We start from the raw sequence: 90707 nt of genomic DNA, 5'->3' as shown, positions 1-90707 counted from the left end.
TGTGGTCGGTGGTAGGGCTTCCCTGGCTGTGGTCGGTGGTGCGGTTTCTCCGGCCGTGGTCGGTGGTAGGGCTTCCCTGGCTGTGGTCGGTGGTGCGGTTTCTCCGGCCGTGGTCGGTGGTAGGGCTTCCCTGGCTGTGGTCGGTGGTGCGGCTTCCCGGGCTGCGGTCGGTCGTGGGGCTTCCCGGGCTGTGGTCGGTGGTGCGGCTTCCCCGGTCGCGGTCCGTCGTAGGGCTTCCCCGGCCGCGGTCGGTGGTGCGGCTTCCCGGGCTGCGGTCGGTCGTGGGGCTTCCCGGGCTGTGGTCGGTGGTGCGGCTTCCCCGGTCGCGGTCCGCCGTAGGGCTTCCCCGGTCGTGGTCCGTTGTAGGGCTTCTCCGGTCGCGGTCCGCCGTGCGGCTTCTCCGGTCGCGGTCCGCCGTACGGCTTCCCCGGCCGTGGTCCGCCGTACGGCCTCACCGGCCGCGGTCGGTCGTGCGGCCTCACCGGCTGTCGTGGCCCGGTTCGTGGACCGGTTCGTCGCCCGGACGCCCTCACCCATGCTGCTCGCCCCGTTCTCCGCGGCCCGGTGGAATACCGGGCGGTAGCTTTCGTCGGAAAGTCTTCTACCGGCGGTTTTCCGGCCTCCGCAATCGGCGCCCGGCCCCCTTCGCGCCCACATCGCGGTTCACCTATCCGGGGCATGCGGCCATTCATCGGGCCTGGTCATCGGCTCGAGTGCGGCTCATTCGCGTCTTTGCGCGGGCCCGTCCCGACCTGTCCTCCGAAAGGGGACCAGCGGTCCTTTCCAGAAGGTTCGGGGAGGGGACGGGCGATCGTATGCTGGGGGCCTATCGGTCTCTGATGAAAGCGGCAGACATGCGCGTCTACGTCCCCCTGACCCTCTCCGGTCTCGCCGAGGCGTACAAGGAGGGCCAACTGGGGCCGGCGCCGTTGACCGCCTACGCGGTCACCCCCGCGCTCCGCGAGTGGTATCTGTCCGACGACATCGAGGAGCTGGAGTACGCGGCGCTGAGCCGGGCCGCGCAGGCGTCGCTGCGGCTGCTGGCCGTCGACCCGCGGGCGCCCCGCAGGCGGGCCGTGGTGGCCGTGGACGTGCCCGACGGGCAGGCGGTCGCCGACCCGGACCGGGGGCTGGACCAGTCCGCGCTCGGCGAGGTGCGGATCGAGGCCGCCATACCGCTGGCGAAGGCCGCCGCCGTGCACCTGGACGCCGATGACGCCGAGCGGGACATCTCCGCGGCCGCCGACGCGCTGGGCGCGGCGGACCTCGGGGACGACGACGCGCAGTTCACCGTGGACGGCGCCGAGGACCATGAGCTGCTCTGGTACGCCACCCAGGAGATCCCCAACCTCATCGAGTGATGCCCGTCGATGCCCGGCGTCCGACCCTCCGGGTACGGTCGTGGGATGGGGAAGAATCATGTGACGCATCTCGTCTGGGACTGGAACGGCACACTGCTCCACGACATCGACGCCGTGATCTCGGCGACGAACGCCTCGTTCCAGGAGATCGGGCTGCCGCCGATCACCCTCGAGCGCTATCGCGACCTGTACTGCGTCCCGGTGCCCCGCTTCTACGAGCGGCTCATGGGCCGGCTGCCCACCGACGCGGAGTGGGAGGTCATGGACGAGGCGTTCCACCGGCACTACTGGGCGCTGGCCGAGAGCGCCGGGCTGGCGATCGGCGCCCGGCGGCTGCTCACCGAGTGGCAGGAGGCGGGCCTCACCCAGTCGCTGTGCTCACTGGCCCCGCATGAGTATCTGCTTCCCCTGGTGCGGACGCATGGCATCGAGAGCCATTTCGTCCGGGTGGACGGCCGCGTCGGCCAGAGCAACGTCGGTAAGGCCGAGCAGATGATGCGCCATATCGCCGCGCTCGAAGGGGTGTCGCCGCGGCGGATGGTGGTGATCGGGGACGCCCTGGACGACGCGGTGGCGGCGCGGCACGTGGGGGCGCGGGCCGTGCTCTACACAGGCGGTTCGCACAGCCGGACCAGCCTGGAGGCGGCCGGGGTGCCGATCGTGGACACGCTCGAGGAGGCCGTGCAGAAGGCCGAGCGCATGGTCGACGAATGACCGACGAGTAAAGGGCCGGAGCCCGTCCCGGGCTCCGAGGCAGTCTGCCTCAGGCCCTTGCGGTGCTTCGTGCGCCCTCCCTCTCACGCCTCCGTACGCCCTCGCGGCAGCGTCCCCGCTCCCGTCACGCGCGGGCACCTCACCTCACGCCATCTCACACCACCGGCGCCTTGACCCGCAGCACCGCCAGGAACTCCCGCATCCACGCCGGATGGTCCGGCCACGCCCGCGACGAGATCAGCGTGCCGTCGACCACGACCTCCGCGTCCTGGTACTCCGCCCCCGCCGCCTGCATATCCGGCTCCAGCGCCGGATACGCGGTGACCCGCCGCCCGCTCAGACCGCCCACGGCCGCCGTCAGCAGCGGGCCGTGGCAGATCTGCGCCACCGGCTTGTCCGCGTCGAAGAACGCCTTGCAGATCTTGCGGAGCTCGGGGTCGTTGCGCAGGTACTCCGGGGCCCGGCCGCCGGGGATCACCAGGGCGGCGTACTGCCCGGGGTCGACCTCGGAGAAGGCGAGGTCGGCGGGGAGCGTATAGCCCGGCTTCTCGGTGTAGGTGTCGAAGCCCTCCTCGAAGTCGTGGACCACGAGCCGCAGCGTCTTGCGGCTCGGGGCCGCGATATGGACCTCGTACCCCTCCTCGCGCAGCCGCTGGTAGGGGTAGAGCACCTCCAGCGATTCGGCCGCGTCGCCGGTCACCAGCAGGATCTTCGCAGCCATGCCGCCCACCTCCAGGTCCACGGTTACCACCGTGCTTACCACCGTCCAGATCACGGTGCATCCGCGCCCGCGCTTTGCCAAGAGGGCGTGAGCGGCGCATCATCGCGGCGCGCGCGCCTCGCGGTCGCTGTCCATTTCGTCAAACTTCAGGGCCCGGTTTTGTACACGAACGGCTCATGACGACCCCCTGGGGAGGAGCGATAGCCTTACTGCGTGATCAGCGCGATAGTCCGTGAGGGCAATGAGGCCCTCGCTCCGCGCCCGGCGCCCCACGGGCCCCGGGCTCGAGCCGCCGCTGACCTGTGGCGTGTGGGGTCTTGGTCACTTACGGCCGAGTACGCCCCGGCCATTTCCCGATCCGGCATACCGTCGTTCACGACCGGATTTTTCGCGTCGCGGCGTCATGCCACCGCAATCGATGTCACGCAACGGCGCGCGACAGGAGCCAGAGGACATGCAGACCAAGCTGGACGAAGCCAAGGCCGAGTTGCTCGAACGGGCCGCGCGGGTAGCTGAGAACAGCCCTGCCGGGGGGCAACCGGTGCAGGGCCCAGGACCGGAAACCCTGACCGCATACCTCCAGCACTACTACCTGCACACGCCTCCGGAGGACCTCGCCGATCGCGACCCGGTCGATGTCTTCGGGGCGGCGCTCTCCCACTACCGGCTCGCCGAGGTGCGTCCTCAGGGCACGGCGAACGTCCGTGTGCACACGCCGACCGTCGAGGAGCACGGCTGGACGTGCAGCCACTCCGTGGTCGAAGTGGTCACGGACGATATGCCGTTTTTGGTCGATTCGGTCACCAATGAGCTCACCCGCCAGGGGCGCGGCATCCATGTCGTGATCCATCCACAGGTGATCGTGCGCCGTGACATCACCGGCAAGCTGATCGAGCTGCTGGATCTCCCCGCGAACGGCGCGACCCGGAAAGAGCTTCCGCATGACGCGGTCGTGGAGTCCTGGATCCATGTCGAAACCGATCGCGAGACCGACCGCGGCGATCTGAAGCAGATCACCGCCGATCTTCTGCGCGTCCTGTCCGATGTCCGCGAGGCCGTCGAGGACTGGGAGAAGATGCGCGAGTCCGCGCTGCGCATCGCCGAGGGCCTGCCGGAGGAGCCCAAGGCCGCCGAGGTCCGCCAGGAGGAGGTGGAGGAGGCCCGTGAGCTGCTGCGCTGGCTCGCGGACGACCACTTCACCTTCATCGGCTTCCGCGAGTACGAGCTGACGCAGGTCCCCACCGAGGCCGGTGGCGAGGAGGACGTGCTGACCGCGGTGCCCGGCACCGGCCTCGGCATCCTCCGCTCCGACCCGCAGCACAAGGACCCCGACCAGAGCCCCCAGGGGGGCTCCGGGACCCCGGTGTCGCCGTCCTTCAACCGGCTTCCGGCCGATGCCCGCGCCAAGGCGCGCGAGCGCAAGCTGCTGGTGCTCACCAAGGCCAACAGCCGCGCCACCGTCCACCGCCCCTCGTACCTCGACTACATCGGCGTGAAGAAGTTCGACGCCGAGGGCAATGTGATCGGTGAGCGCCGCTTCCTGGGGCTGTTCTCCTCCGCCGCGTACACCGAGTCGGTGCGCCGGGTCCCGGTCATCCGCCGCAAGGTCGACGAGGTGCTCGCGGGCGCGGGCGTCGCGGCCAACAGCCACGACGGCCGGGACCTGCTCCAGATCCTGGAGACCTATCCGCGCGATGAGCTGTTCCAGACCCCGGTCGACCAGCTCCGCTCGATCGTGACCAGCGTGCTCTACCTCCAGGAGCGCCGCCGGCTGCGGCTGTTCCTGCGCCAGGACGAGTACGGGCGCTACTACTCCGCGCTGGTCTACCTTCCGCGCGATCGTTTCACCACCGATGTGCGGCTGCGGCTGACCGACATCCTGCTGGAGGAGCTGAGCGGCCGCCCGCCGGTCGACTTCACCGCCCTGCACACCGAGTCGGTGCTCTCCCGGCTGCACTTCGTGGTCCGCGTCCAGCCGGGCACCGAGCTGCCCGATCTCACCGACGCCGATGTGGAGCGGATCGAGACCCGGCTGATCGAGGCCGCCCGCTCCTGGGCCGACGGCTTCGCCGAGGCGCTGGTCTCCGAGGTCGGCGAGGAGCGCGCCGCCGAGCTGCTCCGCCGCTATCAGCACGCCTTCCCCGAGGGGTACAAGGCGGACCACACCCCACGCGGCGCCGTCGCCGACCTCCAGCACCTGGAGCGGCTGAAGGGCGGCGAGAAGGACTTCGCGCTCAGCCTGTACGAGCCGGTGGGCGCGGCCCACGCCGAGCGCCGCTTCAAGATCTACCGGGCCGGGGCCCAGATCTCGCTGTCCGCGGTGCTCCCGGTGCTCAACACCCTGGGCGTCGAGGTGGTGGACGAGCGCCCGTACGAGCTGCGCTGCTCGGACCGGACCACCGCCTGGGTCTACGACTTCGGGCTGCGGCTGCCCCTGCGCGAGGGCGAGTCCCTCGCCGACGACGCCCGTGAGCGCTTCCAGAACGCGTTCGCCGCGGTGTGGACCGGTCTGGCCGAGAGCGACAACTTCAACCAGCTGGTGCTGGGCGCGGGTCTTGACTGGCGGCAGGCGATGGTGCTGCGGGCCTACGCCAAGTATCTGCGGCAGGCCGGGTCCACCTTCAGCCAGTCGTACATGGAGGACACCCTCCGTAACAATGTGCACACCACCCGGCTGCTGGTGTCCCTCTTCGAGGCGCGGATGTCGCCGGAGCGGCAGCGGGCGGGCCTGGAGCTGACCGACGCCCTGCTTGAGGAGCTGGACGCGGCGCTGGACCAGGTGGCCTCGCTGGACGAGGACCGCATCCTGCGCTCCTTCCTCACCCTGATCAAGGCCACTCTGCGGACCAATCACTTCCAGATGAACGGGGACGGCAAGCCGCACGAGTACCTGTCGATCAAGCTCGATCCGCAGGCCGTGCCGGATCTGCCCGCGCCCCGCCCGGCGTTCGAGATCTGGGTCTACTCGCCGCGCGTGGAGGGTGTGCATCTGCGGTTCGGCAAGGTCGCGCGCGGGGGCCTGCGCTGGTCCGACCGGCGTGAGGACTTCCGTACCGAGATCCTCGGCCTGGTCAAGGCGCAGATGGTGAAGAACACGGTCATCGTGCCGGTGGGCGCCAAGGGCGGCTTCGTCGGCAAGCGGCTGCCGGATCCGTCCGTCGACCGTGACGCCTGGATGGCCGAGGGCATCGCCTGCTACAAGACCTTCATCTCCGGTCTGCTCGACATCACCGACAACATGGTGGCCGGGCAGGTCGAGCCGCCCAAGGACGTGGTCCGCCACGACGGTGAGGACACCTATCTCGTCGTCGCCGCCGACAAGGGCACCGCCACCTTCTCCGACATCGCCAACGACGTGGCCCAGTCGTACGGCTTCTGGCTCGGGGACGCCTTCGCCTCCGGCGGCTCCGCCGGATACGACCACAAGGGCATGGGCATCACCGCCCGCGGCGCGTGGGAGTCGGTCAAGCGCCACTTCCGCGAGCTGGGCCATGACACCCAGACCCAGGACTTCACGGTCGTGGGCGTCGGCGACATGTCCGGCGATGTGTTCGGCAACGGGATGCTGCTGAGCGAGCACATCCGGCTGATCGCCGCCTTCGACCACCGGCATATCTTCCTGGACCCCAACCCGGACGCGGCCACCTCCTACGCCGAGCGCCGCCGCCTCTTCGAGCTGCCGCGCTCCTCGTGGGAGGACTACGACGCCGAGCTGCTGTCGGCGGGCGGTGGCATCCACCCCCGTAGGGCCAAGTCCATCCCGATCACCCCGCAGGTGCGGGCCGCGCTGGGCATCGAGAAGCGGGTCACCAAGATGACCCCGGCCGATCTGATGAAGACGATCCTCAAGGCCCCGGTGGACCTGCTGTGGAACGGCGGCATCGGCACCTACGTCAAGGCGTCCACCGAGTCGCACGGCGATGTCGGCGACAAGGCCAATGACGCGATCCGGGTGGACGGCCAGGATCTGCGGGTCAAGGTCGTCGGCGAGGGCGGCAACCTGGGCCTGACCCAGCTGGGCCGGATCGAGTTCGCCCTCAACGGCGGCCGGATCAACACCGACGCGATCGACAACAGCGCCGGTGTGGACACCTCCGACCATGAGGTGAACATCAAGATCCTGCTCAACGCCCTGGTCACCGAGGGAGACCTCACGGTCAAGCAGCGCAACAAGCTGCTCGCCGAGATGACCGACGAGGTCGGCGCGCTGGTGCTGCGCAACAACTACGCGCAGAACGTGGCCCTGGCCAACTCCGCCGCCCAGGCCCCCAGCCTGCTCCACGCCCACCAGCGGCTGATGCGCCGCCTGGGCCGGGAGGGCCGGCTGGACCGGGCGCTGGAGTTCCTGCCCACCGACCGCCAGATCCGTGAGCGGCTCTCATCCGGGCGCGGGCTGACCCAGCCCGAACTGGCCGTACTGCTCGCCTACGTCAAGATCACGGTGGCCGATGAGCTGATCGCCACCGGGCTGCCCGACGATCCGTACCTCCAGCGGCTGCTGCACGCGTACTTCCCGCAGGCGCTGCGCCAGCGGTTCCCCGAGCACATCGACGGCCACGCCCTGCGGCGCGAGATCGTCACCACCGTGCTGGTCAACGACACCGTCAACAGCGCCGGTACGACCTTCCTGCACCGGATGCGGGAGGAGACCGGGGCCTCCACCGAGGAGGTCGTGCGCGCCCAGACCGCGGCCCGCGCGATCTTCGAGCTGAACCAGGTGTGGGACGAGGTCGAGGCGCTGGACACGGTCGTCGCCGCCGATATCCAGACCAGGATGCGGCTGCACTCGCGGCGGCTGGTCGAGCGCGGCACCCGCTGGCTGCTCAACAATCGGCCGCAGCCGCTGGCGCTCGACGAGACCATCGACTTCTTCGCGGAGCGGGTCGGCACGGTCCGGGCCCAGCTGCCCAAGCTGCTGCGCGGCTCCGACATCGAGTGGTACCAGCGGATCTACGACGAGCTGACCGGGGCGAACGTCCCGGAGGACCTGGCCACCCGGGTGGCGGGCTTCTCCTCGACCTTCCCGGCGCTGGACATCGTCGCCATCGCGGACCGCACCGGCAAGGAGCCGCTGTCGGTCGCCGAGGTCCACTACGACCTGGCCGACCGGCTGCGGATCAGCCAGCTGATGGACCGGATCATCGAACTGCCGCGCGCCGACCGGTGGCAGTCCATGGCCCGGGTCTCCATCCGCGAGGACCTGTACGCGGCCCAGGCCGCGCTGACCGCCGATGTGCTGTCGGTGGGCAACGGCGGCTTCACGCCCGAGCAGCGCTTCAAGGCGTGGGAGGAGAAGAACGCCGCGATCCTCCAGCGAGCCCGCACCACGCTCGATGAGATCCAGTCGTCGGAGACCTTCGACCTGGCCAATCTGTCGGTCGCGATGCGGACGATGCGGACGCTGCTGCGCACGCACATCTGACGCGCACCGCACGGCCTCCGCGCCCCCGGTGGACTTCATGTCCGCCGGGGGCGTTTGTCACCCGCTTGGGCGCCCCTCAATCGACCGAGCGGGCATACCGGGACGAACCCACCTAGCGTGGGTGGTCAGTGAGTGCTTCGCGCCTCGAACCGCCATCGCGTCCCGAGGAGCCTTATGCCCCGCTTCACCATCGTCATCGCCGCCTATCGCGTCCAGGGCTATCTGAGCGCCTGTCTGGACTCCGTGCTGACGCAGTCGTATCCGGATCTCGAGGTGGTCGCCGTCGACGACCGCTCACCGGACCACTGCGGCGCGATCATCGACGCGTACGCGGCGCGCGACAGCCGGGTCGTGCCCGTGCACCAGCGGGTCAACTCCGGTCCCGGCCGGGCACGTAACGCCGGTGTGGAGCGGGCGGGCGGGGACTATCTGCTCTTCCTGGACGGCGATGACACCCTCGCCCCGGGCACCCTCCAGGGTCTCGCCGACCGGCTCGCCCTCACCCATGACCCGGAGATCCTCTACTTCAACCACGTCCGCACCTACTGGTCGGAGCGCCGGGCCCCCAGTCTCTTCGGGGAGTTGCTGGCCTCCGCGGGGACCGATGTCTTCTCCGCCGTCGAACGCCCGGAATTCCTGCGGATCTTCGCGATGTCATCCAATCGCGTCTACCACCGGGGTTTCTACACCCGCCATGGCTTCGCGTTCAGCGAGGGCATCTACGAGGACGCCCTGCTCTCGTACAAGACGATGCTCACGGCCCGCCGAATAGCGTGTGTGGACCTGGTGGGTCTGGAATACCGGCAGCGGCGGGTCGGGGCCAGTACGGCGAGCCCCGGCGAGAAGCACTTCATCATCTTCCGGCAGTACGCCCGGCTCTTCGACTTCCTGGACGACCGCCCGCAGCTGGCTCCGCTGCGCCCGCTGCTCTTCGAACGGGCCGTATCGCATTTCCTGTTCTGCCTGGACCGGACCTCCCGGGTGGCGACGGCGGATCGGCCGCGCTTCTTCGCCCGGGCCGCCGAGTGGTACCGCGCCCATCTCCCGGCCGGGTTCACCCCGCCGGTCGAGGGCCGGTGGCGCTTCGAGGCGCTGGCGTCCGGCTCCTTCCTCCGCTACCGGGAGCGTGAACTGGCGATACGGGCGGCCGCCGGGGCCCGTAAGCTGCGCCGCACCGTCCGGCCGCCGCTGGCCGCCCGCGCCAAGGCGGGCCTGTACCGGCTGCACCGGCAGCGGCCGGTCGACCCCGAACTGGCCGTCTACTCCGCGTACTGGGGCCGTGGGGTGCTGTGCAATCCGGGGGCGATCTACTACAAGGCGCGGGAGCTGGCACCGGAGATACGGGGGGTGTGGGCGGTCAAGAAGTCGGAGATCGAATCCCTTCCCGAAGGCGTCGACTACGTCGTCACCGGCACCCGCGACTACTACCGCACCGTGGCCCGTGCGAAATACCTCATCAACAACGTCAACTTCCCCAATGAGGTGGTGAAACGGCCGGGCACGGTGCATGTGCAGACCTTCCACGGCACCCCGCTCAAATGCATGGGGCTCGACCAGCAGCGCTATCCCGCCGCCGCGGGAGGGATGAGCTTCGGCAATCTGCTCAGGCGCATCGACCGCTGGGACTTCGCCCTCTCCGCCAATCCGCACTCCAGCCAGATCTGGGAGCGGGTCTATCCCGCCGAGTACCGGCTGCTGGAGTACGGATATCCGCGCAATGACGTCTTCTTCACGGCTTCCGGGGACGATATCCGGCGTATTCGCGGGGAGTTGGGAATCCCGGCCGGGAACACCGCCCTTCTCTACGCGCCCACCCTCCGTGACTACCAGAAGGGGTTCACCCCCCGGCTGGATCTGGAGCGGCTCAGCCGTGAACTCGGCCCGCGGACCACGCTGTTGGTGCGGGCCCACTACTCCTACCGGCCGCAGGACGATCTGACCCGGCTCCAGGAGGCCGGACTGGTGATCGACGTCTCGCGCCACCGGTCGGTGGAGGAGCTGTGCCTGGCGGCCGACGCACTGATCACCGACTACTCGTCGATGATGTTCGACTACGCCCTGCTGGACCGCCCCGTCGTGATCTACGCCGACGACTGGGACATCTACCGGTCCTCCCGCGGCGTCTACTTCGACCTGCTCTCGGGGTCCCCCGGCGAGACCCCGGGTGCCGTCGCCCGCACCGAGCGGGAGCTGGTGGAGATCTTCCGCGAGGGCCGCTGGTGCGACGCGGACGCGACCGCGCTGCGCACCGCCTTCCGGGCCCGCTTCTGCCCGTTCGACGACGGCCACGCGGCCGAGCGGGTGGTACGGACCCTGATGCTCGGCCAGGACGAGACGGCCCTTCCCGTTCCGCCCGTGCCCCAGGTGCGGCCCTTGGCCGACAGCGCCCCGGCGGAGCCGCGCGGCGGCGGCGTCCTCACCGAATGATCCCCTGGCTGCCGGACGCCCCCGATCCGCCCCGTGGTCCCCGTCGCCGACCCGCCGAGTGACCCCCGAGCCGCCACACGTTCCCCGTCCCGGGTCCGCCGAGCCCGCCGAGTGACCCCGCCCCGTCGAGAGCCCGGAGTCAGGAGGCCGTCATGTCCGCTCTGTCCCGACCTCGTGTCAGTGTGATCATCCCCGCCTACAACGCCCTGCCGGAGCTGACCCGGGCCGTCACCTCCGCGATGGACCAGACCCTGGGCCAGGACCGGGTCGAGATCATCGCGGTGGACGACGGTTCGACCGACGGCACCGGCGAGGAGCTGGAGCGGCTGGCCCGCACCTGCCCCGCGCTCCATGTGATCCACCAGGAGAACTCCGGCTGCGCGGGCGTCCCCCGCAACACCGGACTGGACCACGCCCGGGGCGACTTCGTCTTCTTCCTCGACTCCGACGACTATCTCGGGCCGGACGCGCTGCGCCGCATGGTCGCCATGGCCGACGCCAACGGCACCGACATCGTGCTCGGCAAAATCGCCTCCGTGGGCGGACGGGCCGTGCCCCGGGCCGTCTTCCAGCACAACCAGCCCCGTACGGACGTCTTCTCCTCCCACGCCTATCTGACCCTGGGCCCGTGGAAGCTGTTCCGGCGCTCCCTCATCGAGCGGCTGCGACTGCGCTTCCCGCCCTACCGCAACTGCGAGGACAAGCCGTTCACCGCGGCCGCCTACCTCAACGCCTCCGGGATCTCCGTGGTCGCCGACTACGACTGCTACTACGTCCGCTACCGCGAGAACCGCAACAACCTCACCCTCACCGCTTCCGGTCTCGCCCACCGCATGGACGGCACCCGGCTGTGCTTCGAGACGGTGGCCCGCTATCTGGAGCCGGGCCCGCGCCGGGACCAGATCATGCGCCGCCATGTGGAGTGGGAGCTGTGCGGTCCGCTGCGCGCCCTGCTGCCCCGCGAGAGCGAGGAGGACGCGCGGGAGCGGTTCTTCCCGGAGTTCCGCCACTGGGCGACGACTTGGGTGACCGACGCCCTCTTCCAGCGGCTCGCCGCCCCCGACCGGCTGCTGGTCCATCTGCTGCGCGCCGACCGCTTCGACGATGTGCTGACCGTGGCCCGGAACGCCGAACAGGACGGGCGGCGCGGCCATCTCGTCGACAAGGGCCGGGTCTACTGGCTCCATCCGTATCTGCGGGACCACACCGCCGCCGTCCCCGACGTCTGCTTCGACGTGACCGACCAGCTGCCGGTCCAGCACCATCTGGAGGCGGCGAACTGGCAGGGCGGGGTGCTGCGGCTGGCCGGCCACGCCTATATCGAGGACGTGGACTCCCTCGACCCGGCCACCGAGATCGTGCTGCGCAAGTACCGGTCCGACCGCCCCGAGGTGCGGGTGCCCACCACGGCGTGTCTCTCCGCCCATCCGCTGCCCGGGGAGGGACGGCGGTACGAGATGGCGGGCTTCACCGCCGAGATCGACCCGGCCACCGCTGATGGAGGCGCCCCGCTGGAGCGGGGGCTGTGGAACATCCACCTGGACGTCCGCGCCCAGGGCGTGTGCCGCACGGTGCGGTTCGGCAACCGGCGCGAGGGCGGTGAGGTCACCCATCCGTCCCGGCGTGGCGTCACCACGTCCCAGGGGCGCGTGGTGGTGGTGCCGTACTTCACCCCGTACGGGAATCTCTCGCTCGACGTCGGCGAGGTGGCCCATCCCCTCGATCCGCCCTGCCAGGTGCTCCGGACCATCTGGCGCACCCGCAACACCCTGGTGGTCGGCGGGCGGCTGACCGAGGAGGCCATGCGGGACGGCGGGACGCTGCGGCTGCGCGCCGAGACGGGGACGGGCGCGGTGCACGAGCTGCTGGTGCGCTGTGAGCAGGGCGGCTCCTCGACCGTGTTCACCGCCCGGCTGCCGGTGGGCAGGCTGGGAGCGGGCTGCTGGACGCTGAAGCTGATCATGGACGGCCCGGACGAGGACACACCGCGCCGCACCGCGATCGTGCCGTACTTCGACCGGCTGGCCGCGACCCGCTGGCTCCGCTTCGGCTGCCGTCCGTACTACGCCAAACCGGTGGCCCTGGGCCCGGGGCGGGCCCTCTGCCTGGAGGTGGCCCCGATCAAGGTCGTCACGGGTGTGCGGCGACGGCTGTGGTCGTGACAGCGGCCTTCGTCCCAGGGCCGCCGCCGTGCCGGTCAGCTGTTGAGCCGCAGCCGGTTGCGCACCGCGGCGAGCAGCCGGACCGGGGCCACCCGCAGCTCCAGGGTGACCTCGCCGCGCCCCATGAGCGGCTTGGCGTAGTACGGACGGCCGCGGCGCACCCAGCGGGCGCCGGGCAGCCGGGCGGGCGGCGGTACGGGCGCGGCGGGCGCGGTGCGCCCCGGGGCCTGGTCGCCGGGGCCGACGACGGCGAGCGTCACCGTCCACCGGCCGCGGCCCAGGTCCCGCACCGGCAGCCGGGCGGTGAAGGCGCCCGCCGGATGCCCCGCGGCGAACCGCACCGGATGGTCCAGGACCCGTCCGTCGGTGTGCTCGGCGCGCAGCCGCAGCAGCCGCCCGCGCGCCGGGGTGCCGGGCGGCAGCAGCCGTCCGGCGACCACCAGGGTGCCCTTGTCCGACGGGTGCCACACCGCCTCGGTGACCTCGCAGGGCGCGCCCCGCGGGGCCGGGCCGATGTCCAGGGAGAGATTGCGGTACGGGCTGGTGAAGTACGGCGTGACCCGGGCCCGAAGCCCCGGCCCCGCGGCCACCACCCGGCGCGCGGTGCCGATGTCGAGGCCGTCGTCATGGCGGTTGCCGAACCGCACGGTGCGGCTGATGCCCTGGGCGCGGACGTCGAGGAAGACGTCCCAGACGCCGGGGCGCAGCGGGGTGCCGCCGTCGCCCGCGGCGATGTCCACGTCCGCCGCGAACTGGGCGGGGTCGTCCTCCGCCGTGGCCTCCACCGGGATCCGCACCTCGTCCCGGGCCTCGCGGCGGCGCAGCACCAGTTCGGCGCGGTCCTCCTCGGGGTCGGCCGCCAGCCCGTCGATGGCCGCCCGGCCGCGCACCCGCAGAGTGCTGCGGCCGTGCCAGCCGGCGCCCGCGAGGTGGTGGCGGACCGGCAGCCGGTCGGTGACGTCGAAGCAGGCGTCGGGGACCTCGGCGTCGGGGTCACGGAAGAACGGGTGGAGCCAGTAGACGCTGCCCTTCTCGACGAGATGGCCGCACCGGGCGTCCCGTTTGGCGTTGCGCACGACGGACAGCAGATCGTCGAAGCGGCCGGCGCGCAGCAGATGGACCATCAGCCGCTCGGGGGCGCTGAGGGTGGGGAAGAGCGCGTCGGAGCAGTGGGCCAGCGCCCATCGCCGCAGCTCGGGCAGGAACCGGTCGCGGGCCTCGGTCTCGTCCTCGCGCGCCAGCGCGCGCAGCGCCGGGCACAGCTCCCGCCGGATGTGGTGGCGCATGACCGTGTCGCGGCGGATGCCGGGCCGGGTGTGCCGGGCGGCGGTCTCGAACAGCGGCCGCATGGCCTCGACACGGTCGGCCAGCCCCGGGGAGGCGCGGCCAGGGCCCAGGTGGTAGCAGTCGTAGTCGGCGACGACGGAGATCCCGGAGGCGTTGAGATAGGCGGCCGCGGTGAAGGGCTTGCCCTCGCCGTGGTGGAGGTGGGCGGGGAAGCGCAGTCGGAGCCGTTCGATCAGGGAACGGCGGAAGAGCTTGCAGGGCTCCAGGGTGGCGTAGGCGTGGCAGCTGTGGGCGTCGGTGCGCAGCTGGTTGTGGCGGAAGACCGCCTTGGGCACGCCGCGTCCGTCCGCGGAGACCATCTTGCCCAGGACCACATCGGTGCCGTTCTGGTCGGCCATCGCGACCATGCGGCGCAGCGCGTCGGGCGCCAGGCGGGCGTCGGCGTCCAGGAAGAAGACGAAGTCGCCGGTGGCGTGGGCCAGTCCGGTGTTGCGGGGTCCGCCGGCGCCGCCGCGGCAGGGGTGGGCGTTGCGCACGACATGGAGCGAGGGGCAGCCGGCGGCGAGCCGGTCCAGCTCCTCCGCGGTGCCGTCGGCCGATCCGTCGTCGACGGCGATGATGTCGAGGCGGCTGAGCCCGAGGGTCTGCTCCATGGCGGAGGTGACGGCCCGGGTGATCCCGGGCATGGCGTCACGGGCGGGGACGATCACACTGACACGGGGAGGCGGGCCGGGGCGGTGATTGCGCGGCATGCTGGCTCCGGGGGGTGCGGGGGGCTCAGGAGGCGTCGGAGGGGGGCTCCTGTGGACGGGGCCTGGGGTGGAAGCTCATGGTGCGGGCCTGGGGTGAGGTCTTGGTGTGGGATGTGCTGCTACCGGGTGACGTAGATGTGGGGTGTCGTGCGACCGGGTGCGTATGGTGCTACGGGCGCATCCGGGGTGTCTCGTTAGCGGGCTCGTTAGCGGGTGACGGACCAGCGTCCGGCGCCGGGCGGCGGGGCCGTGTGGAGGTCACGCAGCCGGACGACCGCCTCGCCCTTCTCGGCGAGCGCGTCGACGGCGTCGGTGAAGCGCTGGATGGACGGTGGTGTGGCGGGGCCGAGGAGAAACTCCTTCACCTCGTGGCGGGCGGTGCGCAGCTCGTCGAGGCACGGGTCGAAGAGCGGGCGCAGGAGGTTGTGCACTCCTGATGCCCCGGGACCGAGCAGATAGGCCGCCCTTGCCATGACGTTCTGCCGCCGGAATTCCTCCTCGCCGAGCCCTGCCGGGGTGATGAGGGCGTACGGCTTGAGGGTGGCGAGGAAGTCGCCGACCACCTCGGAGAGGTCGCCGATCAGCAGATCGGCCTGGTCGAAGCAGGAGTGGAGGCAGGGCGCGTCCCCCTCGACCACCTGGTGCAGCCAGGGCGGTGAGGCCGCCCAGTGGGCCTGGTGCCACTCCCGGCGCAGCCCCTCGGCCTCGGTGAGCAGGGCCGGATCGGGTGCGGCGCGATCCCTGGTGAGCATGGCCTCGTCGGCGTCCGCCCGGCGCAGCCGCGCGTCCAGCGCGGCGATGCGCTTGGTCAGTTCGGCGCGGCTGCGGGCGGCCTCGGTGCGCGGCGCCTCGGTGTCGTCGGGCTCCCCGGCGAGGGCGTCCGCGGCGCGCCGCTCGTTGGCGGCGTGGATCAGGGCGACGATACGGCGGTGGGCGGCGCGGGCCTCGGGGGAGCGGTGGCCGGTGGGGGGATGCGGCCGGTAGAGCAGCCGGACGGGGCGTTCGCTCTCCAGCAGCGCCCGTACGATCGGCTCACCCGACGCGGCGTCACCGGTGGGCGCGTACAGCACGGTGGGCAGGGGCGCGGGGGTGTGGCCGGTTCCGGCGGTGCGCAGGCCGTCGAGCTGGGGGCGGCCGATCTTGACGATGTCGGCGTCCTCGACGCCGACGGCGGCCTGGACATGGCGCCGACGGCCCGCCTCGCCCGCGACCCACACCTGGTCGTAGACCTTGCTGTACGGATCGACGGCGGCGGACTCGTCGCCGTCGCCGGGGGCCAGGAAGACATGCTGCATGGTGGGGATGCGCAGGAGGTGGATGTTCCGCCCGGTGTTGGCGGGGTAGAGCGCGACCCGCACCCCGCCCAGGTCCAGCTGCGACAGATGGGCGGCGCTCGGCACGCACAACACCGGCAGCGGGGTCGGCTCCAGGGCCTCCAGCAGTTCCCGTTCGCGCACGATGACCAGCGACGGGGTGGGCAGCGCGGCCACCGGCCCGAGCCATCTGGCCACCTGGTGGGCGCGGTCGCGCGGACCGGAGAAGTACAGCACCGTGCGGGGCCGGTGCCGGATCAGCCAGGCGTCGACCTCGGCCAGCACCTCGGCGGGGCCGGGCAGTCGGCGGGTGGCCCGGACCAGGTATGGAACCAGCGCCACCACCGTGATCAGGCAGGATCCGGCGGCCAGGGTGAGCGCCGCCACCACCCAGCGGGCGTCGCCGGTCGTCAGCGACGCGGTGAGCCCGAGCAGGGCGGACAGCTCGTAGACCAGGATCCGCTGACCGGGCCATTCGGTGAGTCTGCGGGGCGGCCGGTCGCTGATGTCCAGCCGGCGCAGATCGATGTTGCGGGCCGCGACCGCGAGGGCGCGGCGCCGCCGGATGAGCGTGGTGAGCGCGGCGTGCAGGGCCTGCCCGGCCAGCAGGCACAGCACCAGCGTCATGGCCGCGGCCAGTCCGATGGGGCCGGTGACATGGAGCCGGCCGAGCAGCAGGAGCAGCAATACGCAGCGGAACTCGAAGCGTGATGTGGCACCCATATGGAGCCGCCCCAGACGGGCCATCAGCCCCGGTGCGGTGCGGTGCAGCAACAGCTCACAGCCGCAGCCGGCCAGCCCGGCCCCGGCGAAGACCCCTCCGGCCCCGGTGAGCGCCGCCACCGCCATGGTCACCAGACACCCGGTCAGCGCGGCGAAGGCCACGAGACCGCGGGGGCTTTCGATACCGAGGCGGTTCATGACGCGTGCCCTTCGCGGCGGATGAGTCGTTCTGACTGCACACTGTAGGCGAATAGTCGTACTTATGCCTTTTGTTGTCGTTCGGTGCGGATGGGGTGAGTGGGCGCGTGAGAGGGCGCGTGGGCGTGGGCGCGCGGAAGTGGGCGACCTCCGTGTCGAGGCGTGCGGTCTCCGTGCGGAGGCGGGCGACCTCCGTGTCGAGGCGTGCGGTCTCCGCGCGGAGGCGGGCGATCTCCGTCTGGAAGGGTGCGGTATCCGTCCGGAAGGATGCGATCTCTGCCCGGAAGGGTGCGATCTCCGTGCGGAAGCGGGCGATCTCCGTGCGGACGGCGGTCGTGGTACCGATGGCCGTCATGCTCTGGCTGGGTCTGTGGGGGCTGGACCGGGGCACGATGTGGCGCGACGAGTCGGCGACGTACCAGATGGCCCGGCGGACCCTCCCTCAGATCCGCGACGCGCTCGGCACGGTGGACGCCGTCCACGGGCTCTACTACGTCCTGATGCACCCGCTGCTGGCGCTGCACCCCTCCGAGGTGACCCTCCGTCTGCCGTCCGTACTGGCCGCCGTGGCCACCACCGCCCTCGTCGCCGCCCTGGGCTGCCGCCTGGCCCGGCCGCGAGTGGGCCTGTGGGCCGGACTGCTCTACGCGGCCACACCCGTGGTCACCCACTACGCCCAGGAGGGCCGCTCCTACGCACTGGTCGCGGCGGGCGCGGCCTGGGCGACGTATCTGCTGGTGCCCGCGGCCGGGGTTGGCCCGCGGACGGGCCGGGCTGACGGGTCCTTGTCGGGTTCGGCCTCTTTGACGAGCGGGTTTGCTGTGGAGGCCGACTGGGCGGACCGGCCTGCGCGGGGTCCGGCGTCGGTCGCGGGCCTGGCCGGGCGGGACGCGGGCCCGGGGCCGGGCACACGGGTCCGTTCGGCCGTATCGGTCCGCGGCGGTGTGCCCCGCCTGGCGCGGGCCGCCTCGGCGCCGGGCCGGAGGGGCCGCGTGACGGGGTGGCGGTGGGCGGCGTACGGGGGTGTGGTGGCCGTGACCGCGCTGCTGCACGTCTTCGCGGCACTTATGCTCGCCGCGCATGCCCTGACGCTGCTGATCTCACGCGCCCGGCGCCCGGTGTGGCAGGGCTGGGGGATCGCGGCGACCGGGGCGGTGGCGGCGGTGGTGCCGCTGGTGGTGGTGGCCCGGCGGCAGAGCGCGCAGCTCGCCTGGATGCGGCGCCCGACACCGGGTCGGCTGTGGGCGGTGGTCGAGGAGTTCGCGGGCCCCAGCGCGCTCGTCCTCGCCATCAACCTCCTGCTGATCACGCTCGCCCTGGCCCGCCCCCGGTGGCGGTCGCTCACCGCGGTGGCCCTGCCCCTGATCTGCGTTCCGCCCGTCCTCCTCTTCGCGCTCGCCCTCCACCGCCCCTGCTTCCACGAGCGCTATCTCCTCTTCACCCTCCCGGGCATCCCCCTGCTGGCCGCAGCGGGGGTGGACCGGCTGGTCGGGACGGTGGGGAGCCGGTGGGCGGTGGCGGTTGCGGGGCGCCAGGTCCGGACGGTGGTGGGTCGGCAAATCCGCGCGCTGGCGGTGGGGGTGGTGGGTCGACGGGTCCAGACGGTGGCCGCTCGGCTGCTCCCGGCGAAGGTGAGACGCCCCCGGGCGGCGTCGCGGCGTCGGGCCCCGTTGGGCATTGACGGGCTGGCCAGAGCCGTGGCCGCTCGACTGCCCGCCGTGGGGGTGGGCGCGCTGCCTGGGGCAGCGGCGGCGCGGCTGGTCCGGGCAGTGACGCGGCGTCGGGCCGCAGCGAGGGTGGACCGGTTTGCCGGTGTGGACGGGCTCGCCGGTGTGGTGGCCGATCGGCGCCGTGCCGTGGTGGGCAGGCGCCCGGCCGTGGTCGCCGTGGCGGCCGGGGTCCTCGCGGTCGGCTGCGCCTTCGTCTGGCAGTTTCCGCTGCACCAGTTGGAGCGGCAGCCGTTGAGCCGTCAGGACGATCTGGCGGCGCTGGCCGCGGCGGTGGGCCGACTCACCCGGCCGGGCGAACCGGTGCTGTACGACCCGCCCAAGGAACGGCGGATCGCGATCGCCTATCCGCGCCCCCTCGCCGAGCTGCGCGATATCGCGCTGGGCACCCCCGGCCCCGCCTCCGGCACGCTCTACGGGGTCGACGTCGGCCCCACCGAACTGCTGCGGCGGCTGGGCGGGGCTCGGTCGGCATGGCTGATCGCGGCCGATGAGCCGAGGGTGCGCCCGGTGAAGGCGGCCGTGCTGACCGGGCGCTTCCGACTGGCGTACTCGTTGTGCCTGCCCGGCATCCGGCTGGAGCACTATGTGCGGGCGGGGCCCGCGGGTTGAACCGATGCTCCCGGGGATGTGTCGCTGACCGGGCCCCGAGGGCGGGCACTGCTGCCAGAGGATTCCAGTGGTCGCCTGTGTGGCGGGCCGTTCCGGGGTTCGGGGCGGAGCCCCGGCGGGGGGCAGGGGGCGGAGCCCCCTGATTCGGGAAGGGGCGGGGTGGGGAAAGCCACCACTCGCCACCCGCCAGCGCGCAAGAGCCGAGCCCGTGCCCCCGGAACCGCCCCGCCTCCCGAGGGCCCGCGGGTCACCGCCGACCGAAAGCCCCGGGAGCCACCGCTGACTCGAGCCCCCGGGACCCACCGCTCACCTGAGCCCCGGCCGTCGCCCCTGGCCCAAGCTGCGGCCGTCACCGCTGACCCGAGCCCCCGGGACCCACCGCTCACCCGAGCCCCGGCCGTCACCCCCGCCCCAAGCCCCCGGGAGCCACCCCTGACCCAAGCCCCCCGGGGCCACCGTTGCCCCCGCCCTCACCCCCGTAGTGAGCCGCTCCCCGCGGCATGCGCACCCGGGGATCGTCGGGCCGGGACGACGGCGCGGCGGGCGAGGGCGGCCGCGCCCGCCAGTCGCAGCAGCCTCGTACGGGGGACCCGTGCCGCACCGCGCGGCGAGCGGTAGGGCGCGTTCCAGCCGTAGGGGAAGGACGCCTTGTCGGTGGTGATGATGTTGGTCGTCTCGTCGCACGCCAGGATCGCGATCAGCCACCGCCGCACCACCCGGTGGAACGCGGGGGTCAGCGGGCGCGGGGCCAGCAGCCAGTCGCGGCACTGGCCGCTCACCGCGGACCGGTAGGTGGTCTCGTCGTAGCGGTGCCAGGGCGCCTCCGGGGTGATCGGGTGGAGGCCGTAGTCCATGGCGGTCAGCGGCGCCAGGGCGGTCCGCAGCGCGTTGTGATCGGCGCCGGGCAGGAGTTCGCAGACGATCCACGGCCGGTGGCGGCGGATCGTGTCGTACGACCCGCGCAACACCGCGGCCTCGAGGGTCTCCACATCAATCTTGATCAGATGCGGGGCGAGGGCGCGCTCCGCGGTGAAGGCGTCGACCGTCGTGACCGGCACCTCGACCGACTCGGTGTGCCGGCGGTGGGCCGGGTTGAGCGAGTTGGAGGACTCCGACTTCAGGGAGAAGTACAGCTCGGCGGTGCCCGGTTCATCGGCAAGCGCGGTCTGCTGCACCTCGAAGCCGAGGCGGTTGCACTCCCGGATCCGGCGGCACAGCGCGGCCGTCTCCGGCGTCGGCTCGAACGCGATGGCCCGCGGCCCGCCGTTCCCGTACACCGCGCTGATCAGCGCCGAGTACAGCCCGATATGCGCGCCGATGTCGTACACCGCGCTGCCCTCGGGCGCCTGCTGGGCCAGGGCCAGCAGGGTGGCCTGGGTGGTCGGCTCGTAGCCCGCGAGCCCCGCGCGCCGCAACTGCCGCTGTACGGCGGTCTGTTTGCGGCTGAGCACATTGAGCGCCCGCGGATACGGCCCGCCCGCCTCGAGGACGTCCGGGTTCAGGGGAAGGGTGATGGCGAGGGGCATGGCTGCCGCGTCTCCTGTCGGGTGACGGCCCGCTCCAGCGGGCTGGGGAGGGGGAAGTAGGCATCGAGGAAGGGGCGGACCAACGCCAGTTGGTCCTCGAGGTCGTGCTCGGAGGAGACCGTGTCGTTGAGGCAGAACGCCTGGCAGTGGCGGGCCCGCAGCAGCTTGGCCAGCCGGGTGCGGATGGTGGGCTGGGCCAGGTCGAAGTAGTCGTAGCGCAGCTGGGCGGGGACCGCGCGCCCGGTCAGGAACGCGTAGTAGTGGTGGAGCGAGGACGGTACGGAGATGTCCGACGTGGACCGCACCCGGCTGGCCATGGTCGCGCGGACCGCGTCGGGGAACTCCTTCTCGATCTCGGCGAGGACGCTGATGCGCAGGGCGTGCGGGGTGTGCTTCATCTTCTGGGTGATGGCCGAGCCGAACCGTTCCTCCAGCAGCGTCCGGTTGTTCTTGCCCGCCGCCGACACGGGGACGTCGCCGGGGCCCACGGGGGTCAGCGGGATCAGCGCGCGGGACGGGAAGAACTTGGAGACGCCGTTGGCCAGGAAGAAGTCCTGCGGGGTGACCGGCGAGCCCAGGAAGACATCGTCGTTGAAGTAGAGGAAGTGCTCGGCGAGCCCGTCGATGTGGTGCAGCCGGGTCTCGATGGCGTGCGAGTTGAAGGTGGGCAGCACATCGGCGTCGTCGAAGATGTCGTGGTGGTCCACGACGGTGATCCCCGGGTGCGAGACGGCGAGCCAGTCGGGCACCTGACGGTCGGTCACCAGATAGATATGGCGCACCCAGGGGGCGTACATGTACAGCGAGCGCAGTGAGTAGCGCAGCTCGTCCCGGTTGGCGTAGCGGGCGGCGTTGGCCGCCTGGGCGTGATAGCCCTCGCCCGCGAGGGCCGCCCGGCGCCGCTGCCACTGCGGATCGGAGCCGTCGACCCAGGTGTAGACGACGTCGATGGGGAAGCGGACCTCGTCCGGCAGCCGGGTGAGGAACTCCGGGCGGGTGCGCACCAGCGGCCCCGGCTGCCAGCCGATGGCCGGGGCGAGCCGGGTGAACAGCTGGTCGGGGGCGCGGACCGGCTCGCCCACGAGCGGCACCGACCCGGTGGTGCGGTTGAAGCGCGGCGAGATCAGCACCCGTTCCCCGGCCTGGCCGCCCGGCTCCCAGAATTCGATGTCGCAGCCGTGCGCCGGGCCCAGGACCAGCCGTCCGCCCGGCCCGGCGTGAAAGCGGGTGAAGCGCACCACGGGGGCGGCGGCCAGCGGCCGCCAGGCCCGTCGCGTACCCCCGAACCGGGGCTGGCCCGCCGCCCGGCCACGCCGCGGGGGCTGCGAGACATAGCCGGCCTCCTCGGCGCACAGCGCGGACAGCGCCCGGACCACCTCCGCCCGCTGATCGGCCCGGACGCCCACGGCCGAGGCCACATTGCTGTAGCAGCGGATCACGAAGTGGTCGATCCGCGCCCGGTCCAGGGCCTCGCACACCAGCCGCAGATTCTCGGCGCGTGCGAACAGCGGGGTGGGGGAGGGGACCAGGGTCACCACATGGGCGCCGCGTCGGCCCGCGATCACCATCCGGTCGGCCCCCGCCAGCAGCCCCGCCCGGCGCAGCCGCCGCCGGGCCCGGCGCAGCCGCAGCGCGCCGGCGGCCGCCGACAGCCCGCCCACGCTCCGCATGGCCCACCTGCGCAACCCGGGACCGGTTACGGCCACGACCGCACGGCGCAGCGGCAGCGGGACCGTACGCCGGTATCCGCGCACCAGCGGCGGCGGGTCGGCGAGCCAGGGGCGGGGGGCGGCGGGCGGTGCGGTGAGGGGCATCGTGCGTCCTGGGTCGAGGCGTCGGGACGTCGGGAACGGGCGCGGTGGCCCGTGGCTCGGGGGCTGGGGCTAGTGGGGGCGGCTCCGATGGGGGAGTGGGACGGCGGGGTCGGCGGCGGGGCATGCCGGTGAGGCGGCGGGTGAGGGGTACGCCGGTGAGGCGGGGGGTTGGGCGTACGCAGGTGAGGTGGCGGGTGAGGCGACCGGTGAGGCCGCGGGTGGCGCGGCAGATGAGGTAGATGAGGCAGCAGGTGAAGCCGCGGGTGGCGCGGCAGGTGAAGTGGCCGGTGAGACGGATACGCCCCCGCCCCTCGGCGCCGTCCGGGCCTCGGCGGGCCGGTCGTGACCGGCACCAGCCGGAGCGGCGCGGACCGCGGCCGGAGCGGTGCGGATGGGCACCGCGGTGGTGCGGACGGGGGCCGGAGCGGTGCGGACGGCCGCGGGGGCGGGGCGGCGCTCGGCGAGCGGGACGACCGGCGGCAGCAGTTCATGGCGCTCGCCGAGGAAGACCCGGCGCACCACGCGTTCGGCCGTCCGCCCGTCGTCGTACGGACAGAAGCGGGCCCGGAACGCGGCGCGCAGCGCGGCCGAGCGCGGACCGCACCAGGCGCCCGTGGTGAAGAGGGCGATCAGCTCGTCCTCGGTGCGGGAGACCGGGCCGGGCGGGGCGGCGGTGATGTCGAAGTAGGTGCCGCGGGCGGCGCGATAGGCGTCCCAGTCGTCGGCGTGGATGACGATGGGGCGGTCGAGGTTGGCGTAGTCGAACATGATGGACGAGTAGTCCGTCAGCAGCGCGTCGGCCGCGAGGCACAGCTCCTCCACCCGCCCGTGCCCCGAGACATCGAGTACCCGCCCGCCGGAACTCACCATGTTCCCGATCCCGGCCTCGCCTCCGCCCCCGCCCTCGCCCGGCGTGTGGAAGTAGTGCGGCCTGACCAGCAGGGTGAACCCGGGGCCCAGCGCGCGGGCCACCCGCTCCGCGTCCAGCCGCGGCACGGAGCGGCGCTGGTAGTCGCGGTGGGTCGGGGCGTACAGCACGGCGACGCTGCCGGCGGGGATGCCGAACCGGGCGCGCAGCCGGGCCACATCGTCCTCGGTGGCGTGCTGGAAGACGTCGTCGCGCGGGGAGCCGTACGGCAGCGTGGTGTAGCCGGAGGGGTAGACCCGCTCCCAGACCAGGGTGGTGTGGCGGTTGGCGGAGAGGCTGTAGTCCCAGCGGTCCACCCGCTCCAGCAGTTCGCCGAAGTCCATACCGCGGGCGGCGGCCGGGCGGTCCCGCAGATCCAGGCCCATGTGCTTGAGCGGGGTGCCGTGGTGGGTCTGGAGATGGATCTGACCGGGCCGCTTCCGCATCCGGGGCGTGAAGTTGACGTTGTTGACGAGAAAACGGGCGCGGGCCAGCGCGGTCCAGTACGCGGCCGAGCCGGGGTGCAGCAGGCGCACCCCGGGCGGCAGGGTGTGCGCGTACTCGGAGGTGGTGATCCAGGCGGTGCGCAGCCCCGGCGCCAGCTCGCGGACCTTCGCCTCGATGGCCGCGGGATGGCAGGCGTAGCCCCGGTGCCAGTACGCGGCGAACACGGCGAGCCCGGGATCGAGGGGTCGGCACAGCTGCACCCGATAGTGCAGCCACAACGCGATCGCGCGCAGCCGGGCGTACCCCGCCAAGGCCAGGGCGAGGGCGCCCCGCCGCACCCGATCGGCGCCGCGCAGCAGATGGAACGCCCGCCGGGCGCCCAGCCGCAGCAGCAGACACCGCCATCGGGCACGGCCCGGCGGGGTGGCCGTGCCGTACGGCCGGTAGCGGCGGTGGTGCGCGCCCGCCCGGCGGAAGAACTCGGCCCGGGCCGCCACCGGCAGCCGGTCCGGCGCGGTGGCGATCACGCCGAGGTGGTCGAGCATCCGCTGGAACAGGGCAGGGCGCCAGTGGGCCAGCTCGGGCCGGGCGTCCAGGAACCGGAACACCCGGTCGTACTGGTCGAACACATCGAGGTGGTGACGGCTGGTGGTGCGCAGGATCCCGCCGCGCCGCCGCTGCCGGTAGTGGACGCACACCCGGTCCAGGACGGCGATGGACTCCGCGGTGAACAGCACCGGGAAGGTCCAGGGGGTGTCCTCGTAGAAGCCGGGCGGAAAGGTGAAGCCCTGCGCGCGGACGAAGTCCCGGCGGTACGCCTTGTTCCAGGCGACCATCAGCAGCCGCAACAGCTCCGGCCGCTGATCGAGCCGGAAGACCTGCCGGACGCCCTCGGGGTCCCCCTCCCGGAGCAACTCGGCCCGTACGTTCCGCACTGCCTCACCCGTCCAGTCCACCCGCGCGTAGTCGAAGACCAGCACCTGCGGCTCGCCGGTCCGCGCCAGCCGGTCGGCGATGGCGCGCAGCGAACCGGGGGCGAGGGTGTCATCGCCGTCGAGAAACACCAGATAGTCCCCGGTGGCCCGCCGGATCCCGGCGTTCCGGGCCCGCCCGAGCCCCGCGTTCTCCGCCAGGTGCACGGGCCGCACCCGCGGATCCCGCTCGGCGGCCTCATCGATGATCGCGCCACAGGCGTCCGGGGAGTGGTCATCGACCGCGATCAGCTCGAGGTCCGCGAAGTCCTGGTCCAGCACGGACCGCAGACAGTCACTCAGATACGGCTGGACCTCGTATGCGGGCACGATGACGCTGAACCGGGGCACGGCGCATCCCATCGGTCGACGCGGCACGGATGGTTTCTCACACCATCATCTGAACGCCCACCGGATGGAACGCCGCCATGGCGAAGCACCCTCCAAAAGCCCCCGTTCGGCCCAACCCCCGACCTCACCGGTGCCCGCCCACGCCATCCCGACCACCGGCGGGGGCGCGTCCTGGGGCCGCGACCCCTCATCTGGTCACGACGATGCAGGTCACGAGGACAGCCCGGGACCGGTCCCCGGCGTCGTCTTCCGCGCCGGGGTGATCTCCGCTATCCAGCTCGCCCAGTGGCCGATGGACCGCCGAGACGCGGTCCGGCTGTCACGGTGCGCCGTGAGGTGAAAAGGGGCGGCCCGGCACCCAGGGGGTGCCGGGCCGCCCGCTGTTCCGGGAGGAGGCGCGTTACTTCACCGCGCCTGCCATGACGCCCGCCACGAACTGGCGCTGGAAGGCGAAGAAGACCGCCAGCGGGATCAGCATCGAGACGAAGGCGCCGGGGCCGAGGATGTCGATGTTGTTGCCGAACTGCCGGACCTGCTGCTGGAGCGCGACCGTGATGGGCGGGTTGCCGCTGTCGGCGAAGATCAGGGCGACCAGCATGTCGTTCCAGACCCACAGGAACTGGAAGATGCCCAGCGAGGCGATGGCCGGGCCGCCCAGGGGCATCACCACGCGCACGAAGAGCCGCAGCTCGCCCGCGCCGTCCAGGCGGGCCGCCTCCAGGAGCTCGCGGGGGATCTCCGCGAAGAAGTTCCGCAGCAGGAAGATGGCGAAGGGCAGACCGAAGGCGGTGTGGAAGAGCACCACGCCCGTGGTGGTCTGGAAGATGCCGACCTCGCCGAAGAGCTTGGCCACCGGGATCAGCGCGACCTGGACCGGGACCACCAGCAGGCCGACCACGACGAGGAACCACCAGTCGCGGCCGGGGAACTCCATCCAGGCGAAGGCGTAGCCGGCCAGGGCGCCGATCACCACGACCAGCAGGGTGGCCGGGACGGTGATCGCGAGCGTGGTCCAGAGGGAGTCGGTGATCTGCTGGTTGCTCAGCAGCTTGTCGTAGCCGCTGAAGGTGAGCTGTCCGGGGTCGGTGAAGACCTTCCACCACCCCGAGAGGTCCACCTGCGCCGGGTCGCGCAGCGAGGACAGCAGCAGTCCGGCGGTCGGCATCAGCCACAGCAGGCCGATCAGGATGAGGACGACCCGCATTGCCCCGCCGCCGGCCCGGGCGGCGATCCGCGCGACCGGGGACTGCTTCGCCTGTACGACCGTGTCCGCGCTGGTCATCGGCGGCTCTCCCTTCGGATCCGGCGGATGTTGATGATCATGACGGGCAGCACCAGCAACAGCAGCAGCACGGCGATGGCGCTGCCGAGGCCCTGGTTGACATCGGTGCCGAAGGACGACTGGAAGAGCTGGAGCGCCAGCACATTGGCGTCGTCCTGCGAGGGGCCCGGCGCGATGATGTAGACCAGGTCGAAGATCTTCATCACGTTGATCATCAGTGTGACGACGACGACCGAGAGCACCGGTGCCAGCATCGGCACCGTGATCCGTCGGAACACCTGCCACTCATTGGCGCCGTCCATCCGCGCGGCCTCCATGAGCTCACGCGGCACCCCCGCGAGCCCCGCCGCGATCAGCACCATCGCGAAACCGGCCCAGATCCAGACGTACGAGCCGATGATGGCCGGGGTGACGATGGACGGGCCGAGCCAGTCCACGCCGTTGTACGGCTCGGAGAAGTTCCAGGCGGGCAGCCGCAGTTGGGCGCCCTCGGCCTTGGCGGGCAGGGTGTACGTACCGTCCGCCGCCGATGTCGTCCGGGCGACGACCTTGCCGTCCTTGACCGCCTCGATCTTGACGTCGGCCATGGCCTTCTCGCCCTTGTCGATGGCGCCCTGCTCGCCACCGCCGCCCTTGGTGAAGTCGAACCAGACGGTGCCGGTCACCTTCCCGGACTCGGGCTCGGCGGCCTTGGCGTCCTGCGCCCCGCTGATGTCACCGCGCTTGGCCGCGACCAGCGGAATCGAGGCGGGGTCACCGGCGCGGACGGTGTCCTTGGTGGTGAAGGAGCCGTTCGAGGACTCGTCCAGCCCGGCGGTGGGGCGCGGATGGGCGCCGGGGAACGGCGGCGACTCGCTGAAGGAGTCGTGCACGCTCACCCACATGGCGTTGGCCACGCCCTTGTCCGGGTCCTGCTCGTAGACCAGCCGGAAGATGATGCCCGCCGCCAGCATCGAGATCGCCATCGGCATGAAGACGATCAGTTTGAAGGCGGTGGCCCAGCGCACCCGCTCGGTGAGCACGGCGAAGATCAGGCCCAGGGCGGTGGAGACGGTCGGGGCCAGGATCAGCCAGATGATGTTGTTCTTGATCGCCGTCTTGGTGGCGTCGTCGGAGAACATCTCCTGGTAGTTGTCCAGGCCGACGAAGCCGTTGCCCGAGGCGTCGAAGAAGCTCCGGTAGACGGAGTAGCCGATCGGATAGACGACGAGCGCCCCGAGCAGCACCAGGGCGGGCAGCAGAAACACCGCCACCAGCCACGGCCGGGTGCCCATGAGGCTCTTCTGCTTCTTCGCGCCCGGCCGTTTGGCCGGTGGGGCGGACGATGCCCGGCCAGGCGTGGCCGCGCCGTCCGCTGTCGCGGTCGACATGATGTGGTTCTCCCGGTCGAGTCGTCAGTTCTTGTACGCCTTGGCGGCATCCGCTTCCAACTGGCGCTGGATGCCTTCGACATTCCTCGGGTTCTTGAGGAAGTCCTGGAGCGCTTTCCATTCGCCCTGGGCCGGCTTGCCGCCGAAGGAGGCGGGAGCCTGGTCGGACATGTCGAACCGGAAGTCATTGCCCGCCGCGATCAGCGCCTGTGCGATCTTGCGCATGGAAGCATTGGGATAGGCGCTGAGCTTGACGTTCTTGTTCGCCGAGATGAACCCGCCGGACTGGGCCCAGATGGTCCCGGCGTCGGGCGAGGCGAGGAAGGTGAGCAGCGCCTGCGCGGCCTTGCTGTTCTTCAGCGCCACGCCGACGTCGCCGCCGGTCACCACCGGCTCCTTGTCGCCCACCGCGGGGAACGGGAACACCTTCGCGTCCTGGTCGAGCTCGGCGCCCGCGTCGGCCACGTTGGCGGCGACGAAGTCGGCCTCGAAGACCATGCCCGCGTCCGGCTCCGCCTTGTTGCCGAACGCCTTGGTGACGGAGTCCGGGAACGCGGTCTGGAGCGCACCGCCCCGGCCGCCCGCGACCAGGCCCTTGGTGCCCCACAGATCGGCGAGCGTCTCGAGCGCCTTCTTCACCGATGGATCGGTCCACTTGATCTTGTGCTGGGCGAGCTGGTCGTACTTCTCCGGGCCCGCCTGGGAGAGATAGACGTTCTCGAACCAGTCGGTGAGCGTCCAGCCGTCCTGGCCGCCGATCGCGACCGCGTCGGTGCCGGAGTCGGAGATCAGCTGTGCCTGCTCCAGGAACTCCTTCCACGTTTTGGGCACCTTGGCACCCGCGTAGTCGAACGCGGAAGTGTTGTACCAGAGCAGGGATTTGTTGCTCGCCTTGAAATACACCCCGTAGGGCTTGCCCTGGTACGAGCCGAGGTCCTGCCAGCCCTTGGCGAAGTTCTTCGCCAACTCGGCACTGGCGTCGGCGTCCAGCGGTTTGGCCCAGCCCTTCTGCGCGAACTCGCGCATGACGCCGACCTGTCCGACCATCGCGACATCCGGCGGAGCGCCGCCCGCGATCTTCGAGCCGACGAAGCCGGCCATGTCGTCGCCGCTGGGTACGAAGGAGACCTTGGCCCCCGTGCGTTTCTCGAACTCCTTGAGCACCTTGGTGAAATTCTCCTGCTCGGTGCCCGTCCAGACAGCGGTGACCTGGAGTTTCTGCCCTTTGAGATTCGGCAGTTTCACGGTGTTCGGCGGGGGGCCGCCGCTCACCGTGTCCTGGTCGTCACCGCCGCAGCCCGCGGCGGTGAGCATGAGCCCTCCCGCCGCCAGCAGGGCTACCGCGGTTCGTGTCGAACGCTTCATAGGAAGCGGTACGTGCATTCCCCGTGTTCCCTCCGATGCTGACCGCCCCCGTGCGGCCCATGTCCCGTGCGAGTAGTCCTACGCCCCGTCACCGAACGTGGCAATACTGTGTTCGGCGTTCACTCACGGATCGTGATCGGGCCGTGATGAACGATCATCCGAGACCGGGGCAGGTGGGGCACACGGGAGGATGGGCAGAACGGATCTGAAAGTCGGTCAGGAACGATGTGATCGTTGAGAAACGGGTAGGGAACGGGCGCCGAACCGCCGGTAACGGGCAGGGTCGGCCGAGGGTGGTCAGGCGACGGTCAGATCAGGGCGGGTGCGGAGGGCGCGTCCGCCGACTGCGCGGCGCGCTGGAGCGCACTGGCGAGAAGTGCCAGGTCGGTGGGGCCGTTGCCCAGCTCGCGCAGCGGTCGGCGGGTGGGCGGATCGCCCATGCGCCGCCATTCGAGCGGTACGACGGTGGGCCGCTGTGTCGCGGTGCGCGGTATCCGTCCGGTCACCCGGCCCGCCTGAAACGGGGTCTCGACCACGTCATCCGGGCGCAGCAGCCGCCCGCGGCCCGGAGCCGGTTCGCCGCCCGGGGCGGCTGCGGCGGTCGAGGCGGATGTGACCGAGCGTGTCGATATGCCGGGGGATGCGCCGGGCCTTTCGGGCTCGCCGGGGTGTGCGGGGCGTGTGGGGTGTGCGGGAGCCGCGGATGCCGCGGATGCCGCGGAACCCGTGGCGTTCAACGGGCGCGGGTCCAGGGTGATCCGCAGCTCGGCCCGCTCGACGGCCACCGTGTCCGCCGTACGGTCCGGGCGGCCGGACGCCACGACCAGATGCACCCCGAGGCTTGCGCCGTCACGGGCGATCGCCTCCAGGGCGCGGACGACCGAACCGGCCGCCGGGCGGCCGGGACTGCCGAGGGCCGGGGCCACCAGCGCGTCGAAGTCGTCGACGAGCACGACGAGACGGGGGAGGAGCGAGCGGGGGCGGACGGCCACCGGGCTCGCGGTGCGCTGGGCGCGCAGATTGAGCGTGTGGAGGGTGTCGCTGGGCGGCGGGTCGATATCGCCGGGTGGGCGGGGCGCGACCACGCGGGCGGCACCGGTCGCACCGGCCGTACTGGTCGCACCGGCCGTACCGGTCGCGGTCGCACCGGCCGTACCGGAGGCGGGTGCGCCCGGGGCGCCGCTCGGGCCGGCGGCCCCGCCGCCCTCGCCACCGCCGCGGTGGGGCCGGGTGTGCCAGTCGGTGAAGTCCTGCCCCTCCAGCAGCTCGGCGCGGCGCTTGAGCTCCGAGCTGAGCGCCTGCGCGAACTCCCGCATCCGCACGGGGTCGGTGGCCGCCAGATGTGTCGAGACATGCGGCAGGTCCGTGCACACCTGGAGCCCCTCGCCCGCCCCGGCTCCGGCGCCATCGACGAGGATGAGCTCGAGCCGGTCCGGCCGTTCGGCGGCCGCGAGCGACGCGGCGAACGAACGCAGCAGCTCCGTCTTACCGGTGCCCGCCGTGCCGTCGATCACCGCGTGCGGACCGTCGGCGGCCAGATCGACCGCGAGCGGGCCGCGCGGCCCGGCGCCGAGCACCGCCAGCGCCCGGCCGCCCGGCGGGGCCTCGTCCGCCGCGACCGCCCAACGGGCCATCAGCGACGCGGGGGTGGCCCGCGCCAGGCCCAACTCGTCCAGCAGCCGCGCCGAGTCGGGCAGCGGGACGGTGGGCGGGCCGCCGGAGCCGCCGAACGCGCCGTCCTGCGCGGAGGCGGCCGGGCGCAGGGGCGCGAGCGCCCGCGCGAACCGCTCGGCCCACGCCGCCGACACCGCGTCCACGGTCACGGTCGTGGTGGCGTCGGTCGCACCGGTGACCCCGGTGACCGCGGTGGTGCCGGACGCCGCCCCGTCCCCCTGGACGACCTGGAGCCCCGTGGCCACATCGCCGCTCAGCACGGCCGCCACCCCGCACGCCGCGAAGGCCGCGGACGCGGAGCACGCGGCCTCGTAGCTCATGGGCAGCGGGGATGTGGGCGACGCGGCGGGCGCCTCGGCCAGACAGAGCAGATGGATTCCGGCCGCCGGGCCGCTCACCGCCAGCCGGGCGAGCGTGTCGTGCAGCGCGGGCTGACCGGGGGCGCCGTCCACGATCACCACCGTGTACGGCCCGAAGTGGCGAGCCGCCGCGGACGCCGCGGCGGCCGGGGAGGCGCTCGCCCAGCCGGGGCCCAGCGGCCCGTCCTCCAGCCGCCGGGTCAGCTCCTCCGTACGGGCCGTGGCCTGCTCCAGGTCATACGCGAGGAGCAGCCGGCAGTCCTGCCCGCGCAACGGCTGGAGCTGCGGCAGCCAGCCGAGCCACGACCACTCCGCCAGCCGCTCCTCGCCACTGATCAGCACGATCTCCAGCGCGGCCGGTGAGTGCAGGGCCGCCAACTGCGCCACAACGGACCGGGCGAGCCCCGCCACCCGCGCCCGCGGCCCCGCCAGCCCCAGCGATCCGCACCGCCGCAGATCGACGGTCACGGGCGCGGCGGGCAGCGGCGCGCCCTCCGCCGTCAGCTGGTCGGCCGAGCCGAGCCGCACGGTGAGCGCGTCCGGATGGCCCTGGGCGCGCTCCCACAGCCGGGAGCCCGGCCCCAGCGCCGTCATCAGCACGGTGGCCGGGTCCGGCCACCGCCGCTGCGAAGCCTCTGCCTCCGCGGCCGCCCGCGCCGCCGCGCCCTGGTCCTGTCTCGCCCCGGCCCGCTCGGCCGACTTCCCCCCGGCCAACTGCCGTACCCAGGCCCCTATCCCCCGCCGCCGCGCCTGCGCCCCCGGCGCGTCCAGCGCATAACCCCCGGCATGCGTACGATCCACCGCCCCCCGCAGCCCGGCGCCACCAGCCCCCGCGCCCTTACCACCGCGCTGCCCGGCGCCACCAGCACCTGTGCCTTTGCCGCGTTGCCCGGTGCTGCCAGCCGTCGCGCCCTTGCCGTCGTTGCGCTGCCCGGCGCCGCCAGCGCCAGTGCCTCCGCCGCGCTGCTCGGCGCCGCTGGTCGCCGCTCCTTTGCCGTCGTTGCGCTGTTCGGCGCCGCCGTATCCCGCGCCCCCATCCTGCGGACGCCCGTCGCGTGGGTCGAAACCGGCGGGAGCCGCGCCATGGCCCGCCGCGTGGCCGGGGTCGGCCGAGCTGCGGCCGCCGCGCGGCCCGGCGCCCGGTCGGCCGCCGGGGGAGGGGGCGCGCTGGTCAGGGACTGCGGCCGGGCCGCCGTAAGGCGACCGGTCGTAGCCCGTGTCGGCGGGCTGACCGCCGGTGGAGGTCCCCGGCGGGCCCTCCTGGCCGCGCCCTCGGCTGTACGGACGCCCGCCGCGCGGGGCGTCGCCGTAAACCGCCTCGCCCTCGCCCTGTCGGCCGGGGTCCGCGCCCGTACCGCCGTAAGGGCCGCCACCGGGGCCCACCGGGTCGCCGGAGGCACCACGGGTCGTGGGCCGGTGGTGCGGGGCGGCGTCCGGGTGCCGACTGCCGGTCGGCCGGGCCCATTGCCCCGGCTGCCCGCCAGGGCCGGTGCCCGACTGATCCTGGTCGGCCCGCGCGGGCTGCCCCGCCGGGCCATGTCCGGTGGCTCCGGCCCGGGGGGCGCGCTCACCGCGCCGGGTGGGGGTGGTGGACGGATCGTCGTACGGCTGGCCGCCCGGGGCTGAGGCCCCCTGCGGGGCGTGGCCGCGTCCGCCCGCGCCGCCGTGCCCTTCCCCGTACGGTCGCTCGCCGTGGCGGGCGGGGTCTTCGGCGCCGTATGGCGTGCTGCCGGGGCTTCCCGGGCCGCCGGGGTTCCGGCTGCCTGTCGGCCGGTGGTCGGCCTGTCCGTCTCGGTTCTCGTGGCGGGCCCCCTGCGGGTCGTGGCCGCGTCCGCCTGCGCTGCTGTGCCCTTCCCCGTATGGCCGCTCGCTGCGGCGGGCGGGGTCTTCGGTGCCGTAGGGCGAGCCGCTGGGGCTTCCCGAGCCGCCGGTCGCCCTGTGGTTGGCCTGTCCGTCTCGGCTCTCGTGGCGGGGCCCTTGCGGGCGGTGGCCGCTTGTGCCCGTGTCGCCGTGTGCTTGATCGTATGGCCGCTCGTTGCGGCCACTGGTGTCTTCGGCGCCGTAAGGCGTGCTGTCGGGCCTTCCCGGGCCGCCGGGGTTCCGGCCGCCTGTCGGCCAGTGGTCGGTCTGTCCGCCTCGGTCTTCGTAGTAGGGCTCCTGCGGGCGGTGGCCGCGTCCGCCCGCGCCGCCGTGTGCGCCGGTCGCGCCGCCGGGTGCTTCGCCGCGCGGGCGCCCGTCGCGGCCGCTGGCGCCTTCGGTGCCGTAAGGCGAGCCGGCGGGGCTCCCCGGGCCGCCGGTCGGCCAACGGTCGGCCTGTCCGTCCCGGTCCTCGTGGCGAGACCCACGACCGCTCGCGCCGCCGCGCGTCCCAGGCGTCCCGCTCGCACCGCCGTCATGACCGGACCCGCGACCGTCCCCGCCGCCGCGCGTCCCAGCCGTGCCGCTGTACGTCCCGCTCGCACCGCCTCCGTGACCGGACCCGCGACCGTCCGCGCCGCCGTGCGTCCCCGTGGCGGCCCCGTCGTCGGGGCGGCGGCCGTCGTTGCCCGGGTGGGCGTGGGCGCCGGGGCCCGAGCGCTCGTCGTACGTGCCGGGCGCTCTGCGCGCCCCGGGCGCGGGGTGAGACTCCTCACCCGGCTGGGCGACGCGCGTCCAGCCCGTGCCGGGGTGGCGGGCGGGGGGTGTCCACGTGCCCTGGGCCGTGTGGGTGGGCGGGGACTGGGGGGCGCCCGTCCAGGTGCCCTCCGCGTGGGTGGGGTGGTCCCCGGCCGGGGTCACGCGGAGGTGGCCCTCTCCGTCCGGGTGGACCGGAAGGCGAGCGGGGGCCGACGGGAGCGCGGACATGGCGGCGGACGGGACGCGCAGCCGCAGCGCGGACTCGCCGATTCGCAGCAGCACCCCCGGCTCCAGGGGCACCGGCTGGGGGCCGACGGGGACGCCGTCGGCCGCGGTGCCGTTGGTCGAGCCGAGGTCGGCGATGGTCACGCGGCCGTCCTCGGCGACCGTGACCGCGCAGTGCAGCCGGGAGACGTCGGGGTCGTCCAGGGGGACGTCCGCGTCGGCGGAGCGGCCGATGCGGACCTGGCCGCCGTGCAGCAGGTGGACGCCGCCCGCGTCGGGCCCCGCGACCACGTCCAGATGGACCGTGGCGTCGGCCACGGCGGTCTCGGGGAGGCCGGGGTAGCCGGGGTAGTGGCCGGAGTCGGGGTCGGCCGGGCCGTGCAGGGAGAGCACCGCGCCGTCCACCAGCGGCGGCTCGCCGAGCGCGCAGCGCTGCGGGTCCAGCCGCTCGCCCCCCGCGTACAGCACCGCCGCGCCGCCCCCGCTGCCACCCGGCTCGTACCCGGCCGCGGCGACCACGTCGGCGAGGCCGCCGGCCACCGCGGCGAGGGCCGTGCCGGGGGGCGCCGTGACCAGGACGTCCACCGCGCCCATGAGGGCATGCGGCCCGGACGCGGGCGCAGGATGGTGGCCGGAACGGCCCGGGTGGGCGCTGCGCGGCCCGAGGACGGTCAGCCGAATCTGCATCGCCGTCAACGGTCCCTTCTGTCCGGGGGGCCGGGCAGGGGTGCCGACCCCCACCACCACCCCCAGGCCCTTCGGCACGTACAGGTCCGTACGGGGTCGTACGAGTCACGGAGCGTGAGCCTCCCGGCGCTCGGCGCTTCCGTGCTGTCTGCATCCTCGCACCTGCCACCGACACTTCGCCCGCCGCCCGCCGTTACATGATCTTGATTGGTCGGCTAGTCGGCCGAAAGTGGCTGATTGCGACCGGAACGGCCACCCTTGAGACGCTCGGGGGCGCCCGATGGAGCGCCCATTGAGCGGCGATCGAGCGCCCCGGACCGCCGGTGGCAACCATCTGCCCGGATCACACGTCTTCCCCCGCGCCGGACCGGTGTCCGGACCGGTGTCCGGACCGGTGTCCGGGTCCGTATCCGGACCGGCGTCCGGGCCCGCCTGGGCCGGTTGTCCGGAACCCGTGTCCGATCCCGTGTTCGACCCCTGCCCGAGCCCTCGTGTGGTGATCGGATAGGGCTCGCCGTGCGTCGCCATTACAGTGGGGCGGACGAGTACCAAAAGGCAGCGACCAACAGCAGATCATCCAGCGGACCATCGCAGTCCACCGATGTAAGACCACGATCAGGGAGCGCATGACGTGCGGCCGGTAGGCAGCAAATACCTGCTCGAGGAGCCGCTCGGGCGCGGAGCCACGGGCACCGTCTGGCGAGCCCGCCAGACCACGCCGGCGGGGGCCGAGGCCGCCGTGGCCGGGCAGCCCGGCGAGACTGTCGCGATCAAGGTCCTCAAGGAGGAGCTCGCGAACGACGCGGACATCGTGATGCGCTTTCTCCGCGAGCGCTCGGTGCTGCTCCGGCTCACCCACCCCAATATCGTCCGCACCCGTGACCTGGTGGTCGAGGGCGATCTGCTGGCCCTGGTCATGGACCTGATCGACGGCCCGGATCTGCACAACTACCTGCGCAGCAACGGCCCGTTCACCCCCGTCGCCGCCTCCCTCCTCACCGCGCAGATCGCCGACGCGCTCGCCGCCAGCCACGCCGACGGCGTGGTGCACCGCGATCTGAAGCCCGCCAACGTGCTGCTCGCGGGCACCGGCGAGGGCCAGGAGATGCACCCGATGCTGACCGACTTCGGCATCGCGCGCCTCGCCGACTCGCCCGGCCTCACCCGCACCCAGGAGTTCGTCGGCACCCCCGCCTATGTGGCGCCGGAGTCCGCCGAGGGCCGTCCGCAGACCTCCGCGGTGGACATCTACGGCGCGGGCATCATGCTCTACGAGCTGGTCACCGGCCGTCCGCCGTTCGCCGGCAACACCGCACTCGAGGTGCTCCACCGCCACCTCAGCGAGGAGCCGCGCCGCCCCTCGACCGTGCCCGAGCCGCTGTGGACGGTGATAGAGCGCTGTCTGCGCAAGCGGCCCGAGGAGCGCCCCAGCGCCGAGAACCTCGCCCGTGGGCTGCGCGTGGTCGCCGCGGGTGTCGGGGTGCACGCCTCGGCCGCGCAGGCCGAGGAGGCGCTCGGCGTGGCCGCGCTGCTCGCCCCCGACCCGGCGCCCGCCCCGGTGCCGGACACCGCGCCCGCGGGCTCGGCCGAGCCCACGCAGGTGCTGCCCACGAACGCACCGGCGGGCTCCCCCTCGTACGACCCGGCCGCGGCCACCAATGTGATGCCGACCGCCGGGGCGAACGCCGACCCCACCCAGGTGCTGCCCAGCGGCTCCGGACCGGCCGGAGGCCCCGATCCGACGCGCGCCATGCCGCCCGTGCCGCCCGGTGGTCCGGGCCAGGACGATCCGCACCCCTGGCAGAACCAGCTGCGCGCGGCCCGCGACCGCAATGAGCAGACCCAGGTCCAGTACCTCGACCCCAGCCAGGACCCGCTGCGCCGCCGCCCCCAACGCCCCGCGCCCCAGCAGTACCAGCAGCCGCAGCAGTACCAGCAGCCCCAGCAGCAGCCGCCCCAGCGCCAGCGGGGCCGCCAGCAGCCGCCGCCGTACGCCCAGCAGCAGCCGCAGCAGTACGCCCCGGCGCCGCACCACCCCCAGCAGCCCCAGCCGCAGCGCTACGCCCCGCCGCCGCAGCAGCCGGAGCCGCGCCGCGAGCCCCGCCAGCGGAGCTCCAACCCCAACCGGATGAAGATCCCGGGGCTGGGGTGCCTCAAGGGCTGTCTGTTCGTGATCGTGGTCCTGGTCATCGGCTCCTGGCTGGTCTGGGAGCTGACCCCGCTCAAGGACTGGGTCGCCGAGGGCAAGGGCTACTGGGACGCGGTCTCGGGCTGGGCCAAGGACGTCGGGCAGTGGATCGAGGACCTGGGCGGGCCCAGCAGCTGATCCTCCCCGGCGCGGGCCCGGTCCCTGTCCCTGTCCCGGTTCCCGGCCCCCCTCCTGGCCCCGTTCTCCGGCCGGTCGCCGACCCCGTCCTCCGGCCGGTCGCCGACCCCGTTTCCCGGCCGCTCCCCGCCTCCGTACCTCCGTCTCCGGTGATTTGTCGACATCCGAAGGGTGTTTTCCGCCGCAGAAGTGACAGTTGGCGTTGTCTGGTGCACCCAACGCGCCAGTAGCCGCGTAGCTTTGTCGCCAACGTGCCCCCCTTGTCGGAGGATTCGGAGCAGTCTTGTCACGGAAGATCGGCAGTCGGTACACCGCGCATCAGCTCCTGGGGCGCGGCAGCGCCGGCACGGTGTGGCTGGGCGAGGGGCCCGAGGGACCCGTCGCCATCAAGCTCCTGCGCGAGGACCTCTCCTCCGACCAAGAGCTCGTGGAGCGCTTCGTGCAGGAGCGCACCGCACTGCTCGGCCTCGACCACCCCCGGGTGGTCGGGGTGCGCGACCTGGTGGTCGACGGCAATGACCTCGCGCTGGTCATGGATCTGATCCGCGGTACGGATCTGCGCACCCGCCTGGACCGCGAGCGCCGGCTCGCCCCCGAGGCCGCCGTCGCGATCGCCGTGGACGTCGCCGACGCGCTGGCCGCCGCCCATGCCGCCGGGGTCGTCCACCGCGACGTCAAGCCGGAGAACGTGCTGCTGGACATGCAGGGCCCGCTCGGCCCCGGCGGTGCGCACCCCGCCCTGCTCACCGACTTCGGCATCGCCCGCCTGGTCGACGAGCCGACCCCGATCCGCGCCCAGCCGGCCCGCGACCGGCAGTCGTCCCAGGGCCGGTCGCCGAACCCGCGCAGTGTGATCGGCACCCCGGACTATCTCGCCCCCGAGATCGTCGAGGGACTGCCGCCCCGGGCCAGCGTGGATGTGTACGCCCTCGCGACGGTCCTCTACGAGATGCTGGCCGGTTTCACGCCCTTCGGCGGTGGCCACCCGGGCGCGATCCTGCGCCGCCATGTGACCGAGACCGTGGCGCCGCTGCCCGGGATCCCCGACGAGCTGTGGCAGCTGCTCCTCCAGTGCCTCGCCAAGGCGCCGGCCTCCCGGCTGCGCGCCTCCGAGCTGGCCACCCGGCTGCGCGAGGTGCTGCCCGGTCTGGCCGGCTATCCGCCGCTGGACATCGACGAGCCCGATGAGCAGCAGGAGGCTGAGCGCGAGGGCGCGGAGGCCGAGACCCCGCGCCGCGGTGTCTCCGTCCCCGCCGCCGGGCCCGGCTCCGGCCCGGTACCCACGACCCCGCGGCGGCGCGGCGCGGTGCCGCTGGTCCCCGGCGCGGTGCCGGACTCCAGCCGCGAGACCCACACCAGCATGCGGGTGCCCAGCGCGGACGAGCTCGCGGGCGGCGCCCATGGCACCGCCCGCGCCCCCCGGGTGCATGGCCAGCGCCGGGCGGGCTCGGCCCGTAACCCCGCGGTCGCGGGCGCGCTGCGCCGCCGCCGGCTGAAGGTGGCCGTGGTCACCGTGGCCGCCCTGGTCGCGGTGGGGGTCGGCGGATGGCTCGTGGCGGGCGGTGACGACGACGGGGACCCGCCCAGAGACGGCGGGCACTCGGCCTCCCAGGATCCCGGTACGCCATGACCGGGGACGGTCAGTCTTCCGCAGCGGTTACGCTGGTCCCGTGGCAGTCGTCGATGTATCCGAAGAGCTGAAGTCCCTCTCCTCGACCATGGGGTCGATCGAGGCCGTCCTGGACCTCGACAGGATGAGGGCCGACATCGCCGTGCTCGAGGAGCAGGCGGCGGCCCCGTCTCTCTGGGACGACCCGGAGAACGCGCAGAAGGTCACCAGCAAGCTCTCCTATCTCCAGGGGCAGCTGCGCCGGACCGAGGAGCTGCGCGGCCGGATCGACGATCTCGAGGTGCTGTTCGAGCTCGCCGAGGCCGAGGGCGACGAGGACACACGCGTCGAGGCCGAGGCCGAGCTGGAGGTCGTGCGCAAGGCGGTCGACGAGATGGAGGTGCGCACCCTCCTGTCCGGTGAGTACGACGCCCGTGAGGCGGTTGTGAACATCCGCGCGGAGGCGGGCGGGGTGGACGCCGCCGACTTCGCCGAGCAGCTCCAGCGGATGTATCTGCGCTGGGCCGAGCGCCATGGCTACAAGACCGAGATCTACGAGACGTCGTACGCGGAGGAGGCCGGCATCAAGTCGACCACCTTCGCCGTGCAGACCCCGTACGCCTACGGGACGCTCTCCGTCGAGCAGGGCACCCACCGCCTGGTGCGGATCTCGCCGTTCGACAACCAGGGCCGCCGCCAGACCTCCTTCGCGGGTGTCGAGGTGCTGCCGGTCGTCGAGCAGACCGACCACATCGAGATCGACGAGTCCGAGCTGCGCGTCGATGTCTACCGCTCCTCGGGCCCCGGCGGCCAGGGCGTCAACACCACGGACTCCGCAGTGCGGTTGACCCACATTCCCACCGGCATCGTCGTCTCCTGTCAGAACGAGCGCTCGCAGATCCAGAACAAGGCGACCGCGATGAACGTCCTCCAGGCCAAGCTGCTCGAGCGGCGCCGCCAGGAGGAGCAGGCCAAGATGGACGCGCTCAAGGGCGACGGCGGCAATTCCTGGGGCAACCAGATGCGTTCGTACGTCCTGCACCCGTACCAGATGGTCAAGGACCTGCGCACCGAGTTCGAGGTCGGCAATCCGCAGGCGGTGCTCGACGGTGAGCTCGACGGCTTCCTCGAAGCGGGGATTCGCTGGCGTAAGCAGCAGGAGAAGTAAGACCCCTGGTCGCCCCAACCGGCCGCGCACACCACGGTTTTGGTCACAGTCCTGTACCCATGCATGCGGCAAGCGCTTCCATAGCGGACATCTCGCATGCAATGGCCTTGACGAAGATCTGAAAACTGGGAAGGCTGACGCGCGGCATGCGTATGACTGGGGCGCGTGTTGAGCGGGGGCCGGCGGACCGCCTCGGAGGGATAGGGGCCCGCGGAGACTGAGACACCCCGAGCCGTTGCCCCGTGCATAGCTGCTCCATTGACGAGTACAGCTACTGGGGGTAGCAGGCAGATGACGAAGAAGACGCGGCTGCGCGTCGCGCGTATAGCGGCCGGCGCGGTGATCGCCGCCGGCGCGTCGCTCACCGCCGCCGGCGCCGCATCGGCTGTTGGTGTCGATGTCGGTATCGGCGGTGTGAACGTTTCGGCGAACGCCGACGAGAAGGGTCTGGACGTCGGCGTCGGTATCGGCAACGGTCACGGCAAGCCGACCGATGAGCCGACCGATGAGCCGACGTCGATCCCGACGGAGCCCACCGAGGAGCCCACCGAGCCGCCGACCGACGAGCCGACCGAGCCGCCCACGGACGAGCCCACCCAGCCGCCCACGGACGAGCCGACCGAGCCGCCGACGGACGAGCCCACTCAGCCGCCGACCGGTGAGCCGACCGAGCCGCCGACGGACGAGCCCACCGGTGAGCCGAGCTCGCCCGGCCAGGGCGGCGGCAGCGGTGGTGGTGGCGACGACAGCACCTGCACGGTGGACGTCGACAGCACCAACTGCGACGACAACACCGGCACCGACAACGTCGGCTCCAAGCCGGTGGAGCAGGGCAAGGCCAAGGAGCAGCTGGCTGAGACCGGTGCCTCCGAGACCACGTTCCTGCTGGTCGGCGCCGCGACGATGATCGCCGGCGGTATTGGCTTCCGCTTTGTGCCGCGTCTGGTGAACCGCAACAACGTGGCCTGATCGCGAGCCCTACGCACGGTAAGGGGCCCGGAGCGCTTCGGCGCTCCGGGCCCCTTGTGTGTATGTCCGGCCCCTTTGTGCGATCAGGTTTGTGTGATCAGGGGCGCCACACTTGACGTATGGTGGTCGTAACGCTCCGTTACGCCGTTGCCATCTCATGCGCGAGGACGGCCACCGCGATGAGCGCCACCAGCAGCGCTATCAGCGCCGCCGGGGTCAGCCCGCCGAAGATGCCCTCCTGCTGCATGCGCTCCCTGCTGGCCCGGCAGACCGGGCAGCGGCCCTCGCTGACGGGGCTCGCGCAGTTGGCGCAGACGAGCCTGTCGTACGTCATGCGCTTTCTCCTCCCGCGCGGCGGTGCCGCAGTAGACATGGGGCCAACGCTCGGGGAAATGGGTTGGTTCCCCTTCCACTGTGCCAGCTTCCGCCCGGTTCGGCGCGCCCCGCACGATTCCGTGCCGCATCCGTACCGGTTTCGTGGCCGTTTCAGCCGCCACGACAGGCGCATTGTCAACCGTTTGACCCCAATAGTGCAGTGAAGAAACCCACGCGCACCGGACGGCGGACTGCGCGCCCATGCGCGCTTCGCGTATGGTCACGCTCACCGACGGGAGCCGCTTCGGCAGCCCGTACCGCTATCCAGGTCGACCGTGGTGCTCCAGTGATCCGATTCGACAACGTATCCAAGACCTACCCCAAGCAGAACCGTCCCGCACTTCGGGATGTCTCGCTCGAGATCGAGAAGGGCGAGTTCGTCTTCCTGGTGGGCTCCTCGGGGTCGGGAAAATCCACTTTCCTCCGGTTGCTGCTCCGGGAGGAGCGCGCCAGCCATGGCGCGGTCCATGTGCTGGGCAAGGATCTCGCGCGGCTGTCCAACTGGAAGGTGCCGCAGATGCGCCGCCAGTTGGGGACCGTCTTCCAGGATTTCCGGCTGCTCCCCAACAAGACCGTCGGGGAGAATGTCGCCTTCGCGCTCGAGGTGATCGGCAAGCCGCGCGGCGCCATTCGGAAAACCGTTCCCGAGGTGCTCGATCTCGTGGGGCTCGGCGGTAAAGACGACCGTATGCCCGGCGAGCTGTCCGGTGGTGAACAGCAGCGGGTGGCCATCGCCCGCGCGTTCGTCAACCGTCCGATGCTGCTGATCGCCGACGAGCCGACGGGAAACCTGGACCCGCAGACCTCCGTCGGCATCATGAAGCTGCTGGACCGGATCAACCGGACCGGTACCACGGTCGTCATGGCCACGCACGATCAGCAGATCGTGGACCAGATGCGCAAGCGCGTGATCGAACTTGAGAAGGGCCGCCTCGTCCGCGACCAGTCCCGCGGCGTCTACGGCTACCAGCACTGAAAGGACGCCATGCGCGCCCAGTTCGTCCTGTCGGAGATCGGCGTCGGTCTCCGCCGCAATCTCACGATGACCTTCGCGGTCATCGTCTCCGTCGCCCTGTCGCTCGCCCTGTTCGGCGGGTCCCTGCTCATGCGCGAGCAGGTGAGCACGATGAAGGGCTACTGGTACGACAAGGTCAACGTCTCGATCTTCCTCTGCAACAAGAACGACAAGGAGACCTCGGCCAACTGCGCCAAGGGAGCCGTCACCGAGGCCCAGAGGCAGGAGATCGAGTCCGAGCTCAAGCAGATGAACATCGTCGAGTCGGTGCACTTCGAGACCAGTGAGGAGGCGTACAAGCACTACAAGGAGCAGTTCGGCGACTCACCGCTGGCCGACTCGCTGACCCCGGACCAGATGCAGGAGTCCTTCCGTATCAAGCTGAAGGACCCCGAGCGCTATGACGTCATCTCCACGGCCTTCGCCGCCCGGCCCGGGGTGCAGGAGGTCCAGGACCAAAAGGCGCTGGTCGACGACCTGTTCAATCTGCTCAACGGCATGAACTTCGCGGCGCTCGGCGTGATGACGCTGATGCTGGTCGTCGCGTTGATGCTGATCGTCAACACGGTGCGGGTGTCGGCGTTCAGCCGTCGCCGGGAGACCGGGATCATGCGATTGGTCGGCGCGTCCAGCTTCTATATCCAGATGCCGTTCATCATGGAGGCCGCCATCGCGGGGCTGCTGGGCGCGGGCTTCGCCTGTGTACTGCTGGTGAGCGGGCAGTACTTCCTGGTCAACAACTGGCTGGTGGACAAGATCGATGTGATCAACTTCATCGGCTGGGACGCGGTGTTGGCGAAGCTGCCGCTGGTGCTGGCGATTGGCCTGCTCATGCCCGCTCTCGCGGCGTTCTTCGCGCTGCGCAAGTACCTCAAGGTGTGACATTCGCCTAGGGCGCCGTACCGGATAACGCCCGGTACGGCGCCTGTTGGTGCCCTACACTCACCGGCATGTCGGGCCCGTGTTTGTTCGTCCATCCCCGCCGCATTCGCCGCGGGGCCGCCCTGACATTGGTCTTCGTCAGCGTGCTCGCCACGGGGGCGGCCGTCGGCTCCTGGGGCGCCGAGCCCGGACCGCGCAAGGACCCCGAGGCCGCCGGCATACCGGCCCGTACCTACGTCGGCGCGGTCGAGAGCGACCAGGTCAAGGCGGCCGCGGCCGAGGCCGAGGAGGACGGGAAGTCCGGTTCGAAGGCCGCCCGTGAGGTGGTCAGCCGCAGTGGGGACCGGTGGGGCGCGGTCTACAGCGCCCGTGAGTACGAGGGCTTCCGCCAGAACCTCGACGGTGCCTACGTCGGCGTCGGGATCTCCGCCCGCCGGGACGCCCACGGGCGGATCGCGGTGGAGCGCGTGGAGCCCGGCAGCCCGGCCGAGAAGGCCGGCATCCGGGCCGGTGACCGGCTGCGCACGGTCGACCACAAGAATGTGACGGGGCGGCCCGTCACCGAGGTGGTGGCCCTGCTGCGCGGCCCGGCCGACGGCTCCCCGGGCACCCGGGTGGAGCTCGGGCTGCGGCGCGGTACGCACGAGTGGACCGAAGAGCTCCGCCGGGCCCGGCTGACCACGGACCCGGTGACCGTGGACCGGCTCAGCGACCACGACGACCACCGGCCGGGCGCCGTGCGGATCAAGGTCGACTCGTTCACCAAGGGCACCGGAGAGCGCATCCGGCACGCCGTGCGCTCCACCCCCCGGGGCGACGGCATCCTGCTCGATCTGCGCGGCAACTCCGGCGGACTGGTCTCCGAGGCCGTCACCGCCGCCTCCTCCTTTCTCGACGGTGGTCTGGTCGCCACCTATGACGTCCATGGTGACCAGCGGGTTCTCGACGCGCGGCCGGGCGGCGACACCGGCAGCCCGCTGGTGGTGCTGGTCGACGGCGGCACCATGAGCGCCGCCGAGCTGCTCACCGGCGCCCTCCAGGACCGCGGCCGCGCCGTGGTCGTGGGCTCCCGCACCTTCGGCAAGGGCTCGGTGCAGATGCCGAGCGAACTGCCGGACGGCTCGGTCGCCGAGCTCACCGTGGGCCACTACCGCACCCCGGCCGGGCGTAACGTCGACGGTGAGGGGATCGCCCCGGACCTGGCGGTCAAGGGCGACGACGGCCCCTCGGCGGAGGCGCGGGCACGCACGGTATTGAGTGGCCTCGGGGGCGGGTCCTAGTGCGAGAATGGCCTGGCTATGGCTAAAGAGACAGGTCGCAAGCTGATCGCGCAGAACAAGAAGGCGCGGCACGACTATCACATCCTGGACACCTACGAATGCGGTCTGGTGCTGACCGGGACCGAGGTGAAGTCGCTGCGCCAGGGGCGAGCCTCGCTCGCGGACGGCTTCGCCCAGCTGGACGGCGGCGAGGCATGGCTGCACAACGTGCACATCCCCGAGTACAGCCAGGGGACCTGGACCAACCACTCGGCGCGCCGCCGCCGCAAGCTGCTGCTGCACCGGGCGGAGATCGACAAGCTGATCGGCAAGACCCAGGAGACCGGGCACACCCTGGTGCCGCTGGCCCTGTACTTCAAGGACGGCCGGGCCAAGGTCGAGGTCGCGCTGGCCAAGGGCAAGAAGGAGTACGACAAGCGCCAGACCCTGCGGGAGAAGCAGGACCGCCGCGAGGCCGAGCGCGCCATCTCCGCCGCCCGCCGCCGTCAGCGGGCCTGACCAGCCGGAAGGCGCGCCTCGGGGGGACGGGAATGATGTGGCCCCGTCGCGCGTTGTTCACCTATGATGGCGCTGTGCCCCTACGAGGGCGCGGCACCACCTTTGAAAAATACACATGGGGATGATCGGTTTCGACAGCGGCTGTCGAAGCAGGGGAAGCGAGCCGAGGAAGCGGCAATGATCTCGTTAACCATATGTCGCAACCAATAATCGCCAACACCAAGCGCGATTCCTTCGCCCTCGCTGCCTAAGTAGCGACTTGCGAAGTGTCAGCCCGGGGATGTTCCCGACCCGGATCCTGGCATCGACTAGGGAACTAAACCACTAGACCCGGCCACGGGGTCTGGTGGGAAATCAAACAGTGGCTGAGCCCGTCGGAGACTTGTCCGCGTGATCTCCGGGGCCGAGAAAAGCACAGCGGACTGCGCTCGGAGAAGCCCTGATTCCGCACCGTTGGACGCGGGTTCGATTCCCGCCATCTCCACTCATCCCATGTACGACGAAGGGCCCCGCCATCAGGCGGGGCCCTTCGTCGTGTTGTGTGGATCAGTTGGAGGCGGTCAGGGTTCGCAGTTGGGCGAACGACTGGCTAACGGCGTCGCGCAGGTCGAGGTCGTCGGCGGCGTCGACCCATCGTTGGAAGGCGACCCGGTACACCGCGGAGCCGGTCTCGGCGGCCAGGCTGGCCTCGGTGTCGCCGGCGCCCCGCCGTCGAAGCCCATCGGCGAGTGCGGCCGACATATGGGCGAGCTTGATCAATTCACGTTCGCGGAGATCGGCGTTGGCCGTGATCACCGCGTGCCGCTTCCGGGCGAGCTCAGGGTCACGTCCGATGATCTCGGCCGCGGCGTCCAGCGCGGCCGCGACGGCCTCCAGCGCCGACGCCGTGGCGGGCGCCGCCTCCAGCGCGGTCAGCGACTTCTCCGCAAACTCGGATGCCCCGTCGAAGAGAACCTCGCGTTTGTCGGCGAAGTAGCGAAAGAAGGTGCGAGCGGTCACGCCGGCCCGGTCGGCGATGTCGGTCACCATGGTCTGCTCGAAGCCGTGTTCGAGATACAAGGCGAGTGCGGCCTCGCGCAGTCGGCCACTGGCTCCAGGCTCCCATCGTCCCATGCGCCAAGTTTAGGGCTGCCGTCCGCTGCCCAGCACGGTGATGTCATCTGATGACATCGCCGTGGTAGGTTGATGTCATCAGGTGACATCAACGTGTGGAGGTGTTCGTCATGACGACGATGAAGCGCATCCAGTACCACCAGTACGGCGGTCCCGAGGTGATGCGGTTCGAGGATTTCGAGCCGACGCGGCCCGGCCCCGGTGAGGTTCTGGTCCGTGTGAAGGCGGCGGCCGCGAACCCGATGGACTGGAAGATCCGCAGCGGTGAGATGAAGATCATGACCGGCCGGAAGTTCCCGCGCGGCTTGGGTCACGACTTCGCGGGCGTCGTGGCGGAGGTCGGCGACGGCGTCACTCGACTCGGCGTCGGCGACGAAGTGCTCGGCGGGGCAAGCATCAAGGCGGCGGGAGCGTTCGCCGAGATGGTCGTCGCCGACGAAAAGGCGGTCGTGAAGAAGCCGGCGGATCTCTCCTGGGAGGAAGCCGCCGCGGTCCCCATCGTGGGGCTCACCGCTTTTCAGGCGATGGTCAGCACGAGCAAGCTGCACACCGGGCAAGCCGTCTTCGTTCACGGCTGCCTCGGCGGAGTCGGCCGATCCGCCGTGCAGCTCGCCCTGGCGCACGGCGCTTCCGTGGGAGGTAGCTGTCGCGGTACCGCCAGGCAGGAGGCACACGACCTCGGTGTCACCCCGATCGTCGACTTCGACTTCGACGCGATGAAGCTCGCAGGGCGATTCGACATCGTCTTCGACACCGCCGGCACGCTGCCGATCAAGGCGGCACGGGCGTTGCTCAAGCCTGGTGGCCGCATCATCGACATCACCCCCACGCCGGCGAAGTTCGTGAGAAGCGCCCTGCCGGGGCCGTATCAGGTGCTGATCGCGAAGGTCAGTGTGGAGGACCTCGAAGCGGTCGCACAGGCTGTCGGGAAGGGAATACTGCGACTGCCGATCGCCCGCACCGTGCCGCTCGGCAGGGCGATCGAGGCCCTCACGGAGCTCGAACGCAACCGCACGCCCAAGGGCGGCAAGCTCGTCATCACGACCGAGTGACCATCGCGTCGTTCGAACCCCCCATGAGTTTGATGGTGCCCCGCCCGGGGGCAGGGCGGTGGGCGGCCTCGCCGTAGTTGAAGGAGGTGGCGGTCGCCCGGACCAGCGCCCGGTGGGGGCGGGTTCGGGGCCGGCGACCTCGTCGAGGCGGAGGCCGGAGCGGGCGGAGGGCCGTCGGAGCCAAGGTCCCGGTCAGCGCAAGGCGGCGCGAACACGGTTCCTCAGCCGCTCGTCGCTGATGGTGTCCAGGCCCCGCCACGCGAAACCGCTGACCTCCTCGGCCTGCAAGGTCACGTCCCTGCCAGTAGTGGTGCGGAACAGGTAGCGGAAGTCGAAGTGCTGGTGGTCGGGCTCGCCCTTGGCGTCATTGGCCGGGATGGCGTGTACGTCGACGTGCACCGGGACGGGTGAGAGCGGGACGATACCAGCACTGATGCCGGTCTCCTCCGCCAGTTCCCGTAGGGCGGCGTCCATGAGGTCGGCGTCGTCGTCCTCCAGGTGGCCGCCGGGCAGTAGCCACTTGCCGAGCGCCAAGTGCTCGATGAACAGGGCCTGCCCGTCGTCGTCGACCAGGACGGCCCCGGCAGTGGCGTGGCCCCGGAATTCCTTCCGGCTGGTGAGGTCTGCGCCGCTATCCAGCAGATTGAGAACGGGCGCGAGGGTCATCTTCTCCTCGGGATGGGCGCTGGTGTAGTCGCCGATGACGGCGCGGATTTGGTTGGCCGTGATGGGCACGGGTCTCCCCTAGCGGTTGTAGTAGTTGAGCCAGGTCGCGGCGATGGTCGCACGGTCCTCGGACGACACCTCGTGGATGCCCGGGGCGAGGTTTCCCCGCGCCAGCATGCGGAGGGCGGCCAGTATCTCGGCCTGTACGAGGAAGATGAACGGGCCGACGCTGGCGCCGTGCAGAAAGTTGACGGCGTTGCCGTTGTTGAGCAGATAGAAGTAGTGGCCGGTGGCGAGGTAGCGGGTGATGCCATCTCCGGCGGCGCTGCGGGTATAGCTGGCCGGCAGCCCGTCCAGTTCCAGTTCGTCTTCGCTGCTGGTGACGGTGGCCACGTAGGCGCCGTTGCGGAGCTGCGGGAAATCCTCGCCGCGCAGCGACAGGGAACCGGTCGCGCACAGGACCAGTCCGGCCTGGGTGAGGGCGTGGTCCCGATCGCGGGCGACGCCGAAGCCCTGGGAGAGCGCCTGGGCGCGCCGGATGGGGCTGACGTCGTACACGGTGACGTGGATGCCCTTGACGTGCAGGAGGCGGGCGATGCTGGAGCCGAGCTTCCCGAATCCGAGAACCAGGGCGGGGCGGCCGTGCAAGATGTCGCCTCTCCCCCGTAGCAGGGCTTCGGTGGAGAACACGATGGACTGGCCGACGAGGAAGTCCTCTGGGTCCTTGAGCGGTGAGCGGGCCACGGACACGACGGGGCAGGGCAGCTTGTCGATCACGGCGTACCGGCGGTGCCCGTTCTCGGTGTCCTCGACCACGCCGAGGATCCGGCCGGAGAACTTGTCGTACAGGGCTTCCAGTGCGGGGGCGAAGTAGCCGCCCACGTCGAGCAGTAACACGTCATCGCCCGCCGCTCGCGTCTCCAGATACGTCACGGCGGAATCCGGGTTTGCGAACAGGTCCCGGGACAGTGCGTCGCAGGGGAAGGACCGCTCGACCTCCCGGCGGGCGGTGATGCTGATCGACTTCGGCTTGGGGAGTACGGCACGCAGGTCCGACAGACCGGCCACGGCCCGGACGAACGCTGGGCGCTCGGGCAGCAGATGCGTGACCAGGAGCGAAGCGGGCCGGTCGGGCAGATGAAACCGCTGCACGATGCGGCCGAAGTAGGTATCCAGCCGGGCAAGGTCCGTGGTTTCCACGTGCATCTCCTTACGAAGGCAGGGACGTTCGGTGCTTCGGTCTGGGCACCGGGTGCGTCGGGCTGCGGTCACGCGTCACGGCAGGTGATCCGGGGTGGCACACTCTGCCCAGACGCCTTTGCCCCACGGCTTGAGGTCGATGCCCCACCGGCAGGAGACGGCGTCCACTACGGCCATGCCGCGCCCGGACTCGGCCGTTTCGCTCGCCTCGATGATGCGGGGAATCGTGCGGGACCGGTCGAACGTCGAGATTCGTACCAGGTGATCGCTGGGGCGTTCGACCTTGAGGCGGAAGCGGCCGCGCCGCTCGGGGTCGGGGATATGGCGGGTGGCGTGCCGGATCGCGTTGGTGGCCAGCTCTGAGGCGATCAAGTGGGCATCGTCCACCAGGTCCTCCAGCCCCCAGGCCCGCAGGGTCGCGGCGACCGACAGGCGCGCGATGCCTACGGACTCTTCGGCGCACGGGAGCGACTGGGTGTGGGTCGGATGGCCTGTGCCAGTGGGTGTGAGCGGTGAGGGCTTGCTGGTCATCATCGTGGTCATCTCGTCGGCCTTCTGGTGAGTGGGCCAGGCGGCGCGGAGACCCCGGGGAACGGGCTGCTCGTGTGGACGGCCTGGCGCTGCATGACACCCAGTCAACGCTCGGAAGCGCTCCGTGTTTAGGGCATGTGCAATCCGCCCTACCCGCACGCACCCGGACCTTTTTGCCTCCCCTTGGCCAAGTTTCTTGGTGGGCTGTGCGTGCGTGTCTACCGTGGAAGCATGGGGAACCAAGCCCTCCAAATGGCCCTGGACGATGCTGGATTAACGCAGGAGAAGTTGGCCGAGGCGGTGAACAAGGCCATCGAGCGGGTGACCGGACGGCCCGGCCGGATCGGTGACCGGGTGGTGCGGCGGTGGCTGAGCGGACAGACCCGCTGGCCCCACGAACTCCAGCGCCGCGCCCTCACGATGACATTGGGCCGGGCACCGGTCGAGCTGGGATTCATTCCCCCGCCGGGCCGTCTCCCAGTCGCCCCTCCGGAGGACAACGTGAACCGCCGCCAGGCCCTCGCCACGGGAGTCGCGCTGGGAGCGGCCGTAACCGCACCGGCTCCCGCCACGCCCTACCGCGTCGGCATGGGCGACGTACGGGCTCTGCAAGGCCGCTTCGCCAAACTCATCGCCGCCGACCACAAGAAGGGCGGGGACAAGCAGACCGAGGCCGCTGCCCTGGCTCTGGCGGATGAAGCCGTTGCCCTGCGCCAGCGTGGTTCGTGTTCCCAGCGCGTCAGGCACGCCCTGTACGCCACGGCCGCCGCCTGCGTGTCCAGTGCCATGTGGGCCGCCACCGACGGGCGTCGTTTCGACGCGGCCCTACGGCATCACGAGCGGGCGGCCAGCCTTGCCCAGGAGTCCGGCGATCAGACCATCCTGTTCCGCGTCTGGTCCCACAAGGGCAGTCTCTACCGCCACCTGGGCCGACCGGCCGATGCCCTCGACGCCAACGATGTCGCCCGACGCCTGTCCATCACCCGCCGTGACCCGCTGTTCGCCTCCCTCGGCCACGCCCGGCATGCCGCGATCCTCGGCCTGACGCGGGACAAGGCCGGTGTGGATCGTGCCCTGGGCTGTGCCCGGGAAGCGATGGTCCGAGCCGATCCGCGCGAGCGGCGGCCGCTGTGGCTGACCGCGTTCTACGACGAAGCCGAAGTGCACAGCCTTGCCACCACCGCGTACCTGGCCGCCGGGCGAGGGGCCGAGGCGGAGGCGCACGCCCATGCCTCCCTCACCCTGTTCCGCCCCCATCTCGTCCGCTCCCGGGCCATCACGACCGCCCGCCTGGCGCGCGCCCAGCTCGGGCAGGGAGAGGCGGAGCGCGCTGTGGTCACCGCTGGCTCCATCGATGTGGAGCACCCCCGGGTACGGTCCATGCTTGACTCGTTCAGCCGTGACCTTCGCCGGATCTCGCCCGGACCTGTCTACGACTTGTGGGAGCAGCGGTGGAGGACGGCGTGAGCCTCGTCCGGATCGGGGACGTGGAGTCCGTGTGGGATGACTTGGTGGGAATCTACAAGGAGTGCTGGGCGCACAAGCTCCACCTGCCGCACTACGCCCCGGAGACATTCGGGGAGCGGCTGCACCGACATGCCGCCGAACCGGGGTGGGAGGCCGTGGTGGCGTATGACTCCGGCGAGCCCATCGGCTACATCTACGCCAACCGGCTCGCCGGAGCGGACGACCGCTGGTGGCGCCGCATCCGGCCGGAGCCCGAGCCGGCCATTGCGGGGGCTTCCACGGTCGCGGTGAAAGAGATGATGGTCCGCCAGCGGTGGCGCAGGCAGGGGATCGCCCGTGGGCTGCACGACGTCCTGCTGGCCGGGCGGCCCGAGACGCAAGCCTCGTTGATGGTCAACCCCCTGAACCAGGACGGGAGGGTGCAGGCCCTCTACGTGTCATGGGGCTACCGGACGATGGGCACCGCCCAGTCCTCGCCGGAGGCGCCGGTCCTGACGGTCATGGTGCGGTGACGTCGGCGGTCAGCCGATGTCCAGGACCGCCTTGCCGTGGAGGCGGCGGTTCAGTAGGGCGGTGACGGCCTCCTCGGCGCGGTCCCAGCCGCCGCGCCAGGTGATGCGGGGGTCGAGGTCGCCCGCCGCGACGCGCTGGGCGAGCCAGCTCAGGTCCGGGCCGATGTCGGGGCGGTCGAGGAGGTAGAAGGTGACGATCGAGCGGTTGTGGCGGCCTTCGTTGCCGTAGAGGGCGCCGAACGGGAAGGTTTCGGGCTGGCTCGTGACATGGCCGACGGATACCAGGGTGCCGTGCGCGGCGAGCTTGTCGTACGCCGCCACCAGCTGCGGTCCGCCGACCATGTCCACCACGCCGTGGACCGGTTCGCCGAGCTCCTCCGGCTCCGTGATCACCTCATGTGCGCCCAGCGCCCGTAGATCGTCGCCGTGGGCGTCGGGGTCGCCGGTGGTGGCGATGACATGCGCGCCGCCGAGCCGGGCGAGCTGTACGGCGTACCGGCCGACGCCGCCGGTGGCGCCCGTGACCAGGATGCGCCGGCCGAGGGTGTCGCCGATCCGGCGCAGGGCGCGCAGGGCGCTGGCGCCCGCGACCGGGATGGTGCTGATCGCGCCCGGGTCGGCGCCGGCGGGCGGGAGGCCGAGCATTCCGGTGTCCACCGCGCGCAGCTCCGCCCAGCCGCCGTCCGCGCCCAGGGTGACGACGGGGGTTCCGGCCGCCGGTCCGGAGCCGTCGGTGGCCGCGCGCTCGACCACTCCGGCGGCGTCCCAGCCCAGCACGGTGCCGTCGGGGGCCTCGGTGCGGTGGGCGACCTCGCCGTAGTTGAGGGAGGTGGCGGTCACCCGGACCAGTGCCTGGTGCGGGGCGGGTTCGGGGTCGGCGGTTTCGCCGAGGCGGAGGCCGGAGGGGGAGGAGTGGTCGACGAGCAGGGCGCGCATGGCGGTTCGCCTTTCCGATGGAGGCTGACGACCTCAGTTATGCCACTGAGTGGCAAACGCGTGCAAGTGGCGTCGTTGATGAGGGCTACACTTTTTGCCGTGACTGCCGCTCCCAACTCCTCACTGCGTGAACGCAAGAAGCGGCGCACCCGCCAGGCGCTGATCGACACCGCGCTGGAGCTGTTCACCCGGCGTGGCTTCGGCGGGGTGACGCTGGATGAGCTGTGCGAGGAGGTCGAGGTCTCCAAGCGCACCTTCTTCCGCACCTTCACCAGCAAGGAAGACGTCGCGATGGCCCCCGACCAGGACCTGTGGCGGGCCTTCCTGGAGGAGCTGGAGACCGCGGAGCCGGACGGGCTGCCGGTGGTGGAGCTGGGGCGGGATGCGCTGCTGGCTGCGCTGGAGCGGATGGACGACGAGGGCTGGGCCCGGCGGATGCTGCTCAGCCGGCGGCTGGCCGAGCGGACCCCCTCGATGGGTGCGCACGGTTTGCAGTTCTGTGAGGCCACGACGCAGGAGGCGCTGGCGATCCTGCACCGCCGGTTCGGCCTCGGGGCGCCGGGCGACCTCCGGCCGCGGCTGGCGGTGGACATGCTGGTCGCCGCGTTCCACGGGGCGCTGGCCAGTTGGGTGGCACGGGCGGATGGGGCCGACGCGGCGGTTGGCGCGGCCCGTACCGAGCCGCCCACCGCCGGGGAACTGGCCGACCGCCTCCGCGAGGCCGTCGCCGCCCTCCCCGCGAGCCTCGCGCTGACGGCCGCGTCCGGCTGATGTTCGTGGCCGTGGTCGGATCGGCTGGCGTTCGTGGTCGTGTTCGGACCGGCTGGGGTTTACGGCCGCCTCCGGACCGGCTGGGGTTTACGGCCGTGCCCGGCTGGCTGGCGTTCATGGTCGTGTTCCCCGGCGCCCCCGATGGTCAGCTGAAGGCGATCACCAGGCCGAAGCCGAGGAAGAGCGTGCCGATCAGGGTCAGGGCCGCTGCCGGGCCGATGATGTGGCGTCGCATCCATACCCGGGCCTTCTGTGACTCGCCCGGGAGGTACCTCACGTCCACCCTTCGGCCGTTCGCCAGACCCAGGCCGACGCCCTGGACCGCGGTCGTGAACTCCACCATGTAGCCCTGGTGGTCATGGAACCGGATGACCGGCGTCTGGGTCGTGCTGCGGTTTCCGTTCTGGCTGTGGCGGTCCACGATGTTGGCGACCACCAGGCCCTCCGTACGGAACCCCTCGCGGCGCAGCCGTCGCACCAGCCGGGCGTCGCGCCAGGCGCAGGCGTAGAGCAACAATCCGACCGCGACGCACAGCAGATCCGCTCCGGGCACGGCCATCGTTGAACCGCCTCTCGTCGTGTTCGAATCCCCGTACGCCACAGGAGACGCGTTGATCCGGAGCTCCGGTTGCCGCCCGCGCGCTCTGTCGCGAAATGACGGGGTGCGGGATCCTCCCGTGACATGAGCAGACCCCTGAACCGTCGTGCGCACGGCTGGATCTGGCCCCTCGTCATCCCTCTCGTCATCGGACTCGCCTTCACCCTCACCTGGAGCTCACCGGCCGGTGCGGACGCCGGTGCGGACACCTCCCGCGCCGGGATCGGCGACGCCCTCGACACCATCCTCGCGGACCCCCTGCTGAAGGGCGGCGCGGCCGGGGTGGTGGTCGCCGACGCCGACTCCGGCGCCGTTCTGTACCAGCACCGGCCCGACGACCGGCTGATGCCCGCCTCCAACACCAAGCTGTTCACCTCGGCCGCCGCCATGGGGCTGCTCGGCCCCGGCCACCGCTTCCGCACCGATGTCCTGACCGATGGCAGCCGCAACGGCCGGGTGCTGCGCGGCGATCTGTATCTGCGCGGCACCGGTGACCCCACGATGCTCGCCGCGGACTACGACCGCTTGGCGAAGGACGTCGCCGACGCGGGGATCACCCGGGTCACCGGGCGGCTGATCGCCGATGACACCCGCTTCGACGCGCAGCGGGTGGGCCGCTCCTGGGCGGCCGACGACGAGTCGTCGTACTACGCGGCGCAGATCTCCGCGCTGACCCTCGCCCCCGACACCGACTACGACGCGGGCAGCGTCATCGTGGAGGTGGCCCCGGGCGCGGCCGCGGGCGACCGGCCGAAGGTCACGGTGACGCCGCCGAACGCCTATGTACGGATCGACAACCGCGCGACCACCGGCGGCGGCACCCTCACCGTCGAGCGGCAGCACGGCTCCAACACCATCACCGTCAGCGGCGCCCTCCCGGCCGGGGCGGCGACCGTCAAGGAGTGGGTCAGCGTCTGGGCGCCCACCGGCTACGCCACCTCGGTCTTCGCCGACGCCCTCGAACGGCACGGCGTCCGCGTGGCCGGGCCCACCCGCCTGGGCCGGGCCGCTCCGGCGGACGCCCGGACGCTCGCCGCGCACCGCTCCATGCCGCTGAAGGAGCTGCTCATCCCCTTCATGAAGCTGTCCAACAACATCCACGCCGAGGCGCTCACCAAGGCCATCGGCCATGAGACGGCCGGGCGCGGCAGCTGGGACGCGGGGCTCGCGGCCATCGCCGACTGGCTGAAGAAGCGGGGCGTGGACACCGGCGCGGTGCGCCAGGTGGACGGCTCGGGGCTGTCCCGGATGGACAACATCGCGGCCGGGCGCCTCACCGAGCTGCTGCTGTCGGTGCGCGACGAGCCCTGGTACGCCGACTGGTACGCCTCGCTGCCGGTGGCCTGCGCCCCTGACCGGTTCGTGGGCGGCACCCTGCGCACGCGGATGTGTTCCACCCCGGCGGCCGGCAACGCCCGCGGCAAGACCGGCTCCCTGACCGGCGCCTCCGCGCTCTCCGGCTATGTCACGGACGCGGACGGCAGGGAGCTGGTCTACAGCGTCGTCCTCAACAACTACCTCGCCTCATCGGTGAAGAACCTGGAGGACGCGATCGTGGTGACGCTCGCGAAGTCGGGCGCGGGCCATGCGGAGGCGGTGCGGCCCCGGGCCGTACGGGGCGACTCGGCCACCACCGCCGCCACGGCCGACGCCGGACTCGAATGCTCCTGGGACAAGCCCCGGGGCTGCTAAACGCTCCGCTGAAAGTGCCCTGACCTGCCGTCGATCGTCCGCGGCACCGTCGTGGCTGGTCGCGCAGTTCCCCGCGCCCCTTCGGGGCGCTACCGAACCGCAGCCGACTTCCGCCGATGCGCCAGCGCCAGCGCCAGCGCTACGGCAGCGGCACCGTCAGCACCGCCGTCCCCGCCGCCGCGTCCGCGGACGGGCCGCCGGCCACCTCCAGCCGCCAAGGCGCCGAGGTGCCGGTGGCCTCGGCGCGCAGCGCCGTCCCGTCCCGGACGACGGTGAAGGTGGCGGCGGTCGTGCCGTCGGGGCGGGGCACCCGGACCGTGACCGGGTCCGCCGCCGGTTCGTACACCCGTAGCGTGATCCCGTCCGCCCACTCGGCGTCGGGGCGGTCCTCGGCCGCCCCGAACGGGATCACCGCGCCGGGGCGGGCCAGCAGCGGAACGCTGAGGAAGCCGTGGGTCTCGCGCACCCAGCGCGGGCCGCGCACCGTCCGCCCGCCGGGCAGCTGCGTCCAGACGCCCTCGGGCACGTAGTACGTCACCTCGCCCTCGTCGGCGAAGACCGGGGCGACCAGCAGATCGCCGCCGAGCATGTACTGCCGGTCGAGTCCCGCGCACCCCGGGTCGCCGGGGAACTCCAGGGCCATGGCGCGCATCACCGGGATGCCTTCGGTGTGCGCCTGCCGCGCCGCCTCGTACAGATACGGCATCAGCCGCAGCTTCAGCCGGGTGAAGTGGCGCAGCACCGCGACCGACTCCTCGTCGAAGAGCCAGGGCACCCGGTAGGAGGACGAGCCGTGCAGTCTGCTGTGCGAGGACAGCAGCCCGAAGGCGATCCACCGTTTGAACAGGGCCGGGTCCGGGGTGCCCTCGAAGCCGCCGATGTCATGGCTCCAGAAGCCGAAGCCGGAGAGACCCAGCGAGAGTCCGCCGCGCAGCGATTCGGCCATCGCCTCGTAGGTGGACTCGCAGTCGCCGCCCCAGTGCACCGGGAACCGCTGGCCGCCCGCCGTGGCCGAGCGCGCGAAGACCACCGCCTCGCGCTCCCCGCGCCGTTCGCCGAGCGCCTCGTGGACGGTGCGGTTGTAGAGGTGGGTGTAGTAGTTGTGCATCCGCTCGGGGTCGGAGCCGTCCGCGTACACCACATCGGTCGGCACCCGCTCGCCGAAGTCGGTCTTGAAGCAGTCCACGCCCATGTCGAGCAGCGCGGTCAGCTTGGCCGCGTACCAGTCGCGGGCGCCGGGGTTGGTGAAGTCCACCAGCGCCATGCCCGGCTGCCACAGATCCCACTGCCATACCGACCCGTCCGGCCGCTTCAGCAGATGGCCGGCCGCCTTGCCCTCGGCGAAGAGCGGGGAGCGCTGGCCGATGTACGGATTGATCCAGACGCTGATCCGCAAGCCCCGTTCGCGCAGCCGGCGCAGCATGCCCTCCGGATCGGGGAAGACCCGAGGATCCCAGGTGAAGTCGCACCACTGGTACTCGCGCATCCAGAAGCAGTCGAAGTGGAAGACGGACAGCGGCAGCGCCCGCTGCGCCATGCCGTCGACGAAGCCGGTGACCGTCTCCTCGTCGTAGGAGGTGGTGAAGGAGGTGGACAGCCACAGCCCGAAGGACCATGCGGGCGGCAGCGCGGGGCGGCCGGTGAGCGCGGTGTAGCGGCGCAGGATCTCCTTGGGGGTGGGCCCGTGGATGACGTAGTACGTGAGCTCCTGGTCCCGGGCGCTGAACTGGATCCGGGAGACCGCCTCCGAGCCGACCTCGAAGGAGACCCGGCCGGGGTGGTCGACGAAGATGCCGTAGCCCGCGTCGGTGAGCAGGAACGGGATGTTCTTGTACGCCTGCTCGGTGGCGGTGCCGCCATCGGCGTTCCAGATGTCGACGGCCTGGCCGTTCTTCACCAGCGGGCCGAAGCGCTCGCCGAGGCCGTATACGGAGGTGCCGACCCGCAGCGCGAGCCGTTCGCGCAGGTAGTGGCCGCCGTCGGCGGTCTCCATGATGCCCATGTCCTTGACGCCGCTGCTGGTGAGCGCGCGCCCGGCGGCCTCGAACTCCATCCGCCAGGGGCCGGTGCGGGCGAAGCGCACCGAGAGCGCGCCCGAGGTGAGCCGGGCCTCCTCGTCGTCACAGCTCACCTCGGCGTCGTACTGCTCGCGGGCGATCTCGAACGACGGGCCGCGCTCGACCCCGCCCGCGAAGTGGGTGATCCGGAGGGCGATGACATCGGGCATGGGGGCGGTGCAGGTCAGGGTGAGGGCCGGGCCCTTGAGGAGATCGCCGCGGTGGTGGACGGGATGGGTGGGGGCGTGGACGGTGAGGGTGCCGGGGCCGGTCTCCACATCGAGCACCCCATGGGGGTACGCGGCGCGGACGCCCTCGCGCAGTCTCCAATAGCCGTCACTGAACTTCATGCGGGGCCCTCCTCGTCATTTGACCGCGCCCATGGCGATGCCACGGGTCAGGGTCCGCTGGAAGATCAGGAAGAAGCAGAACGCGGGGAGCACCCCCAGCAGGGCGGCCGCGTTGGTCATGGTGGCGTCCATCAGCCGCTGGCCCTGGAGGACACCGAGCGCCACCGAGACCGTCTGGTTGTCGTTGGAGATCAGCATCACCAGGGGCAGCAGGAACTCGTTCCAGGTCCAGATGAAGAAGAAGACCAGCAGCACCCCGATGGTGGGGCGGCTGACCGGCACCACCACCCGCCACAGCACCTGCCATTTGTTGGCGCCGTCGATCCGTGCCGCCTCGATGATCTCCTTGGGGAAGGCGCCGAGCACGGAGGAGAGCAGATAGGTGCCGAAGGCCGACTGGATCACGGTGAAGACGATGATCACGCTCAGCCGGGTGTCGTACAGACCCACCTGCTTGGACAGGTAGTAGACGGGGTAGACCAGGGCCTCCTGCGGCAGCATGTTGGCCAGGACGAAGAAGGCCAGCACCCAGGGGCGGCCCCTGACCCGCCCGACGCCGATCGCATACGCGTTGAGCACGGACAGCAGCGCGGCGAGCACCGCCACCGAGCCCGAGATCAGCACGGAGTTGAAGAGCTTCTGTCCGAAGTCCACCCGCTGCCAGAAGTCCCGCAGCCCGTCCAGGTGGATTCCCTCGGGCAGGCTCAGCGGGCCGTTCGCGGAGTACTCGGCGGGCGACTTCACCGCGTTGAGGGCCACCACGAGGAACGGCAGCACCATGAGCACGGCCGCCACGATCAGCGCGGCCAGCACCGGATAGCGGACCGGGGCGCGGTGTCGCTCTGGGGCCTTCACCGGTCCTCCGCCCGGGTTTGCAGACGCAATGCCACCAGGGCCAGCGCCAGGATGATCACGGTGAGGGCGGTGGAGACCGCGGAGCCGTAGCCGACCTGCGTCTTCTCGAAGAAGGACTGGAAGGAGAAGTACGAGGGGACATTGGTGGCCCCACCGGGTCCGCCCTTGGTGAGCACATACACCGCGCCGAAGACCTTGAGCGCCGCGATGGTGCACCACAGCAGCACGACATAGATCTCCGGGCGGATCTGCACCAGCGTCACATGCCAGAACCGCCGCCACCACGAGGCCCCGTCCAGCTCGGCCGCCTCGTGCAGGGACGGGTCGGCGCGCTGGAGCCCCGCCATGAAGACCACCAGCGGAAAGCCCAGCTGGACCCAGACCATCACGGCCATCACGCTGTAGAGCGCGAAGTCCGGGTCGCCCAGCCAGTCATGGCGCAGCGAGCCGAGGCCGACGGCGTCCAGCGCCTCGTTGAGCGCGCCGTTCTCCGGGGCGAGGATCCAGCTCCAGACGATCCCGGCCACCGCGATCGGCAGCACCTGCGGCAGATAGAAGCAGGCGCGCAGCACGCTCGCCGTACGGGTGCCGATGTGCTTGGCCACGTAGTCGAAGAGCGCGGCGGCCAGCACCAGGCCGAGGGCGGTGGGGAGCACCGCCATCGCCACCACCATGGCCAGGCTGTGCCGGAAGGACTCCCAGAAGGCCGAGTCGTCCAGCAGCTCGCGGTAGTTGTCGAGCCCGGCCCACTTCGGGCTGCCCACGCCCTGCCAGTGGGTGAGGCTGATCCCCGTGTTCATCAGGAACGGGACGACGATGACGGCGAGGAAGGCCAGCGCGCCGGGCAGCAGGAACAGGGCGTACGGATACTCGCGGCGCCGCCCTTGTACGCCGTGGCCGTGGGAGCTCATCCCTTCGGCGCGCCCGCGTCGTACGCCTTCTTCAGCGCGTCCAGATAGTCATCGGGGTTCGCGCTGCCGGTGATCAGTTTCTGGGTCTCGGAGACGAGGGTGTCGTAGAAGCCGGGGACCGGCCAGTCGGGGTAGAAGGCCAGGCCGTCGCCCTCGGAGTAGGCGGTGAAGTCCTGGATCAGGCTCTTGGACTTGGGGTCGGTGATCGCTGAGGGGTCGGCGGCCACGGGCACTCCGCCGTTGTTGCCGAGGGTGTTCTGGATGCCCTTCTTCATCGTGATGTCGATGAAGTCGTAGGCGAGTTCCTTGTTCTTGGCGCCCTTGGGGACGACCCAGAGATTGCCGCCGGAGCCGAGGGTGAGCTGGGAGCCGGGGAAGCGGAACGTGCCCCACTGGTCCTTCATCTCGGACTTGAAGCGGCCGAACCACCAGCTGCCGGAGAAGAACATCGGGTACTTCCCCGCGATGAAGGCCGCGCCCGCGTCCTCGGCCTTGGCGCCGCTCGAACTCTTCGCGATATAGCCCTTCTTCACCCAGTCGGCGAAGGTGGTGGCGCCATAGGTCCAGGCGGGGTCGTGGAAGTCCGGCTTGCCCTTGTACTGCTCGTAGGCGTCCACCCAGGAGCGGTCGGCCTTGGAGAGGGCGAGCTGGTAGACGTACTGGTGGGCGGGGTATTCGGCGCCCGCGCTGGCCAGCGGGGTGACGCCCTTGTCCTTGAACGCCTCCAGGGCGGCGGTGAATTCGGCGAAGGTGGCCGGGACCTCGATGTGGTGCTTGTCGAAGAGGGTCTTGTTGTAGAAGACCATCGTGTACTCGGCGTAGTTGGGGATTCCGTACCAGTTGCCGGAGCCCATCACGCCCTGGGCGTCATAGCGGCTGGTGGTGCGCACCCCGGGGCTGAGCGGCTTGTCCCAGCCGCGCTTGGTGACCTCGGGGGTGAGGTCGGTGAGCAGGCCCTGTTTGGAGAGCAGCCCGGTGGTGGCGTTGCCCTTGTTGTACTCCATCAGATCGGGCGCGTCACCGGAGTTGAGGACCATGGAGGCGGTCTTCTGGATCTGTTCGAAGCCCTTCTCCTCGACCTTCACCGTGACGCCCGGATGGCCCTTCTTGAACTCCTCGATCGCCTGCTTCCAGGCGATGCCCATGGCGCTGTTGGGCGCCTCGTAGTGCCACAGCCTGAGCGACTTGCCGTCCCCGGCCTCGTCCCCGCCGCCTCCGCAACCCGCCATGACCAGGGCTCCTGCGAGCGCGGCCGCTATGACGGCCACCGTTCGTGTCGTCCGTTTCCGTGCCGTCAACATCCGCTGCCTCCGAGAGGGTTGGAAGGAATGGCGCACGTGCAACGTTCGTCGAAGCGCTTCGATGGGGAGAGGTATACGAGGGGTGGCGGAGGTAAGTCAATGCCGTTGATGAAACGGGTGGGCGTACCCGGAGACATGGCGGGGAGGCGGTCAGCCCCGATGGACCTGGCGCACCGTGCGGAGGAAGGCGCCCAGAACGCTCGGCACCGGCCCGAAGCGGTGGGCGAGGTGGAACTCCAGCCCGGCGGCGGCCGGTTCCAGCGGCAGCAGGGTCACCCCCACATGCCGGAAGCGCCGCATCCCCGCCGGTCCGATGCCGATCCCCAGCCCACAGGCGACCAGCCCCAGCAGGGTGTGCAGATTGTGCGCCTCATGCGCGATCCTCGGCTCCACCCCGGCGGCCCGGCACACGGCGAGCGCCACATCGGCGGCGGCCGGCTCGGCCTGCCGCGAGGAGAGGATCAGCGGCTCGCCGTCCAGTGCCTGTACGGGCACGGCCGCGGCACTGGTGAGCGGATGGCCGGACGGCACCGCGGCCACCAGGCTCTCCCGGCCCAGCGGAAGGCTGGTCAGCCGCCGCCGGGCGGCCGCGGGCGGCGGGCCGCAGATGACCCCGGCGTCCAGGCTGCCGTCCAGCAGCGCCTCGACCTGCCGGGCGCTGGGGAGCTCCCGCAGCTCCAGCCGGACCTGCGGGCGGCGGATCCGGAAGGCGGTGAGCACCTCGGGCAGCACGGCGGCCAGCGCGGTGCCGAGGAAGCCGATGGCGAGCGTGCCGGTCTCGCCGCGGCCGGCGTCGGCCGCGTCCCGTACGGCGAGATCGAGGTGGTCCAGCACCTGCCGGGCCCGGGCCAGGAACGCCTCACCCGCGGCGGTGGGCCGCACCCCGTGCCCGGTGCGGTCGAAGAGCTGTACGCCCAGCTCGGTCTCCAGCGCCTTGATCTGCTGGGACAGCGGCGGCTGCCGGATGCCCAGCGCGGCGGCGGCCCGGCCGAAGTGGGCGTGCTCGGAGAGGGCGAGCGCATAGCGGAGATGGCGCAGCTCCATAAGGGCCAAGCCTATATCTGATCGCGAATAATCCCTTCACGTCTCATATATCGAAGGAGAAAGTACCGCCGCTCCGATGCTCGACTGCGGGACATGAACGATACGAACGGCACGAACGGCACAGACGAAGCACACGAGCACCGCGAGACGACCGTCGAGGGCGTACGGCTGCACTGGGTGCGGGCGGGTTCCGGGACCCCCGTCGTACTGCTCCACGGCTGGCCGCAGACCTGGTACGCCTGGCGCAAGGTGATCCCCCGGCTCGCCCGCGACCACGAGGTGTTCGCGGTGGACCTGCCGGGCCTGGGCGACTCGGGCTCCTCCCCGCGCGGCCACGGCGTCCGGATCGCCGCCGACCTCCTCGACGCCTGGCGCGCCGAGCTGGGCCTGGACCGGGTCCATGTCGTCGGCCACGACCTGGGCGGCCCCATCGGCTACGCCTGGGCCGCCGCCCACCCCGCCCACGTCCGCAGCTTCACCCTGCTCGCCGTGCCCCTGCACGGCTTCGGGCTGACCGAGCTGATCGCCCGCGCCGGGCTCTGGCACTTCGGCTTCTTCGCGGTGCCCGGCCTCGCGGAGGAGCTGGCCGAGGGCCGGGAACGGATCCTGCTGGAGCACTTCTACGGCCACGCCATGGAGACCGGGGCCATCCGCCCCGCCGACGTCGACACCTATCTGCGCGGCTACACCCGGCCGGGCCGGCTGGCCAACGGCTTCGCGTACTACCGCAACGTCCCCGCCGACACCGCCGCCATCGCCGAACTCGCCCGCACCCCGCTGCCGATGCCCACCCTGGCCATCGGCTCCGGCCGGGCCGGCGGCCCGGCCCCCCTCCACAGCCTCGGCCAGGTCGCCCCGGCAACCCGCGGCGCCGTGATCGACGACAGCGGCCACTACCTCCCCGAAGAACGCCCGAGCCCCCTTCTGTCCGTGCTCGGTCCCTTCCTGACGGAGGCCGACAGATCCTGACAGTGGTCACTCGGCCGCGCTGTCCCGGGCCCTCGTGTGTAGGCCGGGCAGGGTCAGGAGGGCTCTGGCGATGCTCTGGACGCGGGGCGGTCGGCGGCGTGGTGGGGGTGGGGTGGTGTGGGAGGGGCGGGGGACGATGGGGCGGGAGGCGAGGAAGAGGATCATTTCTCCACGGTCCCGGGCGGACCCGGGGCCGGTCCAACACCTGATCCGGGCCCATTCACGCATATCTGTTGTCAATTTTGGTCGGGTGTCGGAGGCGTCGGCCACCATGGTGCGGTGAACCGGGACATCGAACCGCGGCTGCTGCGCGCCTTCACCGCCGTCGCCGACGAACTGCACTTCACCCGCGCCGCCGCCCGCCTCTACGTCGCCCAGCAGGCACTCAGCCGCGATATCCGCCGTCTGGAGCGGGAGTTGGGCGCGGAGCTCTTCGTCCGCACCACCCGCCAGGTCGCCCTCACGGCCGCGGGCGAGCGGCTGCTCCCGTACGCCCGGCGGGTGCTCCAGGCCCAGGACGATCTGGTGGCGGCCTTCAGCGGGGCCGAGCGCCGTCCGCTGCTGGTGGACGTGAGCGCCCCGGTGAGCACCGGGAGCCAGGTGCTGGCGGAGGCGCGGCGCGGTCTCGGCCCCGAGACCGAGCTGGTGGCCCGCTTCCACAGCGGGCTGGCCGGGGCCGCCGCCGAACTCCTCGCCGGCCGTCTCGACATCTCCTTCGGCCGGGCCCACGGCCTCGACCCCGCCGTGCTGGCCCGGCTTGAGCACCGGCTGATCCGCTATGAGCGCCTCGCCGTGGTCCTGCGCGAGGACCACCCACTGGCCGAGCTCGAGCGGATCCCGCTGTCCGCGCTCGCGGGCGAGACCCTGTACGCGGCGGCGGGCAACCACACCACCACCGAGTGGACGGACCTGGCCGCCCAGCTCTTCGCGGGGCGCGGGATCGCGATGGCGGAGCCGTTCCCGGAGATCGAGGGGGACGAGGAGTTCATCCGGGTGGTGACCAAGCGCCGCTGGTCGGTGCTGGCCAGCGAGGTGTTCATCCGCCTCCCCGGTACGGTGCTGCGCCCGCTCACCGAGCCCGTTCCGCTCTCACCCGTCTCCATCCTGTGGCGCAAGGGCCTCAGCCACCCCGGCCTGGACGCCCTCCACGCGGCGGCCCGCACACTCGCCGCCGCCTCCGACTGGCTCACCCGCCCACCGGGCTCCTGGCTGCCACGCCCCGAGGCGGGGCGCCGTGCTTAGGGGTCCTTGCACTATGCCCGCCCGGGTCGCGCGGCCTGGCACCGCACCTCTCCGGCGCCTTGCGATGCTCCCCCGCTACCGCTGGGAGGTGCCCCCCGCACCAGACCACGCGACCTCATCTCGGGCGCTCATAGTGCAAGGACCCCTTAGAGGTCTTCGTACGGCGGAATGACGCGCGTGACGACGATGAGCCGCAGACGTGGCATGGCCAGGAAATACAGCCAGCCGTCCCCGCCGATACCGAGGCGGCGCAGCCCACCCGGGACACCCGGCTGCGGACCCTTGCCCAGATCGGTGACATCGACACCCAGGCCGGCGAGGTCGACCAGTTCATGCGCGAGGCGCTCCACCTCTCGGACCACGTGGCCGGGCAGTCCGGCGACGACGTGCGTTTCGTCCGGGTCGTACTCCCAGCGCCATGCGTCGCTCACGCGTCTCCTCGCTTCACCCCGGCCTCGGCGAACGCGGCGTCCAGGATCCGGCCGACCTCCGCGGCGGCCTCGCGGGCCTGGACGAGGTCGTCCGTTTCAGCGATCAGCGCTTCCAACTCGCGGAGACGGGCAGCGCGCGCCGGGTGGCGCGCGATCGCCACGTTGACCGCCCACTGCCGGGTGAAGCTGCGCAGCGGGGCCGCGCTCACCTCGGCGCGAGCCTGCTGGACGGCTTCCGCGCGCTCGGCGTCGAAGGCGGCCAGGGACCCGGGGGCGACCTGTGCCACCGCCGCGCGCAGCGCCTCGGGCGTGGCGGCCGGTTGCGGGGTCGTCGGGGCGTACGAGTGGTCCGGCTGGCTGCTCATGCGATCCTCCGGCGGGCGGTCGGGCGGTGCACCGGTACGGTACCGGGAATGCGCGACAAGGCGGGCGCGTCAGCCCCCACCCCCCGCATGCGGTACATCCCTCACCGCCACCCCTCCCCCCGGGTGAGAGCAAGGTTTCGTCCGTGTCACCTGCCGCCACAGCGCGGTAATGCGTCGTGCCTACCGTCGGGCAGCGACACCGAGAACTGTGGAGGCGTGATGACTGCCCCGACCACCACCGCCGTGCGCAAGGGGGGCCGCTGGATCGAGCAGTGGGACCCGGAGGACGAGAGCTTCTGGAGGGAGAAGGGGGAGCGGATCGCGACCCGGAATCTGGTCTTCTCCATCCTCTCCGAGCACATCGGGTTCTCCATCTGGAGTCTGTGGTCGGTGATGGTCCTGTTCATGGGGCCGGAGTACGGCGTCGACGCGGCCGGGAAGTTCTTCCTGGTTGCGATGCCCACTCTGGTCGGCGCGGTGCTGCGGGTGCCGTACACCTTCGCGGTCGCCCGGTTCGGCGGGCGCAACTGGACGGTGATCAGCGCGGGGCTGCTGCTCGTGCCCGCCGTCGTCGCCGCCGTGGTGATGGAGCCCGGGACCTCCTACACCACGTTCATGGTGGTCGCGGCGCTCACCGGGGTCGGGGGCGGCAACTTCGCCTCGTCCATGACCAACATCAACTCCTTCTACCCGCTGCGCAAGAAGGGCTGGGCGCTCGGGCTCAACGCGGGCGGCGGCAACATCGGTGTGCCCGTGATCCAGCTGATCGGGCTGCTGGTGATCGGCACCGCGGGGGCGGCCCAGCCGCGGCTGGTGCTCGCCGTCTACATCCCGCTGATCGTGGTGGCGATGGTGCTCTCGGCGCTGTTCATGGACAACCTGGCGCCGGTGCGCAACGACTCCGGGGCGGCCAAGGAGGCGGCCCGGGACGCCCACACCTGGATCATGTCGCTGCTCTACATCGGCACCTTCGGCTCGTTCATCGGCTACAGCTTCGCCTTCGGCCTGGTGCTCCAGAACCAGTTCGACCGCACCCCGCTCCAGGCCGCCTCGCTCACCTTCATCGGCCCGCTGCTCGGCTCGCTCATCCGCCCCGTCGGCGGCCGGCTCGCCGACACCCACGGCGGTGCGCGGATCACCCTGTGGAACTTCGCCGCCATGGCCGCGGCCACCCTCGTGGTCGTCTACGCCTCCGCGCAGAAGTCGCTGTCCGTCTTCCTCCTCGGCTTCATCGCCCTCTTCGTCCTCAGCGGGCTCGGCAACGGCTCCACCTTCAAGATGATCCCCGGCATCTTCCAGGCGAAGGCCGTCGCCCGCGGTCTGACGGGCGAGGCGGCCGCGTCCTACGGGCGGCGGCTGTCGGGCGCGGCGATGGGGCTGATCGGGGCGGTGGGCGCGCTCGGCGGGCTCGGGATCAACCTCGCCTTCCGGGAGTCGTTCGCGAGTGCCCACTCCGGCACCCCCGCCTTCGTGTCCTTCCTCGCCTTCTACGCCCTGTGCTCCGCGGTCACCTGGGCCGTATACCTCCGCGGCGCCCGCCCGGCCCCGGCGCCCGCCACCGGTCCGGACACGCATGATGCGCGGTCCGAGCGGCAACCCGCCTACGCGGACGTCTGAGGGGTCCGAGCTGGCGTCTGAGCGGTTCGAGCTGGCGTCCGGGGCCGTCCAGGGCGGCCGCGGGGCCCGGGGCGTGGGTCGGCGTACGGTCTCGGTGGGGCGTACGGTCTGCGTACGGTCCCGGGGCCTGGGGTCGACGTACCGTCGGCGGGGAAGCCCTCGGCCGTATACCGCGTTACACCTGGGAAACCTCCGTGAACCGCCACCGTCACCGGACGGCGACAGGATGCGGAACCGGAGGTGTCCATACGCGAGCGAATCGGGAGACCGGGAGATCGGGACGAGAGCCATGCAGCGACAACAGACCGGAGCCGCGGGTGGCGAGGAGCCCGTCGGCCCGCTCGCCGGATTCACCGTGGGGGTCACCGCGGCACGGCGCGCGGACGAACTCGGCGCCCTGCTGCGGCGCCGCGGCGCGGAGGTGATGCACGCGCCCGCGCTGCGGATCGTGCCGCTGGCCGACGACTCCGAACTCCTGGCCGCCACCAAGCAGTTGATCGACAGCGCACCGGATGTCGTGGTCGCCACCACCGCCATCGGCTTCCGCGGCTGGGTCGAGGCCGCCGACGGCTGGGGCCTGGGCGACGCGCTGCTCGACCGGCTGCGCGAGGTGCGGCTGCTGGCCCGCGGGCCGAAGGTGCGCGGGGCGATCCGGGCCGCCGGGCTCACCGAGGAGTGGTTCCCCGCGTCCGAGTCGATGGCCGAGGTGCTCGACCGGCTGCTGGAGGAGGGCGTCGAGGGGCACCGCATCGCCGTCCAGCTGCACGGTGAGCCGCTGCCCGGCTTCGTCGAGTCGCTGCGCGCCGCGGGGGCTGAGGTGGTCGGGGTGCCGGTCTACCGCTGGATGCCGCCGGAGGACATCGGGCCCGTGGACCGGCTGCTGGACGCCACCGTCGCCCGCGCCCTGGACGCCGTCACCTTCACCAGCGCGCCCGCCGCCGCGAGCCTGCTGGACCGGGCCGAACGGCGCGGGATGCGCGCGGAGCTGCTGGACGCGCTCCGCCATGATGTGCTGCCCGCGTGCGTCGGCCCCGTCACCGCGCTGCCGCTGGAGGCCCACGATGTGCCCACCTCCCAGCCGGAACGGTTCCGGCTCGGGCCGCTCGTCCAGCTGCTGACCGCCGAACTCCCGGGCCGGGTGCGGCCGTTGCCCGTCGCCGGGCGGCGGCTGGAGATCCGTGGCCACGCCGTGGTCGTCGACGGCGAGCTGCGCACCGTGCCGCCCGCCGGGATGGCGCTGCTGCGTGCCCTGGCCCGCCGCCCCGGCTGGGTCGTGGCCCGCTCGGAGCTGCTGCGGTCGTTGCCGGGGGCTGGGCGCGATGAGCATGCGGTGGAGACGGCGATGGCTCGGCTGCGGATGGCGCTTGGGGCGCCGAAGCTCATTCAGACTGTGGTCAAGCGGGGGTATCGGCTTGCGCTTGATCCTTCGGCCGAAACGAAGTATGCGGGGGAGTAGGGGCTTTGGGTGCGGGGGTGCGGGGGTGCGGGGGTGCGGGGGTGCGGGGGTGCGGGGGTGCGGGGGTGCGGGGGTGTGTGGGTGCGGGGGTGCGGGGTGCCTCCGGCGGTAGCCCCCACCCCGCCCCTTCCCGAAAGACGGGGCTCCGCCCCGCCGCCCCGGCTGGGGCTCCGCCCCCGGCCCCGCTCCTCAAACGCCGGAGGGGCTGGATCATGGGGCTCCGCCCCGGCCCCGCTCCTCAAACGCCGGAGGGGCTGGAAGCGCTGGCGGGGTCGGTTCCGGCACTCGGCTGTGTGAAGGGTTCGCCGGGCGTTTGCCCGGGCTCGGTTCCGGAGGGGTTCCGGGGGACAGGCGGGGCGGGCACTCTGAAAGGTGACCGGATCGGGCCTTCCCCAAGGGGTGACAGGAACATGGCGTCGGCGTCGGCCTACGACCTGCGGTTCGACTCGGGGCGGATCTGCCTGGATCTGGTGGCCACGGTCGGTGGCCGGCTCAGCGAGGCGCCCGTCGAGCGGCTCGGCGGGGTGGAGCCCCTCAGGGCCTGGCTGTTGGGCGCCGGACTCGTACCCGGCGGCACCCCTCTCGACGTCGTGGACCACCGCTGGCTCGTCCGCTTCCGAGCGGCCCGGGATCTGCTGCACCGGATCGTCCACACCGAGGTGGAGGGCCGTGCCGCGGGCGCCGATCTGGAGCGGATGAACGCGCTGGCCGCCACCGCCCCGCCCGCCCTGCGCGCCGTACGGACGCCCGACGGCGCCTTGGTACGCGCCCTCGTCGGAAAGCCCGACTGCGGTGCGCTGCTGGCCCAGATCGCCCGGGACGCGGTGCAGTTGCTCACCGACCCGGTGGCGCGCGGGCAGTTGCGGCGCTGCGAGGGGGAGACCTGCTCGCTGGTCTACCTCGACACCTCGCGCGGCCGCCGGCGGCGCTGGTGCTCCAGCGAAGTCTGCGGAAACCGCGAGCGCGTCGCCCGCCACCGCCGCCGCGTAAACGCCGCCGTGGAGTAGATCCGCGGCTGGGTGCGTCGCCGGGTGGGCGCTGCTGTCGGGTGGGACCCGCGGCCGGGTACGCCGCCGGGTGAGCGCCGCCGTGGAGTGAGCCCGCGGCCGGGTACGTCGCCAGGTGGGCGCTGCCGTCGAGTGAGCCCGCGGCTGGGTTTGTTGGCGGTGAGCGCTGCCGTCGGGTGGGACCCGCGGCTGGGCACGTCGCCCGGTAGCGCCGGCCCCCGTGAACCCGCGGCCGGGTAGGCCGCCGCCGTAAACGCCCTCGCCGGGTTAAACCCAAGCATCGGCAAAACATGAATCGGATTCAGACATGACACAGGCCCCGGATGGGGGGACCGGGGCCTGTGGGGCGGATTTGGGGAGGGAGCCCTTCCTGATGGCCGGCGCCCGCCCGGCGTCGGCCTACTCGGACTCAAGTACGCGTCGCGCGGCGGTAGATGTTCAGTCCGGAAATGGGATGTGCATCACACGAGGGCCGATGAACGCCGAGCGTTTCCAGCCCGTACCCCCCTCGACCCGACGGCTTGCGTACGCAAAGATGCCCTCGTGACCGAGAGGACGACACCGGACGACGCGCTCATGCGCGCGCTCTACGCGGAGCACGCAGGCCCGCTTCTCGCCTTCGTCCTGCGCCTGGTCGCGGGCGACCGGCACCGAGCCGAGGACGTGGTCCAGGAGACCCTCCTGCGGGCCTGGCGCAACGCCGACCAACTGCGGCGCTCCGGAGGCTCGGTGCGGCCCTGGCTGGTGACCGTGGCCCGCCGCATCGTCATCGACGGCCACCGCCAGCGTCGCGCACGCCCCCACGAAGTGGACGCGTCACCCCTCCACGCGATGCCCGCCGCGGACGACATCGACCGCGCGTTGCGCCAGATGACCATTTCCGACGCGTTGAATGACCTCACCGACGCACATAGAGCGGCGCTCGTCGAGACATACTTCAAGGGACGGACGGTGAGTGAGGCGGCCGAAGTGCTGGGCGTTCCCGCCGGGACGGTACGGTCCCGGGTCTTCTACGCGCTGCGCTCCCTGAAGCTCTCGCTCGAGGAACGGGGGGTCACGGCATGATGCCGGCAGCGGACGACCAGCAGCACACCGCGGTCGGCGCCTATGCGCTCGGGGTGCTCGACCCCGCCGACGCGGCGCGCTTCGAGGATCACCTCATCGGGTGCGAGCGGTGCGCCGCCGAGCTCGACGAGCTGATGGGCCTCCCGCCGCTGCTGGCCGAGTACGCCACCGCCGCCGACGGCACCGCGCTCCCGGATCCGGCGGTGGTCACCGCCCGCCCGGGGCCGGAGCTGCTCGACCGGCTCCTGGACGATGTCTCGTCGAGCCGTAAAGCCTCCGGCAGACGGCGGCTCTTCCTCGTCGCCGCGGCCGCCGTCCTCATCGTCGGCGGCCCGCTCGCTGGTGCGGCGATCACCAAGGGCTCCGACGACGGCGGCGGCAAGGCCCAGGTGGTGGCGTCCACCTCCAAGCAGGTGTTCGACCAGGGCCGGAAGTTCAGCGCGGTGGACCCCGTCACCAAGGTGGACGCGTCCGTCTCGCTTCAGCAGAAGGGCTGGGGCACCTCCGTCGCCCTCAAGCTGGGCAACCTCAAGGGGCCGCGCAGCTGCGACCTGGTCGCCATCGGCAAGGACGGCCATGAGGAGACCATCACCACCTGGGCCGTGCCCACCTCGGGCTACGGCGTCAAGGACGGGGACGGCTCCCGCTGGAGCAAGGAGCCGCTCTACGCCCAGGGCGGCGCCGCCATGAACACCGACGAGATCGAGCGTTTCGAGGTCCGCACCCTGGACGGCCAGCGGCTGGCCGAGGTCAGGCTCTGAGAAACCCCCTCCCCGGAGGTGTACGGTTGACGGCTGCCCTTAAGAACACAGAAGGGGGCCTGGGTGGCCGCGCAGAACGCCACGCATGACGGCCGGACCGCACCGCGGCGGGACCGCGGGGACGGGATCCGGGACAGCGAGATCCGGATCGAACAGGCGCATCTGGACCGGGTGTACCACCGCCTCGAGGAGAAGATCCACGAGGCGGAGTTCCTCATGGACGACGCCGCCAAGCGCGGTCAGGTCGGTACGCCCGGCGCGCTCGCCGAACGGGACGCCCAGGTCTTCCGGGCCGGGGTCCATCTCAACCGGCTCAACAGCGAGTTCGAGGACTTCCTCTTCGGCCGCATCGATCTGCTGCCGGGCAAGGACGGTGAGCGCGGCCCCGACGGCGCCTACACCTCCATCGAACCCGCCGACGATGCCATCCGCACCGGCCCGGACGGCGACCGCGCGGAGATCGCCGAAACGTTGCACATCGGCCGCATCGGCGTCCTCGACGCCGACTACGCCCCGCTGGTGATCGACTGGCGGGCGCCCGCCGCCGCCCCCTTCTACCGCTCCACCCCGGTCGCCCCCGGCCGCGTCGTCCGCCGCCGGGTGATCCGCAGCAAGGGCCGCCGGGTGCTCGGCGTCGAGGACGACCTGCTGCGCCCCGAGCTCAGCGCGACCCTGGACGGCGGCGCGCTGCCGGTGGTCGGCGACGGCGCGCTGATGGCCGCGCTCGGCCAGGCCCGCGGCCACACCATGCGCGACATCGTCGCCTCCATCCAGGCCGAACAGGACCAGGTGATCCGCGCCCCCGCCGCCTCCATCACCGAGGTCGAGGGCGGCCCCGGCACCGGCAAGACGGCGGTCGCGCTGCACCGCGCGGCGTATCTGCTCTACCAGGACCGGCGGCGCTACGCGGGCGGCATCCTCGTGGTCAGCCCCACCCCGCTGCTGGTCGCCTACACCGAGGGCGTGCTGCCCTCGCTGGGCGAGGAGGGCCAGGTGGCCATCCGCGCGGTGGGCTCGCTGGTGGAGGGTGCCGAGGCCACCACGTACGACACCCCGGCGGTGGCCCGCGTCAAGGGCTCCTCCCGGATGGTGCGGGTGCTCCGCAAGGCCGCCCGCGGCGCGCTGGAGCTGCCCCGGGGAGCCACCGCCGGATCGGCCTCGTCATCGGCCCCGGCCCCGTCGTCGGCCCCGGCCCCGGCCCCGTCGTCGGAGTCCCCGGCCCCGTCGTCGGACCATGGCCAGCTGACCCTCGATATGGCGCTCGGCGCCCCCGCCGCGGCCCCGTCGGGCGACGGCGCCAGACCCGGCGCGGGCCCCGGATCGAGACCCGGCGGCCCGCCCGAGCGTTTGCGCGTGGTCGCCTTCGGCGCCCGGATCGAGCTGGGCGCCGATGAGCTGCGCACCATCCGCCAGAACGTGCTGGGCGGCACCGCGCCCGTCAATCTGCTGCGCCCGCGTGCCCGCCGGCTGCTGCTGGACGCGCTGTGGACCCGTTCCGGCGCGCCCAGGCGTTACACCGACCCCGAGCTGGCCGCCGAGGCGCGGGAGGGCTTCGACGAGGACATCTCCACCGAGGATTCCTTCCAGGACTTCCTCGACGCCTGGTGGCCCGAGCTCACCCCCCGCTCCGTCCTCGCCGCCATGGCCGATGAGAAGCGGCTGAGCCGCTGGTCACGAAGGGTGCTCAACCCCCGCGAGGTCCGTCAGGTGGCCCGGTCGCTCGGCCGGCTCGGCCCGGACGGGCAGGGTCCGCTGTCGGTCCACGACGTGGCGCTGCTGGACGAGCTCAACACCCTCCTGGGCACCCCGGCCCGCCCCGCGGCCCCCCGTGAGACGGATCCGCTGGACCAGCTGACCGGCCTGGATGAGCTGACCACCTACGCCGACCGGGTCGCCCCCCGCCGCACCCGCGCCGAGCGGGCCGAGCGGGAGCGCACCGACTACGCCCATGTCATCGTCGACGAGGCGCAGGACCTCACCCCCATGCAGTGGCGGATGGTCGGACAGCGCGGCCGCCACGCCACCTGGACGGTCGTCGGCGACCCCGCCCAGAGCTCCTGGTCCGACCCGGACGAGGCGGGGCAGGCCCGGGACGAGGCGCTCGGCAGCCGCCCGCGCCGCCGCTTCACCCTCACCGTCAACTACCGCAACCCGGCGGAGATCGCCGAAGTCGCCACCAAGGTCCTCACGCTCGCCATGCCCGGCACCCCCGCCCCCGAGGCGGTCCGCTCCACGGGTGTGGCGCCGCGGTTCGCCCCGGGCGCCGACGGCGACCTCGGCGCGGCCGCGCGCCGGGAGGCGCTCCGGCTGCTGGACGAGGTGGACGGCACCGTCGGCGTCGTCGTCGCGATGAACCGGCGCGAACAGGCCCGTCAGTGGCTGACGGGCCTGGGCGACCGGGTGGTGGCGCTGGGCAGCCTGGAGGCGAAGGGGCTGGAGTACGACGCCACGGTCGTGGTCTCGCCCGCCGAGATCGCCGACGAGTCCCCGGCCGGGCTCCGGGTGCTGTACGTGGCGCTCACCCGCGCCACCCAGCGGCTGACGGTGGTGTCGGGCAACCGCGATGAACCGGACGGCGACGGCGTCCCGGACCTGCTGCGGGACTCCCCCTTCTGAGGCGCGGTTCTCCCCCGGCCACCGCTGGGGGGTGCCCCGGCCGGAAGGCCCCGGAGGCCGGAAGACCCCGGCGGCCGGGGGCCCGGAGAGGTCTTGGAAATCCACCCCCCGGGAGGGGAATCCCTTCCCGGGCCTGTTTGTTAGCCTTGATGTGGCACCGGCTCGATCCAAGCCCCCGGGCCCAACCTTCGTCGCTTCGAGCGACCACTTGCCGCGAGGCGAGCATGGCGGGTCGGTGCCACCTTCATCTCTTCCGTAAGAGGTCCGCGCCGGGCGGTGTCAGCCGCCGAGGACGCGGACCTCTTCCGCTTGCGGGCCCTTGCGGCCCTGCACGATCTGGAATTCGACCCGCTGCTCATCGACCAGACTGCGGTAGCCGCTGCCGTCGATCGAGCTGTAGTGGACGAAGACGTCCGGTCCGCCGTCCTCCTGGGCGATGAAGCCGTAGCCCTTCTCGGCGTTGAACCATTTCACGGTGCCCTGAGCCATGCCCGCGCTCCTCGTTGTCTCTTCCTCTGACGTCTTCTGACGCTGTAGCGCGCCAGAGCCTAGGCCGGAGGATGCGGCGCACGGCCCGCCTCGCCAGGCGTTCCCGCGAAGGAGTGGGGCTTTCCACTCGGCTGACCCCACTCTGCTATGTCAGAACAATATGTCCGAAAGTCGGGCCGGGTTACCTCATACCCAGAGGTAGGTGTAACCATCTGAGGACGTGGCCCGGCAATCCCGCGGCCCGGACAGCATGAACAAGGGAAAGCAGAGGAAGCAGGCCATGGCAACGGCGCCCAGCGTCTCGTACTCGATGACGGTCCGGCTGGAGGTGCCCGCGAGCGGTACCGCGGTCAGCCAGCTGACCACGGCCGTGGAGTCCTCCGGTGGCTCGGTAACGGGCCTTGACGTAACCGCTTCCGGCCACGAGAAGCTCCGTATCGACGTCACCATCGCCGCGACCTCGACCGCGCACGCCCAGGAGATCGTGGAGAAGCTGCGGGGCATCGAGGGTGTCTCGCTCGGCAAGGTCTCCGACCGTACGTTCCTGATGCACCTCGGTGGCAAGATCGAGATGTCGTCCAAACACCCCATCCGCAACCGTGACGACCTCTCCATGGTCTACACCCCCGGTGTGGCCCGGGTCTGCCAGGCCATCGCGGACAACCCCGAGGACGCCCGCCGTCTCACCATCAAGCGCAACAGTGTGGCGGTTGTCACCGACGGCTCCGCGGTCCTCGGCCTCGGCAACATCGGCCCCAAGGCCGCACTGCCGGTGATGGAGGGCAAGGCGGCCCTCTTCAAGCGGTTCGCGGGCATCGACGCCTGGCCGATCTGCCTGGACACCCAGGACTCGGACGAGATCGTCGCGATCGTCAAGGCGATCGCCCCCGGCTTCGCGGGGATCAACCTGGAGGACATCTCCGCCCCCCGCTGCTTCGAGATCGAGGCGCGGCTGCGCGAGGCCGTGGACATCCCGGTCTTCCACGACGACCAGCACGGCACCGCCATCGTGGTGCTCGCCGCCCTCACCAACGCGCTGCGGGTGGTCGACAAGAAGGTCGAGGATGTGAGGGTCGTCATGTCCGGCGCGGGTGCCGCCGGTACGGCGATCCTGCGGCTGCTGATCGCCGCGGGCGTGCGGCACGCGGTGGTCGCCGACATCCACGGCGTGGTGCACGCCGGGCGCCAGGACCTGGTCTCCGCCGACCCGGAGTCCCCGCTGCGCTGGATCGCCGACAACACCAATCCGGAGGGCGTCACGGGCACCCTGCGCGAGGCCGTGCGGGGCGCGGACGTGTTCATCGGCGTCTCGGCCCCGAACGTGCTCTCCGGCGACGATGTGGCCGCGATGGCGGACGGTGCGATCGTCTTCGCGCTGGCCAACCCCGACCCCGAGGTGGACCCGGCGATCGCCCGCCAGACCGCCGCGGTGGTCGCCACCGGGCGCTCGGACTTCCCGAACCAGATCAACAACGTCCTGGTGTTCCCGGGCGTTTTCCGTGGTTTGCTGGACGCGCAGTCGCGTACGGTGAACACCGAGATGATGCTGGCGGCTGCCGGTGCGCTCGCGGACGTCGTCCACGACGACGAGCTCAATGCCAACTACATCATTCCGAGCGTCTTCAACGACAAGGTCGCGGGGGCGGTCGCCGGGGCCGTGCGAGACGCGGCCCGCGCTGTGACCAGTACCACTGCGGTCTGAGCCGGGCACGGCGCGTCGCGCGCTGTGGGGTCCCGAAGGCGGCCATAGGGTGGCGGACAGGAAAACGACCGCCACGGCGCTTTTCGTGTGACTCTCCAGGGCTCCGGATTGGCTTTCCCGCCACAGGTGCGGGCAGGATGCGTTCCGGGCGCGAGGGTCTGAACAGCAGACCCGGGTCCGGGGACTGTCCGAGGGCCCTGGCAGCATCGGCTTCGATCTCACGCCTATTGGCAAGATGAACACGGGAGTACAACATGAACCGCAGTGAGCTGGTGGCCGCTCTGTCCGAGCGCGCCGAGGTGACCCGAAAGGACGCCGACGCCGTGCTGGCCGCCCTCGCCGAGGTGACTGGTGAGGTCGTCGCTAAGGGCGACGAGAAGGTCACCATCCCCGGCTTCCTGACCTTTGAGCGCACCCACCGTGCCGCTCGCACCGCGCGCAACCCGCAGACCGGTGAGCCGATCGAGATCCCGGCCGGCTACAGCGTGAAGGTCTCCGCGGGCTCCAAGCTCAAGGAAGCCGCCAAGGGCAAGTAAGCCTCCGCGAACGAGAGGGGCGGCCACCCGGGAGGGTGGCCGCCCCTTTTGCCGCTCCTACGGGCCCTGGGACCCGTCCAGGGGGCGCTGCGCCGCGCCGCCTGACCTCGAGGGTTACGCGGTGTCGCCGCCGGCCGGGAGCTCCACCTTCGCGCCCAGCTCCACCAGCTTCTCCATGAAGTTCTCGTAGCCGCGGTTGATCAGGTCGATGCCGTGGACCCGCGAGGTGCCCTGTGCGGCCAGGGCCGCGATCAGGTAGGAGAAGCCGCCACGGAGGTCGGGGATGACCAGGTCGGAGCCCTGGAGCCGGGTGGGTCCCGAGACGACCGCGGAGTGCAGGAAGTTGCGCTGGCCGAAGCGGCACGCGGAGCCGCCCAGGCATTCGCGGTAGAGCTGGATGTGCGCGCCCATCTGGTTGAGCGCGGAGGTGAAGCCCAGCCGCGACTCGTAGACCGTCTCGTGGACGATGGACAGGCCCGACGCCTGGGTCAGGGCCACCACCAGCGGCTGCTGCCAGTCGGTCTGGAAGCCGGGGTGGACGTCGGTCTCCAGGGCGATCGCGTTGAGCTTGCCGCCCGGGTGCCAGAACCGTATGCCCTCGTCACCGATGTCGAAGGCGCCGCCGACCTTGCGGTAGGTGTTCAGGAAGGTCATCATCTCGCGCTGCCGGGCGCCGCGTACGAAGATGCTGCCCTCGGTGGCCAGCGCCGCGCTCGCCCAGGAGGCGGCCTCCAGGCGGTCCGGGAGGGCGCGGTGGTTGTAGCCGTCGAGCCGGTCCACACCGGTGATCCGGATCGTGCGGTCGGTGTCCATGGAGATGATGGCGCCCATCTTCTGAAGGACGCAGATGAGGTCTTCGATCTCCGGCTCGACCGCCGCGTTGGAGAGTTCCGTCACACCCTCGGCGAGCACCGCCGTCAGCAGCACCTGCTCGGTGGAGCCCACCGACGGGTACGGCAGCCGGATCTTGGTACCGCGCAGCCGGTGCGGGGCCTCCAGGTACTGGCCGTCCGCCCGCTTCTCGATCTTCGCGCCGAACTGGCGCAGCACATCGAAGTGGAAGTCGATGGGCCGGCCGCCGATGTCACAGCCGCCCAGGCCGGGGATGAAGGCGTGGCCGAGGCGGTGCAGCAGCGGGCCGCAGAAGAGGATCGGGATCCGCGAGGAGCCGGCGTGGGCGTCGATGTCGGCGACATTGGCGCTCTCCACATGCGTGGGGTCGAGCACCAGCTCACCGGGCTCGTCACCGGGGCGCACCGTCACGCCGTGCAGCTGGAGCAGCCCGCGCACCACCCGCACATCGCGGATGTCGGGGACGTTGCGCAGCCTGCTGGGCCCGCTGCCGAGGAGGGCGGCCACCATGGCCTTCGGCACGAGGTTCTTCGCGCCGCGGACACGGATCTCGCCTTCGAGCGGGGTGCCGCCATGGACGAGCAGGACATCGTTCGAGCGGGTCATCTGGTCTCGCGTTCCTGAGACGGGCAGGGCCAAAGGCACAGGGGCCAAAGGGCAAGAGTAATGGCCCTGGAGACCCCCTCCGTAAGGCTCTTGCACCCTTTGCCCCCGCGGGCATGCGTAACAACACGTTCCGTTTCGCTCGGAAAGCCGTCAGTCACGTGCGCCGCATCTGCTGTCTTGCGCCCCGACCTGCTCTCATATGGGGCTCGTCTTCCACTCCCCCTCCGGACCCGATATGGGGGATCATGTGGCCATGACCGAGGTGTCCTCGCTCACAGGACGGTTGCTTGTCGCGACACCGGCGCTTGCTGACCCGAATTTCGACCGTGCGGTGGTGCTCCTCCTCGACCACGACGAGGAGGGCTCGCTCGGCGTGGTCCTGAACCGTCCGACCCCGGTGGGGGTGGGCGACATCCTGGAGTCGTGGGCCGAGCTGGCCGGGGAGCCGGGGGTGGTCTTCCAAGGGGGTCCGGTTTCGCTGGACTCCGCGCTGGGCGTGGCCGTCGTACCGGGCGAATCGGGCCGGTCCTCGGCGCGCAGCGAGGACGGGCCACTCGGTTGGCGCAGAGTGCACGGGGCCATCGGGCTGGTCGACCTGGAGGCGCCGCCGGAGCTGCTGGCGGCCGCGGTCGGGTCCTTGCGCATCTTCGCCGGTTACGCGGGCTGGGGGCCCGGTCAGCTGGAGGACGAGCTCGCCGAGGGCGCGTGGTATGTGGTGGAGTCCGAGCCGGGCGATGTGTCCTCGCCGGCCCCCGAGCGGCTGTGGCGTGCGGTGCTGCGTCGCCAGCGCAGTGAGCTGGCGATGGTCGCCACGTATCCGGACGACCCTTCTCTCAACTAGGCATGAGTACCCTAGGGCTGTATGAGCACTCTTGAGCCCGAGCGCGGGGCAGGCACGGGGACCCTCGTTGAGCCGACACCTCAGGTGTCGCACGGGGACGGCGACCACGAGCGCTATGCCCACTATGTACAGAAAGACAAGATCATGGAGAGCGCCCTCTCCGGATCTCCCGTCGTCGCACTCTGCGGCAAGGTCTGGGTGCCGGGTCGTGACCCGAAGAAGTACCCGGTGTGCCCCATGTGCAAGGAGATCTTCGAGGGCATGGGTGCCGGCGGGGACAAGGGCAAGGACGGCGACGGCAAGAAGTAGCCGGCCCGCCGGCCGTCAGTTCTGCCGCAAGACCCCGCGCGACAGACGGTACGCCCGGCCCGCGACCCCGCCCGGGGGTCGCGGGCCGGGCGTGCCGTGCTTGTGCGCCCTGCCGCGCGCCGGGCGACCCCAGTAGGGTCGGCTCATGAGCGGGCGTACGGAGAACGGGGCGGCGCGGGCCGCCTATCTGGTGTTCGGGGCGCGTGAGGTCGACGAGCCCGAAGTGGAAGGCGCCAGCGCCTACTGCCAGTTCGAGAAGGACTGGGACGCCCAGCTGGAGCAGTGCGGGCGGCTGGCCGCCGAGCGGGGCTACCGGCCCGCCGGCAGTTGCGTGATGTCGGTCGCGCAGCCGACCCGGCCCAGACTTCTGGACTGGGCCGCCGACCCGGGCTGTGATGTGGTGCTGGTGGCCAGCGACCATGTCCTGGAGCGCATCCGGAAGACCTGGCCCGACTGGGGCCGGGCGGTCGAGTGCCTGGAGGAGGCGGGTGCGCGGGTCGAGGCCGTGCCGTATGTTGAACCCGCCTATCCGGGTGAGGAGTTGCCGCGTCGCTAGCGCGAAGTTCCTTTTATTACGGAGTGGTTCAGACCTCTTGTGAGGTCGCTCAAGGTTCCCTAGCCTCACGCATATTGTGCTGAGCGAAACATGCGTTGCATATATTGCAACGCCAAATGTTTAAGGGTCCCTATGAAGCCGTCCCATCTCTCTGTGTTCTCCCGGTGGTCCTCCCGCGTCACGGTGCCCGTGGTGGCCCTGACCCTGGCGGGGCTGGCCGCGACCGGATGCGCCCCCTCCACCTCCGACAACAGCTCCAAGGAGGATGAGAAGAGCGGCAAGCTGCGCGTCTGGCTCTTTCAGGAGGTCAACAACGCGCCCAAGAAGAAAGTGATCGACGACGCGGTCGCGGACTTCGAGAAGAAGCACGACGGGACCGAGGTCGAGGTGACCTACATTCCCATCGACACCCGGGCGCAGAAGATCAAGGCGGCTTTCAACGACCCCAAGAGCGCCCCCGACGTCATCGAGTTCGGCAACACCGACACCGCCGGCTATGTCAAGGACGGCGGGCTGATGGACATCAGCAAGGAGTTCGGCTCCTGGGGCGACTCCACCAACATCGACCCCACCGCGAAGTACTCGCTGACCATCGGCGGCAAGGTCTACGGCGCCCCGCTCTTCGTCGGCGTCCGGGCGCTGTACTACCGGACGGACGTCTTCAAGGACCTCGACCTGGAGCCACCGACCACCCAGGACGAGCTGATTGCGACCGCGAAGAAGATCCACTCGGAGCGGTCGGATCTGTACGGTCTCGCGGTCGGCGGCGCCTACACCTACGGCGCGATGCCCTTCATCTGGGCCAACGGCGGCGATCTCGCCAACGAGAAGGGCAAGTTCGGCTCCAACGAGTACGAGGCGGCCATCGACAGCGCCGACGCCCAGAAGGGCATCAAGGCGTACGCCTCGCTCTTCGGCGACGACAACTGCCCGGCCGCCAAGTGCGCCCAGTGGGGCGGCAACGACACCGTCGAGGCGTTCGCCTCGGGCAAGGCGGCCATGGCGATCGGCGGCGACTTCAACCGCCAGGCCATCGAGGCGGGCAAGGTCAAGGGCAAGTTCAAGGTCGTGCCGCTGCCGGGCGTGAAGCGGGGCGATATCGCACCGGCCTTCGCGGGCGGGAACAACGTCGGGGTGCTCAAGAGCAGCTCGCACCGCACGCTCGCCGTGGACCTGCTGGAGTCGCTCGCCGGGAAGCAGACCCAGCGCAAGCTCTACGACGCCATGGGCTTCCTGCCCACCTTCACCGATGTGCGGGGCGATGTGGCGCAGAAGGACTCCTTCGTGAAGCCCTTCGTGAAGACCCTCAACGACAGCGCCAAGTTCGTGCCCGCCTCGCCCGGCTGGGCGGCCATCGACGCGCAGCTCGTGCTGCCCACCATGTTCCAGGAGATCGTCAGCGGCCGTAAGAGCGTGGAGACCGCCACCAAGGACGCCGCGAAGAAGATGGACGAGGCATTCCAGCAGTGAGTGCCGGCACCGCGCAGCACGCCCGGCAGGGCCCCGCCAAGAGCCGCCGGTCCCGGCCGGGCCCCGCCGCCCCGGCCGGGGGCCGGGCCGGGAAGGGGACCCGGCGGGGGGCCTGGACGCCCTGGCTCTATCTCGCCCCGGCGCTCGTCGTCCTGGGCGGGCTGCTCGTCTACCCCATCTACCAGCTCGGTCTGATCTCCTTCCTGGAGTACACCCAGGCCCAGGTCAGCGGCGGTGAGCCGACCACCTTCCAGGGGTTCGCCAACTACGCCGAGCTGTTCGGCGACGGCGAGTTCTGGAACGTCGTGGTGGCCACGCTGCTGTTCGCCGCCGTCTGCGTGGTGTCCACCCTCGCGGTCGGCTGTGCGCTCGCGGTGCTGCTGACGCGCGTACGGGCCATTCCGCGGCTCGCGCTGATGCTGGCCGCACTGGGCGCCTGGGCCACCCCGGCGATCACCGGTTCGACGGTCTGGGTCTTCCTCTTCGACCCCGACTTCGGGCCGGTGAACAAGGTCCTGGTGTGGTTCGGGCTCTCCGGGTTCGAGAACTACTCCTGGACCTACGACCGCTACAGCGCCTTCGCCCTGGTGCTCTTCGAGGTCGTGTGGTGCTCGTTCCCGTTCGTGATGGTCACCGTCTACGCGGGCATCAAGGCGATCCCGAGCGAGGTGCTGGAGGCCGCCGCCCTCGACGGCGCCTCCACCTGGCGGATCTGGCGCACCGTGATGGCGCCGATGCTGCGGCCCATCCTCGTCGTGGTGACCATCCAGTCCATCATCTGGGACTTCAAGGTCTTCACCCAGATCTACGTCATGACGGACGGCGGCGGGATCGCACGCCAGAACATGGTGCTCAACGTGTACGCGTACCAGAAGGCGTTCGCGTCCTCGCAGTACAGCCTGGGCTCGGCGATCGGCGTGGTGATGCTGCTGATCCTGCTGGCCGTCACGCTGGTCTATCTGCGGCTGCTGCGACGCCAGGGAGAAGAACTGTGAGCCACTCAGCAGATCGGCGGGAGTCGGCCGCGGTTCGGTGGCGCCCCGAAGGGGCGCGGGGCCGTGTCGATATGCGGCTCCGCCGCGGGGCGCGACCGGCCACGACGGCGCCGCGGACGATCGACGGCAGGTCAGGGTACTTCCAGCGGAGCGCTTCGCGCGTCTCGCCGCGCATCCGCCGCCCCTGGCGTCTGGCCGCCGAGGTCACCGCCCTGATCGTCGCGGCCGTGGTCGCCTTCCCGCTGTACTGGATGGTGCTCTCGGCCTTCAAGCCCGAGGGGGAGATCCAGTCCACCGAGCCCCGGCCGTGGACGGGGTCCCCCTCGCTGGACTCCTTCCGGCGCGTCTTCCAGCAGGAGGACTTCGGGCGCTACTTCCTCAACAGCCTCTTCGTGGCCGGGGTGGTGGTGATCGCCTCGGCGCTGATCGCCTTCCTGGCGGCGACGGCGGTCGCGCGCTTCCGGTTCCGCTTCCGCACCACGCTGCTGGTGATGTTCCTCGTCGCCCAGATGGTGCCGATCGAGGCGCTGACCATCCCCATGTTCTTCCTGATGCGGGATCTGGGGGAGTCGGTGCCGGGGGTGGGCCTCAACACGCTGGGCTCGCTGATCCTGCCGCATATCGCCTTTTCGCTGCCGTTCGCCATCTGGATGCTGCGCGGCTTCGTCAAGGCGGTGCCCGAGGCGCTGGAGGAGGCGGCCTATCTCGACGGGGCCAGCCGCTCCCGCTTCCTGTGGCAGATCCTCTTCCCCCTCGTCTTCCCCGGACTGGTCGCGACGAGTGTCTTCTCCTTCATCTCCGCCTGGAACGACTTCCTCTTCGCCAAGTCCTTCATCATCAGCGCGACCGAGAACTCCACCCTTCCGATGGCGCTGCTGGTCTTCTTCAAGGACGAGGGGAACGACTGGGGAGGCATCATGGCGGCGTCCACCGTCATGACCATCCCCGTGCTGGTCTTCTTCGTGTTCGTACAGCGCCGGCTGGTCTCCGGACTCGGCGGCGCGGTGAAGGACTGACCACCGGCCGGCCACCGGCCACGGACTGACCACGGACCGGCCAGCGGCCGGTCCGGGGCGGACAAGGGAGCAGATGACATACGACGCCGCGGGGCTGATCCCCGCGCCCCGCCATGACCAGAGCCGTCCGGGCCGCGCCGGCGCGCGGATCCACCCGCGGCACACCGCCCTGGCCGCGGGCCCCGGCACCGAGGGGGTGGCGCGGCTGCTGCGCACCACCCTCGGCCAGGCGCTCGGCCTGGCCCTGCCGGACGGCGAACCCGGCGGCCACGACACCGTCACACTGCGGATCGACGCCGAGCTGGAGCCCGAGGGCTACCGGCTCACGGTCGCCGAGGGCCGGGTGGAGATCGTGGGCGGCACGGCCGCGGGCGTCCACTGGGGCACGCAGACCCTGCGTCAGCTGCTGGGCCCCGACGCCTTCCGGCGCGCCCCGCTGAGGGGCGCGGAGGACGCCCGGGACCTGGCGGAGCGGACGGTCGAGGACGCGCCGAGGTTCGCCTGGCGGGGACTGATGCTGGACGTGGCACGTCACTTCATGCCCAAGGACGGCGTCCTCGCCTATCTCGACCTGCTCGCCGCCCACAAGCTCAATGTGTTCCACTTCCATCTCACCGACGACCAGGGCTGGCGCGTCGAGATCCGCCGCTATCCGGAGCTGACCGGGACCGGCGGCTGGCGCGAGCGCACCAAGCTGGGCCACCGGGCGTCCCCGCTGTGGGACGAGCGGCCGCACGGCGGCTTCTACACCCAGGACGACATCCGCGAGATCGTCGCCTACGCCGCCGAGCGGCATATCACCGTCGTCCCCGAGATCGACATCCCGGGCCACTCGCAGGCCGCCATCGCCGCGTACCCGGAGCTGGGCAACACCGACGTCATCGACACCGCCTCCCTCGGAGTCTGGACCACCTGGGGCGTCAACCCGAACGTACTCTCCCCCACCGACAACACGCTCCGTTTCTACGAGCGGGTGCTGGAGGAGGTGCTGGAGCTGTTCCCCGGCACCTTCGTCCACATCGGCGGCGACGAGTGCCCCAAGGACCAGTGGAAGGCGTCCGCGACCGCCCAGGAGCGCATCCGCGCGCTGGGCCTCGCCGACGAGGACGAGTTGCAGAGCTGGTTCATCCGCCACTTCGGCCACTGGCTCGCCGAGCGCGGCCGCCGGCTGATCGGCTGGGACGAGATCCTCGAGGGCGGCGCGCCCGGCGCCCCGCTGCCCGAGGGCGCCGCGGTCTCCTCCTGGCGCGGCTACGCGGGCGGGATCGCCGCCGCGCGGGCCGGCCATGACGTGGTCATGTGCCCCGAGCAGCAGGTGTACCTCGACCACCGGCAGGCCGCGGGCGCGGACGAGCCGGTTCCGATCGGCTATGTCCGCACCCTGGAGGACGTCTACCGGTTCGAACCGGTTCCACCGCAGCTCACCGGCGCCGACGCGGACCGGGTGCTGGGCGCCCAGGCCAATGTCTGGACCGAGGTGATGGAGGACCGCCGACGGGTGGACTACCAGACCTTCCCCCGGCTCGCCGCCTTCGCCGAGGTCGTCTGGTCGGCGCTGCCGCCGTCCCCCGAACGGGACTTCGGGGCGTTCCAGGGGCGCATGGAGGCACATTACGCGCGTCTGGACGCGCTCGGCGTGAGCTACCGCCCGCCCGCCGGGCCGCTCCCCTGGCAGCGCCGCCCCGGCCTTCTCGGACGCCCGCGCGAGGGGGCGCCCCCGATCGTGTGAGCCGCCCGTAAGGTGCGCACCGCGCCCCTCTGCCCCTGGGAGCGTAGTCCCACCGGCGCAAGCCCAAATCGCACAAGGGTCCCTGAAACGTGGCAATCCACTCCCGACGGAGACGTCGCCAGAAATCCGTACCATCCCCCAGGTCAGGGACGGATCCACGGATCACGGACCCCCGCGACGGCGGGCTCTCAAGATGTGCCAGAGTTGCCACGTCCGGGCTGTCAGCACGTACCGTACGGCGCAACAGCCGGGATACCGGGGAAGGGGCAGCTGGGTTGACCACGCACGCACCGCAGGCGGCGCACACGGTGACGTTGCCGGGCACGCTCGACGAGGCCGTGGCGGCACTGGGCGCCATGCCCGCCGCCGTGCCCGTGGCGGGCGGTACCGATCTGATGGCCGCGGTCAACTCCGGCCTGCTGCGGCCCGCCGCGCTCGTCGGCCTCGGCCGGATCAGCGAAATCCGCGGCTGGCGCTATCTGGACGGGCACGCCCTCCTCGGCGCCGGACTCACCCACGCCCGGATGGGCAGACCCGACTTCGCCGCGCTGATCCCGGCGTTGGCCGCGGCCGCGCGGGCCGCCGGACCGCCGCAGATCCGCAACGCCGGAACCCTCGGCGGCAACATCGTCACCGCGGCGCCCACCGGCGACGCGCTGCCGGTGCTCGCCGCCCTGGAGGCCACGGTCATCATCGCCGGGCCCGAGGGGTCCCGCCGCGAGATCCCGGTCAGCCATCTGCTCGCCGGGGTCGATCTGCTGAACCCCGGTGAACTCGTCGGATTCGTCCGGGTTCCGCTGCTGCACGCCCCGCAGACCTTCCTCAAGGCCACCGGGCGCACCGGGCCCGGCCGGGCCACCGCCTCCGTCGCCCTCGTCCTCGACCCCGCGCGGCGGGGGGTGCGCTGTGCGGTCGGCGCGGTCGCGCCGATGCCGCTGCGCCCCTTGGAGGCCGAGCGCTGGGTCGCCTCGCTCATCGACTGGGACGGCGACCGCGGCGGTCTCGACCCGCAGGTCACCGCCGCTTTCGGCGAGTACGTCGCCGCCGCGTGCATCCCCGATCCGCTGCCCCCGCAGGACGGAAGCGAGCCGATCCCCCTGCCGCCCGCCGCGATCCACCTGAGGCGTACCGTGGCAGCCCTGGCCCGCCGAGCACTGGGGAGGGCACTCGCGTGAGTGATGAACAGCAGCCGCACCGGCCGGAGCCGGGGAGCGGATGGCAGCCGATGCCGCACGGCCCGGAGTACGACGCCGAGTCGACGGCCTTCGTCCAGCTGCCGCCCGACTACGCCCACCCCACCCCGACCGACCCGTCCGGCCGTTGGGACCCGCTCGCGGCGCCCGGCACCGGCTACGCGCCCCCGCCGATGGACCCGGGGCACGGCGAGCCCGCCCAGGGCGGCCAGTGGCCGTCGTCCGCGCAGGGCCAGGGCGCCCCGCACGACCAGGGCATGACCGGGCACTGGACCACCGCGGACACCGACGGCGGCTATCTCTACGGCGGCCACCACGATCCGCAGCACGGCTCCGGCCAGTGGCCGGTGCCCGCCGAGGACCAGCAGGGCCACCACCCGGCGCACACCGGCCACTGGCCGGAGCCGGCGGCCGAGGAGCCGGTGGACGACTGGCCGGTGCCCGCCCCGTCCGACGACGGCACCGGCGGTCCCGTGCACACCGCCCAGTGGACCATCCCGGTCGCGGGCGACGAAGCGGTGGACGAGACCGGGGAGTACCGGGTCGACGACCACCCCGGCCCGGCCGCGCCTCCGTACGGCGGCCATGCTGAGGGCCCTCAGGACCCGCAGACCACGGCCCAGTTGCGGATGCCCTTCGCCGGGGCGATGCCCCGGCAGTCCCAGCCGCAGCCGCAGCCCCACCAGCCCCAGCCGCACCAAACCGGGCAGCAGCAGGGGCACAGCGGCCAGTGGTCGGTTCCGGCCGCCGACGAGGGCACGGAGGAGTCGGGGGAGTACGCGGTCGAGGGCCACCCGGGCCCGGCCGCCCCGCCTGCCGCGTCCGCGCCACCGGCCGCGCCCGCGCCCATGCCGCCGCCCGCCCGCCGCCGGCTGCGCATGCCCGACCGTGCCGAACCGGCCCCGGCCGCGGATCCGGCGTGGCCGGGCCCCTCCGCCGGGGACTCGGGCGAGTTCGCGACCGAGGGACACCAGGGGCTGCACACCCCGCCCCACGGCAGCGCGCCCCACGGCGGCGCGGCGCCCGCCGAGCGCCGCCCCGCCGCCGGCGGCCCCGACCCGCGGCCGGGCGATCCGGCCGCGGGGGACTCCGGCGAGTTCGCGGTCGACGGTCAGCACACCGGGCTGGAGACCCCGCCGCACGGCAGCCCGGCGCCCGGGCTGCCCCAGGAGGCGGTCTGGCACGGTGCGTTCGCGGACGACCGGTTCGCGGGTGACGCCCATGGGCACGCGCCGCACCCCGGCCCCGAGGACGGCACGGGCCACATCGACATCGCGCGGAACGCCGTCGCGTTGAACGCCCTCGCTCCGAACCCCGCCGAAGCTCCCGCCGAGGCGATGCCGGACGCCGCCGGGCCCGAGCCCGTGGAGCCCGAACAGGCCGCGGCCGAAGGCGAGTTCACGGCGGCCGCTGACGCCGCCGCGGCGCCCGCCCCGGCCCGGACCCCCGAGGACGCCCCGGAGGCCGCTGACGCCCCCGCCGAGCCCCTTGCGGACCCCGGCACCGCCGAGGCCGCCCCCGCCGTTCCGGCCGTCGACGAGAACCCGACCCACAGCGAGCATCCGCTCGCCTCGTACGTGCTGCACGTCAACGGCGCCGACCGCCCTGTCACCGACGTCTGGATCGGCGAGTCGCTGCTCTACGTCCTGCGCGAGCGCCTCGGCCTGGCCGGGGCCAAGGACGGCTGCTCCCAGGGCGAGTGCGGTGCCTGCTCGGTCCTGGTCGACGGACGGCTCGTCGCCTCCTGCCTGGTGCCCGCCGCCACCGCCGCGGGCAGCGAGGTCCGCACCGTCGAGGGCCTCGCCAACGGCGGACAGCCCTCCGACGTCCAGCGCGCGCTCGCCGCGTGCGGGGCGGTGCAGTGCGGCTTCTGCGTGCCCGGCCTCGCGATGACCGTGCACGACCTCCTGGAGGGCAACCACGCCCCGACCGACCAGGAGACCCGCCGGGCCATCTCCGGCAACCTCTGCCGCTGCTCCGGCTACCGCGGGGTCCTCGACGCCGTCCACCAGGTCGTCGCGGACCGCGAGGCCGCCGACGAGGCGGCGGAGGCCGAGGCGGAGGCACACGACGCCCACCAGGACCCGGCCCGCATCCCGCACCAGACGGGACCGCACGGCTTCACCGGCAACGGGAGCGTCAACGGAAGCGGCAGTGGAAGGGCATCGGCATGACCGGAATCGCGGACGGCGTGGGGGCCGTCACCGCCACCCCCGCCGCCGGAACGCCCGTCCAGCCGCCGTCCACCATGGGCCTCGGCGTGTCCCTGCCGCCCGCCGACTCGGCGGCCAAGACCTCGGGCACCTTCCCGTACGCGGCCGACCTGTGGGCCGAGGGGCTGCTGTGGGCCGCCGTGCTGCGCTCCCCGCACCCGCACGCCCGCATCGTCTCCATCGACACCACACAGGCCACCGAGATGCCCGGCGTACGCGCCGTGGTGACCCACAACGACGTGCCCGGCGACGCCTCCCACGGCCGCCGGGTCGCCGACCGCCCGGTCTTCGCCAAGGACCTGGTCCGCCACCACGGCGAGCCCATCGCCGCGGTCGCCGCCGACCACCCCGACACGGCCCGTCTCGCGGCCGCCGCCATCGCCGTCGAGTACGAGGTGCTGGAGCCGGTCACCGACCCCGAGCAGGCGTTCTCCGCCGAGCCGCTGCACCCCGACGGCAATCTGGTCCGCCATATCCCGCTGTCCTTCGGCGACCCGGACGTGGTCGGCGAGGTCATCGTCGAGGGGCTGTACCGCATCGGCCGCCAGGACCCGGCGCCCATCGGCGCCGAGGCGGGCCTGGCCGTGCCGCGCCCCGACGGCGGCGTGGAGATCTACACCGCCTCCACCGATCCGCACGCCGACCGCGACCTGGCCGCCGCCTGCTTCGGCCTGGAGCCGGAGCGGGTGAAGGTCGTCGTCACCGGCGTCCCCGGCGCCATGGGCGAGCGCGAGGACCCCGGGATGCAGCTGCCGCTCGGGCTGCTGGCGCTGCGCACCGGCCATCCGGTGAAGCTGGCCGCGACCCGTGAGGAGTCCTTCCTCGGCCACGCCCACCGCCACCCCACCCTGCTGCGCTACCGCCACCACGCGGACTCCCAGGGCAAGCTGGTCAAGGTCGAGGCGCAGATCCTGCTGGACGCGGGCGCCTACGCCGACTCCTCGGCGGACACCCTGGCCGCCGCCGTCTCCTTCGCCTGCGGCCCCTATGTCGTTCCGCACGCCTTCATCGAGGGCTGGGCGGTGCGTACCAACAACCCGCCCTCCGGCCATGTGCGCGGTGAGGGCGCGATGCAGGTGTGCGCCGCGTACGAGGGCCAGATGGACAAGCTGGCGGCCAAGCTGGGCCTCGACCCGGTCGAGATCCGGATGCGCAATGTGATGGCGACCGGCGATCTGCTGCCCACCGGGCAGACCGTCACCTGCCCGGCCCCGGTCGCCGAGCTCCTCCAGGCCGTGAGGGACGCACCGCTGCCCGTGCTGCCCAAGGACGACCCCGAGGAGGAGTGGCTGCTTCCGGGCGGTCTGGAGGGCGCGGGCGATCCGGTCGCGGTGCGGCGCGGGGTCGGCTACGCCCTGGGCATGGTCCATATGCTCGGCGCCGAGGGGGCCGACGAGGTCTCCACCGCCACCGTCAAGGTCACCGGCCCGGTGGCCACCGTCATCTGCGCGGCCGTGGAGACCGGCCAGGGCTTCACCACCCTGGCCCGCCAGATCGTCCAGGACGTCCTCGGCATCGAGGAGGTCCATGTCGCGCCCATCGACACCGACCAGCCCCCGGCCGGGCCCGCCTCGCGCGGCCGCCACACCTGGGTCTCGGGCGGTGCGGTCGAACGGGCGGCGAAGATGGTCCGCACCCAGCTGTTGCAGCCCCTGGCGCACACCTTCGGCATGTCCACCGAGCTGCTCAGCATCGCCGACGGCAAGATCACCTCGTATGACGGGGTGCTCAGCACCACCGTCGAGGAGGCCCTGGAGGGCAAGGAGCTGTGGGCCACCGCGCAGTGCCGTCCGCACCCCACCGAGCCGCTGGACGAGACCGGCCAGGGTGACGCCTTCGTGGGGCTCGCCTACTGCGCGGTGCGCACCGTGGTGGACGTCGACATCGAGATCGGCGCCGTAAGGGTCGTCGATGTGACGGTGGCCCAGGACGTGGGCCGGATCCTCAACCCGCGTCAGCTCAGGGCCCGTATCGAGGCGGGCGTCGCCCAGGGCATCGGCGCGGCCCTCACCGAGAACCTGCGCACCTCCCGCGGTGTGGTCCGGCACCCGGACCTCACCGGCTACGCCCTGCCGACGGCCCTGGACGTCCCCGACGTCCGCATCGTCAAGCTGATCGAGGAACGGGACGTGGTGGCCCCCTTCGGCGCCAAACCGGCCAGCGCGGTGCCGGTGGTCACCACCCCGGCGGCGGTGGCGGCGGCGGTCCGCGCGGCCACCGGCCGTCCGGTCAACCGCCTTCCGATCCGCCCCCAGGCGGCGGTCGTCAACCGGGGCTGAGCGCTCCGCCGGAAGTGCGGTGACGCGTCGTCGGCCGTCCGCGGCGCCGTCGTGGCCGGTCCCACGCGGCGGAGCCGCATATCGACACAGGCGCGCCGGAGCCGCACATCGACTTCTGGCTGAACGACGGCCGGCTGCTCGCGGGCATGAACGTCAACGTCTGGGACGTCACCGAATCGATCCAACGGCTCATCCGCGGCG

65 protein-coding genes and 1 other RNA gene are annotated in these 90707 nt (G+C 71.8%); 40 read left to right on the top strand and 26 right to left on the bottom strand.

Annotated features, from left to right (window positions below):
- Nucleotides 1-854: 854 nt before the first annotated feature.
- Both AB0E24_RS39830 and AB0E24_RS39825 read left to right on the top strand, forming a co-directional pair.
- Nucleotides 855-1361 (top strand): DUF6912 family protein, encoded by a 507-nt coding sequence (locus AB0E24_RS39830; protein WP_069863403.1) that lies wholly within the window; start codon nt 855-857, stop codon nt 1359-1361.
- A gap of 45 nt (nt 1362-1406) precedes the next feature.
- Nucleotides 1407-2075, top strand: a complete 669-nt coding sequence (locus tag AB0E24_RS39825) for an HAD family hydrolase (protein ID WP_079257875.1) — start codon at nt 1407-1409, stop codon at nt 2073-2075.
- Between the two features lie 154 nt (nt 2076-2229).
- Here the strand turns inward: AB0E24_RS39825 and AB0E24_RS39820 are convergent, their stop codons facing one another.
- Nucleotides 2230-2796 (bottom strand): DJ-1/PfpI family protein, encoded by a 567-nt coding sequence (locus AB0E24_RS39820; RefSeq protein ID WP_079260495.1) that lies wholly within the window; start codon nt 2794-2796, stop codon nt 2230-2232.
- A 454-nt stretch (nt 2797-3250) separates the two neighbouring features.
- On the opposite strand from AB0E24_RS39820, the gene AB0E24_RS39815 reads away from it, so the two are divergent.
- The 3 genes from AB0E24_RS39815 to AB0E24_RS39805 all read left to right on the top strand — a co-directional run bounded on the left by AB0E24_RS39815 (nt 3251) and on the right by AB0E24_RS39805 (nt 12807).
- Nucleotides 3251-8218, top strand: coding sequence for an NAD-glutamate dehydrogenase (locus AB0E24_RS39815; protein WP_069863407.1), 4968 nt, complete (start codon nt 3251-3253; stop codon nt 8216-8218).
- A 174-nt stretch (nt 8219-8392) separates the two neighbouring features.
- Nucleotides 8393-10645, top strand: coding sequence for a bifunctional glycosyltransferase/CDP-glycerol:glycerophosphate glycerophosphotransferase (locus AB0E24_RS39810; RefSeq protein ID WP_359384498.1), 2253 nt, complete (start codon nt 8393-8395; stop codon nt 10643-10645).
- Nucleotides 10646-10797: 152 nt separating this feature from the next.
- Nucleotides 10798-12807, top strand: a complete 2010-nt coding sequence (locus AB0E24_RS39805; RefSeq protein ID WP_359384496.1) for a glycosyltransferase family 2 protein — start codon at nt 10798-10800, stop codon at nt 12805-12807.
- A gap of 35 nt (nt 12808-12842) precedes the next feature.
- Here AB0E24_RS39805 and AB0E24_RS39800 read toward each other — a convergent pair whose 3' ends face one another.
- Both AB0E24_RS39800 and AB0E24_RS39795 read right to left on the bottom strand, forming a co-directional pair.
- Nucleotides 12843-14846: a glycosyltransferase gene (locus tag AB0E24_RS39800; protein WP_359384494.1), complete on the bottom strand. Its 2004-nt coding sequence runs from the start codon at nt 14844-14846 to the stop codon at nt 12843-12845.
- A gap of 206 nt (nt 14847-15052) precedes the next feature.
- Entirely contained in the window at nt 15053-17080 is a 2028-nt protein-coding gene (locus AB0E24_RS39795) for a hypothetical protein (RefSeq protein WP_359384492.1), read from the bottom strand.
- A 344-nt stretch (nt 17081-17424) separates the two neighbouring features.
- Between AB0E24_RS39795 and AB0E24_RS39790 the strand changes: the two genes are divergently transcribed.
- A complete protein-coding gene (locus AB0E24_RS39790) occupies nt 17425-19419 on the top strand; it encodes a glycosyltransferase family protein (protein WP_359384515.1) in 1995 nt (664 codons plus the stop codon).
- Nucleotides 19420-19889: 470 nt separating this feature from the next.
- Here AB0E24_RS39790 and AB0E24_RS39785 read toward each other — a convergent pair whose 3' ends face one another.
- The 7 genes from AB0E24_RS39785 to AB0E24_RS39755 form a co-directional block, all read right to left on the bottom strand.
- Nucleotides 19890-20945 carry an FkbM family methyltransferase gene (locus AB0E24_RS39785; protein ID WP_093707071.1) on the bottom strand — a complete coding sequence of 352 codons (1056 nt, stop codon included), beginning with the start codon at nt 20943-20945 and terminating at the stop codon, nt 19890-19892.
- Nucleotides 20918-22759 carry a stealth family protein gene (locus AB0E24_RS39780; protein ID WP_359384490.1) on the bottom strand — a complete coding sequence of 614 codons (1842 nt, stop codon included), beginning with the start codon at nt 22757-22759 and terminating at the stop codon, nt 20918-20920. The genes AB0E24_RS39785 and AB0E24_RS39780 overlap by 28 nt, the downstream gene beginning before the upstream one ends.
- A 69-nt stretch (nt 22760-22828) precedes the next feature.
- On the bottom strand, nt 22829-25435 hold the full coding sequence (locus AB0E24_RS39775; protein WP_359384488.1) for a bifunctional glycosyltransferase/CDP-glycerol:glycerophosphate glycerophosphotransferase: 2607 nt from the start codon (nt 25433-25435) through the stop codon (nt 22829-22831).
- 400 nt (nt 25436-25835) lie between these two features.
- Entirely contained in the window at nt 25836-26717 is an 882-nt protein-coding gene (locus AB0E24_RS39770) for a carbohydrate ABC transporter permease (RefSeq protein ID WP_069863438.1), read from the bottom strand.
- On the bottom strand, nt 26714-28087 hold the full coding sequence (locus AB0E24_RS39765) for a carbohydrate ABC transporter permease (RefSeq protein ID WP_069863445.1): 1374 nt from the start codon (nt 28085-28087) through the stop codon (nt 26714-26716). Before AB0E24_RS39765 ends, AB0E24_RS39770 begins: the two co-directional genes overlap by 4 nt.
- Before the next feature lie 24 nt (nt 28088-28111).
- On the bottom strand, nt 28112-29470 hold the full coding sequence (locus AB0E24_RS39760; protein ID WP_079257868.1) for an ABC transporter substrate-binding protein: 1359 nt from the start codon (nt 29468-29470) through the stop codon (nt 28112-28114).
- Between the two features lie 290 nt (nt 29471-29760).
- Entirely contained in the window at nt 29761-35013 is a 5253-nt protein-coding gene (locus AB0E24_RS39755; protein WP_359384484.1) for an FtsK/SpoIIIE domain-containing protein, read from the bottom strand.
- 631 nt (nt 35014-35644) lie between these two features.
- Here AB0E24_RS39755 and AB0E24_RS39750 point away from each other — a divergent pair.
- The 4 genes from AB0E24_RS39750 (at nt 35645) to AB0E24_RS39735 (ending at nt 41085) form a co-directional block, all read left to right on the top strand.
- On the top strand, nt 35645-37339 hold the full coding sequence (locus tag AB0E24_RS39750) for a serine/threonine-protein kinase (RefSeq protein WP_079257865.1): 1695 nt from the start codon (nt 35645-35647) through the stop codon (nt 37337-37339).
- Nucleotides 37340-37622: 283 nt separating this feature from the next.
- Nucleotides 37623-38969, top strand: coding sequence for a serine/threonine-protein kinase (locus tag AB0E24_RS39745; protein WP_069863476.1), 1347 nt, complete (start codon nt 37623-37625; stop codon nt 38967-38969).
- A 40-nt stretch (nt 38970-39009) separates the two neighbouring features.
- Nucleotides 39010-40116, top strand: a complete 1107-nt coding sequence (gene prfB / locus AB0E24_RS39740; protein WP_069863483.1) for a peptide chain release factor 2 — start codon at nt 39010-39012, stop codon at nt 40114-40116.
- Between the two features lie 291 nt (nt 40117-40407).
- Nucleotides 40408-41085, top strand: a complete 678-nt coding sequence (locus AB0E24_RS39735) for an LPXTG cell wall anchor domain-containing protein (RefSeq protein ID WP_359384482.1) — start codon at nt 40408-40410, stop codon at nt 41083-41085.
- Between the two features lie 139 nt (nt 41086-41224).
- Here the strand turns inward: AB0E24_RS39735 and AB0E24_RS39730 are convergent, their stop codons facing one another.
- A complete protein-coding gene (locus AB0E24_RS39730; protein ID WP_069863498.1) occupies nt 41225-41419 on the bottom strand; it encodes a hypothetical protein in 195 nt (64 codons plus the stop codon).
- Nucleotides 41420-41746: 327 nt separating this feature from the next.
- Between AB0E24_RS39730 and ftsE the strand changes: the two genes are divergently transcribed.
- From ftsE to ssrA, 5 genes are all read left to right on the top strand, one after another.
- Complete coding sequence (gene ftsE, locus AB0E24_RS39725) at nt 41747-42436, top strand: cell division ATP-binding protein FtsE (RefSeq protein ID WP_069863504.1); 690 nt, start codon at nt 41747-41749, stop codon at nt 42434-42436.
- Nucleotides 42437-42445: 9 nt separating this feature from the next.
- Entirely contained in the window at nt 42446-43357 is a 912-nt protein-coding gene (ftsX, locus tag AB0E24_RS39720; protein WP_069863511.1) for a permease-like cell division protein FtsX, read from the top strand.
- A 68-nt stretch (nt 43358-43425) separates the two neighbouring features.
- Nucleotides 43426-44637 (top strand): S41 family peptidase, encoded by a 1212-nt coding sequence (locus tag AB0E24_RS39715; protein ID WP_359384479.1) that lies wholly within the window; start codon nt 43426-43428, stop codon nt 44635-44637.
- 18 nt (nt 44638-44655) lie between these two features.
- Nucleotides 44656-45135: an SsrA-binding protein SmpB gene (gene smpB, locus AB0E24_RS39710; RefSeq protein ID WP_079257863.1), complete on the top strand. Its 480-nt coding sequence runs from the start codon at nt 44656-44658 to the stop codon at nt 45133-45135.
- A 117-nt stretch (nt 45136-45252) separates the two neighbouring features.
- Nucleotides 45253-45622, top strand: a transfer-messenger RNA (tmRNA) gene (ssrA, locus tag AB0E24_RS39705).
- Between the two features lie 59 nt (nt 45623-45681).
- On the opposite strand, the gene AB0E24_RS39700 is transcribed toward ssrA, so the two are convergent.
- On the bottom strand, nt 45682-46248 hold the full coding sequence (locus AB0E24_RS39700) for a TetR/AcrR family transcriptional regulator (protein ID WP_359384476.1): 567 nt from the start codon (nt 46246-46248) through the stop codon (nt 45682-45684).
- A 110-nt stretch (nt 46249-46358) separates the two neighbouring features.
- Between AB0E24_RS39700 and AB0E24_RS39695 the strand changes: the two genes are divergently transcribed.
- Entirely contained in the window at nt 46359-47300 is a 942-nt protein-coding gene (locus AB0E24_RS39695) for an NADP-dependent oxidoreductase (RefSeq protein ID WP_359384474.1), read from the top strand.
- A gap of 192 nt (nt 47301-47492) precedes the next feature.
- On the opposite strand, the gene AB0E24_RS39690 is transcribed toward AB0E24_RS39695, so the two are convergent.
- From AB0E24_RS39690 to AB0E24_RS39680, 3 genes are all read right to left on the bottom strand, one after another.
- A complete protein-coding gene (locus AB0E24_RS39690; protein ID WP_069863531.1) occupies nt 47493-48035 on the bottom strand; it encodes an NUDIX hydrolase in 543 nt (180 codons plus the stop codon).
- Nucleotides 48036-48044: 9 nt separating this feature from the next.
- Nucleotides 48045-49166: an adenosylhomocysteinase gene (locus AB0E24_RS39685; protein WP_359384472.1), complete on the bottom strand. Its 1122-nt coding sequence runs from the start codon at nt 49164-49166 to the stop codon at nt 48045-48047.
- A gap of 75 nt (nt 49167-49241) precedes the next feature.
- Nucleotides 49242-49709, bottom strand: coding sequence for an ATP-binding protein (locus AB0E24_RS39680; RefSeq protein ID WP_359384469.1), 468 nt, complete (start codon nt 49707-49709; stop codon nt 49242-49244).
- Between the two features lie 219 nt (nt 49710-49928).
- Here AB0E24_RS39680 and AB0E24_RS39675 point away from each other — a divergent pair, with 219 nt between their 5' ends.
- Nucleotides 49929-51164, top strand: coding sequence for an NsdA family TPR-like regulatory protein (locus AB0E24_RS39675; protein WP_347236157.1), 1236 nt, complete (start codon nt 49929-49931; stop codon nt 51162-51164).
- The gene (locus AB0E24_RS39670) at nt 51161-51676 is read left to right on the top strand and encodes a GNAT family N-acetyltransferase (protein ID WP_234701192.1); all 516 of its coding nucleotides are present in this window, start codon (nt 51161-51163) and stop codon (nt 51674-51676) included. Before AB0E24_RS39675 ends, AB0E24_RS39670 begins: the two co-directional genes overlap by 4 nt.
- A gap of 9 nt (nt 51677-51685) precedes the next feature.
- On the opposite strand, the gene AB0E24_RS39665 is transcribed toward AB0E24_RS39670, so the two are convergent.
- On the bottom strand, nt 51686-52612 hold the full coding sequence (locus AB0E24_RS39665; RefSeq protein WP_359384466.1) for a zinc-binding dehydrogenase: 927 nt from the start codon (nt 52610-52612) through the stop codon (nt 51686-51688).
- Nucleotides 52613-52711: 99 nt separating this feature from the next.
- Here AB0E24_RS39665 and AB0E24_RS39660 point away from each other — a divergent pair, with 99 nt between their 5' ends.
- Nucleotides 52712-53383 carry a TetR/AcrR family transcriptional regulator gene (locus AB0E24_RS39660; RefSeq protein ID WP_232639497.1) on the top strand — a complete coding sequence of 224 codons (672 nt, stop codon included), beginning with the start codon at nt 52712-52714 and terminating at the stop codon, nt 53381-53383.
- A 145-nt stretch (nt 53384-53528) separates the two neighbouring features.
- Here AB0E24_RS39660 and AB0E24_RS39655 read toward each other — a convergent pair whose 3' ends face one another.
- Nucleotides 53529-53942 carry a DUF3592 domain-containing protein gene (locus tag AB0E24_RS39655; RefSeq protein WP_359384463.1) on the bottom strand — a complete coding sequence of 138 codons (414 nt, stop codon included), beginning with the start codon at nt 53940-53942 and terminating at the stop codon, nt 53529-53531.
- Nucleotides 53943-54065: 123 nt separating this feature from the next.
- On the opposite strand from AB0E24_RS39655, the gene dacB reads away from it, so the two are divergent.
- Complete coding sequence (dacB, locus tag AB0E24_RS39650) at nt 54066-55673, top strand: D-alanyl-D-alanine carboxypeptidase/D-alanyl-D-alanine endopeptidase (RefSeq protein ID WP_359384460.1); 1608 nt, start codon at nt 54066-54068, stop codon at nt 55671-55673.
- Nucleotides 55674-55812: 139 nt separating this feature from the next.
- Here dacB and yicI read toward each other — a convergent pair whose 3' ends face one another.
- The 5 genes from yicI to AB0E24_RS39625 form a co-directional block, all read right to left on the bottom strand.
- Nucleotides 55813-58080 (bottom strand): alpha-xylosidase, encoded by a 2268-nt coding sequence (gene yicI / locus AB0E24_RS39645; protein ID WP_359384458.1) that lies wholly within the window; start codon nt 58078-58080, stop codon nt 55813-55815.
- A 15-nt stretch (nt 58081-58095) separates the two neighbouring features.
- Nucleotides 58096-58860, bottom strand: coding sequence for a carbohydrate ABC transporter permease (locus AB0E24_RS39640; RefSeq protein ID WP_069864164.1), 765 nt, complete (start codon nt 58858-58860; stop codon nt 58096-58098).
- Between the two features lie 71 nt (nt 58861-58931).
- Nucleotides 58932-59846 carry a carbohydrate ABC transporter permease gene (locus AB0E24_RS39635; RefSeq protein WP_069863570.1) on the bottom strand — a complete coding sequence of 305 codons (915 nt, stop codon included), beginning with the start codon at nt 59844-59846 and terminating at the stop codon, nt 58932-58934.
- Nucleotides 59843-61147 (bottom strand): extracellular solute-binding protein, encoded by a 1305-nt coding sequence (locus AB0E24_RS39630; RefSeq protein WP_147968964.1) that lies wholly within the window; start codon nt 61145-61147, stop codon nt 59843-59845. Before AB0E24_RS39630 ends, AB0E24_RS39635 begins: the two co-directional genes overlap by 4 nt.
- A 150-nt stretch (nt 61148-61297) precedes the next feature.
- On the bottom strand, nt 61298-62191 hold the full coding sequence (locus AB0E24_RS39625) for a LysR family transcriptional regulator (protein WP_359384455.1): 894 nt from the start codon (nt 62189-62191) through the stop codon (nt 61298-61300).
- A gap of 93 nt (nt 62192-62284) precedes the next feature.
- Here AB0E24_RS39625 and AB0E24_RS39620 point away from each other — a divergent pair, with 93 nt between their 5' ends.
- Nucleotides 62285-63160, top strand: a complete 876-nt coding sequence (locus AB0E24_RS39620; protein ID WP_359384453.1) for an alpha/beta fold hydrolase — start codon at nt 62285-62287, stop codon at nt 63158-63160.
- 279 nt (nt 63161-63439) lie between these two features.
- Nucleotides 63440-64402 carry a LysR family transcriptional regulator gene (locus AB0E24_RS39615; RefSeq protein WP_359384451.1) on the top strand — a complete coding sequence of 321 codons (963 nt, stop codon included), beginning with the start codon at nt 63440-63442 and terminating at the stop codon, nt 64400-64402.
- Nucleotides 64403-64548: 146 nt separating this feature from the next.
- Here the strand turns inward: AB0E24_RS39615 and AB0E24_RS39610 are convergent, their stop codons facing one another.
- Both AB0E24_RS39610 and AB0E24_RS39605 read right to left on the bottom strand, forming a co-directional pair.
- Nucleotides 64549-64833 carry a hypothetical protein gene (locus tag AB0E24_RS39610; protein WP_069863580.1) on the bottom strand — a complete coding sequence of 95 codons (285 nt, stop codon included), beginning with the start codon at nt 64831-64833 and terminating at the stop codon, nt 64549-64551.
- Nucleotides 64830-65198: a DUF6247 family protein gene (locus AB0E24_RS39605; RefSeq protein WP_069863582.1), complete on the bottom strand. Its 369-nt coding sequence runs from the start codon at nt 65196-65198 to the stop codon at nt 64830-64832. Before AB0E24_RS39605 ends, AB0E24_RS39610 begins: the two co-directional genes overlap by 4 nt.
- A gap of 219 nt (nt 65199-65417) precedes the next feature.
- Here AB0E24_RS39605 and AB0E24_RS39600 point away from each other — a divergent pair, with 219 nt between their 5' ends.
- The 6 genes from AB0E24_RS39600 to AB0E24_RS39575 all read left to right on the top strand — a co-directional run bounded on the left by AB0E24_RS39600 (nt 65418) and on the right by AB0E24_RS39575 (nt 73720).
- Nucleotides 65418-66815: a nitrate/nitrite transporter gene (locus AB0E24_RS39600; protein ID WP_069863583.1), complete on the top strand. Its 1398-nt coding sequence runs from the start codon at nt 65418-65420 to the stop codon at nt 66813-66815.
- A 289-nt stretch (nt 66816-67104) separates the two neighbouring features.
- Nucleotides 67105-68271: a uroporphyrinogen-III synthase gene (locus AB0E24_RS39595; RefSeq protein WP_069863585.1), complete on the top strand. Its 1167-nt coding sequence runs from the start codon at nt 67105-67107 to the stop codon at nt 68269-68271.
- 410 nt (nt 68272-68681) lie between these two features.
- Nucleotides 68682-69278, top strand: a complete 597-nt coding sequence (locus AB0E24_RS39590; protein ID WP_069863587.1) for a CGNR zinc finger domain-containing protein — start codon at nt 68682-68684, stop codon at nt 69276-69278.
- 543 nt (nt 69279-69821) lie between these two features.
- Nucleotides 69822-70343, top strand: a complete 522-nt coding sequence (locus AB0E24_RS39585) for a sigma-70 family RNA polymerase sigma factor (RefSeq protein WP_069863588.1) — start codon at nt 69822-69824, stop codon at nt 70341-70343.
- On the top strand, nt 70340-71104 hold the full coding sequence (locus tag AB0E24_RS39580; RefSeq protein ID WP_069863591.1) for an anti-sigma factor family protein: 765 nt from the start codon (nt 70340-70342) through the stop codon (nt 71102-71104). The genes AB0E24_RS39585 and AB0E24_RS39580 overlap by 4 nt, the downstream gene beginning before the upstream one ends.
- A gap of 63 nt (nt 71105-71167) precedes the next feature.
- Nucleotides 71168-73720, top strand: a complete 2553-nt coding sequence (locus tag AB0E24_RS39575) for a HelD family protein (protein WP_435865374.1) — start codon at nt 71168-71170, stop codon at nt 73718-73720.
- A 279-nt stretch (nt 73721-73999) separates the two neighbouring features.
- On the opposite strand, the gene AB0E24_RS39570 is transcribed toward AB0E24_RS39575, so the two are convergent.
- Nucleotides 74000-74209 (bottom strand): cold-shock protein, encoded by a 210-nt coding sequence (locus AB0E24_RS39570; RefSeq protein ID WP_020870916.1) that lies wholly within the window; start codon nt 74207-74209, stop codon nt 74000-74002.
- Between the two features lie 280 nt (nt 74210-74489).
- Here AB0E24_RS39570 and AB0E24_RS39565 point away from each other — a divergent pair, with 280 nt between their 5' ends.
- Nucleotides 74490-75911, top strand: a complete 1422-nt coding sequence (locus AB0E24_RS39565; protein WP_069863597.1) for an NAD-dependent malic enzyme — start codon at nt 74490-74492, stop codon at nt 75909-75911.
- Between the two features lie 254 nt (nt 75912-76165).
- The gene (locus tag AB0E24_RS39560) at nt 76166-76447 is read left to right on the top strand and encodes an HU family DNA-binding protein (RefSeq protein ID WP_009717479.1); all 282 of its coding nucleotides are present in this window, start codon (nt 76166-76168) and stop codon (nt 76445-76447) included.
- Nucleotides 76448-76561: 114 nt separating this feature from the next.
- Here AB0E24_RS39560 and murA read toward each other — a convergent pair whose 3' ends face one another.
- Complete coding sequence (murA, locus tag AB0E24_RS39555) at nt 76562-77905, bottom strand: UDP-N-acetylglucosamine 1-carboxyvinyltransferase (protein WP_069863604.1); 1344 nt, start codon at nt 77903-77905, stop codon at nt 76562-76564.
- Nucleotides 77906-78158: 253 nt separating this feature from the next.
- On the opposite strand from murA, the gene AB0E24_RS39550 reads away from it, so the two are divergent.
- From AB0E24_RS39550 to AB0E24_RS39505, 10 genes are all read left to right on the top strand, one after another.
- Complete coding sequence (locus AB0E24_RS39550) at nt 78159-78746, top strand: YqgE/AlgH family protein (RefSeq protein WP_069864168.1); 588 nt, start codon at nt 78159-78161, stop codon at nt 78744-78746.
- Between the two features lie 21 nt (nt 78747-78767).
- Nucleotides 78768-79055, top strand: coding sequence for a DUF3039 domain-containing protein (locus AB0E24_RS39545; protein ID WP_075200572.1), 288 nt, complete (start codon nt 78768-78770; stop codon nt 79053-79055).
- 145 nt (nt 79056-79200) lie between these two features.
- Nucleotides 79201-79611 carry a hypothetical protein gene (locus AB0E24_RS39540; RefSeq protein ID WP_102934830.1) on the top strand — a complete coding sequence of 137 codons (411 nt, stop codon included), beginning with the start codon at nt 79201-79203 and terminating at the stop codon, nt 79609-79611.
- 132 nt (nt 79612-79743) lie between these two features.
- The gene (locus AB0E24_RS39535) at nt 79744-81081 is read left to right on the top strand and encodes an extracellular solute-binding protein (protein WP_206332562.1); all 1338 of its coding nucleotides are present in this window, start codon (nt 79744-79746) and stop codon (nt 81079-81081) included.
- Nucleotides 81078-82076: a carbohydrate ABC transporter permease gene (locus AB0E24_RS39530; protein ID WP_079257848.1), complete on the top strand. Its 999-nt coding sequence runs from the start codon at nt 81078-81080 to the stop codon at nt 82074-82076. Before AB0E24_RS39535 ends, AB0E24_RS39530 begins: the two co-directional genes overlap by 4 nt.
- Nucleotides 82073-83092, top strand: coding sequence for a carbohydrate ABC transporter permease (locus AB0E24_RS39525; protein ID WP_231981430.1), 1020 nt, complete (start codon nt 82073-82075; stop codon nt 83090-83092). Before AB0E24_RS39530 ends, AB0E24_RS39525 begins: the two co-directional genes overlap by 4 nt.
- A gap of 73 nt (nt 83093-83165) precedes the next feature.
- Nucleotides 83166-84821, top strand: a complete 1656-nt coding sequence (locus AB0E24_RS39520; protein ID WP_147967592.1) for a beta-N-acetylhexosaminidase — start codon at nt 83166-83168, stop codon at nt 84819-84821.
- Nucleotides 84822-85096: 275 nt separating this feature from the next.
- Nucleotides 85097-85996: an FAD binding domain-containing protein gene (locus AB0E24_RS39515; RefSeq protein WP_359384440.1), complete on the top strand. Its 900-nt coding sequence runs from the start codon at nt 85097-85099 to the stop codon at nt 85994-85996.
- A complete protein-coding gene (locus AB0E24_RS39510; RefSeq protein ID WP_359384438.1) occupies nt 85993-88188 on the top strand; it encodes a 2Fe-2S iron-sulfur cluster-binding protein in 2196 nt (731 codons plus the stop codon). The genes AB0E24_RS39515 and AB0E24_RS39510 overlap by 4 nt, the downstream gene beginning before the upstream one ends.
- A complete protein-coding gene (locus tag AB0E24_RS39505) occupies nt 88185-90506 on the top strand; it encodes a xanthine dehydrogenase family protein molybdopterin-binding subunit (protein WP_069863640.1) in 2322 nt (773 codons plus the stop codon). Before AB0E24_RS39510 ends, AB0E24_RS39505 begins: the two co-directional genes overlap by 4 nt.
- Nucleotides 90507-90707 lie beyond the last annotated feature (201 nt).

Origin of the sequence: Streptomyces malaysiensis subsp. malaysiensis (assembly GCF_040653035.1) — a bacterium.
Lineage (GTDB): Bacteria > Actinomycetota > Actinomycetes > Streptomycetales > Streptomycetaceae > Streptomyces > Streptomyces malaysiensis.
The sequence above is the reverse complement of the archived record's forward strand: the minus strand, read 5'-3'. Positions and strand labels throughout refer to the sequence as shown.

Bases quoted from the DNA above. Each gene is read 5' to 3' on its own strand.
- AB0E24_RS39830 (WP_069863403.1), top strand. From the start codon at position 855: ATGCGCGTCTACGTCCCCCTGACCCTCTCCGGTCTCGCCGAGGCGTAC.
- AB0E24_RS39825 (WP_079257875.1), top strand. From the start codon at position 1,407: ATGGGGAAGAATCATGTGACGCATCTCGTCTGGGACTGGAACGGCACA.
- AB0E24_RS39820 (WP_079260495.1), bottom strand. From the start codon at position 2,796: ATGGCTGCGAAGATCCTGCTGGTGACCGGCGACGCGGCCGAATCGCTG.
- AB0E24_RS39815 (WP_069863407.1), top strand. From the start codon at position 3,251: ATGCAGACCAAGCTGGACGAAGCCAAGGCCGAGTTGCTCGAACGGGCC.
- AB0E24_RS39810 (WP_359384498.1), top strand. From the start codon at position 8,393: ATGCCCCGCTTCACCATCGTCATCGCCGCCTATCGCGTCCAGGGCTAT.
- AB0E24_RS39805 (WP_359384496.1), top strand. From the start codon at position 10,798: ATGTCCGCTCTGTCCCGACCTCGTGTCAGTGTGATCATCCCCGCCTAC.
- AB0E24_RS39800 (WP_359384494.1), bottom strand. From the start codon at position 14,846: ATGCCGCGCAATCACCGCCCCGGCCCGCCTCCCCGTGTCAGTGTGATC.
- AB0E24_RS39795 (WP_359384492.1), bottom strand. From the start codon at position 17,080: ATGAACCGCCTCGGTATCGAAAGCCCCCGCGGTCTCGTGGCCTTCGCC.
- AB0E24_RS39790 (WP_359384515.1), top strand. From the start codon at position 17,425: ATGGCCGTCATGCTCTGGCTGGGTCTGTGGGGGCTGGACCGGGGCACG.
- AB0E24_RS39785 (WP_093707071.1), bottom strand. From the start codon at position 20,945: ATGCCCCTCGCCATCACCCTTCCCCTGAACCCGGACGTCCTCGAGGCG.
- AB0E24_RS39780 (WP_359384490.1), bottom strand. From the start codon at position 22,759: ATGCCCCTCACCGCACCGCCCGCCGCCCCCCGCCCCTGGCTCGCCGAC.
- AB0E24_RS39770 (WP_069863438.1), bottom strand. From the start codon at position 26,717: ATGACCAGCGCGGACACGGTCGTACAGGCGAAGCAGTCCCCGGTCGCG.
- AB0E24_RS39765 (WP_069863445.1), bottom strand. From the start codon at position 28,087: ATGTCGACCGCGACAGCGGACGGCGCGGCCACGCCTGGCCGGGCATCG.
- AB0E24_RS39760 (WP_079257868.1), bottom strand. From the start codon at position 29,470: ATGCACGTACCGCTTCCTATGAAGCGTTCGACACGAACCGCGGTAGCC.
- AB0E24_RS39755 (WP_359384484.1), bottom strand. From the start codon at position 35,013: ATGCAGATTCGGCTGACCGTCCTCGGGCCGCGCAGCGCCCACCCGGGC.
- AB0E24_RS39735 (WP_359384482.1), top strand. From the start codon at position 40,408: ATGACGAAGAAGACGCGGCTGCGCGTCGCGCGTATAGCGGCCGGCGCG.
- AB0E24_RS39730 (WP_069863498.1), bottom strand. From the start codon at position 41,419: ATGACGTACGACAGGCTCGTCTGCGCCAACTGCGCGAGCCCCGTCAGC.
- ftsX (WP_069863511.1), top strand. From the start codon at position 42,446: ATGCGCGCCCAGTTCGTCCTGTCGGAGATCGGCGTCGGTCTCCGCCGC.
- AB0E24_RS39715 (WP_359384479.1), top strand. From the start codon at position 43,426: ATGTCGGGCCCGTGTTTGTTCGTCCATCCCCGCCGCATTCGCCGCGGG.
- smpB (WP_079257863.1), top strand. From the start codon at position 44,656: ATGGCTAAAGAGACAGGTCGCAAGCTGATCGCGCAGAACAAGAAGGCG.
- AB0E24_RS39700 (WP_359384476.1), bottom strand. From the start codon at position 46,248: ATGGGACGATGGGAGCCTGGAGCCAGTGGCCGACTGCGCGAGGCCGCA.
- AB0E24_RS39695 (WP_359384474.1), top strand. From the start codon at position 46,359: ATGACGACGATGAAGCGCATCCAGTACCACCAGTACGGCGGTCCCGAG.
- AB0E24_RS39680 (WP_359384469.1), bottom strand. From the start codon at position 49,709: ATGACCACGATGATGACCAGCAAGCCCTCACCGCTCACACCCACTGGC.
- AB0E24_RS39675 (WP_347236157.1), top strand. From the start codon at position 49,929: ATGGGGAACCAAGCCCTCCAAATGGCCCTGGACGATGCTGGATTAACG.
- AB0E24_RS39665 (WP_359384466.1), bottom strand. From the start codon at position 52,612: ATGCGCGCCCTGCTCGTCGACCACTCCTCCCCCTCCGGCCTCCGCCTC.
- AB0E24_RS39655 (WP_359384463.1), bottom strand. From the start codon at position 53,942: ATGGCCGTGCCCGGAGCGGATCTGCTGTGCGTCGCGGTCGGATTGTTG.
- dacB (WP_359384460.1), top strand. From the start codon at position 54,066: ATGAGCAGACCCCTGAACCGTCGTGCGCACGGCTGGATCTGGCCCCTC.
- yicI (WP_359384458.1), bottom strand. From the start codon at position 58,080: ATGAAGTTCAGTGACGGCTATTGGAGACTGCGCGAGGGCGTCCGCGCC.
- AB0E24_RS39640 (WP_069864164.1), bottom strand. From the start codon at position 58,860: ATGGTGCTGCCGTTCCTCGTGGTGGCCCTCAACGCGGTGAAGTCGCCC.
- AB0E24_RS39635 (WP_069863570.1), bottom strand. From the start codon at position 59,846: ATGAGCTCCCACGGCCACGGCGTACAAGGGCGGCGCCGCGAGTATCCG.
- AB0E24_RS39630 (WP_147968964.1), bottom strand. From the start codon at position 61,147: ATGTTGACGGCACGGAAACGGACGACACGAACGGTGGCCGTCATAGCG.
- AB0E24_RS39625 (WP_359384455.1), bottom strand. From the start codon at position 62,191: ATGGAGCTGCGCCATCTCCGCTATGCGCTCGCCCTCTCCGAGCACGCC.
- AB0E24_RS39620 (WP_359384453.1), top strand. From the start codon at position 62,285: ATGAACGATACGAACGGCACGAACGGCACAGACGAAGCACACGAGCAC.
- AB0E24_RS39605 (WP_069863582.1), bottom strand. From the start codon at position 65,198: ATGAGCAGCCAGCCGGACCACTCGTACGCCCCGACGACCCCGCAACCG.
- AB0E24_RS39600 (WP_069863583.1), top strand. From the start codon at position 65,418: ATGACTGCCCCGACCACCACCGCCGTGCGCAAGGGGGGCCGCTGGATC.
- AB0E24_RS39595 (WP_069863585.1), top strand. From the start codon at position 67,105: ATGCAGCGACAACAGACCGGAGCCGCGGGTGGCGAGGAGCCCGTCGGC.
- AB0E24_RS39590 (WP_069863587.1), top strand. From the start codon at position 68,682: ATGGCGTCGGCGTCGGCCTACGACCTGCGGTTCGACTCGGGGCGGATC.
- AB0E24_RS39580 (WP_069863591.1), top strand. From the start codon at position 70,340: ATGATGCCGGCAGCGGACGACCAGCAGCACACCGCGGTCGGCGCCTAT.
- AB0E24_RS39570 (WP_020870916.1), bottom strand. From the start codon at position 74,209: ATGGCTCAGGGCACCGTGAAATGGTTCAACGCCGAGAAGGGCTACGGC.
- AB0E24_RS39565 (WP_069863597.1), top strand. From the start codon at position 74,490: ATGGCAACGGCGCCCAGCGTCTCGTACTCGATGACGGTCCGGCTGGAG.
- AB0E24_RS39560 (WP_009717479.1), top strand. From the start codon at position 76,166: ATGAACCGCAGTGAGCTGGTGGCCGCTCTGTCCGAGCGCGCCGAGGTG.
- murA (WP_069863604.1), bottom strand. From the start codon at position 77,905: ATGACCCGCTCGAACGATGTCCTGCTCGTCCATGGCGGCACCCCGCTC.
- AB0E24_RS39550 (WP_069864168.1), top strand. From the start codon at position 78,159: ATGACCGAGGTGTCCTCGCTCACAGGACGGTTGCTTGTCGCGACACCG.
- AB0E24_RS39545 (WP_075200572.1), top strand. From the start codon at position 78,768: ATGAGCACTCTTGAGCCCGAGCGCGGGGCAGGCACGGGGACCCTCGTT.
- AB0E24_RS39540 (WP_102934830.1), top strand. From the start codon at position 79,201: ATGAGCGGGCGTACGGAGAACGGGGCGGCGCGGGCCGCCTATCTGGTG.
- AB0E24_RS39535 (WP_206332562.1), top strand. From the start codon at position 79,744: ATGAAGCCGTCCCATCTCTCTGTGTTCTCCCGGTGGTCCTCCCGCGTC.
- AB0E24_RS39520 (WP_147967592.1), top strand. From the start codon at position 83,166: ATGACATACGACGCCGCGGGGCTGATCCCCGCGCCCCGCCATGACCAG.
- AB0E24_RS39505 (WP_069863640.1), top strand. From the start codon at position 88,185: ATGACCGGAATCGCGGACGGCGTGGGGGCCGTCACCGCCACCCCCGCC.